Source organism: Microbacterium sp. FW305-3-2-15-F-LB2, from assembly GCF_058787255.1.
This window is the reverse complement of sequence record NZ_JBYSZO010000002.1, coordinates 1-106,085: the sequence shown is the minus strand read 5'-3', so window position 1 is coordinate 106,085 and position 106,085 is coordinate 1. Positions and strand designations below refer to the sequence as shown.

General features: G+C 67.7%; 131 protein-coding genes and 2 pseudogenes (1 of these 133 running past the window's edge). 65 read left to right on the top strand and 68 right to left on the bottom strand.

What is annotated here, in order from left to right; all coding sequences use genetic code 11:
- From AC3WLZ_RS17945 to AC3WLZ_RS17895, 11 genes are all read right to left on the bottom strand, one after another.
- On the bottom strand, positions 1 to 431 hold the 5' portion of the coding sequence (locus AC3WLZ_RS17945; RefSeq protein WP_005052692.1) for a hypothetical protein. The gene continues 19 nt to the left of window position 1, outside the view; only the first 431 of its 450 coding nucleotides appear in the window; it begins with the start codon at positions 429 to 431; its stop codon lies beyond the left edge, outside the window.
- A complete protein-coding gene (locus AC3WLZ_RS17940) occupies positions 431 to 844 on the bottom strand; it encodes a TadE/TadG family type IV pilus assembly protein (protein ID WP_005052695.1) in 414 nt (137 codons plus the stop codon). The genes AC3WLZ_RS17945 and AC3WLZ_RS17940 overlap by 1 nt, the downstream gene beginning before the upstream one ends.
- A 15-nt stretch (positions 845 to 859) precedes the next feature.
- Positions 860 to 1,054 carry a hypothetical protein gene (locus AC3WLZ_RS17935; RefSeq protein ID WP_005052697.1) on the bottom strand — a complete coding sequence of 65 codons (195 nt, stop codon included), beginning with the start codon at positions 1,052 to 1,054 and terminating at the stop codon, positions 860 to 862.
- A gap of 101 nt (positions 1,055 to 1,155) precedes the next feature.
- Positions 1,156 to 2,037 carry a type II secretion system F family protein gene (locus tag AC3WLZ_RS17930; protein WP_005052700.1) on the bottom strand — a complete coding sequence of 294 codons (882 nt, stop codon included), beginning with the start codon at positions 2,035 to 2,037 and terminating at the stop codon, positions 1,156 to 1,158.
- Positions 2,034 to 2,900 carry a type II secretion system F family protein gene (locus tag AC3WLZ_RS17925; RefSeq protein ID WP_005052702.1) on the bottom strand — a complete coding sequence of 289 codons (867 nt, stop codon included), beginning with the start codon at positions 2,898 to 2,900 and terminating at the stop codon, positions 2,034 to 2,036. Before AC3WLZ_RS17925 ends, AC3WLZ_RS17930 begins: the two co-directional genes overlap by 4 nt.
- A 1-nt stretch (position 2,901) precedes the next feature.
- A complete protein-coding gene (locus tag AC3WLZ_RS17920) occupies positions 2,902 to 4,527 on the bottom strand; it encodes a TadA family conjugal transfer-associated ATPase (protein WP_005052704.1) in 1,626 nt (541 codons plus the stop codon).
- The gene (locus AC3WLZ_RS17915) at positions 4,524 to 5,351 is read right to left on the bottom strand and encodes a CpaE/TadZ family protein (RefSeq protein WP_005052708.1); all 828 of its coding nucleotides are present in this window, start codon (positions 5,349 to 5,351) and stop codon (positions 4,524 to 4,526) included. The genes AC3WLZ_RS17920 and AC3WLZ_RS17915 overlap by 4 nt, the downstream gene beginning before the upstream one ends.
- Before the next feature lie 6 nt (positions 5,352 to 5,357).
- A complete protein-coding gene (locus AC3WLZ_RS17910; RefSeq protein WP_005052710.1) occupies positions 5,358 to 6,050 on the bottom strand; it encodes an SAF domain-containing protein in 693 nt (230 codons plus the stop codon).
- Positions 6,051 to 6,168: 118 nt separating this feature from the next.
- Positions 6,169 to 6,768, bottom strand: a complete 600-nt coding sequence (locus AC3WLZ_RS17905) for a hypothetical protein (RefSeq protein WP_005052713.1) — start codon at positions 6,766 to 6,768, stop codon at positions 6,169 to 6,171.
- A gap of 1 nt (position 6,769) precedes the next feature.
- Positions 6,770 to 7,444 carry a ParA family protein gene (locus AC3WLZ_RS17900; RefSeq protein WP_005052715.1) on the bottom strand — a complete coding sequence of 225 codons (675 nt, stop codon included), beginning with the start codon at positions 7,442 to 7,444 and terminating at the stop codon, positions 6,770 to 6,772.
- A gap of 856 nt (positions 7,445 to 8,300) precedes the next feature.
- Positions 8,301 to 9,065, bottom strand: coding sequence for a hypothetical protein (locus AC3WLZ_RS17895; protein WP_005052717.1), 765 nt, complete (start codon positions 9,063 to 9,065; stop codon positions 8,301 to 8,303).
- 312 nt (positions 9,066 to 9,377) lie between these two features.
- Between AC3WLZ_RS17895 and AC3WLZ_RS17890 the strand changes: the two genes are divergently transcribed.
- The 12 genes from AC3WLZ_RS17890 to nrdH all read left to right on the top strand — a co-directional run bounded on the left by AC3WLZ_RS17890 (position 9,378) and on the right by nrdH (position 21,710).
- Entirely contained in the window at positions 9,378 to 9,614 is a 237-nt protein-coding gene (locus AC3WLZ_RS17890) for a hypothetical protein (protein ID WP_005052720.1), read from the top strand.
- Positions 9,614 to 10,603, top strand: coding sequence for a conjugal transfer protein (locus tag AC3WLZ_RS17885; protein WP_005052723.1), 990 nt, complete (start codon positions 9,614 to 9,616; stop codon positions 10,601 to 10,603). The genes AC3WLZ_RS17890 and AC3WLZ_RS17885 overlap by 1 nt, the downstream gene beginning before the upstream one ends.
- Positions 10,604 to 10,619: 16 nt before the next feature.
- Positions 10,620 to 10,943, top strand: coding sequence for a hypothetical protein (locus AC3WLZ_RS17880; protein ID WP_005052725.1), 324 nt, complete (start codon positions 10,620 to 10,622; stop codon positions 10,941 to 10,943).
- 10 nt (positions 10,944 to 10,953) lie between these two features.
- The gene (locus AC3WLZ_RS17875) at positions 10,954 to 11,529 is read left to right on the top strand and encodes a hypothetical protein (protein ID WP_005052728.1); all 576 of its coding nucleotides are present in this window, start codon (positions 10,954 to 10,956) and stop codon (positions 11,527 to 11,529) included.
- Between the two features lie 2 nt (positions 11,530 to 11,531).
- Positions 11,532 to 11,747 carry a hypothetical protein gene (locus AC3WLZ_RS17870; protein ID WP_005052730.1) on the top strand — a complete coding sequence of 72 codons (216 nt, stop codon included), beginning with the start codon at positions 11,532 to 11,534 and terminating at the stop codon, positions 11,745 to 11,747.
- Between the two features lie 14 nt (positions 11,748 to 11,761).
- Positions 11,762 to 14,284 carry an ATP-binding protein gene (locus AC3WLZ_RS17865; RefSeq protein WP_005052733.1) on the top strand — a complete coding sequence of 841 codons (2,523 nt, stop codon included), beginning with the start codon at positions 11,762 to 11,764 and terminating at the stop codon, positions 14,282 to 14,284.
- On the top strand, positions 14,281 to 16,311 hold the full coding sequence (locus AC3WLZ_RS17860; RefSeq protein WP_005052735.1) for a hypothetical protein: 2,031 nt from the start codon (positions 14,281 to 14,283) through the stop codon (positions 16,309 to 16,311). Before AC3WLZ_RS17865 ends, AC3WLZ_RS17860 begins: the two co-directional genes overlap by 4 nt.
- Before the next feature lie 6 nt (positions 16,312 to 16,317).
- The gene (locus AC3WLZ_RS17855; RefSeq protein WP_005052737.1) at positions 16,318 to 17,565 is read left to right on the top strand and encodes a M23 family metallopeptidase; all 1,248 of its coding nucleotides are present in this window, start codon (positions 16,318 to 16,320) and stop codon (positions 17,563 to 17,565) included.
- 126 nt (positions 17,566 to 17,691) lie between these two features.
- A complete protein-coding gene (locus AC3WLZ_RS17850; protein WP_005052738.1) occupies positions 17,692 to 18,285 on the top strand; it encodes a ParB family protein in 594 nt (197 codons plus the stop codon).
- Between the two features lie 664 nt (positions 18,286 to 18,949).
- Positions 18,950 to 21,061: an FtsK/SpoIIIE domain-containing protein gene (locus tag AC3WLZ_RS17845; RefSeq protein ID WP_005052740.1), complete on the top strand. Its 2,112-nt coding sequence runs from the start codon at positions 18,950 to 18,952 to the stop codon at positions 21,059 to 21,061.
- Between the two features lie 58 nt (positions 21,062 to 21,119).
- The gene (locus AC3WLZ_RS17840; RefSeq protein WP_139833205.1) at positions 21,120 to 21,398 is read left to right on the top strand and encodes a hypothetical protein; all 279 of its coding nucleotides are present in this window, start codon (positions 21,120 to 21,122) and stop codon (positions 21,396 to 21,398) included.
- A 51-nt stretch (positions 21,399 to 21,449) separates the two neighbouring features.
- Complete coding sequence (nrdH, locus tag AC3WLZ_RS17835; RefSeq protein WP_005052743.1) at positions 21,450 to 21,710, top strand: glutaredoxin-like protein NrdH; 261 nt, start codon at positions 21,450 to 21,452, stop codon at positions 21,708 to 21,710.
- Positions 21,711 to 21,779: 69 nt separating this feature from the next.
- On the opposite strand, the gene AC3WLZ_RS17830 is transcribed toward nrdH, so the two are convergent.
- The 4 genes from AC3WLZ_RS17830 to AC3WLZ_RS17815 are packed head-to-tail and all read right to left on the bottom strand — an operon-like array spanning position 21,780 to position 23,704.
- Positions 21,780 to 22,013 carry a hypothetical protein gene (locus AC3WLZ_RS17830; protein ID WP_005052746.1) on the bottom strand — a complete coding sequence of 78 codons (234 nt, stop codon included), beginning with the start codon at positions 22,011 to 22,013 and terminating at the stop codon, positions 21,780 to 21,782.
- 7 nt (positions 22,014 to 22,020) lie between these two features.
- Positions 22,021 to 22,242, bottom strand: coding sequence for a hypothetical protein (locus AC3WLZ_RS17825; protein WP_005052747.1), 222 nt, complete (start codon positions 22,240 to 22,242; stop codon positions 22,021 to 22,023).
- Complete coding sequence (locus AC3WLZ_RS17820; protein ID WP_005052750.1) at positions 22,239 to 23,192, bottom strand: DUF3560 domain-containing protein; 954 nt, start codon at positions 23,190 to 23,192, stop codon at positions 22,239 to 22,241. Before AC3WLZ_RS17820 ends, AC3WLZ_RS17825 begins: the two co-directional genes overlap by 4 nt.
- Positions 23,189 to 23,704: a hypothetical protein gene (locus AC3WLZ_RS17815; protein WP_005052752.1), complete on the bottom strand. Its 516-nt coding sequence runs from the start codon at positions 23,702 to 23,704 to the stop codon at positions 23,189 to 23,191. The genes AC3WLZ_RS17820 and AC3WLZ_RS17815 overlap by 4 nt, the downstream gene beginning before the upstream one ends.
- A 176-nt stretch (positions 23,705 to 23,880) precedes the next feature.
- Here AC3WLZ_RS17815 and AC3WLZ_RS17810 point away from each other — a divergent pair, with 176 nt between their 5' ends.
- The gene (locus AC3WLZ_RS17810; RefSeq protein ID WP_228164380.1) at positions 23,881 to 26,685 is read left to right on the top strand and encodes a DNA methyltransferase; all 2,805 of its coding nucleotides are present in this window, start codon (positions 23,881 to 23,883) and stop codon (positions 26,683 to 26,685) included.
- Positions 26,682 to 27,017, top strand: a complete 336-nt coding sequence (locus AC3WLZ_RS17805; RefSeq protein WP_005052756.1) for a hypothetical protein — start codon at positions 26,682 to 26,684, stop codon at positions 27,015 to 27,017. The genes AC3WLZ_RS17810 and AC3WLZ_RS17805 overlap by 4 nt, the downstream gene beginning before the upstream one ends.
- A 485-nt stretch (positions 27,018 to 27,502) precedes the next feature.
- Here AC3WLZ_RS17805 and AC3WLZ_RS17800 read toward each other — a convergent pair whose 3' ends face one another.
- The 22 genes from AC3WLZ_RS17800 to AC3WLZ_RS17695 all read right to left on the bottom strand — a co-directional run bounded on the left by AC3WLZ_RS17800 (position 27,503) and on the right by AC3WLZ_RS17695 (position 40,003).
- Positions 27,503 to 27,778, bottom strand: a complete 276-nt coding sequence (locus AC3WLZ_RS17800; protein ID WP_005052758.1) for a hypothetical protein — start codon at positions 27,776 to 27,778, stop codon at positions 27,503 to 27,505.
- Complete coding sequence (locus AC3WLZ_RS17795; RefSeq protein WP_005052760.1) at positions 27,775 to 28,059, bottom strand: hypothetical protein; 285 nt, start codon at positions 28,057 to 28,059, stop codon at positions 27,775 to 27,777. Before AC3WLZ_RS17795 ends, AC3WLZ_RS17800 begins: the two co-directional genes overlap by 4 nt.
- Positions 28,056 to 28,301 carry a hypothetical protein gene (locus tag AC3WLZ_RS17790; protein ID WP_005052762.1) on the bottom strand — a complete coding sequence of 82 codons (246 nt, stop codon included), beginning with the start codon at positions 28,299 to 28,301 and terminating at the stop codon, positions 28,056 to 28,058. The genes AC3WLZ_RS17795 and AC3WLZ_RS17790 overlap by 4 nt, the downstream gene beginning before the upstream one ends.
- Positions 28,302 to 28,311: 10 nt before the next feature.
- Positions 28,312 to 28,722: a hypothetical protein gene (locus AC3WLZ_RS17785; protein WP_005052764.1), complete on the bottom strand. Its 411-nt coding sequence runs from the start codon at positions 28,720 to 28,722 to the stop codon at positions 28,312 to 28,314.
- Between the two features lie 26 nt (positions 28,723 to 28,748).
- Positions 28,749 to 29,471 carry an HNH endonuclease family protein gene (locus AC3WLZ_RS17780; RefSeq protein WP_005052767.1) on the bottom strand — a complete coding sequence of 241 codons (723 nt, stop codon included), beginning with the start codon at positions 29,469 to 29,471 and terminating at the stop codon, positions 28,749 to 28,751.
- 11 nt (positions 29,472 to 29,482) lie between these two features.
- A complete protein-coding gene (locus AC3WLZ_RS17775) occupies positions 29,483 to 29,686 on the bottom strand; it encodes a hypothetical protein (protein WP_005052768.1) in 204 nt (67 codons plus the stop codon).
- Positions 29,687 to 29,791: 105 nt separating this feature from the next.
- Positions 29,792 to 30,667 carry an ArdC-like ssDNA-binding domain-containing protein gene (locus AC3WLZ_RS17770; protein ID WP_005052771.1) on the bottom strand — a complete coding sequence of 292 codons (876 nt, stop codon included), beginning with the start codon at positions 30,665 to 30,667 and terminating at the stop codon, positions 29,792 to 29,794.
- Positions 30,668 to 30,772: 105 nt separating this feature from the next.
- Positions 30,773 to 31,726 carry a Mom family adenine methylcarbamoylation protein gene (locus AC3WLZ_RS17765; RefSeq protein WP_139833212.1) on the bottom strand — a complete coding sequence of 318 codons (954 nt, stop codon included), beginning with the start codon at positions 31,724 to 31,726 and terminating at the stop codon, positions 30,773 to 30,775.
- A 4-nt stretch (positions 31,727 to 31,730) separates the two neighbouring features.
- On the bottom strand, positions 31,731 to 32,054 hold the full coding sequence (locus tag AC3WLZ_RS17760; RefSeq protein ID WP_005052776.1) for a DUF3846 domain-containing protein: 324 nt from the start codon (positions 32,052 to 32,054) through the stop codon (positions 31,731 to 31,733).
- A gap of 84 nt (positions 32,055 to 32,138) precedes the next feature.
- Positions 32,139 to 33,542: a hypothetical protein gene (locus tag AC3WLZ_RS17755; RefSeq protein WP_005052778.1), complete on the bottom strand. Its 1,404-nt coding sequence runs from the start codon at positions 33,540 to 33,542 to the stop codon at positions 32,139 to 32,141.
- A gap of 110 nt (positions 33,543 to 33,652) precedes the next feature.
- Positions 33,653 to 33,781, bottom strand: a complete 129-nt coding sequence (locus tag AC3WLZ_RS17750) for a hypothetical protein (RefSeq protein ID WP_005052780.1) — start codon at positions 33,779 to 33,781, stop codon at positions 33,653 to 33,655.
- Entirely contained in the window at positions 33,778 to 34,059 is a 282-nt protein-coding gene (locus AC3WLZ_RS17745) for a hypothetical protein (protein ID WP_005052783.1), read from the bottom strand. Before AC3WLZ_RS17745 ends, AC3WLZ_RS17750 begins: the two co-directional genes overlap by 4 nt.
- Complete coding sequence (locus tag AC3WLZ_RS17740) at positions 34,056 to 34,337, bottom strand: hypothetical protein (RefSeq protein ID WP_043341033.1); 282 nt, start codon at positions 34,335 to 34,337, stop codon at positions 34,056 to 34,058. The genes AC3WLZ_RS17745 and AC3WLZ_RS17740 overlap by 4 nt, the downstream gene beginning before the upstream one ends.
- Positions 34,338 to 34,408: 71 nt before the next feature.
- Entirely contained in the window at positions 34,409 to 34,825 is a 417-nt protein-coding gene (locus tag AC3WLZ_RS17735; protein ID WP_043341034.1) for a hypothetical protein, read from the bottom strand.
- A 71-nt stretch (positions 34,826 to 34,896) separates the two neighbouring features.
- Positions 34,897 to 35,118 carry a hypothetical protein gene (locus tag AC3WLZ_RS17730; RefSeq protein WP_005052790.1) on the bottom strand — a complete coding sequence of 74 codons (222 nt, stop codon included), beginning with the start codon at positions 35,116 to 35,118 and terminating at the stop codon, positions 34,897 to 34,899.
- A 47-nt stretch (positions 35,119 to 35,165) separates the two neighbouring features.
- A complete protein-coding gene (locus AC3WLZ_RS17725) occupies positions 35,166 to 35,465 on the bottom strand; it encodes a hypothetical protein (RefSeq protein ID WP_062633405.1) in 300 nt (99 codons plus the stop codon).
- 164 nt (positions 35,466 to 35,629) lie between these two features.
- Positions 35,630 to 35,872 carry a hypothetical protein gene (locus AC3WLZ_RS17720; protein ID WP_005051904.1) on the bottom strand — a complete coding sequence of 81 codons (243 nt, stop codon included), beginning with the start codon at positions 35,870 to 35,872 and terminating at the stop codon, positions 35,630 to 35,632.
- A gap of 36 nt (positions 35,873 to 35,908) precedes the next feature.
- Complete coding sequence (locus AC3WLZ_RS17715; protein WP_005051902.1) at positions 35,909 to 37,186, bottom strand: hypothetical protein; 1,278 nt, start codon at positions 37,184 to 37,186, stop codon at positions 35,909 to 35,911.
- 11 nt (positions 37,187 to 37,197) lie between these two features.
- Positions 37,198 to 37,659, bottom strand: coding sequence for a hypothetical protein (locus AC3WLZ_RS17710; protein WP_005051901.1), 462 nt, complete (start codon positions 37,657 to 37,659; stop codon positions 37,198 to 37,200).
- A 281-nt stretch (positions 37,660 to 37,940) separates the two neighbouring features.
- Positions 37,941 to 38,390: a hypothetical protein gene (locus AC3WLZ_RS17705; protein WP_062633397.1), complete on the bottom strand. Its 450-nt coding sequence runs from the start codon at positions 38,388 to 38,390 to the stop codon at positions 37,941 to 37,943.
- Positions 38,391 to 38,401: 11 nt separating this feature from the next.
- Positions 38,402 to 39,172 carry a hypothetical protein gene (locus AC3WLZ_RS17700; RefSeq protein ID WP_217316627.1) on the bottom strand — a complete coding sequence of 257 codons (771 nt, stop codon included), beginning with the start codon at positions 39,170 to 39,172 and terminating at the stop codon, positions 38,402 to 38,404.
- A 480-nt stretch (positions 39,173 to 39,652) separates the two neighbouring features.
- A complete protein-coding gene (locus AC3WLZ_RS17695; RefSeq protein WP_005052795.1) occupies positions 39,653 to 40,003 on the bottom strand; it encodes a hypothetical protein in 351 nt (116 codons plus the stop codon).
- A 117-nt stretch (positions 40,004 to 40,120) separates the two neighbouring features.
- Here AC3WLZ_RS17695 and AC3WLZ_RS17690 point away from each other — a divergent pair, with 117 nt between their 5' ends.
- The 6 genes from AC3WLZ_RS17690 (at position 40,121) to AC3WLZ_RS17665 (ending at position 44,951) form a co-directional block, all read left to right on the top strand.
- Positions 40,121 to 40,537: a MurR/RpiR family transcriptional regulator gene (locus AC3WLZ_RS17690; RefSeq protein ID WP_165801295.1), complete on the top strand. Its 417-nt coding sequence runs from the start codon at positions 40,121 to 40,123 to the stop codon at positions 40,535 to 40,537.
- Complete coding sequence (locus tag AC3WLZ_RS17685; protein WP_005052796.1) at positions 40,453 to 41,043, top strand: SIS domain-containing protein; 591 nt, start codon at positions 40,453 to 40,455, stop codon at positions 41,041 to 41,043. Before AC3WLZ_RS17690 ends, AC3WLZ_RS17685 begins: the two co-directional genes overlap by 85 nt.
- A 102-nt stretch (positions 41,044 to 41,145) precedes the next feature.
- Positions 41,146 to 41,979: an extracellular solute-binding protein gene (locus AC3WLZ_RS17680; RefSeq protein ID WP_005052797.1), complete on the top strand. Its 834-nt coding sequence runs from the start codon at positions 41,146 to 41,148 to the stop codon at positions 41,977 to 41,979.
- Entirely contained in the window at positions 41,976 to 42,806 is an 831-nt protein-coding gene (locus AC3WLZ_RS17675) for a tyrosine-protein phosphatase (protein WP_005052798.1), read from the top strand. The genes AC3WLZ_RS17680 and AC3WLZ_RS17675 overlap by 4 nt, the downstream gene beginning before the upstream one ends.
- Positions 42,807 to 42,824: 18 nt before the next feature.
- On the top strand, positions 42,825 to 43,730 hold the full coding sequence (locus AC3WLZ_RS17670; RefSeq protein ID WP_005052799.1) for a phosphodiesterase: 906 nt from the start codon (positions 42,825 to 42,827) through the stop codon (positions 43,728 to 43,730).
- Positions 43,731 to 43,784: 54 nt separating this feature from the next.
- On the top strand, positions 43,785 to 44,951 hold the full coding sequence (locus AC3WLZ_RS17665) for an amidohydrolase family protein (protein WP_045245739.1): 1,167 nt from the start codon (positions 43,785 to 43,787) through the stop codon (positions 44,949 to 44,951).
- Between the two features lie 22 nt (positions 44,952 to 44,973).
- Here AC3WLZ_RS17665 and AC3WLZ_RS17660 read toward each other — a convergent pair whose 3' ends face one another.
- Positions 44,974 to 45,555, bottom strand: coding sequence for an ABC transporter permease (locus AC3WLZ_RS17660; protein ID WP_005052801.1), 582 nt, complete (start codon positions 45,553 to 45,555; stop codon positions 44,974 to 44,976).
- 169 nt (positions 45,556 to 45,724) lie between these two features.
- On the opposite strand from AC3WLZ_RS17660, the gene AC3WLZ_RS17655 reads away from it, so the two are divergent.
- The gene (locus AC3WLZ_RS17655; RefSeq protein ID WP_492469184.1) at positions 45,725 to 46,807 is read left to right on the top strand and encodes an IS110 family RNA-guided transposase; all 1,083 of its coding nucleotides are present in this window, start codon (positions 45,725 to 45,727) and stop codon (positions 46,805 to 46,807) included.
- A gap of 391 nt (positions 46,808 to 47,198) precedes the next feature.
- A protein-coding gene (locus AC3WLZ_RS17650) for an IS5 family transposase (RefSeq protein WP_241186004.1) occupies positions 47,199 to 48,042 on the top strand; the annotation gives its coding sequence in 2 pieces (ribosomal slippage) (positions 47,199 to 47,504 and positions 47,506 to 48,042; 843 coding nt in all).
- Positions 48,043 to 48,329: 287 nt separating this feature from the next.
- Here AC3WLZ_RS17650 and AC3WLZ_RS17645 read toward each other — a convergent pair.
- Complete coding sequence (locus AC3WLZ_RS17645; protein WP_492469184.1) at positions 48,330 to 49,412, bottom strand: IS110 family RNA-guided transposase; 1,083 nt, start codon at positions 49,410 to 49,412, stop codon at positions 48,330 to 48,332.
- A 162-nt stretch (positions 49,413 to 49,574) separates the two neighbouring features.
- Between AC3WLZ_RS17645 and AC3WLZ_RS17640 the strand changes: the two genes are divergently transcribed.
- Positions 49,575 to 50,228, top strand: a complete 654-nt coding sequence (locus AC3WLZ_RS17640) for a GNAT family protein (protein ID WP_005055300.1) — start codon at positions 49,575 to 49,577, stop codon at positions 50,226 to 50,228.
- A 271-nt stretch (positions 50,229 to 50,499) separates the two neighbouring features.
- Here AC3WLZ_RS17640 and AC3WLZ_RS17635 read toward each other — a convergent pair whose 3' ends face one another.
- Positions 50,500 to 50,793, bottom strand: coding sequence for a hypothetical protein (locus tag AC3WLZ_RS17635; protein ID WP_005055297.1), 294 nt, complete (start codon positions 50,791 to 50,793; stop codon positions 50,500 to 50,502).
- Positions 50,794 to 51,264: 471 nt separating this feature from the next.
- On the opposite strand from AC3WLZ_RS17635, the gene AC3WLZ_RS17630 reads away from it, so the two are divergent.
- The gene (locus tag AC3WLZ_RS17630) at positions 51,265 to 51,480 is read left to right on the top strand and encodes a helix-turn-helix domain-containing protein (RefSeq protein ID WP_005055296.1); all 216 of its coding nucleotides are present in this window, start codon (positions 51,265 to 51,267) and stop codon (positions 51,478 to 51,480) included.
- A gap of 43 nt (positions 51,481 to 51,523) precedes the next feature.
- Here the strand turns inward: AC3WLZ_RS17630 and AC3WLZ_RS17625 are convergent, their stop codons facing one another.
- The 3 genes and pseudogenes from AC3WLZ_RS17625 to AC3WLZ_RS17615 form a co-directional block, all read right to left on the bottom strand.
- Complete coding sequence (locus AC3WLZ_RS17625) at positions 51,524 to 52,030, bottom strand: transposase (protein ID WP_492471009.1); 507 nt, start codon at positions 52,028 to 52,030, stop codon at positions 51,524 to 51,526.
- Positions 52,031 to 52,106: 76 nt separating this feature from the next.
- The gene (locus tag AC3WLZ_RS17620) at positions 52,107 to 53,333 is read right to left on the bottom strand and encodes an IS110 family RNA-guided transposase (protein ID WP_005052857.1); all 1,227 of its coding nucleotides are present in this window, start codon (positions 53,331 to 53,333) and stop codon (positions 52,107 to 52,109) included.
- A gap of 219 nt (positions 53,334 to 53,552) precedes the next feature.
- Positions 53,553 to 54,317 (bottom strand): annotated as a pseudogene (locus AC3WLZ_RS17615) (IS256 family transposase); the annotation flags it as partial.
- 279 nt (positions 54,318 to 54,596) lie between these two features.
- Here AC3WLZ_RS17615 and AC3WLZ_RS17610 point away from each other — a divergent pair.
- From AC3WLZ_RS17610 to AC3WLZ_RS17585, 6 genes are all read left to right on the top strand, one after another.
- Positions 54,597 to 55,993 (top strand): IS3 family transposase gene (locus AC3WLZ_RS17610; protein WP_370428832.1). Its coding sequence is split into 2 segments (ribosomal slippage): positions 54,597 to 54,933 and positions 54,933 to 55,993, totalling 1,398 coding nucleotides; the frame shifts between segments, so codons are not numbered across the junction.
- Between the two features lie 84 nt (positions 55,994 to 56,077).
- The gene (locus tag AC3WLZ_RS17605; protein WP_370651862.1) at positions 56,078 to 56,173 is read left to right on the top strand and encodes a hypothetical protein; all 96 of its coding nucleotides are present in this window, start codon (positions 56,078 to 56,080) and stop codon (positions 56,171 to 56,173) included.
- 326 nt (positions 56,174 to 56,499) lie between these two features.
- A protein-coding gene (locus tag AC3WLZ_RS17600; RefSeq protein ID WP_370428832.1) for an IS3 family transposase occupies positions 56,500 to 57,896 on the top strand; the annotation gives its coding sequence in 2 pieces (ribosomal slippage) (positions 56,500 to 56,836 and positions 56,836 to 57,896; 1,398 coding nt in all).
- Positions 57,897 to 58,156: 260 nt separating this feature from the next.
- Positions 58,157 to 58,462, top strand: a complete 306-nt coding sequence (locus AC3WLZ_RS17595) for a polysaccharide deacetylase family protein (protein ID WP_005050797.1) — start codon at positions 58,157 to 58,159, stop codon at positions 58,460 to 58,462.
- Complete coding sequence (locus AC3WLZ_RS17590) at positions 58,459 to 59,124, top strand: N-carbamoylsarcosine amidohydrolase (RefSeq protein ID WP_005050795.1); 666 nt, start codon at positions 58,459 to 58,461, stop codon at positions 59,122 to 59,124. Before AC3WLZ_RS17595 ends, AC3WLZ_RS17590 begins: the two co-directional genes overlap by 4 nt.
- A gap of 51 nt (positions 59,125 to 59,175) precedes the next feature.
- On the top strand, positions 59,176 to 59,568 hold the full coding sequence (locus tag AC3WLZ_RS17585) for an SDR family oxidoreductase (protein WP_005050794.1): 393 nt from the start codon (positions 59,176 to 59,178) through the stop codon (positions 59,566 to 59,568).
- Positions 59,569 to 59,653: 85 nt separating this feature from the next.
- Here AC3WLZ_RS17585 and AC3WLZ_RS17580 read toward each other — a convergent pair whose 3' ends face one another.
- Positions 59,654 to 60,097, bottom strand: coding sequence for an SDR family NAD(P)-dependent oxidoreductase (locus tag AC3WLZ_RS17580; protein WP_082157159.1), 444 nt, complete (start codon positions 60,095 to 60,097; stop codon positions 59,654 to 59,656).
- On the opposite strand from AC3WLZ_RS17580, the gene AC3WLZ_RS17575 reads away from it, so the two are divergent.
- Positions 60,025 to 60,243, top strand: a complete 219-nt coding sequence (locus AC3WLZ_RS17575; RefSeq protein ID WP_082157160.1) for an Lsr2 family DNA-binding protein — start codon at positions 60,025 to 60,027, stop codon at positions 60,241 to 60,243. The genes AC3WLZ_RS17580 and AC3WLZ_RS17575 overlap by 73 nt on opposite strands.
- A 5-nt stretch (positions 60,244 to 60,248) precedes the next feature.
- Here AC3WLZ_RS17575 and AC3WLZ_RS17570 read toward each other — a convergent pair whose 3' ends face one another.
- Both AC3WLZ_RS17570 and AC3WLZ_RS17565 read right to left on the bottom strand, forming a co-directional pair.
- A complete protein-coding gene (locus AC3WLZ_RS17570; RefSeq protein WP_005050776.1) occupies positions 60,249 to 61,307 on the bottom strand; it encodes a nucleotidyl transferase AbiEii/AbiGii toxin family protein in 1,059 nt (352 codons plus the stop codon).
- Positions 61,300 to 61,959, bottom strand: coding sequence for a type IV toxin-antitoxin system AbiEi family antitoxin domain-containing protein (locus AC3WLZ_RS17565; RefSeq protein ID WP_005050774.1), 660 nt, complete (start codon positions 61,957 to 61,959; stop codon positions 61,300 to 61,302). The genes AC3WLZ_RS17570 and AC3WLZ_RS17565 overlap by 8 nt, the downstream gene beginning before the upstream one ends.
- A 152-nt stretch (positions 61,960 to 62,111) precedes the next feature.
- On the opposite strand from AC3WLZ_RS17565, the gene AC3WLZ_RS17560 reads away from it, so the two are divergent.
- The 5 genes from AC3WLZ_RS17560 to AC3WLZ_RS17540 are packed head-to-tail and all read left to right on the top strand — an operon-like array spanning position 62,112 to position 64,767.
- On the top strand, positions 62,112 to 62,996 hold the full coding sequence (locus tag AC3WLZ_RS17560) for a hypothetical protein (protein ID WP_005050771.1): 885 nt from the start codon (positions 62,112 to 62,114) through the stop codon (positions 62,994 to 62,996).
- Positions 62,996 to 63,247 (top strand): hypothetical protein, encoded by a 252-nt coding sequence (locus AC3WLZ_RS17555; protein ID WP_005050769.1) that lies wholly within the window; start codon positions 62,996 to 62,998, stop codon positions 63,245 to 63,247. Before AC3WLZ_RS17560 ends, AC3WLZ_RS17555 begins: the two co-directional genes overlap by 1 nt.
- Positions 63,240 to 63,542, top strand: coding sequence for a hypothetical protein (locus AC3WLZ_RS17550; protein ID WP_005050767.1), 303 nt, complete (start codon positions 63,240 to 63,242; stop codon positions 63,540 to 63,542). Before AC3WLZ_RS17555 ends, AC3WLZ_RS17550 begins: the two co-directional genes overlap by 8 nt.
- Entirely contained in the window at positions 63,542 to 64,018 is a 477-nt protein-coding gene (locus AC3WLZ_RS17545) for a hypothetical protein (protein ID WP_492471008.1), read from the top strand. The genes AC3WLZ_RS17550 and AC3WLZ_RS17545 overlap by 1 nt, the downstream gene beginning before the upstream one ends.
- Positions 64,015 to 64,767 carry an HNH endonuclease family protein gene (locus AC3WLZ_RS17540; protein ID WP_005050763.1) on the top strand — a complete coding sequence of 251 codons (753 nt, stop codon included), beginning with the start codon at positions 64,015 to 64,017 and terminating at the stop codon, positions 64,765 to 64,767. The genes AC3WLZ_RS17545 and AC3WLZ_RS17540 overlap by 4 nt, the downstream gene beginning before the upstream one ends.
- A gap of 5 nt (positions 64,768 to 64,772) precedes the next feature.
- Here the strand turns inward: AC3WLZ_RS17540 and AC3WLZ_RS17535 are convergent, their stop codons facing one another.
- Positions 64,773 to 65,306 carry a helix-turn-helix transcriptional regulator gene (locus tag AC3WLZ_RS17535; RefSeq protein WP_005050761.1) on the bottom strand — a complete coding sequence of 178 codons (534 nt, stop codon included), beginning with the start codon at positions 65,304 to 65,306 and terminating at the stop codon, positions 64,773 to 64,775.
- A gap of 93 nt (positions 65,307 to 65,399) precedes the next feature.
- On the opposite strand from AC3WLZ_RS17535, the gene AC3WLZ_RS17530 reads away from it, so the two are divergent.
- The 7 genes from AC3WLZ_RS17530 (at position 65,400) to istB (ending at position 71,098) form a co-directional block, all read left to right on the top strand.
- A complete protein-coding gene (locus tag AC3WLZ_RS17530; protein WP_043340519.1) occupies positions 65,400 to 65,636 on the top strand; it encodes a hypothetical protein in 237 nt (78 codons plus the stop codon).
- A 100-nt stretch (positions 65,637 to 65,736) separates the two neighbouring features.
- Entirely contained in the window at positions 65,737 to 67,365 is a 1,629-nt protein-coding gene (locus AC3WLZ_RS17525) for a hypothetical protein (RefSeq protein ID WP_005050756.1), read from the top strand.
- Complete coding sequence (locus tag AC3WLZ_RS17520; protein WP_492471007.1) at positions 67,365 to 68,189, top strand: hypothetical protein; 825 nt, start codon at positions 67,365 to 67,367, stop codon at positions 68,187 to 68,189. Before AC3WLZ_RS17525 ends, AC3WLZ_RS17520 begins: the two co-directional genes overlap by 1 nt.
- Positions 68,186 to 68,587 carry a hypothetical protein gene (locus AC3WLZ_RS17515; protein ID WP_005050751.1) on the top strand — a complete coding sequence of 134 codons (402 nt, stop codon included), beginning with the start codon at positions 68,186 to 68,188 and terminating at the stop codon, positions 68,585 to 68,587. Before AC3WLZ_RS17520 ends, AC3WLZ_RS17515 begins: the two co-directional genes overlap by 4 nt.
- Positions 68,588 to 68,622: 35 nt before the next feature.
- Positions 68,623 to 69,063, top strand: a complete 441-nt coding sequence (locus AC3WLZ_RS17510; protein WP_492471006.1) for a hypothetical protein — start codon at positions 68,623 to 68,625, stop codon at positions 69,061 to 69,063.
- Positions 69,064 to 69,098: 35 nt separating this feature from the next.
- On the top strand, positions 69,099 to 70,307 hold the full coding sequence (istA, locus tag AC3WLZ_RS17505) for an IS21 family transposase (protein ID WP_492468577.1): 1,209 nt from the start codon (positions 69,099 to 69,101) through the stop codon (positions 70,305 to 70,307).
- Complete coding sequence (gene istB, locus AC3WLZ_RS17500) at positions 70,307 to 71,098, top strand: IS21-like element helper ATPase IstB (protein WP_204946858.1); 792 nt, start codon at positions 70,307 to 70,309, stop codon at positions 71,096 to 71,098. The genes istA and istB overlap by 1 nt, the downstream gene beginning before the upstream one ends.
- 351 nt (positions 71,099 to 71,449) lie before the next feature.
- Here the strand turns inward: istB and AC3WLZ_RS17495 are convergent, their stop codons facing one another.
- Entirely contained in the window at positions 71,450 to 72,535 is a 1,086-nt protein-coding gene (locus AC3WLZ_RS17495; RefSeq protein WP_039712022.1) for an SAM-dependent methyltransferase, read from the bottom strand.
- Between AC3WLZ_RS17495 and AC3WLZ_RS17490 the strand changes: the two genes are divergently transcribed.
- Entirely contained in the window at positions 72,522 to 72,746 is a 225-nt protein-coding gene (locus AC3WLZ_RS17490; protein ID WP_039712023.1) for a hypothetical protein, read from the top strand. The genes AC3WLZ_RS17495 and AC3WLZ_RS17490 overlap by 14 nt on opposite strands.
- Before the next feature lie 159 nt (positions 72,747 to 72,905).
- A complete protein-coding gene (locus AC3WLZ_RS17485) occupies positions 72,906 to 73,313 on the top strand; it encodes an AMP-binding enzyme (RefSeq protein WP_005050745.1) in 408 nt (135 codons plus the stop codon).
- Here AC3WLZ_RS17485 and AC3WLZ_RS17480 read toward each other — a convergent pair.
- On the bottom strand, positions 73,234 to 73,788 hold the full coding sequence (locus AC3WLZ_RS17480) for a putative antibiotic biosynthesis monooxygenase (protein ID WP_005050743.1): 555 nt from the start codon (positions 73,786 to 73,788) through the stop codon (positions 73,234 to 73,236). The genes AC3WLZ_RS17485 and AC3WLZ_RS17480 overlap by 80 nt on opposite strands.
- 351 nt (positions 73,789 to 74,139) lie before the next feature.
- Here AC3WLZ_RS17480 and AC3WLZ_RS17475 point away from each other — a divergent pair, with 351 nt between their 5' ends.
- Complete coding sequence (locus AC3WLZ_RS17475) at positions 74,140 to 74,505, top strand: hypothetical protein (protein ID WP_062633834.1); 366 nt, start codon at positions 74,140 to 74,142, stop codon at positions 74,503 to 74,505.
- 138 nt (positions 74,506 to 74,643) lie between these two features.
- The gene (locus AC3WLZ_RS17470; RefSeq protein ID WP_005050741.1) at positions 74,644 to 75,468 is read left to right on the top strand and encodes an IclR family transcriptional regulator; all 825 of its coding nucleotides are present in this window, start codon (positions 74,644 to 74,646) and stop codon (positions 75,466 to 75,468) included.
- A gap of 99 nt (positions 75,469 to 75,567) precedes the next feature.
- Here the strand turns inward: AC3WLZ_RS17470 and AC3WLZ_RS17465 are convergent, their stop codons facing one another.
- From AC3WLZ_RS17465 to AC3WLZ_RS17440, 6 genes are read right to left on the bottom strand one after another with little or no spacing between them, the layout of a single operon-like run.
- Complete coding sequence (locus tag AC3WLZ_RS17465; RefSeq protein ID WP_005050739.1) at positions 75,568 to 76,407, bottom strand: aldo/keto reductase; 840 nt, start codon at positions 76,405 to 76,407, stop codon at positions 75,568 to 75,570.
- On the bottom strand, positions 76,404 to 77,642 hold the full coding sequence (locus AC3WLZ_RS17460; RefSeq protein ID WP_062633832.1) for an NAD(P)/FAD-dependent oxidoreductase: 1,239 nt from the start codon (positions 77,640 to 77,642) through the stop codon (positions 76,404 to 76,406). Before AC3WLZ_RS17460 ends, AC3WLZ_RS17465 begins: the two co-directional genes overlap by 4 nt.
- A 10-nt stretch (positions 77,643 to 77,652) precedes the next feature.
- Positions 77,653 to 77,847, bottom strand: coding sequence for a ferredoxin (locus AC3WLZ_RS17455; protein ID WP_062633830.1), 195 nt, complete (start codon positions 77,845 to 77,847; stop codon positions 77,653 to 77,655).
- Positions 77,828 to 78,172, bottom strand: coding sequence for a hypothetical protein (locus AC3WLZ_RS17450; protein ID WP_085603657.1), 345 nt, complete (start codon positions 78,170 to 78,172; stop codon positions 77,828 to 77,830). The genes AC3WLZ_RS17455 and AC3WLZ_RS17450 overlap by 20 nt, the downstream gene beginning before the upstream one ends.
- A complete protein-coding gene (locus AC3WLZ_RS17445) occupies positions 78,169 to 78,759 on the bottom strand; it encodes a 3-phenylpropionate/cinnamic acid dioxygenase subunit beta (RefSeq protein ID WP_062633826.1) in 591 nt (196 codons plus the stop codon). Before AC3WLZ_RS17445 ends, AC3WLZ_RS17450 begins: the two co-directional genes overlap by 4 nt.
- Positions 78,756 to 80,198: a Rieske 2Fe-2S domain-containing protein gene (locus AC3WLZ_RS17440; protein WP_228164524.1), complete on the bottom strand. Its 1,443-nt coding sequence runs from the start codon at positions 80,196 to 80,198 to the stop codon at positions 78,756 to 78,758. The genes AC3WLZ_RS17445 and AC3WLZ_RS17440 overlap by 4 nt, the downstream gene beginning before the upstream one ends.
- A 265-nt stretch (positions 80,199 to 80,463) precedes the next feature.
- Between AC3WLZ_RS17440 and AC3WLZ_RS17435 the strand changes: the two genes are divergently transcribed.
- The 3 genes from AC3WLZ_RS17435 (at position 80,464) to AC3WLZ_RS17425 (ending at position 84,209) form a co-directional block, all read left to right on the top strand.
- Positions 80,464 to 81,918 (top strand): aldehyde dehydrogenase family protein, encoded by a 1,455-nt coding sequence (locus AC3WLZ_RS17435; RefSeq protein ID WP_062633835.1) that lies wholly within the window; start codon positions 80,464 to 80,466, stop codon positions 81,916 to 81,918.
- 291 nt (positions 81,919 to 82,209) lie between these two features.
- A complete protein-coding gene (locus tag AC3WLZ_RS17430) occupies positions 82,210 to 83,397 on the top strand; it encodes a thiamine pyrophosphate-dependent enzyme (protein ID WP_139833214.1) in 1,188 nt (395 codons plus the stop codon).
- A 95-nt stretch (positions 83,398 to 83,492) separates the two neighbouring features.
- Entirely contained in the window at positions 83,493 to 84,209 is a 717-nt protein-coding gene (locus AC3WLZ_RS17425; RefSeq protein ID WP_062633823.1) for a class II aldolase/adducin family protein, read from the top strand.
- A gap of 554 nt (positions 84,210 to 84,763) precedes the next feature.
- Here the strand turns inward: AC3WLZ_RS17425 and AC3WLZ_RS17420 are convergent.
- The 3 genes and pseudogenes from AC3WLZ_RS17420 to AC3WLZ_RS17410 form a co-directional block, all read right to left on the bottom strand.
- On the bottom strand, positions 84,764 to 85,270 hold the full coding sequence (locus AC3WLZ_RS17420) for a transposase (protein ID WP_492471009.1): 507 nt from the start codon (positions 85,268 to 85,270) through the stop codon (positions 84,764 to 84,766).
- Positions 85,271 to 85,346: 76 nt separating this feature from the next.
- Positions 85,347 to 86,573, bottom strand: a complete 1,227-nt coding sequence (locus AC3WLZ_RS17415; RefSeq protein WP_005052857.1) for an IS110 family RNA-guided transposase — start codon at positions 86,571 to 86,573, stop codon at positions 85,347 to 85,349.
- 219 nt (positions 86,574 to 86,792) lie between these two features.
- A pseudogene (locus tag AC3WLZ_RS17410) lies at positions 86,793 to 87,557 on the bottom strand (IS256 family transposase); the annotation flags it as partial.
- A 206-nt stretch (positions 87,558 to 87,763) separates the two neighbouring features.
- Between AC3WLZ_RS17410 and AC3WLZ_RS17405 the strand changes: the two are divergent.
- Genes AC3WLZ_RS17405 through AC3WLZ_RS17390 form a run of 4 tightly spaced genes read left to right on the top strand, consistent with a single transcriptional unit; the run spans position 87,764 to position 89,620 of the window.
- Positions 87,764 to 88,381, top strand: a complete 618-nt coding sequence (locus AC3WLZ_RS17405) for an AraC family transcriptional regulator (RefSeq protein WP_228164526.1) — start codon at positions 87,764 to 87,766, stop codon at positions 88,379 to 88,381.
- Positions 88,378 to 88,833, top strand: coding sequence for an SRPBCC family protein (locus AC3WLZ_RS17400; protein WP_054687628.1), 456 nt, complete (start codon positions 88,378 to 88,380; stop codon positions 88,831 to 88,833). The genes AC3WLZ_RS17405 and AC3WLZ_RS17400 overlap by 4 nt, the downstream gene beginning before the upstream one ends.
- Entirely contained in the window at positions 88,833 to 89,237 is a 405-nt protein-coding gene (locus tag AC3WLZ_RS17395; RefSeq protein ID WP_062637438.1) for a DUF1801 domain-containing protein, read from the top strand. The genes AC3WLZ_RS17400 and AC3WLZ_RS17395 overlap by 1 nt, the downstream gene beginning before the upstream one ends.
- A 2-nt stretch (positions 89,238 to 89,239) precedes the next feature.
- Positions 89,240 to 89,620 (top strand): VOC family protein, encoded by a 381-nt coding sequence (locus AC3WLZ_RS17390; protein WP_085603663.1) that lies wholly within the window; start codon positions 89,240 to 89,242, stop codon positions 89,618 to 89,620.
- A gap of 133 nt (positions 89,621 to 89,753) precedes the next feature.
- Here the strand turns inward: AC3WLZ_RS17390 and AC3WLZ_RS17385 are convergent, their stop codons facing one another.
- The 5 genes from AC3WLZ_RS17385 to AC3WLZ_RS17365 all read right to left on the bottom strand — a co-directional run bounded on the left by AC3WLZ_RS17385 (position 89,754) and on the right by AC3WLZ_RS17365 (position 93,065).
- A complete protein-coding gene (locus AC3WLZ_RS17385) occupies positions 89,754 to 90,152 on the bottom strand; it encodes a hypothetical protein (protein WP_062637441.1) in 399 nt (132 codons plus the stop codon).
- Between the two features lie 139 nt (positions 90,153 to 90,291).
- The gene (locus AC3WLZ_RS17380) at positions 90,292 to 90,690 is read right to left on the bottom strand and encodes a hypothetical protein (RefSeq protein WP_062637442.1); all 399 of its coding nucleotides are present in this window, start codon (positions 90,688 to 90,690) and stop codon (positions 90,292 to 90,294) included.
- 158 nt (positions 90,691 to 90,848) lie between these two features.
- Positions 90,849 to 91,232: a hypothetical protein gene (locus tag AC3WLZ_RS17375; protein ID WP_005052841.1), complete on the bottom strand. Its 384-nt coding sequence runs from the start codon at positions 91,230 to 91,232 to the stop codon at positions 90,849 to 90,851.
- A gap of 109 nt (positions 91,233 to 91,341) precedes the next feature.
- Complete coding sequence (locus AC3WLZ_RS17370; protein WP_005052196.1) at positions 91,342 to 91,920, bottom strand: hypothetical protein; 579 nt, start codon at positions 91,918 to 91,920, stop codon at positions 91,342 to 91,344.
- A gap of 134 nt (positions 91,921 to 92,054) precedes the next feature.
- Positions 92,055 to 93,065 carry a DUF4192 family protein gene (locus tag AC3WLZ_RS17365; protein ID WP_062637444.1) on the bottom strand — a complete coding sequence of 337 codons (1,011 nt, stop codon included), beginning with the start codon at positions 93,063 to 93,065 and terminating at the stop codon, positions 92,055 to 92,057.
- A 63-nt stretch (positions 93,066 to 93,128) separates the two neighbouring features.
- Between AC3WLZ_RS17365 and AC3WLZ_RS17360 the strand changes: the two genes are divergently transcribed.
- From AC3WLZ_RS17360 to AC3WLZ_RS17350, 3 genes are read left to right on the top strand one after another with little or no spacing between them, the layout of a single operon-like run.
- The gene (locus AC3WLZ_RS17360) at positions 93,129 to 93,644 is read left to right on the top strand and encodes an FAD-binding protein (RefSeq protein ID WP_005052190.1); all 516 of its coding nucleotides are present in this window, start codon (positions 93,129 to 93,131) and stop codon (positions 93,642 to 93,644) included.
- The gene (locus AC3WLZ_RS17355; protein WP_005052188.1) at positions 93,641 to 93,940 is read left to right on the top strand and encodes a Dabb family protein; all 300 of its coding nucleotides are present in this window, start codon (positions 93,641 to 93,643) and stop codon (positions 93,938 to 93,940) included. The genes AC3WLZ_RS17360 and AC3WLZ_RS17355 overlap by 4 nt, the downstream gene beginning before the upstream one ends.
- Positions 93,941 to 93,958: 18 nt before the next feature.
- The gene (locus tag AC3WLZ_RS17350) at positions 93,959 to 94,495 is read left to right on the top strand and encodes a nuclear transport factor 2 family protein (protein ID WP_052323124.1); all 537 of its coding nucleotides are present in this window, start codon (positions 93,959 to 93,961) and stop codon (positions 94,493 to 94,495) included.
- Positions 94,496 to 94,544: 49 nt separating this feature from the next.
- Here the strand turns inward: AC3WLZ_RS17350 and AC3WLZ_RS17345 are convergent, their stop codons facing one another.
- Entirely contained in the window at positions 94,545 to 95,729 is a 1,185-nt protein-coding gene (locus AC3WLZ_RS17345; protein WP_005052183.1) for a 4-hydroxybenzoate 3-monooxygenase, read from the bottom strand.
- A 97-nt stretch (positions 95,730 to 95,826) separates the two neighbouring features.
- The gene (locus AC3WLZ_RS17340) at positions 95,827 to 96,576 is read right to left on the bottom strand and encodes an IclR family transcriptional regulator (protein WP_005052180.1); all 750 of its coding nucleotides are present in this window, start codon (positions 96,574 to 96,576) and stop codon (positions 95,827 to 95,829) included.
- A gap of 84 nt (positions 96,577 to 96,660) precedes the next feature.
- On the opposite strand from AC3WLZ_RS17340, the gene AC3WLZ_RS17335 reads away from it, so the two are divergent.
- Positions 96,661 to 97,311, top strand: a complete 651-nt coding sequence (locus AC3WLZ_RS17335) for a hypothetical protein (protein ID WP_005052177.1) — start codon at positions 96,661 to 96,663, stop codon at positions 97,309 to 97,311.
- Here the strand turns inward: AC3WLZ_RS17335 and AC3WLZ_RS17330 are convergent.
- Complete coding sequence (locus AC3WLZ_RS17330) at positions 97,308 to 98,216, bottom strand: LysR family transcriptional regulator (protein WP_005052175.1); 909 nt, start codon at positions 98,214 to 98,216, stop codon at positions 97,308 to 97,310. The two genes, AC3WLZ_RS17335 and AC3WLZ_RS17330, sit on opposite strands and share 4 nt — an antisense overlap.
- A gap of 149 nt (positions 98,217 to 98,365) precedes the next feature.
- On the opposite strand from AC3WLZ_RS17330, the gene AC3WLZ_RS17325 reads away from it, so the two are divergent.
- From AC3WLZ_RS17325 to AC3WLZ_RS17295, 7 genes are read left to right on the top strand one after another with little or no spacing between them, the layout of a single operon-like run.
- Positions 98,366 to 99,394 (top strand): amidohydrolase family protein, encoded by a 1,029-nt coding sequence (locus tag AC3WLZ_RS17325; RefSeq protein ID WP_005052173.1) that lies wholly within the window; start codon positions 98,366 to 98,368, stop codon positions 99,392 to 99,394.
- A 19-nt stretch (positions 99,395 to 99,413) separates the two neighbouring features.
- Positions 99,414 to 100,112: a 4-carboxy-4-hydroxy-2-oxoadipate aldolase/oxaloacetate decarboxylase gene (gene ligK / locus AC3WLZ_RS17320; RefSeq protein ID WP_005052171.1), complete on the top strand. Its 699-nt coding sequence runs from the start codon at positions 99,414 to 99,416 to the stop codon at positions 100,110 to 100,112.
- Positions 100,113 to 100,114: 2 nt separating this feature from the next.
- Positions 100,115 to 101,068, top strand: coding sequence for an amidohydrolase family protein (locus AC3WLZ_RS17315; protein ID WP_005052167.1), 954 nt, complete (start codon positions 100,115 to 100,117; stop codon positions 101,066 to 101,068).
- Positions 101,069 to 101,070: 2 nt separating this feature from the next.
- Positions 101,071 to 102,423 (top strand): protocatechuate 4,5-dioxygenase subunit alpha/beta, encoded by a 1,353-nt coding sequence (locus tag AC3WLZ_RS17310; RefSeq protein ID WP_005052165.1) that lies wholly within the window; start codon positions 101,071 to 101,073, stop codon positions 102,421 to 102,423.
- Positions 102,420 to 103,373, top strand: coding sequence for a Gfo/Idh/MocA family oxidoreductase (locus tag AC3WLZ_RS17305; RefSeq protein ID WP_005052163.1), 954 nt, complete (start codon positions 102,420 to 102,422; stop codon positions 103,371 to 103,373). Before AC3WLZ_RS17310 ends, AC3WLZ_RS17305 begins: the two co-directional genes overlap by 4 nt.
- The gene (locus tag AC3WLZ_RS17300; RefSeq protein WP_005052159.1) at positions 103,370 to 104,344 is read left to right on the top strand and encodes an aldo/keto reductase; all 975 of its coding nucleotides are present in this window, start codon (positions 103,370 to 103,372) and stop codon (positions 104,342 to 104,344) included. Before AC3WLZ_RS17305 ends, AC3WLZ_RS17300 begins: the two co-directional genes overlap by 4 nt.
- Entirely contained in the window at positions 104,341 to 105,051 is a 711-nt protein-coding gene (locus AC3WLZ_RS17295) for a substrate-binding domain-containing protein (protein WP_005052156.1), read from the top strand. Before AC3WLZ_RS17300 ends, AC3WLZ_RS17295 begins: the two co-directional genes overlap by 4 nt.
- 50 nt (positions 105,052 to 105,101) lie before the next feature.
- Here the strand turns inward: AC3WLZ_RS17295 and AC3WLZ_RS17290 are convergent, their stop codons facing one another.
- Together AC3WLZ_RS17290 and AC3WLZ_RS17285 are read right to left on the bottom strand one after the other, a co-directional pair.
- On the bottom strand, positions 105,102 to 105,809 hold the full coding sequence (locus tag AC3WLZ_RS17290; protein WP_005052154.1) for an NADPH-dependent F420 reductase: 708 nt from the start codon (positions 105,807 to 105,809) through the stop codon (positions 105,102 to 105,104).
- A 4-nt stretch (positions 105,810 to 105,813) separates the two neighbouring features.
- A partial coding sequence (locus AC3WLZ_RS17285; protein WP_284528302.1) for a hypothetical protein occupies positions 105,814 to 106,085 on the bottom strand: 272 nt, incomplete at its 5' end.

The following is a 106,085-nucleotide window of genomic DNA, read 5'->3' as shown; positions in this document are numbered from 1 at the left end:
GCGTCGACCGGAGAAGCAGCGGTGCCTGTGAGGTCGCGGGTGCCGGGGAGGCCGATCATGGCGGCGTCGCTGAGTGCGACGGTGCAGGAGACGGTCGCACTGACTCGGCCGGTGGTCCCGATCGGGGCGCTCAGGCCAGAGGCGTCGATGTTGACGGAGAGGGTGGTGCAGTTGACGCCGGACTGTTCCATCGAGATCCGCGCCATGTCTTCGGCGGCTTCCTGCGCCTCGGCTGTGGTGCGCGCGAGCGAGGCTTCGCGAGCTGCGGCTGACGCTGCGGACTCGACGGCATTGCCGGCCAGAGCGAGACGTCCGGAAGCTGCGAGCAGCACGAGCACGGCGGCGAGGGCCGGGGCGAGGATGGCGATCTCGAGGCCGGCGGAGCCGCGGTCGTCGCGGAGCTTGGCAATGAGGGTGCGGATGGTGCGCATCAGTTGACCCACCTTTCAGTGGGGCCGGTCACGGTGACGTCGATGTTGGTGGTCAGTCCGGGGACGAAGGAGGGGGCGTTGCCGGTGACGGTCACTGTCACGGTGTTGGCGCCGCGGTCGACCGCGACGGACGCGCCGCTGATCGGTGAGCCGGACTGGTTCAGGACAGCGAGGCCGGCGGTGGAGCCGTCTGTTCCGCTGGCGTTGTAGGCGCGGGCGGCGTTGTAGGCGCTGGTGGCGGCGGCGTGGGCGAGGTTGTTGGCGTGAAGGATGATGCCCAGGTGCAGGAAGACCGCGAGGACGAGCAGCAGTACCGGGGCGATGATCGTGTTCTGCAGCGTGGCCGCACCCCGATCACCGGCGAGCGCTTCTCTGAGGCGCTGCCGGTGACCGGGGTTGGTGGTGCGGACCATCTGCGGGTGGCTCTTTCAGCCGGTGGGGATCTGACCGGCGTAGGCGTTGATCGCGGTGACGATGATCGCCACGACGGCCACCGCGGCGAGCGCGATCCCGGCGGTCCAGATGACCTGCTCGAGGGTGATGGAGCCACGTTCGGGCTCTTCGGTGAAGCGAGCTGCCCGCCCGCGCATGCGGGACAGGAACTCTCGGCTCAGGGTCGACATAGGATCCTGGTTCCTTTCTCTCTCTGGGTGGGTGGTGCTTGGTCTACTAGGTATAGGCCCCGGTTTGGAGCCTTCGCGGACATCGGTGGATAAACAACCTTTCAGAAGAAAGCGTTGAGAACGAACGGTGTGCCGAGGAGGAGCATGAAGAGGACGCCGGTGAGGGTCATCGGGATGGTCATCTTGTTGGTTGCTTTGTTCGCCTCCGTCACTTCGTCATTCAGAAGTCGGTCCCGGAGGTTCTGCCCCCGTGCCCTGAGTGTCTCATATACCGATGCTCCTTGCTCCCCTGAGAGCCTGATCACCTTGGCGATTTCACCCAGGTCGGGGACGTTGATCTCGACGGAGAGCTGCTCGAGCGCGTCCCAGGGGGCGGTACCGGCGTAGCGGGCTTCGGTGAGGGTTTGGCGGATACGGACGAAGGCCCAGTTGCGTCCGACTTGGGCTGCGGACTCGAGGGCTTTGCCGGGAGGGGCGCCGCTGATGCGTTCGGATCCGACGAGCTCCATGTAGACGGCGACCGAGCGGGAGAACTCCTTGCGGGCGGCTTCGGCTTGGTCGCGGACGAGCAGGTTGGGCAGGTACCAGCCGCCGATGGCGAGGGGGATGCCGAACAGTGCGGGGATGTAGAACGCGGTCAGGCCGAGGACTTGGAAGATCAGTCCGATCGCGATGGGGGCGATGAGGCCGAGGCCGGCGGAGAGCACCTTCTGGTACAGGAACCGGTTGACGCTCATGCCGATCAGGCGCAGATCGCGGGTGGGGATCTTGAGCGAGGGGCTGTCGCCGACGCGACGGAGGACGGCTGAGCCTACCCGGTTCTCAAGGGTGGCGGCGTAGGCGGGGTCGGCGGCGACGGTGGTGGTGCCGATCCGATCGAGCGCTGCGGAGAGGCTGGGCTGGGTGGGCACCAGTGCGGCGATGACCAGCGCGAAGCCGAGCCCCAGGACGAGGCCAGGGAGGACGATTAGTGCGAGGTTCACTTCTCACCAGCTTTCTCGGAGGCAACGAGCAGACGGGGTGCCGGCACGCCGCGGCTGATGCGTCGCATCCACAGCAGTACGAGGGCGTAGCTGACGAGGTACGCGGCGAACAGGAGTTGACCGATCGGGGTGCCGTAGGGGGCGGAGTACTGCTGGGCGAGGACCAGAAGTACGAGCAGCGCGACGGTGAAGTAGACGACGAACCTGGCCTCGTTGCGCGGGGTGGCGCGGTCGGCTTCGATCTGTCGGCGCATCTTGACCCGCTCGAAGATGCTCTTGGCGAGATCCTCGAGCGAGGCGGCGAGACCGGAGCCGCGGAGCTCGGCCTTGCGGAGAAGATGCATCACGAGCACGTCCGCGGTCTCGTCGTTGAGATCGTCGGCAAACGCCTGCAGCGCCGCGGTGGTGGTCCACCGGGCGTTGATGCGCGCGACGAGCTGCGTGACCTGTGGGCGGATCGCTTCGGGGCAGCTGCTCAGCGATGCGGCGATGGTGCGTTCGAGGCCGGCACCGGAGACGGTGAGGCCGGCGAGGCTGCGGGTCCAGGACTCGAGGGCGTCGAGCTTGGCGATCGTGTTCTCCTCGGGGCCCTTCTGCAGCAGCCATGGCAGGCCGACAGCGGCGACGGGCACCGCGATCACGAGCAGCCACCATCCGGTGATCAGCGCGAACACCAGACCGACCGCGGCGCCGCCGACGAGCTGGATCTGCTGCGTGCGGGTGAAGTCGCGTGTCGCCTTCCCGCGAAGTGCGCTGCGCGTGGGCAGCCCACTGGTGCTGGGCTTATGGGCGGCGCCGAGGATGACCAGGATCGCGCCGGCCACCGCGACGATGATGCACAGAGCGAGGGTTGCGGTAGTCATCTCACACTCCCAGGTTCGCGGGATCGAAGCCGTAGAACTTGAGCTCCTCGAGGAGCCGCGGCGATGGCATGTCAGCGGTGATGAGGCTGCCGGTGGATCGGTCGAAGCGGAACACCTGAGAAGCCACAGGGCGGGAGTTGTTCTGCTCCTCGCCGGGCAGGATCTCGGCGATCTCGGTGACGACGCGGCGGGGCTTGCCGGTAGCGGGGTCGATGATCTTCGAGATCTGCACCACGATCTTGATGTTCTGCTCGATCATCCGGTAGGCGTACACGGGGGTCGTGTTGTTGCCGCGCGACAGCATCAGCGCCGACATGCGGTCGATCGAGTCGTCTGCGCTGGCGGCGTGCAGAGTGGACAGCGACCCGACACCGGACTGCATGGCCTGCATCATGGCGTAGATCTCAGGCCCGCGGACCTCACCAACGATGAAGCGCTGCGTGTCCAGTCGGAGGGTGTCGTAGACCAGGTCTTCGGGGGTGATCTCACCAGGCAGCCGCCCATCGGCGCCACGCTCCCCCTCCCCCGGCTTCGCCTCGAGCGAGACCACTCGAGGGTGGCGGTCGTTGATCTTGTGAAGGTAGAGCTCACGCTCCATCTCGATTGTGACGATCTTCTCCTCGGCCGGGATGCAGTCGGCGAGCGCGCGCAGCAGTGTGGTCTTGCCTGCGCCGGGGAAGCCGCTGGTGACGACGGAGACCCCGGCGATGACGGCCGCGCGGAGGAAGGCTGCCGCCTGGCGGGTGATGGTGCCGCGCTCCACGAGCTGGTCGAGGGTGACGTCGACGAGGCGGTGGATACGGATGACGATCGTGGGGCGGGTGGCGACGGGTTCGGCGATCGCTGCCAGGCGCGCTCCGCCGGGCAGGTCCATGTGCAGTCGCGGCCGGGCGCTCGTGAACGATCGTCCGCCCTCACCCGAGCGGGCGGCGAGCAGGTTGATCTCTCGCTCGAGCTCACGGTCATTCTCGGCGATCGGGTACTGGTACTTGACCACGCGGCCGTCCGCGTAGGAGATCCAGACGTCGTCGAACCCGTTGATGTGGATGTTCTCAACGTCGGGCTCGTCGACGAGCGGCTGCAGCCGACCCAGGCGGAACAGCTGGTCGAAGACGGCCTGCCGGATCGCGGTCTGCATCGGCGCCGGCCAGCGGCCCTCGCCGGGGCGTCGGGTCTGGTCGTCGACGCGAGCTCGGACCCGGTCAACGATGTGGTCCTGCGCTGTCTGCTCGCGCTGCTCGGCAGTGATGTCCATGGACTCGCTGAATACCGCGGCGAGCTCACGGGAGACCTCGTCGCGAATGGCGGCGATGTCGGCCCAGGGCAGATCGCTGCGCGCGTCGAGGGTGGTTTGCGGAGTGACCTCGGGTGCAGGCCGTTCGGGGGTGGAGGGCGGTGTCGGCACGATCGGAGCAGCAGGTGTCGTGGGGGCGGCTTCGGCCGGAGCGTTCCGCTGCGCCGCACGGGTCAGGTGCGCGGCGGCGTGTCCCAGGTTGCGCAGGCCCGTGTCGGCCGGTGCGGTCGTTGGTGCCTGCGGTGTTGCCGGTGCCGGCGCGGTGGCCGGTGCTGGCGCGGTGAAGAACGGGATGTTGCCCAGGTCTGCAGGGTCGGGCGTGGAGTCGCTCACTGCTGTCCCTCCCAGTCGGTGGTTGTGTATGTGCGGGTGTTGAGGACATCGCTGTAGCTGTGCAGCAGTGCGCCGATGGCCCGCGAGTAGGGGGTGCGCTGGGCACCGAGGGTGGGTGCGCCGACCGAGTAGATAGCGGCGCCCTTCGGATCCCAGGGGATGGTGCCCAGCAGGTTCATGCCGATCTGCTTGGTGACGGTCTTGAGAGGCCAGGTCTCCTGCGTGGTGGAGCGTTCGGTAACGAGGAGATCCACGTAGCTGGCGTGCCCGATCTCGTTGAGCGTGTTCAGCAGCCACTCGGGGACGGTGTTGCGGTTCTCGTCGAGGGATCGCCAGTGTGCGAGCACGGCTGCCACGGAGGGCAACGTGCGATCGGTGAACAGGGTGATGCTGTCCGCCTCGCGCAGTAGCGGGAGACGAGGGTCGTTGACGTGGAGGCGCCCGCCGTCGACGAGGATGTCGTAACCGGCGGACTCGTAGGGTCGCAGCGCGTCGAGCAGTGCCCGCCAGAAGTGGGGGCCCGCGCCGGCGGCGCCCTGCAGGCTCTTGAAGCCGGGGATGAGCACTGAGCGGGGGCTGAGCTCGACGGTCTGCTCCCAGAGCTTGTCAGGGGTCAGAGCGCCGTACTGGTCTGCGACGGCCGCTTCGGTCAGTCCGGTGCTGTGGTAGACCTGCCCGCGGATGAGTCCGGGGATGATGCTGCTGGTCTTGGTGGTGTCAGCCTCGACGAGGATCACGGGCTTGGACCAGTTGAGGGCCAGGGCGCCGGCGGCGGTGGTCACGCCGGGGGCGCCGGACGCGCTGGCAAGGAAGATGATCGCCATGCGGGGTCACTCCCCCGTCGAGTCGATGACCAGCGCGACACGGCCGGTGGCGGCACGAGCGGCGATGTCGGGTGCTTCACGGTTCGGCACGACCAGGTCGACAACCCACACCTGGGTCTCAGTGTCGTAGGTGGCGGTGAACACCGTGGCGTCGAAGCTCTTGGGGGTTTCGACGGGCGGGTCGCCCTGAGTGACGGGGGTCTCGACGACACGGACGTTGTCGCCTGCTGCGAGCTGGTAGCCGGGCATCTGCGCCTGGGTGAGCGTGACGCCCACGATCGAGGAGCCGGACGGCACCGCGAGGGTGTCGCCGGTGTTGGCCGACGTGATGAGGGTGCCAGCGGGCAGGTCGACCAGCGCGGTGGTTCCGACGAGGTCGGCGGCATCCGCGGCGGAGACGGCGTCGACCTGCTGCCCGCCGGCGAGCTGGATGGTCGTGAGGTCGTCTGTGGTGATCGTCTCCCCGCGTGAGACATCGACGCTGGTCGCCATGACGCTGACGGTGCGGGTGAGGTTCGTGGTGACCCACCACACGCCGATTCCGCCGAGGAGGACAAGCGCGATGCCGAGGGCGATGATCGCGGGGCGCCGGCGAGACTTCGTCGGCTGCAGGACTGCAGGAGTGAGTCCTTGCTTCTGCTCGCCCTGCTCGGTGGTGTCTTTCGTGCGCTTGCTCTTGCGGTCAGTGGTGGTGGTCATTGGAAGTCAGTCCTTCAACGTGGGCGGATGTGGCGTAGGTGTCTAAGCAGTTCGGTGAGTGTCTCATATACCGCTGTCGCGACAGCTGGTCTTCTGCTGTAGCTGGACACCGCACCGTCTATTCGAGAGGCGGAAGGAATGCCTCGTAGGCGGTGATGATGACGAAGTTCCGGGAGGGAGCATCGAGTTCAGCGGTGACGCGATCGAGGATCGCGCGGTACGACGGGGCAACGCGCACGGTGTGCTTGACGCGAGGCCCCGCATCAGTGACGGGGGCGGGACGCTTCTGCCGGTTGAACAGATCCGTCCAGTCCTCGTCAGTCTCTTCTCCGCCGGCGGTGGCCTGGCGGATCAGTTCAGGAAGACGCTTATAGGTGGCCGAGACGGCGTCCAGGAGGACCGTCTGGTGGCTCTTGCGCGTCTTGGCCATGTACGCCTGCAGTCGGTCGTTCAGCGGGACCGGAAGGTGGACAGGGACGCCCTTGGTCGCGGTCTCCCGCTCCTCCCCCTCTCCCCCGTCTTCGTCCTCCGCGCGGGTCGTGCGAGTCGGCTGCTTGCGCGGCGCCTGCTTCTTCGCAGGAGCGGCCGCAGGTTCGACCGCCGCTGCAGGGACGGGCTCGGTGGGCGGAGCCTGGTCGACGGTGGGCTCCACGGGTTCTGCGGGAGCCGGCGTCGGCACGGCGCGGCGGGTGAGTTTTCCGAGATCCTGGCGTGCCACGTCAGGCCTCCTTCATCTGGTTGGCCCACAGCGATGTGAGCTCCAACGCGACACTGGTGTAGTCGGAGATCGCTGCTTGGTTCTTGCGGGAATCGGTGTACTGCGTGACGACCTTGCCGTCGTAGGGAGCGTCCTCGATGCTCGCGGACAGGCGGATGTGACGCTGGAACCGCGGGAGTCCGATCTGTCCTTCGATGAACTCGACGGTGTCGAGCTGCTCTTCCCAGTCCTCGAGTCGCCGCCCGCCTCGGCGGGTGTCGATCTTGTTCAGCAGGAGTCGGTAGGGCACCCCAGTCGGGATGATGTGCTCGGCGAGCGTGTCCGCGACGGACTCGATGGCCATGGTGGCCGCTTCGAGCGGCAGGACGATGAAGTCGGCGACCTGCAGGACTGCGGTGAGAACGCCGGTGTTCTCATGGCTGCCAGGTGTGTCGACGAGGACGATGTCGTATCCGTCGAGGTCACGCAATCCCATGATGTTGTTGGGGTCGACGTCGGCGGCGAAGTCGAACGGAAGGTCATCCCCCGCGCGCTCGGCCCAGCGTGCTGCGGACTGCTGCGGGTCGACGTCGACCACGAGCACATTGTTAGCGCGGGACAGCGCGGCCGCGAGGTTCATGACGGTGGTGGTCTTGCCCACCCCGCCCTTCTGGTTGCAGACGCCGATGATTCTCACGATCGGCCTCCACGGCTGAGGGCGTTGGCAGCGGTCGCGCCAGTCGAGCGCGCGGTGTGCGGATGTGTGGCGCGGGTATGGGGCAACTGTGGCGGGTTCATGGGCGCCAGTATAGCGTCACATTCACGCCTATATGCAACAACAATCGCGCGTGTCTGGCGCGACACATGCGCTAGAGCATGTGGAGCTACGGCGCTAGAACTGTGCGATGAACGCGCTCTGTCGGTGCAAGAACAACGCAAGCAGAGCGCTTGACAGTGCGCATCATCTAAAACAAGACCCGCGCCATAGTGGCTACATACGGGCACAAGCAATGCGCAAGTAAGGGGCCGTACAGGCGACAGCCGGGCGCTCGTAATGCGCACGTTAGAGCGCAACAGCATGCGCGGGTAGGGCGATGTAATAGCGCGAATATTGCAGTTGATATTGCGGATGGCTGGCGCGGGTATGGCGCGGGGGTTGCTCAGCGTATCGCGCAAGTGATGCGGTGATCTGGCGGGGGAGTGGCGGAGGCTATCGCGGTGTTGCTGCGAGGGTACAGCGCAGAGCATGGCGGCGGGGTGGCGCGTGTGTAGCGCGGCGCTGGCGATGGTGGGGTGCGCGGTGTCGCGAGGGCTGGTCATGGAGTCGTGGTGGGGCATCCAAACGATGGATGCGGGCGTAGACGGGCCTGTGCGGCCTGCTGAGGCGATTTCGGCCATGAGGAGGGCTCCGAGTGAGGCGGAGGGGAAGACAGGGCCCCTGGGGGCCATCCAGAGGCCCTGTCTGTCTGGGGGGGCGGAGCGGGAGTGTTGCTCCGGCCTGTGGGGAGCGCTCGACTCGTCGACTGCGCTTGCCCCCTGGATGGCGGGTTGGCTCAGCTGCGGCGCGGGGCGTAGGAGACCTTGGCCTCCATGTCGCCGCTGACGGCCTGCATGAGCTTGGTGCGGATTCGGCACACTCGGCGGTTGAGCGTCTCCCGGCTGACGCCGAGCTCGACAGCTGCTTCCTCACGCGCCACACCGGGATCACCCTCCGCGAGCTCGATGCGAGCAAGCAGCTGGACCTCGTCGCGGCGGAGGGTGCCGGAGTCGATCGCCCAGGTGAGGATCGTCACCAGATCCCGGAAGACGTCATCGCTCTCGTCGGGGCCTGCGATCTTCTCGAGCAGCTCGTCTTCGACCGGCATTGCGTCGACGCTGTGCTCGCTGCCGAACCAGACTCCGAGGTTCTTGATCGTCTCGAGGCGGATGTTTCCGGAGACGGAGTGGACCCGCTCGAGCGGGTAGGTGTGAATGACCTCCCAGAGCACGCCGATCGTCGCGGTACGGGCGTCGGCGGGGGAGTGCTGCCACAGGCTGCGCATGCTGCTGCAGCTGCTCGGCAGCCGCAGCGCGAGCGGCATGAACGACTTGAGCAGGACGCGGCCGGCGATGGTATCGCCGGCGTGCTCGAGGGTGAGCAGCTCGAGCAGGAGCGCGTCGCGCTGTTCGGGAGCTTGCGGCTGCCGGATGAGGTTCACGGCCTCATCGCCAGTCAGCTCGCCGAGCGTTCCGAAGTGGTGAGTGGTGTGGGAGTGGAAGCTGTTCCACTCATCGAACAGCTGGTCGGCAAGAGGTGATGTCTTCGCCCAAGCAGTCATGAGAAATGGCCCTTCGTCGTGACGTCGGTTGACGAAGGGCCACGTTCCTCAGCACCCCTGGTTCAGATCCTGGAAAGTTCCGGCCGGGCAGGAGAGCGCCCGATCGGCGGATGCTGGCTTCGGTGGATCTGAGTTGCGATCCGATGCTGTAAATACCTGTTCAGGGGCGGTTTCCATGCCTCGCTGCATGGGCGCAATATCCACGCAAGATTTCTTCGATCCGCGATGTCCGCGAAGGGCCGAAAACCCGGCCTATACAGATATGCCCCCGTTGGTCGGGAGGCATCAGGACTCCGCGGAAGGGACAGAAACGTGAGCGAGAGCAGCACCGCAGACAGCGCCGACGACGCCATGTGGGAAGGATTCAAGCCCGACGCTGCACGCGCGATCCGTGCGCGCCAGGGGTTCGAGGAAGCAGTGGCGAGCACTCTCGACGCACCCTTCGACCCCTCCACGCATGGTCGCGTGGTGAAGGCGGTTGAGGAGCTTTCGGCAGCGGTGCCGGCAGCTCTGCGGGTGGCGCAGCTGCGAGTGGGAGGAGCTGCATAATGGCGCGTCGTGAGAAGACGTCGAAGCCGGCCAAGGAGACGAAGACCGTCCCGGCACAGGGGAGCAGCTGGACCCATGGTCGGCAGCTGGGCGGCAAGCTGCTGTCCGCGCTTCTGTTCGCCGCGATCGCGTGTGGGCCTATCGCGCTCTTCGCCGCGGCCGCACGTCCGGCGCCCGTCGTCGCCGCAGCGCCCGAGGCGCAGGCAGCGGGACTGAGCACGCAGCAGCAGGCTGCCGGCGGTTACGCGGAGGGCTTCGTCTCCTCGTGGCTGAGCGCGACGAAGGACGCACCGGGCGACCTGGCTACCTACGTCGACCTGGCGGCGCTGCGGCAGCTGTCGGTCACGGCCTGGGAGTACCGCGACCTGTCCGTGGTCTCCATCACGCCCGTCGACGGCTCGGACTTCGTCAACGTCGTCGTCGCGGCGAACATCAAGGAGCTGTCGGTGACGGACTCCGACGACACCAGCACGACGAGCTGGCCGCGCCGCTACTTCCAGGTGGCGATCGCGGTCAACGGGGACACGGTGAGGGCAGTCGGTCTCCCGGCCCAGATCTCCGCTCCCGTCCAGGGCGAGACAACGTCGCTGGTCTACAAGCAGACCATCGGATCCTCTGACCCGTCCGCGGAGACAGTGTCGGCGTTCCTCGGCGCGTACCTTGCCGGCTCGGGTGACCTGTCCCGATACAGCGCCCCGGACACATCTTTCGTGGCGATCTCGCCCGCCCCCTACGTGATGGTCAACGTCGAGGAGATGCGGTCAGACCTGACGCCTACGGAGTCCCCGAGCGATGGCGACACCCTCAAGGTGCTCGCGACCGTCTCACTGCTGAGCCCGCTGGACCAGCAAGTGACCTCGACGTACACGCTCACCCTCACCGCGCGTGCCTCCCGCTGGGAGGTCAGCGCCATTGATCTTGCACCGCAAGCGGTCTCCGACAAGGGATCGACAACCCCCACGCCGACACCGTCCGGTAACGGCAACTAAGGAAGGAACACCAACCATGTTCGATTGGATCAACGGGATCACCGCTGATGCGACGACTGCTTTCCGGGCGGTCGTGTTTCTCGCAGCAGCAGTGATCTTCTTCGTCGTCGCCGCCAAGGTGCGGTTCGCCATGGCGACGACCATCATCACCGGCATCGCGTGCGGCCTGGCCATGTTCCTCGCCGCCGGCGGTGGCGAGTGGGTCATGGGCCTCATCCAGACCGAGACCGTCGACGCCATCGGAGTCACGATCCATCAGATCGCAGCTCCGGCGGACGCCCTGGTGCTCAACGAGACCACCACCGCGGCCGGCGACACGGTCTACCGGCTGGTCGCGTAAAGGGGCGAACGTGGCCGATCGCGACGAAGAGAGAGAGGTTGCGCGCTTCTACACGCGCAGCCGCCGGTTCCCAAAGTTCATCGGCCGTCTCCACGACGGCACGAAGATCCCCGGGGGCCCCTACACGCTGACGCAGGGCGTCGTCCTGGCGATCGTCCTGGTCGTCGCCCTGCTGACGCAGAGCGTGTGGGGGACTGGCTCTCCGATCGTCGATATCCCCGTCGCTGCCTTCGTGTCCTGGGGAGCAGCGTGGGGAGCCGGAAGGATCCCGGCCACACGCCGGAACCTGCTGAGCATCATCACCAGCGGCCTGTCCGCGATGACCCGCCCCGCAGCCGGCCGCTACCGCGGAGTGACCATGCGGGTTCGCCCGCCCCACTTCGCAGGCGGCGGAACAACGATCGCCGAGCCGGTCGGAGCCACGCTCACCACCCCGGATAGCGAGACCACCGCACCCGCACCGGAAGCGCCCGTCGTGGCGCAGCCGGTCCTGCAGCCGCGCTCGACGCCGCTGCCGGCGCACGCACCCGCACACGCGGTCAGCGGCGTCGAGCGCCTGCTGCAGCAAGCCCGAGGAGGCAACTGACCATGAACAACACCGACATCCCGCTCGGCATCATCGGCCGAGGCCGCGGCTACGTCATCAAGACCCTCGTGGTCAAGGCGGAGACCGCGCGTGGGCCGATCTGTGCGGACCCCGCTACCACGAGCTACGCAGCCCTCCTCCCCATCCTCGGCGGCACGCCGATCACGGCACCCCTCAGCGGCGGTCGCGATCTGCTGCTGGCCACGCCGACCGACTGAGAAACGAGACGACGATGCAGATTCCGGCAACAGCGATGACGAGCAACCTGATGTGGACCCGCTCGGGCGTGGTCTGGGCTACGTGGCGGCTGCAGCCGCTCCCGTATGCCTACGCCACCACGGCGGCAAAGCAGCTCGTCAAGGCGCACCACCAGGCGCTCTTCCAGGCGCACCGGGGCGAGGGACTGCTGCTGGGGCTGTGCGCTGACCTGGATCCGGTGTCTGTCGTGGAGCGGATGCTGGACGGTGTTCGCATCGACGAGTGTCCGGACTGGGCGCGCGAGGTCGAGCTGACCCTGGACGCGCTCGAGCAGATCCCGCTTGGAACGCGCGCGTTCTGGTTCTCGGTCCCGCTCGCGGCCGGTTCGATGAAGGCTCGCGCGAGGTCGGCAGTGCGCGCCGCCGACACCAAGCTGCGCGACACGTTGGCTCTTCCCCGTCAGCTGCCTACCGACTCCGAGATCGCTGCGGCCGCGCGGATGGCCAAGGAGATCGAGGTTCGCATCCCGGCCGCGTTCCAGCCGACCCGTGCAACGCCGGCCGAGCAGATCTGGATCGCCCTTCACTCGCAGCAGCGCGGCCTCTCCGCAGATCTCGCCGCCCCTGTCCCGCCCGCCGAGGGTACCGAGGACGGATTCGGCGTCGACGAGCTCGCGCACTTCCAGATGCCCTCCGCGATGCCGAACCCATGGCTCGACGAAGGCGGACAGAGCGACCTTCCCAAGGGGCAGCAGTTCCTCCCGTTCAAGCGCCGCTACCTCAAGGTGCACAGCCCCTACGCGGACGAGACGTCGTCCTACCAGGTGGTGCAGGCCATGGTCGCCGCACCCAAGGCCGGCTGGGTTTCGCCCGGCGTCGAGTGGATCTCACACGTCGACCAGTTCCCCCTTGACGTCGACTGGGGGATCCGTTTCACCGTCACCGGCGCCGACGAGGTCAAGCGTCGCAACAAGAAGGCCGAAACCGCCCTCGAGGAGCAGTACAAGCACCAGGAGGGCACCGCGACGATCACCGGCGGCGGATCCGACCTCGGAGAGATCGCGGAGACGCTGGCCGCCTACCACGCCTCCCTCAACCGCTCCGATAAGGAGGTCGAGGTTCAGGCGACGGTGCTGTTCGCTGTGGGGGCAGATACCGCCGATCTCGCGAAGGCTAAGGGCCGGTTCGTGGCAGACGAGTACAAGCGCGCTGACTTCCTCCTCGAGGCTCCCCTGGGAGGTCAGGAGGAGCTTTGGTGGGCGATGATCCCCGGCACGCCCACCGGGCGCATCGTCCGTGAGCTCACCCAGATCACGACGGGCCGGGAGTTCGCGACCGGCGTTCCGCTTTCCAGCAACGAGCTCGGAGACGAGAAGGGCGCCCGCTTCGGCGAGAACATCAGCACCGCCCGGCACACCCCGATCCTCCGCGACGCGGACGGCAGTATCCAGGCCGACACCAGCGCCAGCTTCGGCGTGGTCGCCGAGCTCGGCGCCGGCAAGAGCGTGCTGCTCAAGGGAGACATGGGCGACACGGTCGACCGCAACGGCCGCGTCGTCGCGATCGACCGCACAGAGGCCAAGGAGTACGCGGTTTTCGCGCAGAGCCTCCGGCCGGACACCACGACGATCGTTGACCTGATGACCCCGGAGTACTCGCTGGACCCGCTGCGGGTGTTCGGCCCTCTCGTCGGCGCACGCATGGTGCAGTCGCTCTTCGCGGTGATGCTCGGCATCCGGGCCCGCGACTCCCGAGGCGTCGCCCTGTCCCGCCTCCTCGAGCCGGAGTACGTCGCCGCGCACGACATCACCAGCCTCGGTCGCCTGCGGGCGCACCTCAAGACGATCTCCTCGGCGGAGAGCGATGAGCTGTCGGGCCTGATCAACCTGGTCGCGTCGAAGGACATCGGCGAGGTTCTCTTCAATGACGGGCTGACCGCTGTCGACCTGAAATCGCGTGCCCTGGTCTTCCTCACCCATGGGCTGTCGCTGCCAGACAAGACCGAGCTCGAGCACGCGCACCTGTTCGAGGAGATGCCCCTGGAAAAGATCTACGGCCGCGCCATGTACGCGATGCTCATGGGGATCTCCCGCGAGGTCTGCTTCATGAACCCCGGCGAGCTCGCCGGCGCCTACTTCGACGAGTGCCACCACATCACCCAGTCACCGGAGGGAGAGCGCGACCTGCGCATCGGCATCCGCGACGGTCGCAAGCACCGCGCGTTCTTCGCCCTCGGCTCGCACGACCCCGCCGACTTCGGAGAAACCCAGACCCGAGGCCTGCTCAAGACCCGCTACGTGATGCGCCAGACCGACAAGGAGCTCGCTCGCCGCGCGATCGAGTGGCTGACCGGCGAGCCCGCGGACCCGGCGATGGTCCAGGTGGTCACCGAAGACCTGTCCCCGCTCGGGGCGGACGGAAAGGTCGCCCCGGAGCGGCGCGGCGAGGGACTGATCCGTGACCAGCGCGGTCGAATCGGGAAGTTCCGCAAGACGCTGCCCGAGCGCCCCGACCGCCGCGAAGCCGTGCTGTCGACCCCGTCTCTGGTGACACCATGATCACCTTCTACCGGCACACCTTCGAGACTCTGGGCGGCGCGTTCTGGCGGGTCCGTTTCTGGGCGCACGATCACCCGCGGTGGAGCAAGGTCATCGCCGTCGTCCTGATCGACCTGTTCCTGGTCCTGTTCGGCAACACGTACTGGGCCTTCGCCGCTGACGGCGGCGGCTCGTCCCCGTTCATGCTCGGCGGCGACATCACTGACAGCGACGGCGTCCCGCTGACCAACTACACGGTGCTTCCACTGGACCGCGGCGATGTGTTCACGATGGGGAAGTTCTTCATCTCCATGTGGATCGACCCGATCTGGACCGGGCATCTGGGTCTGGTGTCGTGGATGATCTGGTTCTGCAACTGGCTGCTCTCCTTCGAGTGGGTCGACATCGTCGCGGCACCGTTCGGCGCGCTGGCCGACCTCTTGCAGGACTTCCTCGGCGAGATCGCATGGATCCCGTTCGCGCTGACGATCGCCGGCGGTGTCGCGGGCCTGGCGATCATGCTCGGCCGGCACTCCACCGGGTGGGCGGAGTTGTTCATCTCTGCGTGCTGTGCGGTGCTGGCGACCGGTCTGCTCGCTAACCCGATCGCCTCGCTCACCGCCGCAGGCGGAGCATTCGACACCGCCCAGGAGTACGGCGGTCAGATCGCTGCCGTCGTCGTCACCGACGACATCAACAGCACGGAGCTCGACTCCGAGAACCTGCTGTCAGCTGCGGTCACGTCGCAGCTGGTCGACATCTTCGTGAAGATCCCTGCGCAGACGATCGCGTTCGGCCACGCCCTCGAGGGGCAGTGCGCCGCGACGTTCACCGACACGATGACCAACTCGGCGCCCATCCAGACCGGCGGCAACGAGGTCCGTGACGCGGTCGGCGGGTGCGACGAGGCGGCGAAGACGTTCAACCAGAATCCGAACTTCGGCCAGGTGCTCACGGCCGTCACGATGACCCCCGGAGCGCTCACCCTGTTCATCCTGCCGATGGCCTTCGGGGTGCTGTTCCTAGTCACGGTTCTCGGCTTCCTGATCTCCGCACTCAAGACCATGTGGAACGTCTACATCGGGATCCTCCCGGTCAACCGATACCCGCTGTGGAAGTCCCTCGCCGACACCTTCATGGGCCTGGTCGCCATCGTCTTCATGGCAGTCGTCATGGCGGCCGTCCTCAAGCTCACCGTCGCAGCGATCACCGGGCTCAGCAGCCTGGGAATCCCGCTCGTCGCGCAGATGACCTTTGCGACGCTGGTGATGATCGTGCTGCTGTTCCTCATCATCCGAGCGCGTCGCATTGCCAAGAAGACCGGCCGGTCGATCGCCGAGCAGCTCTCCAAGTACGGCATCGGCAAGGGCGCGCCGGCGCAGCGCGACGGGGTCAAGACCGTCGCGGCGATGAGCGCCGTATCCACCGTCGCGGCCGCGGCGCTGCGTCGCCCTGACAACAAGGTCGACGCGCGCTCCATCAACTTCGGCGCGGGGGCTGCGCAGGACATCGGCACAATGACCGCTACACGCCCGCCCGCGGCTCCCAAGCCGCCCTCGACGCCCTCTGGCGGCTCACCGAGCCGTCCCGCCCTCCCGTCGCCTCAGATGGGCTCTGGGGGCGGCGCTGGCGCGGGTGCTGCCGCCAAGGCCTCGAAGACCGCGGACCTGGTCTTCACGGCCGCGCGGATCGGCAAGGGTGCCGCAGCGGGCGGTGTGGCCGGCGCCGCCGGCGCCGCGGCGCTCGAGGTCGGTGGCCGAGTCGCGAGCAAGGGAGCGTCGAAGGCTGTCTCCGCGGCCGCGGCAGGCGCGAGCAAGCCGCGAGCTGCGGGCGACCCGAAGGTGGTCTCGATGGTCGTCGACCAGGGCCCGGCGCCCACGCGCACCCCGGACGGTCCTCGACGGATCGTCGTCGACTCCTCGGGCATGGGACACATCGAACGGCGCCCCTCGTCAGGTGTCGTCGACATCTCGTCCCTGCCGGCGCGCGCGCCTCGCTCTCCGCGCAGCGGTGAGATGCGCGCCCGGCTCGCGATCGCACAGAAGTAACCCCGCATGTCCGCATCGGGAGTACTCGAGCGCTCTGCCGACGTCGCCGGCGCCGTCAATGGGGGAGACGACGGGGACGGTGGTGGTTCGCGCAAGGTCGTCCTCTGGGTGATCGCGCTCGTGCTGGTGCCGGTGGTGCTCTTCGCCGGCTACACGATGTTCCTGATGATGGCGATCGCCGGCGCCTCCGGCGGTGGGTCGTCGCAGTGCACCGCGGGGTCGCTGACCACCGACAAGCTCGAGGTCCAGACCACAGGAGGATCGACCCGCACCCTCGGTGCGACGGAGCTCGGCCACGCGGCCACCATCCTCTCGGTCGCCCGCTCACTGGGCGTGTCCGCGCGGGGCCAGCAGATCGCGATCATGACCGCGCTGCAGGAGTCCGGCTTGAAGATGTACGCCAACTCCTCCGTGCCTGAGTCCCTCGATTACCCGCACGACGCGGTCGGCAGCGACCACGACTCCGTCAACTACTTCCAGCAGCGTGTGTCGGGCTGGGGCACCGTCGAGGAGCTCATGGACCCCCTCTACGCAGCCAAGGCGTTCTTCGGCGGCGAGGAGGGCCCCAACGGCGGATCGCCGCGTGGGCTGCTCGACATCCCCGGCTGGGAGGACATGGGGCTGGGGGAGGCCGCGCAGACCGTGCAGGTCTCCGCATACCCGACCGCTTACGACAAGTGGGAGCCCGCAGCACAGCAGATCATCACCGCGGTCGGCGGGTCGATCAGCTGCGACAGCAGCACTGTCGTCGGGCAGGCCGCTTTCCCCCTTGCGGCCGGCTACCAGATGACCTCCGGCTACGGGCCGCGCGACATCACCGTTCCGGGTGCGTCGAGTTGGCATGTCGGAATCGACCTGCAGCGCTGGCCAAACCCGTGCGGCGACCCTGTCTACGCGGTCCTGCCGGGCACGGTGACTCTCAGCAGCTCACTGTGGTTGTCGATCAAGCACCCCGATGGGTTCGTGGTGTCCTACCTGCATATGTACAAGAGCGAGCGGCTCGTCGACGTCGGAGACACCGTCACCGCCGGCCAGCAGATCGGTGTCGTCGGGAACGTGCCGCCCAGTGGGGGATGCCACCTGCACCTGGCCGTCAACAAGAACGGGACGACGAATCAGGCCGTCGCCGGGCTGCAGGAGGCGACTGCACTCGGTGCCCCCTCGCAGTACGCCGGCTACGTGAACCCCGAAGAGTTCCTCCGCCTGTATGGCATCGAGATCTGTCCCACAGACGGCACTTGCCGACGCCTCTGACCCCCCTGGAAAACCGAGTCAACTCGCGGCATGTAACCCTCCTGACGGCCTGGAAACCGGCCTGTAGGCTGGGGGCAGCCCCGGCCCGAAACGGGGCCGAAGCCTCTCCCACCCAGACGGTGACTCGTGCCCTCAACAGATGTCAACGCCGCTGGTGACACCGACCGACCCGCCGGGTCAGTGTCGGCCACCGGCTACCGCTCGATCGCATACTTCCTGCCGGTCGCGCTGCATGCACGGCTCAAGGCTGCGTGGTGGTCGACGAGGGATGAGCCGGAGGGTGCGCCCGCGCTGGCCGGTCTCGTCGAGGTCGCCATCGGCCGCGAGACCAACCGCCTCGAGCAGCTCTACAACGCCGGCTCCCCTTTCCCTCCTGCCCCCGACCGTGCCCAGGGTGTGAACCCAAGAGGAGCCGCGGGATACCGCCATCAGACCTACTACCTGCCGGTCGCGCTGCACGCGCGCCTCAAGGCTGCGTGGTGGTCGACGAGGGATGAGCCGGAGGGTGCGCCCGCGCTGGCCGGTCTCGTCGAGGTCGCCTTCATGCGGGAAGCCGACCGCCTTGAGCAGCTCTACAACGAGGGTGCCCCGTTCCCGCCGGCGCCGGCCAAGGCGCGAGGGATCAGCCGCGCTGCAGCACAACGACAGGGCGAATGGCTGCGAGGCGAGTGGGAGCGCCGGCGACAGGCGCAGACCCCGCCGACCGACTCCAACGACTGACCCGACTCCGCGCCACGGCGACGTGTTGCACCGGGTGTGCGGTGCAGTATGCCGCCGATGTGCGGCGCAGTATTGCGCCATAATGTCGGATCTCGCTTGACTTGTCGGATCTCGGATGGGCTGACCGGGACTTCTCTCATTCGCGGTGCAGTCCCGGCAGAGCGGTCTGTCTCACACGAGTTGTCACGAATCCGACCCTGCTGCTCCCGCCTCGAAGCAGCACTACGCGGCGCGCCGAGCATCGGACAACTGGAGTGAGAATCCGACAAGTGGAGTGAGACGACTCGACAGGTCCGTGAGAATCGGACAACTGGAGTGAGACACGACACATAACTGCGCGGGTGTGCCTGCTGGAAATATTTCCCAGGGGGAGGGGTTCAAGCTCGATTCGACAACCGTGCCTGCGGCAGAACGCCGATCGGGCTTGATCCTATCACCCGTGTCAAGCGCGGGTGTGGCGGAGGTATTGCGCTGGTCTGCGCCGCGATGTGGCGCAATAACCCTTTCCAGCCGCCGTGGCGATCTCCTCGAGCACACTCTTGCACAGGGGACATCACGAGTGCGTCAGACGCGGGGAGAATCCGCGATGTCCGCGAAGGAGCAGATCTCCGGCCTATACCTCGCAAGAGGGTCGTGAAGTACTCGGCCCACTCAGGAGGCTCGAATGGCAACGACAACTCGTGTGGCATCTCGTCCGCCGGCGCGCCCACCTGCACCGGCGACGGTGGCTCTGGGTGTTCTTCCTCGGCGTCAGCTGACCGGGATCATCCCGGCGCTGCTGTGCATCGCACTGGCGACCGCCGCCACCGGGTTGAACGCGGTGCGCCCGTTCACCGATCTGATCCCGCTGGTGTGGGTCGTGGCCGTGTTGCTCGCCGCCGGCGCGGTCGCATCCGGCGTGCGGACCTTCCAACGGGAAGGGCGGATGGACCCGGCGATCGAGGCGGTCCTTCCGATGCTCGGTGCGGCACAGCCAACCCGTGCTCTCGTCGTGCCGGTGAAGTGGACTCGTGGATGGGTGGGCCTCCCGGAGCGCATCAAGATCCGGTACGCCTCGCACGTCGATGACACCGACCCCCGCTTCGTCGACCAGATCCTCGCAGGCCTTGCACGCAGGCTTGGTGCCGAGTACCGGGTACGCAAGCACAACTCGAGGCGGTGCGTGCTCGTCGTCGAGCTCGCACCCGTGAGTGATCCGGTCTCCCGTGAGCAGCAGCGCGCGATCGAGGTCGTCAAGCTGGTCATCGACCCGACCGCGAGCGTCTCGGTGAAGAGTGCCGATGACGGCTCGGTCTCGAAGATCGACGTCAAGCACAACGTGGGACCGAAGATGGCGATCGCGGCGCGGCGCTCCCAGGTCGAGAAGGTGGTCTCCTCGATGCTCCCTGGCCGGTGGCGTGCGCACTGGGATCTCGAGGGCGACAAGATCACGTTCGAGGTCCGACCGACGATGCCCGACATGGTCCTGCACGAAGTGGAGCCCGCGGCCGCACTCACCCACGCCGCCTACAAGGCGTTCAAGATCCCGATCGGTCCTGACGAAGACGGTCAGATCCAGTCGTGGCATCCGGCGGTCTCCCCGCATTGCCTCGTCATCGGTGGAACCGGATCGGGAAAGACCAGCTTCCAGCACACGGTGCTCACCCATCTCGCGCACGCTCACTGGCGGGTGTGGGTACTCGATGGGAAGCGGATCGAGTTCGCCGGATTCCGGGACTGGCCCAACGTCGAGCTCGTCGGCGCGCGGGTGGAGCACCAGGTGCGGATGCTGCACGCTGCGCACGAGCTCATGGAGGAGCGGTACTCGCAGCTCGAGAACGGCACGGCCCGGCTCGAGGACTTCGACCCCCTCGCGTTGATCATCGACGAGTACGCGACGTTCAAGGCGCGCGTGCAGCGCTGGTACAAGACGGTGAAGCCGAAGGGTGCGCCGGCGCAGGCCCCCGTTCTCGATCTGCTCTCCGATCTCGCGCGACTGGCACGGTCGGCGAAGATCCACATCCTGCTCGGTCTGCAGCGCCCCGACGTCGAGTTCCTCGGCGGTGAGATGCGAGACAACTTCGGCGCCCGCGTCAGCTTCGGTCGTCTCTCCCCGCAGGGCGCCAACATGATGTGGGACAGCTTCGCGGTCGGTGTCGCGATCCCTCGCAACAAGCGTGGCCGCGGTGTCACTCTGAACGCCGAATCTCAGCCCGTCGAGATTCAGGCGTTCTACACCCCCGACCCCGCCAAGCTCGACTCCACCGACAAGGCGGACTGGGATCACCTGGCGGCGCTGCGTCCCGACGCTGCCGACTACGAGCGGATGATGGTGCGCGACCCGGAAGCGGAGCTCACCGACGACGGCGAGGGGGAGGAGCTCGAGCCCGACTACTTCCAGTGGTCCTCGGCCGAGATTGTCGCTTGGGATGCATCGGTACCGTCGACGACCAAGCACGACGCGCTTCGACCCTCCAATGTCACCCCACTGGACTCTCGTGAACGGGTCCGGTTCGTGCCCGAAGTCGACGACGATGCACCGGACGTCGACGCGGCCGCTGACGGCGACGGATACGGCGAATCCCTCGAGGGCCCCGCGGTGGAGCTCGAGGTCGGAGATCTCCTGCTCGTCGACGCGACTCTGGGGCTGTGGGGAGTGGTCGAAGGAGTGGAGCCCGACGTCGTCGACGACGAGTACCTCGCGATCGAATACCGCGACCTCGACAGCGGTGAGGACGGGCTGCTGACGCTCTTCGACAACTCGGTGATCAGCTACCGCCGACCCGAAGCAGCCTGATCGTCGTGGCCGTCATGATGCTGCGGGCCTACCGGCCCCGAGAGAAGGGATGAATCGCGTGTCGAACCAGAGCGTGTCGGAAGACGACTGGATCTCGCTGCTGCTGATCGCCGTGCTCGTCCTGGCCAGTGGCGCAGTGTCGCTGGGGATGTTCCTCGATCCGCTGCGCGCGTGGATGTTGAAGTACCACTTGCTCGAGCAGGGTGAAACCGTGGCGATCCCCGTCGTCGACGGCGTCGGCCTCGGCTGGGGACAGATCCTCGTCATCCTCGCGATCCTGATCGGTGCGATCGCGCTCATCGTGTGGCTCAAGCGCCGCGCGGCTGCCCGTGTCTGAGCTGCCCGCCATGCTCAGCAAACGAGACCCAGGAAGGAGGAGAGATCACCCATGACAACCACACTGACGAACGGCGACAAGACGATCACGCTGTTCACCAAGAAATCATGCGTACAGTGCGTCGCGACACACCGCGCGCTCGATGCTAAGGGAATCGAGTACGACGTCGTCGACCTCAGCGAAGACGCCGCAGCGCTCGAACAGGTCAAGTCGCTCGGCTACCTGCAGGCACCGGTCGTCATCACGGATGAGGATCACTGGTCGGGCTTCCGTCCCGACAAGATCGACGAGCTCGCGCAACGGCTCGCGTGATTGACGACAGAGGCCCCACCGGCAGCTCTTCGCCGGTGGGGCCTCTGCTCTGCTCATCGGAGCGGGACATCATCTGTGCGGCATGTGCGCCGCTGCCCACCGCTGCAGCAGCTGCTCCCGCAGAGGCCCGTTCCGCTCGAGCATCATCCGAACCCCTGCCGGCGCCGCGCCTGCCGGCGCACCGGCCTCGAGGGTGCGCAGCCCGAGATGCTCGCATGCCCAGTCGGCGAGCTCGTCGAGCTCCACAGTGACGGTGGCGGTGACGTCGACGCGCTGCTGCCATTGGACCTTGTAGGCGGGCATCGGACGCTCAATCTGGGTTGCTGAAGAAGTCGATCACGAGCGCGATGGTGATGGGGACGAGGATCACCGCCGCGGCGGTGACGATGATGCGATCGAGGATCGGCGCGGCGAGGATCCCGAGCCACCCAGAGAGGACCGCGGCTGCGATGTACAGCAGCGCGATTACGAGACGGCGGAGCCAACGAGTCGTGGGCTCCGGGATCGTGCGGGGGCGGGCGGCGATGGTCATGAGATCGCTCCGCTCTGGCCGGCACGGTGCTCGCGGATGTGCGTGTAAGGGACTGTGCCGCGGTGGCCGTAGGCGTCGACGATGGTGGCGCTCTTCGGGTTGGTGCGGGTTACGGTGCACCAGGCGCCGAAGTACTTGATCTGGTCGCCGACGCTGATGGTGTCCTTGCTGTGGTCGGTGGCCGCGCCGGTCGCGACCTGCTCGGCGCGGACCTCCTGCCAGTAGGTGAGCTGATCGTCGGTCGCGGCCAGCTCCCTCTCGAGCCGTTCGGCGTAGGCGCCGGTGGCTGCAGCCGTGACCTCGACATACCCGCCAGGAAGGGTGCGGCTTGACCCGTCGAGACGTCGACGGATGCCGGCGCGATCTGCGCGGAGCTTCTCGATCCGGTTCGCCACGGTGATCGGCGCATACCGTGCATCGGTCGCCGCGGCCGCGACGTCGGCACGCACCTGGGCGCGCCGTGCCGCCGCGTCGGCGTCGATGGAGCGGCGGATCGCCGCGTCCGCCTTGCCGATCGCTCGGCGGTGGCCGGCCTCCGAGTGGTGTCCGACCTTGATGGGCTCGCCACCTTCGGGGAGGCGTCGCAGCGCGCGGGCCGCGCGCTCTGCCTCTTCGGTGGCGTCCTGGTGTCGTCGATCTGCGCGCACCGCCAGGGCGGCAGCGCGATCGTTCCTGCGGTCGACCAGGTCAGCCTCGACGACGGCCGCGGCCCGGCGTTCATAGTCGATCGAGATCTCGACGACGAACCCGGCAGCGGTGAGCTGCTCGGCGGTGCGGTTGATGATCGCGATCTTCGGTTCGCGGTCGCGGGAGTGGGGGATGTACCAAGATCCGAGCGCCCGGCTCCACCGCCAGCCGTTGGCCTTGAGAGTATCGGCCGTGCCGTCGCCCCGGCTGGTCCCTTCGATGAGGGTGCCTTCCGCGGCCGCGTGGATGATCGTGAGCATCATGGCCGGCTCCCTTCCCGCGCGGCCGCGTCGTGCGTGAGAGGGTGGCGGAATCCGATCTCCCGTTCCCAGACCTCGGCGGCGCGATGCAGGCCCTCATACTCCTTCACGCCCAGGTGGTCCGGGGAGTCGACGAGCGGGCGGTGAGCGAACCGTCGCGCGATCGCGTCGCCGAGGCGTTCGACGAGGTCACGCGCAGGGGACTGATCCCATCCGGGGTGATGGCAGGAGACTTCGGCGAGCAGTAGACGGCTGCGCTCGATCTGCAACGCCTGCTCGTCATCGGCATGGGGGACGATCTCGGCGACCGGCTGCCATTCGTAGCGCGGTGCGGCGATGTGCTGCTTGATCGCGTAGCTGACGCTCGCGTAGTTCTCATCCCAGAGGCTCTGACCCATCCGGTCGGCGTTCTCGGCGAGCTCGCGCGGAGTGCTGCTGCGGTAGGCGGGTGTGGAAATGTAGGCGGCGGTGACCAACAGGTCGATGGTGTCGCGGTTCACGGGAAACGCGCGCATGATGACCCCCTCAGGTGGTGAATGTGACATTCACTACCCTAGAATCAGTCGGCGCTCATGTCAAGACGTCGTCGTCGTCGTCGTCGCTGTGGTGGTGGCGCCAAGCAGCCGCCACGCTGCGGACGGAGGTCGGGTAGTACCGGGTGCGAGTGGTCTGGCCGGATAGCGTTGGGATCGTGCCGAAGTCGTTGTCGATGAATGAGATCCGAGCCCGCGCTGCGCAGTTCACCCGTGACTGGCAGGACGAGCCCGGCGACGAGCGACAGCAAGCGCAGTCCTTCGTCCGGGATCTGCTCGGCGTGTACGGGATAACCCAGACCCGCGCGGCGTTCTACGAGAAGCGTGTCAAGCGCTCGTCGACCGGCTCGCGCGGATACATCGACGCGCTGATCCCTGGTCTCGCGCTGATCGAAATGAAGTCCGCCGGCAAGGATCTCGTCGCGGCTGAGCAGCAGGCGCTCGACTACATTGACGACCTTCCTGACCCGGAGGTTCCTCGGTGGGTAATCACGAGCGACTTCCGCCGGTTCCGTCTGCTCGATCTCCACGCTGAGAGCGAGGGTGTGCAGGAGTTCGCCCTGACCCAGATGCGGGATCGCGCTGACGTGCTCGCCTTCCTCGCCGGGTACGGTGAGCGCACCTTCGGATCGAAGGCGCAGGAGTCTGCGTCGATCAAAGCGGCAAAGCTGATGGCGTCCCTCTACGAGGCCCTCGAGGGGTCTGGGTACGACGATCACGAGGCGTCGGTGTTCCTGGTGCGCACCTTGTTCGCCCTCTACGCCGATGACGCCGGAGTGTGGGATCGCGATCTGTTCCTCGAGTTCCTCGAGACCCGCACCGCGACGGATGGTTCCGACCTCGGGCCTCAGCTGTCGTTGCTGTACCAGGTCATGGGACGTGAGCCGTCTCGTCGGCAGTCAAACCTCGACGAGCTAATCTCGCGATTCCCCTACGTCAACGGTGGAGTCTTCGAGGAATCGGTGTCGATCCCGTCGTTCGACGCAGGCATGCGTGACCGGCTGATCGCGGCTGCAATGTTCAACTGGTCGGCGATCTCGCCGGCCATCTTCGGCAGCCTCTTCCAGGCCGTCAAAGACAAGACCGCTCGGCGTGAGCTCGGCGAGCACTACACCACCGAGACCAACATCATGAAGGTCATCGGCCCGATGTTCCTCGATGAGCTGCGGCAGCGGTTCACGGACGGGTACCACGACACCGCCAAGCTCAAGAAGCTGCGTGCGGACATGGGGCTGATGCGATTCCTTGATCCGGCGTGCGGCTGTGGCAACTTCCTGGTGGTCGGCTACCGACAGATGCGAGCCCTCGATCTTGAGGTTCTGCTGCGGATCCAAGAGCTGTCCGGTGAGACGGCCCGCACAATGTTCTTCACCGAGGAGCACCTCGCCGTGCGGCTGTCGAGCTTCCACGGGATCGAGCTCGAGGAATGGCCCGCGCAGATCGCAGCGACGGCGCTGCACCTGGTGGAACACCAGGCAAACCAGGCGATGGAGCTGGCGCTTGGATCTGCACCAGATCCGCTGCCGCTGGACAAGATCAAGAGCATCGTCGTCGGCAACGCGCTGCGTGTCGACTGGGCAGCTGTCCTACAACCGACTGAGCACCTGTACATCATGGGCAATCCGCCCTTCCTCGGCCACGCCACCCGCTCGACCGAGCAAGCGCAGGAACTTCGCGACGTGTGGCGGAGGGACGACATCGGTCGGCTGGACTATGTCACCGGCTGGTACGCGAAGGCTCTCGAGCTGCTCGGCCGTCCCGGCTACCGAGGCGAGTTCGCGTTCGTCTCGACAAACTCGATCGCACAGGGAGAGCCGGTGCCAGCGCTCTTCGGCCCTGTGTTTGCCGCAGGGTGGCGCGTCAAGTTCGCGCACCGGACGTTCGCGTGGACCAGTGAAGCGCCCGGCGCTGCGGCAGTGCATTGCTCGGTGATCGGTTTTGACCGGCCGTCGAGGAAGAGAGCGCGGCTGTTCGACTACTCAGGAAACCTCAAGGGCGAGCCCGTCGAGATCCCCGTCGTGGATCAGCTCAACGGATACCTGGTCGACGGTCCCATTGTGCTAATCGATCAGCGGCGAAGCCCGCTGGCGTCGGCTCTCCCTCCGATGGTGTTCGGGAACATGGCTCGCGACGACGGCAATCTCCTGATCGAGCCGGCCGACTATGCGGAAGTGATGGCAGATCCGATCGCCGCGAAGTACGTCCGGCCGTTTGTCGGCGCCCGACAGCTCATCCACAACGAACCCCGGTGGTGCCTGTGGCTCGTGGATCTTGACCCCAGCGACATCGCCCGATCCCCGATACTCCGCGGGCGGCTGGATGCCGTGCGTCAGTTCCGCGCAGCGTCGAAGGCCGAGTCCACGCGACAGATGGCGGACACGCCGCACCTGTTCGGTCAAAGGTCGCAACCCGACACGCCCTATGTCTGTGTGCCGCGGCATGTGAGCGAGACACGCAAGTTCTTCCCGACCGCCCTGTTCACCCCTGATGTGATCTGCGGTGACGCGAACTTCAAGGCAGACGACCCAGACGGCCTCGCCTTCGCAGTGATCTCGTCGTCGGCATTCATCACCTGGCAGCGCACTATCGGCGGTCGCCTTGAGTCTCGTCTGCGCTTCTCGAGCACCCTGACGTGGAACACTTTCCCCTTGCCCGCCCTCACCGACACGCAGCGTGCCGCCATCATCGCCGGGGGGCAAGCCGTTCTGGATGCGAGAGCGCTACGCCCAGAACGCTCGCTCGCAGACCACTACAACCCCCTCGCGATGTCGCCCGAACTGCTCCGGGCGCATCGTGAGCTCGACACTGCTGTCGACAAGGCCCTGGGCCTGCGGGGGATAGCGACGGAGGCTGACCGACTGCGAGCGCTGTTCGCCAGCTATGCGAAGCTCACCACGGTCGACGAGCTCGCGATGCCGAAGAAACGTCCCCGCAAGGCGACAGCAGCGAGTGCGGCATCGTGAGCTGGCCGTACCCGACCGTCCGCGTCGATGGGACCGCGACGGTCGATGAGGAAGGGGAGAATCAGGTCTGCGCCTGTGGCAATGATTCGTGGACTCAGGACTGGCGGAGCGCCGATCGTCTTGGGCGTCTTGCCTTCGATGCTGCTGGTTCGGCCGACCCCGACGAGTTCGCGGTCTGCCCAGTGTGCGGCCGTGTGTATCCCAACGCTGCTCTGTTCCACGGCGCCGCGGCCGCGGTGGCTCGCTATGAGATCACTAGTGCCGAGTTCATTGCTGCGCTACAGCGGTATGACCACGACGCCTACGGATCCGGCGGGTCGCTGACGAGCTGAGTCACGCGGTCGTCGTCGGCACGGGGCTGTCGGTGCGCCGGCATAGTGTTCGCTGTTGTGGTGCAGCACTGGTCTCCGATGTCTCAGCTGCAGGCGTCGCCGGAGCCGGGGATCTGGTACGTGTTCGACCACAGCAAGAGGATCGCGATCATCCGCCATGTCGAGATCCGCGGCCGTAGGCTGCTGCGTTCCGTGACGTTCGATCGCGATCCCGAGCGGCGAGTGTTGATCGGCTACTTCCCCGACGATGCAATGAGGCTCGCTGTCGAGTGCACCTGGTCGGAGTATGTGAGGGCGACTGGTCCACCGGTGAGCAATCGTCGATGATCGCGTGCCACCGGGGCAAGAGAAAACGGCACCCGGCCGGAGCGTGGAAATTGTCACATTCACCAACGATCCAACTGAGGAGGAGCCATCGCCCCGAGGGGCGGAAGGGAACCTGCTCAACAGCCGGGTGCCGCGCCTTAGTGTACCGCGCGGGGCGGTCAGAGCGGGGTGGATTGGAGGAGCTCGTCAGCGACTCGGTCGAGCAGCTGAGGGGTGAGCTGCTCGTGGCGTCCTGCGCGCTTTATGGCGTCGATCGTCGCGAGGATCGTGGTGTGCGCGTCCGGTGCAGAGGGGATGGTCTTCTGTGCCTGTCGGATGCGTGCGCTGAGCTCAAGGATCGCGGTCTCGTCGCGTTCATTGTTCGCGTAGCCGGCGGCGAGCTCGAGCGACTTGTGTAGCAGGCGGGTCTCGGTGGTGGTGAGCGGTGCGGTCATCGTGTCCTCGTGTTCAGGAGATCTGCGGTCAGTCGGGCGAAGCGTGTGTCGACGTCGCGCTGGTCGGGGAGATCGACGTCGGCCGCGATGGGTCGGGCGTCGTAGAAGTGGTGCCGGATGACGCGGCCCCGGTGGTCGACCAGGCCCTCACCCTCGCCCTCGATCGGCTCGAGCAGAGCGACGATGGTGACGGCGAGCTCGCGTGCTGTCGCGCGCTCCCGGATGAGGGCATGATCTCCGAGGCGCAGTGCCGGCCACGCAGTGAGCTCGGGGTCGGTCATGAGGGTGTTCCTTCCTTGCTTCTGGGGGAGGAGCGGCGTAGCCGCCGAGCGGATTTGGGGAGGGGTTCGTTGCGAGGCAGCTTCGCGAGGCGCCAGTCATCGCGGACGGCGATCGCGGCGGCGAAACAGGTCATGAGCGTGGGGTGGTGGTGGTTGGCGCATCCGGCGCGGGTCTGACATCCGAGGTCGTAGCCCTCGGGGCTGCCGTGGATGATCTGTCGAGCGACCTCGTCGGAAAGCATGGCCTGGTCCTCAGTCGAAGCTGGCGTCGATCAGGAGGTCGAGCGCGTCGGCGAGCTCACGGAGCCTGTAGCTGCGTCGACCGGCGATGACGTGGCCGAACAGGTTGACGAAGTGCAGCTCGCGAGTGGTGGTGTCGGCGACGGCGACGGTATGGACGTCGTGAGCGTCGATGTACTGCCAGCTGATGATGTAGTTGCGGCCGGCGACGTGCGCTTGAGCCCAGCGGAAAAGCAGTGCACCGAGCGGACCATCTTCGGATGCGCGGGTCGAGTAGGGGTCGGCTGGCACGATCGCGTCGACGGAATGGAAGCCGACAGAGGAGCGGGAGATCTCGTAGCTGTCCAGCGGGATGTCGAGGAAGAGATCGTTGTAACGGGTGCCGGTGTCATCGGTGATGACGATGTTGTTCAGAGTGCTCATCGTTGTCAGTCCTCTCGGGTGGGGGGTCATGCGGCGCAGCTGGCGAGCTGCGCGCGGAGCGTGGAGTAGTCGGCCGGGTTGACCGTCAGCTGGTAGGCGGTGAGGACGTCGACGAAGCGCGCAGCGTAGGCGCATCCGTAGTCCGCGTTCGGGGGCATCCATTCGGAGGGGCCGCGATCGCTCTTCGACTGGTTGGTGCTGCCGTCCGTGGCCTGCAGATTGAGAGGATCGTTGGCGAAGCGCTCACGCTGGGCCTCGTCCCATTCGTCGGCGCCCTGACGCCACCCCCACGCGAGCGGCACGACATGGTCGATCTGCACGAGCTCACTCGTGCCCTGGCCGCGCTCGAAGGCGATCGTGAGCCCGGTGTAAGGGTCGTGAAGCGTTCCGGTGAGGACGACGCAGTCGTGTGTGCCGGGCTTGGTGGTGATGTTCTCGAGCGCGGCCGCGAGTGCGTCGTTGCGCTGGTCACAGCCGTTGCGGTCGATGTCGGCCCAGCGTTGCCCGAACGCGTCACGGTCGTAGCTGTCCTGGTCGGCTGCATCGGCCACGACGAGCTGCTCGAGCTCATCGAGGGCTGCGGCGGCGTCCGCGGAGATCTCTGCGGTAGGCACAGGCACAGGCGCGGGCGCGGTGTCGGTGAGGTCGCTGACGCCGGAGGGCTGGCTGGTGATCGCGATCGCGCCAGCGAGCAGGGCGACGACAACAGCGCCGGCGGCGGAGGCGAGGCGTGTGGTTCGGCGGTTCATGAGTGGTCCGTTCAGAGGAAGAGGGCGGCGCCGAGTACGACGGCCGCGGCGACCGCGGCGACGCTGAGGAGAAGGGTGACGAGGAACTTGAGGCTGCGCCGTACCGTGCGCTCTGCGCGGCGTGCAGTGTCGACGGTGACGAGGATGCCGACGAGGCCGCCGCTGCCCAGCAGAAGGGGAGCGAAGTCGCGGGCGGTAGACAGGGCGAGATCCATGGGTTCCTCCGGGGTATTCGTCTAGGGGTATAGGTCGCAGTTCGGGGTGTTCGCGGACAGAGATTCTCGGGGGCGGGCATAGGCGAGCCCGCCCCCCGAGGGCTGTTACGCGGCCGCGGCCTGGTCGTCGGCGCCGAGCATGGCGTCGGCGATCGCGTTGACGGCACGGAGGACGTTGCCGGCGACGCTGCGGATGAGGTCGACGTCACCGCCGGCCCATCCTGCGACGTACCCGATCGACCACGCGGACGTGTCGAGTCCGAGGAGGCCACCGGCGCAGTACGCGACCGACTCGGCTTCGGTCTCGATCACTCCGCGGTGCTCGCGGGTGCTGCCCTCGTCGAAGTGCAGAAGTGCGTGACTGATCTCGTGCAGGAGGGTCTTGACGCGCATGGCCGGTGCCATCTTGCTGTCGACCCGGATCTGTCGGGCCTGGCCATCGGTGTACCCGTTGAGCCCGTCCTGTGCGATGTCCTCGAGCGCGACATCCCAGCCCTGCGCGGTGATGAAGTCGGCGAGCTGGTCGAAGAGGCCTGCGACGTCGTCGCCCTCGAGGTAGATGGCCGGCTGCTCGGGGAGCGGCTCGCCATCGGTGTCGCGGACGTCGAACACGGAGAGCACCGGGTAGATCACTCGACTGCTGGTGGACTCTTCTCCGGTGGCCTCGTCGACCTCGACGATCCGCTTGGTGGAGTAGCCGAAGATCTTGATCGACTTCGCGCCCTTGACGACGTGACGGCCGAGGGTCTCCCACTGGCGGTAGCCGAGGCAGTGGGTGCCGCCCTGCGCGAGGATGAGCATCTGGTTGGAGAACGAGCGCCGGCGGACGATGCGCGCGAAGCGCAGCCAGGCCTTCCAGTTCTCGCTCTCGGCCAGCGTGGCGACCTGTGCGGTGAGCTGCTCGTGGAGCGCCTCGGCCTGTGCGCGGCGCTCTTCCGGGGTGCGGCGGGTGGTGCCGCTGCGGCGGGTCTTGGTGGTCATGGTGTCCTCCCTCAGAGTGGACGAGTAGTGAATGTGACATTCACTAGTATGAGGCATTCGATATGCCCCGTCAACTCCGATTTGCACCCGCCTGCAGCGGGGGTCTCAGCCCGGAAGGATGTCGGTGGCGGCTTTGGGGTACGCGGTGCGCGGCAGCCCGATCGGCAGCCGGCGACGCTGGGAGCTGCTGCCAAGAGGGAAGGCGTATCGGAAGTTCCCCGGATGCCTGATCTTCGTGACATCGAGCGCGGCGAGCGCCTCGCGCAGCCAGGCTCGCGGGTCTTGCCCTGCGCGGCGGATGGGGGCGCCGAGCGAGACCAGGTGTCGCTCGGCGGCGTCGGCGCCTCGCTCCTGTCCTCTTACCTTGGACAGAGATCTCTCGGAGAGCACGAGGCCGCGGCGGGGGAGGTAGTTCAGGGTGCGTGCGGTGCTGCGGCCGAGGGCGATCGCGTTGACGCTTTGGTATATCCCGCCGATGTGGCCGGGCGAGGTCTGTTCGATGCGCTCGATTGTGGTGCCGTTGTCGAGGGTCTCGGTGATCTGTCGGCGCCGTGGCAAGGGGTCGGCGAAAGAGACGACGCCGCGGATGCCCCGGTCGTAGGCGTGGCGGAAAGCGCGTGCGAGGAACCAGGATTCGGCGTTCGCGGGTGTGTCGGTGAGTACGAATCGGCCGAGCTCGATGCTCTGTTCGTAGGGCTCGAGCGTGCCGAAGACGGAGCTGAGGACTCCTCTGCTCATCGGGGTGGAGAAGGTGGCGACGCCGACCAGTGCCATCTCGTCGACCATGGCGCCGTTGATGGGGAAGCGGTCGTCGCGGGTGAGCAGCCCGATCGAGAAGCGTGCTGCGGGGAAGGATGCTGCGTAGTGCTCGTCGATGACGAATGCTCGCGCGGCGGCTTCCGTGATCGGGGCCACCTGGTATAGACGGGGGTCGAACCCGCCTTCGGAGATGTGGCGCCACGAATGGGCGCCGCGAGACCAACGCTGGCAGTAGTCGCTCGCGGGGGAGGAGGGCGGCTCGGCCGGCATGAGTACCGGCCGAGCGTTCAGGGTGGGCATGAGGTCAGATCTGCGCAGCGATCGCGCGGAGCTGCTCGTCGACGTCGGGGGCGACGTCGATCCACTCACCGGTCCTGGGGTGCAGCCCGACGATGAGCGCGGTGCTGAACAGCAGTGCGCTGCGGCCGTGCTCGGTCAGGTAGAGCGAGGCGAGCAGGTTCGGCTCTGTGACCTTGAGACCGGCTTCCTCGTCGACGAGCAGTGCGTGGCCGTTGGTCAGGCGGAGCTCTGCGACCCAGCCGCCGATCTCGCGCTGGTAGTCGGGCAGCTCGTCGATGCGGATGGTGTCGATCTCGCCAGCGGGGGTGATCTTGATGGCCGTTGTCATGGAGTCCTCCTCAGATCAGAACGGTAGTGAATGTGACATTCACTGATGGTACGCGGGCGACGTACCCTCGTCAACCGCCGTGGACTAGAGGAGTGCTGAGTCGACGCGGCAGCACTTCTGCTGCGCATAGGGGCGTTCACTCAGCGGCATCCAACCCGGTTCCCTTCGCCGAATGAGCCGGGGATGCCCGGCTTCCCCCTCCGTGGTCATGTGGGGGCCGGCGTTGGTCCAGCAGTTCTGCGCGCGCGTCTCGCACCACAGCGCGAGCCGCGCTTCGCGGGGGAGGCAGGCACGATGTGTCCACCAGGCGCGCTTCTCGCCGTAGGGTCCGAACTGGTGGCCCTCGCTGTGCGCGATCGCGTCGTGGACGGCGCGGAAGACGTCGTTGGCGAGCATCGGCGCCCGCTCGCCCGTGGGCAGGGTGACCGTAACGCTGCGAGCCATCGGATGATCCGGCGGAAGGGCCCCCTCGCTGTGCTGCGAGACCTCGGTGCGGAAGTAGAACAGGTGCTTGTTCTCGCGGAGATCGGCCAGCATCGCGGCAGAGTCGGCGTAGGGTTGCTCGGTCTCGCCGTGCCAGGGCTCGAAGGTGTAGCCGGCTTCTGTGAGCATGTCCCACTGAGCGCCGATGTGCTGCCGCAGTGATCGGTAGGAGCGGGCGACCTGCGGGTGCGCGGGCTCGTGCGGTGCGGCCGCGTATGCCCTCGCTGCAGCGATGTCGTCGAGCTCGGTCAGTCGGGGGATCGGCGTGCGCTGTGGGAAACCGTGCGCATCGGCGTACCGCTCTCTGAGCGACTGGATCTCCTTGATCGGCTGGTGGTGACGGTAGCTGTCGTTGCCGGGCACGAAGGCAACGTGCGCTCGAGCGAAGGTGGGTTCTGTTCCGAGACGGGCGGCGATCGCGTTCACGGCGGATGCCGGCAGCGGATACTCGGCGGGTTCCGCGATCTCGAGCTTGCCGTCATAGAGCCTGCCTCCCGGTGCGCCGGCGGCGCGGAGAATGTCGAGGGTCTCCTGGACCTGCTGCTGCGAGCCGGTGCCGGCGGCGAAGCTGTAGACCCGGTCGGGGCCGTCAGCGTCGAAGTACCCGGCCATGATGCTGTCCTGCTCATACCGCCCCGCCAGCTCGCCGGCCCAGTCGGTGACCTGCTCGAAGCTGTCCGCGTGGACGATGTAGGCGCCTGCAGGCTCCGACGTGCCCTCCCAGAGCCCGTCCGCGTGCTGCAGCTCGGAGATCTCGATCCCGTGACGTTCCGCGGCCGCGCGCAGGGTGTCTTCGTACTCGATCCACTCGTCGGTGTCCCAATAGCTGGGGCGCGAGCTCATCCGCATCAGCTCGCCCGAGACCGGCCGGAACGGGGTCGCGCCGATGAAGGCCTCAAGCTGCTTCTCGGCGTTCCGCTCGCGCTTCTCGGCGCGGCGACGCCGCTGCCCTTCGGCCGTCGACGACGGGCACCGCCGCCCTCCGTGGTCGATGTCGTCGCACATGGCCTCTCCCGTTCGTCTGCTGGGTATAGGCCGGGGTTGGGGGTGTTCGCGGACAGAAATCGGGGCCCCGCCGGTCGGCAGGGCCCCGATGAGGGCGGCATGGTCAAACGTCAGCCGTTGAGCTCCTCCCACACCTGGTAGGCGCGGTGAAACTCCGGGCTGTCATCGTCGCCGTCACGCACGAGCTGGTCGAGGTACTCGTCGAGCTCAGCCTGGGAGAGCTGGCGGGGATCCTTCATCCTTCGGCTCCCGCCTCGGCAGGCGGGCAACTGCACCGTGCACGCGGCCGCGAACCGTTCCAGTTCCCGACGTAGAACAGCGCGCACGGCCATTCGTGCTCGCCGCGGCGCCGCAGCCTGGGGACGGTCACCGTGAGCTCGCTGCCCAGGCTCAGCGCGTCCATGATGTCGTCCGCGATGTAGCCGGCCTCCTCGTCCGCCTCGTCCGTGTGCTGCTGGATCGTGCGCACGATCGTTGCGCGCACGTCCAGCGTGACGGTCGGCGATGCCTCGTTCATCGGGTGTCCTCGTCGGGGTCCACACGCTGGATCGCCTCGTGCAGGCGGGCCAGTCGGTCCTCTCGCACGATGATGACGAAGACCACCGCAATGCCGGCAAGAGGCAGGAGCACGATCGGGGCGGGGACCACGATCACCACGCCGACAGCGAGCAGCACGATCGGCAGGATCACCCTCAGCGTTGCGCGGCGGTGCTGACCGAGCTCGTTCCTGATGCGATCCTTGATGACCCCGTCCTGCTGTGCGAAGGCGGTGGCCGGGTCCGAGGAACGCAACATGCTCCGGATTGCGCGAGTTGTCCACTCGCTCAGCGTGCGCTGATGCCGATCCCTACTACTCTCACGCCCGGTCATCGCGTGTACTCGCTCGGGGACGGGATCGGCAGGTCAGGATCGCGGATCTCGTACTGCCGGTCCTCCACGTAGGCCGCGTACTCGTCTGCGAAGTCGTATGCCTCGGCCTCGCTGTGCCCTTCCTGGCGCGCATGATCGAACGCGCTCCGCCACGGCTGACCGGTCGAATCGAGCGGCGGGTACAGGCGGTCGATCAGCACCTGATTCGCAGCGTCGTCGATCCTTCCGCGAGCCTCGGCGTCGGCGATCGCTCTCGCAGTCGCATGTGTGCCGTCTCGCAGCCGCGACAGATCACTCGAAGAGGGCACCACCCGCGCATAGGTGCAGTCGTCCCACCGGCAGTAGGTGGTCGTCTCCTCTGGCGTGAGCGGGCGGGGAGTGACGCTCACCAGCGCGGCGCCGCGTCCGCACACGGGGCATCGTCGAGCCTCCGCGCTGCGGACACCAACGCCGCGGCGATGGGCTGTGTTGTTCCGGCGCTCGGTCATCGCTCGCTCCCGCTCTCGTTGGGCGGGTTGGTGATGATGAACCCTGTGCCGGCGTCGGGCTGGTCCTGGCGCAGTCCGACGATCTCGGTGTCGGTCGCGTCGGTGTCGTTGAGGGTCTGAGCGAGCAGGTCGGCGTACTCGTCCGCGGTGAGTGCCTGGACCGCGGCGGCGTCGGTGACGTCGACGGGCTTGCCGTTGACGTGGAAGATGCGGGTCATGGGGTTCTCTCCTGCTGATGCGTCGTGGTGTCCATCCTCGTCGTGGGTCAGCGGAGGTCGAGCTCGACGCTGTCGGCCTCGAGGTCGGGGATGGTCTGGGCAGGGTGGCTGAACGTGACAGCCGGGCCGTGGACGATTACACGGTCGCCGCGGTGGGTCGTCAGCCGGAGCATCTCGGCGAGGATCCCGTTGGCGTGGACGTTGTATGAGCCGGCGTCGGTCTCGACGCGGAACCCTACGCGCGCCTGACGGTCGGTGAGTCGGCGGACGAGGGTGAGCGGTGTGCGGACGGTTCCTGCGATGGTGACCGCGGTGCCCGTGGGGGCTGCGGCCTGGGTGATGGTCATGGCCTGTCTCCTCAATCAAATAGTGAATGTGACATTCACTGACTATACGCCTGCGAGTCTGGTAGGGGAACCCCCGTGCCTGACTGTGCCGCAGGCCCTTCTTGCTGGGTATAGGCCGGTCTTGGCGCTGTTCGCGGACACCCGAGTTGCGAAGATCGGTGAGGTTAGTCGTCGATGCTGCTGTCGGGTTCGTCACACGCGCCACTGTTGATGGCATCGACGCCGGCTTTCGTGAGCACCCAGCCGGGTTCGACCCATGAGTAGCGCTCGATCAGACCGCGCCTGCGGAGAGACTGGATGGTGCCACCGGGAATCCCCAGGCCTGTCGTATCGAGGTAGCTGGCGCCACCGGAGGGGGACCGGCCATCGGCGATCATCCGCATGGTGACCCGCTGCGACCAGTTCAACGGCGGGGCCTTCTTGCGGCGGTTGAGCTGTCGATGTCAGGCGGAACGTGCGAGCTGCGCAGCGGAGGCGGTCGGCTGCAGCGCGAGGAGCCGCTGCGCCTTCGCTGCTTCGATCTCGCCCGGCAGCTCTCCCTTACGAGCGCCGGAGCGGCCGTAGAGAAGGACTTTCACGCCGGTCTTGGAGGCCTGCGCTCGGTCGGCGATCTCGAGGATGGTCATGCCGGAGGCCATCAGTTGTCGGACGTGCCGGCGAACGGGGTCAGCGGGCACGCGCGGGGCCTGCGGGGCGATGCCGGCTTCCCGCCGCCGGCGTCGCTCTTCGGTCAGCGATGCGTCGGCGCAGGAGATCTCGGCAGGGCATTGATCTCGGTCCTTGCAGCCGAGCTGGTAGCCGTAGGCGGTCCCGTGGTGTTCGGCCGGGATGCTCTGTTCCTTCCGGTTTGCCATCCACTGCCGGTGATACTCGCGGCCCGCCTCGATGCACTCCGGTCGATCGCAGCCACGCGCCCGGCAGGCGTTGGTGCCGTGCGGCTGCAGCTGCCGCGGTCGGGAGACGCGAGGGGCCCGCGGGGTCTGCGGCCGCGGCATCCGCGGCCTGGCCGGCGGTGCCGGGCGATCATGCTTCGCGAGCTCGTCGACTGCTGCCTGATGCCTGGCGGTGGCGTCCTGCAGAGCACGCTCGATCACGCCGCCGACCGATAGGCCGCTTCCGGCGGCGATGGTGGCCGTCTTGAGCGTCTCGACCGCGGAACGCAGCTGGACGCGCAGATCCCGGTGGTCGCTGCGCCACTGTGCGAGCTCGTCGACGTGACGATCCAGCGCTGCTTCGTAGCCGTCGACCGTCTCCGCGAACGTGCTGGCACGCTCGACGGGGAGCGTCTCGGCCGCGAGGCGGGCCTTGTCGATCCACTGATAGCCAGGATGCGTGCGCGTCCTCAGCAACGTCGGTCGCGGGGTCGCGATCCTCAGCGGCGCCGTCTTCGGCGGGCGGGCGGGCCGTGCTGTCGGTGTGCGCTTCGAGGCCTGCTTGGGTCGGCGGGGCTGCGTGGCTTCGGCCGCGGCCCGGCGCTCTTCTCGAGCGGCGATCTTGTCACGCTGCCGGGACTGGTCGCGTGCGGCTGCGTCGCGCTCGAGGATCTCCGCAAGGGGCGTGCCGGCGTCGATGAGCTTCGCGAAGGAGAAGTCGCCGGCATAGCGGGTGTGGATGGTGCGGCAGGGGATGAGCGCGGGGCACGCTGCAGTGCGGCATCCGCGGCGGTACCCGTCCGGGGTGCCGTGCGGGAAGCTGTCGTCGAGCAGGTCGAGGGTGGACATCACGTTCGGCCTCAGTAGCGCAGGAGCTTCGCGGTGACGAGCGACAACAGCGCCGCCCGTTGCGGAGAGTTGAGGCGGGAGAAGTGCGCGCCCAGGGTGTCCAGTGCTGCGGTGAACTCGGCAGGCAGCCCGTCGAGATCCCGCTTGACGCGCCGCTCGTTCGCGTCGCGCTGCGCCTCGGCCTGATCGGTCACACGCCACTCGTCGGTGGCCGCGCGGTCGGCATAGGCGCCCGTGATCCGTGGCGCATGCAGCCCGCGGGTGTAGAGCGAGTTCGGCTCGTCGATCGGGCGAGTGATCGTGATGATCGCGCCGACCGGCGCCGACGTGTACGGCTTGTACGAGCCGAGCTCCTTGTCGGAGATCTCGCCGTCGACGAGCGTGCGGTACCAGTGCGCGAGCTTGCCATTGCCCGCCTGCCTGCGCCCGACGTAGACGACATCCTCAGTGACGGTCTCTGCCGATTCGCTCATGGGCGATCTCCTCAATCAATCAGAAAGTAGTGAATGTGACATTCACTGATACTAGAGAGGTTGCAGCGTTCTCGCAACCGTCGTCGTCGTCGTCGCCGAAAGTCGAGAGCGCTGCCTGTCGGCGGGCACGGTGCGCATGGGCTCATCACGAGGCGCTTCGATCTCGAAGCCGCACGCGCCGCAGCTGTGCAGTCCGACGCCATCGACGTCGTCGGATGGGATGTACATGGTGGTGGGCTCTTCGCACATCAGGCAGCGCATGGTGATCTCCGATCGTGTGGTCAGGCGGTAGCCGCCGGGGTGATCTGCTCGACGGTGGCTGAGTAGCCGCGGTGGGAACCCCAGGCGGCGGCGATGCGGTCGGCGACGTCGCGGTCTTCGCCGAGGTAGGGGCGGTATCGCTTGCCTCGCGGGTCGGTGATGACGACCTGGACGACGCCGGAGGGCTCGCGCACGGTGACTCGGGCAGCAGGGATTGGGTGGGCGTGGACGCGGCCGGCGATGATGAAGGTCGGGTACAGATCGCGTGCGAGCTCGGGGGAGCGGAACACGTCGTGGACCCATGCCGTGATGGCGATCGCGCCGGCAGGACTGAACCCGATGAGGCGGGCGGGGAGCTGCTCGAGCCCGGAGCGGACGAAGTAGTGCTCGTCGACGAGTATCGGCGCCGGCGGATGCAGAGACCGCTCGTCGTGGGCGGGGTAGATCGTCAGGCTGGTGCGGCTGTTCATGAGGCGCTCGTTCATGCGGTGCGGCGGATGCCTACGGCGATGATGTGCGCCTTGGTGGGACGGGAGTAGAAGCCGAAGCTGTCGTCGTCGTCCGAGGCGGAGACGGTTGCGGTGAATGCGACGACGTCGCCGCGCGTCGCGGAGGAGATCTCGGAGGGCTTGGTGCCCCACACGCGCCAGCCTTCGCCCTGGACGAGGATCTTGACGGTGATGCCCCACTGGGTGTCGGTGGTCTTGGTTGCGAGGATCTCACCCTGGATGAGGGTGCGTCCCGTGGGGACGGGGCGGCGCGCTGCCAGCTCGCGCTCGAGCTGCTCGAGCAGCTCGTGGGCAGTGCGGACCTCATCGGCGTCGAGGGTGCCGGTGGAGTCCTCGAGCGAGTCGAGGAGGTAGCCGATCTTCTCGCGCAGCGGGTTGCCCTCCCGGATGCTCAGATGAGCTTCGGTGAGCTGGTCGCGCAGGCCGGGGTGCTCGGCCTCGAAGGCAGCGCGACGGGCGGTGATCGCGCGCGTCGTGTCGATGTGCTCGGCGTGCGCCTTCGCGTGGGCGCGGGCGGTGGCGCGAGCGCTGCTGACGAGCCGGCTGCGAGTGCCGGTGCCGTGGCAGTCGAAGCAGATCGGGCGACCGTGGCCATCGGTGAAGTGGGTGGGCCCGGTGTACAGGCCGGTGCCGATGCACTTGCCGCAGGTGTCGGTGATCCGCTCGGAGCCCTTGCGGCCGGGGAAGGGGTCGACGTAGAAGTCGTGCCAGTCTGCCGGTGCGGTGGTGTCGATGCTGTCCATGGGATCCTCCGATGCGTCTGTGGGTATAGGCCGCGGATCGTTCTCTTCGCGGACATGAAGGGGAAGGTGCGGGGGCGGCTATGTCACGGAGCCGCCCCCGCGGCGGCGACCTGGTTGGGAGGACGGCGGTCGCCGTGAGGGACGGAGCGAAGAGCGCGGCGAGCGCTCGTCAGGCTGCGGTGTGGCGCCTGTCCCTGGGAGGGGAACGGCGTTGCGCGGTTCCCCTGGCTGTGGGTCTGTGGGGTCTCCCTCTACTCAGTTAGTAGTGAATGTGACATTCACAGAGTAGGGGGTTTCTGCGTGCGGGTCAAGCGTCGATCTTGTAGGGATCTTTCTGAAATGTCCATTTCGCAGTTGAAATGTCCACGCGATGTCCATATGGACATTTCGGACGCCGGCCGACCGTCGCGATCATGTGGGCGGCGGTTTCACAGCGCCTCAGCTTCTCTGCTGGATCGCGGCTACGCGATGTCTCCCCTTTCACGTCTGAGTGGCCATCGGTCTGATCGGGCCATGAGCAGGATCAGTTTCGCGCGTCGCCCCCGCCCTCTGGTTCCGCGCTGCGGGCGTCATCGTCGTGGCAGGCTTCTTCGCGTCGTTGGTTACCGGTGTCTGCTGCCCCGGCGCCCCCGCCAGCGGAACATCGACGTGCGGAACGTTCGAGCGCTTGACCGCCGGGATCGACAGATCACGTGGCTCTGGCTCGCACGGACGGTCATCGTAGGCGCCATCGCGGCGCTCGAGGTGGGCGTCTTCGGTCGAGTCACCCTTGGCCGACTTCCTTGCGGGCATGGCACTGTTCGGGAGCTCGAGCGGACGCAGGGAGGTCATGAAATTGCCTTTCGCGGATAGCGGAGGCGATGAACGCTGCGTTCACCTATGGTTGGGGTCGTGGTCGCATTGCGCCCATACGATGTGCGGCGAACCCGAAAGGTGATCACCGGCTACATGAACTCGCCCCTCAACGAGCCGCCGCTCGGCGGAACCATCGACCACATCCTCTCGATCCTGCCGTCGCTCGTACCGAGCGCGCAGCGCGTCGCCCGCATCTGCGCCGAGCGACCCCACGACGTGGTCGACATGTCGGGCGCCGACCTCGCCGAAGCCGCCAACACGTCGCCGGCCACCGTCAGCCGCACCGCCCAGGCGCTGGGGCTGCGCAGCTTTCAGCACCTGCGCATGCTGCTCGTGCGTGACCTCGCCGCCGACGCCACCGCCGCGCCCGACGCACCCGCCGGCACCGAGGGCTTTCTGCGGTGGCTGGCCGAGGGGCGGGTGGGATGCTGCAGACCGCGCTCGCCTCGATCGACCCGGTCGCGTTCGACGCCGCTGCCGACGCCATCGCCCGCGCGCCGCGCCTGCTGATCTCGGGCACCGGCGCCTCGCACGCCGCCGCCCAGGCGTCGGCCGTCGCGTTCGCCGTCAACGGCCGGCCCTGCGAAGCGCCCGCTGACGGCGTGGTCGCCCACCTCACCGCCCGCGTGCTCGCCCCCGGTGATGTGTGCCTCATCGTCAGCTCGAGTGGCGCCAACTCGGTGACCCTCGCGGTTGCGGACGCCGCCGTCGACGCCGGCGCCACCGTGATCGGGGTCACGAGCTTCGCCCGTACCCCGCTCACCACCCGCGCCGACCACCTGCTCGTCGCCGGTGCGCGCTTCCAGGCGTGGGATCAAGGCATTCTCGGCAGCGGGCTCGTACAGCTGCTCGTGCTCAACGCCCTGCAGATCGCCGTCGCCGACCGCATGAGCGACGCCGCCGACCGCGCGCGCCTCGCGGTGCGCGAAGAGGTGCTCGACATCGTCGCCGACGACGGCTCCGACGCCGAGGCATCCGACGTGCCAGACGTTATCGACCACGGCGATGGGCGTTGACACTCCGTTTGCAGGAAATTCACTTTCCTCGATTGCAATAGCTCTGCAAGCGGATTTCGCGGGAAGGCCCCGGTTCGTCAGGTCGCTTGCAGAAGGCGACTCATGGGAACGATCCAGCTCTCTGGTGTCGGTCGCTCCTTCAAGAGCACCGCCGCCGTCAGTGATATCGACCTGATCATCGAAGACGCCGCCGCGCAGATCACCGAGTCCACCGGTGCCCCCTCGATGAGCGCGTCGTGCGTGATCACCGGCGGCAGCTGGTGCATGCAGGGCCTCTTCCTCTCGAACGGCGCCCAGGTGCTGAGCGATGACCGCACGACGATCGAGTTCGGCTCGGACGCCGCGATCGATACGGTCGCGACCTTCACCGAGATGTACGAGGACGGCGTGCTCACCAACGAGGACTTCACCAGCCAGTACGAGGCGTTCGCGCAGGGGAAGACCGCGATCCACGTCAACAGCTCGGCCCTGCAGGGCGCGTTCATGATGGGCGCCGAGGCCGGTGGCTGGACCCTCGACGCTCACACCCTGCCCGCGTTCGGAGACCAGGCGGTCGTGCCCACCAACTCGGGCTCGTTCCTCGCGATGTTCGCCACCGACCCCGCCAAGCAGGCCGCCGCGTGGGAGCTCATGCAGTTCATGACCAGCCCCCGCGCCTACGAGATCATCTCGACCCAGATCGGGTACCTACCGCTGCGCAGCAGCATGGCCGACGAGGGCGGACCGCTCTATGACTGGGTCGAAGCCAACCCGCTCGTGAAGCCCAACCTCGAGCAGCTCGACGCGCTCGAGCCGTGGGTGTCGTACCCCGGCGACAGCTACGCCCAGGTCGACCAGGTGCTCGCCACCGCCATCGAAGACGCGGTCTTCTACGGCGCCGACCCGGCCGCCACTATGACCGAGGCCGCCGAGCGCGCGCAGGGGCTGATCGAATGACCATCGACCTCGACCTGACGCCTTCGGCGACGGATGCCGCGGCCGCTTCGTCGCCGGATGCCGCGACCGCGGCGCCTCGTGAGCGTCGCCACGCCGTGGCCGGCCTCTACAACCTGCGCGACACCGGCGGCTACCGTGCAGCCGGCGGCACCAGCCGGTGGGGCAAGCTGCTGCGGTCAGATGCTCTGCACCGCATCGACGCGACCGGTCGCGACCGGCTGGCCGAGATCGGCGTCGCCCACATCATCGACCTGCGCGGCGGCGACGAGCGCGCCACAGCGCCGAGCGCGGTCGACGGGCTCGAGGTCACCGTGCACCACCTGCCCGTGTTCGACGACGCCGACCCGGCCGCGCAGGCCACCACGCACGTCGGACTCGTGCCCGTCTACGACCACATCGTCGACGAGCGCGGGGCGCAGCTGGTCGACGCGATCCGGGTGATCATCGCGGCTGACGACGACGACGCGGTGCTCGTGCACTGCACCGCCGGCAAAGACCGCACCGGTCTCGTCGTGGCCTTCGCGCTCGCCGCCGCCGGGGTCGACCGCGACGACGTCGTGGCCGACTACGCCGCCACCGCCGAGAACCTGCGCGGCGAGTGGTCAGACGCGATGACCGCCGTCTTCGAACAGCGCGGCATCGAACTGACCGCGGGAATGGTCGAACTCATCACCGAGAGCCCCGCCGAGGTGCTCGAGGCGCTGCTCGAGCGCATCGACCGCGAGCACGGGTCGATCAGCGCCTACCTCCTCGCCCACGGACTCACCCCCACCGAGCTCGAGCGTCTCACCGCCGTGATCATCGACCCCGCCGCCACCGCGGTCTGATCGGAAGGAACACACACCATGTCGCACATCGCGAGCCAGCATCCCGCTCCCGAGCACTTCATCCTGCATGTCTCTGACACCCACTTCGTGGGCGACGGCGACCTGCTGCACGAGCGCATCGACAGTGACAAGAACCTCGCAGAGCTGTTCGACGGCTTCACCAAGGCCAACGCCCGCCCCGAAGCGATCGTGTTCACCGGCGACCTCGCCGACACCGGCCGCCCCGACGCCTACGAGCGCCTGCGGGCCATCGTCGAGCCCGCCGCCGAGAAGCTCGGTGCCCAGGTGATCTGGGTGATGGGCAATCACGACGAGCGCGTCGCGTTCCGCCGCGGCCTGCTCGACGAGGAGGCCGACCAGTCCGAGCCCGTCGACCGCGTCTACGACGTCAACGGTCTGCGCATCATCGCGCTCGACTCGACGGTGCCCGGGCAGCACCACGGCGAGATCAGCGACGAGCAGTTGGCGTGGCTGCGCCGCGAGCTCGAAGTCCCCGCGCCCGACGGCACCCTCATCGCGCTGCACCACCCGCCCGTGCCGAGCCCGATCGGGCTCATCGCCCTGGTCGAGCTGCGCGACCAGGAGCGCCTCGCCGAGGTCATCCGGGGCACCGACGTGCGCGGCATCCTGGGCGGTCACCTGCACTACTCGACCACCAGCACGTTCGCGGGCGTGCCCGTGTCGGTCGCGTCGGCGACCTGCTACACGCAGGACCTCGCCGTCGCCTACCCCGGTGCCCGCGGCCAGGACGGCGGCCAGTCCTACAACCTCGTGCACGTCTACGGCGACCGGGTGCTGCACTCCGTCGTGCCGATCGGGCAGTTCCCGACCGTCTACGAGATGACTCCCGAGATGCTCGAGGCGTTCATGAACATGACCCCCGACGAGCAGCTCGCCGCCGTCAACGCGTCGGCGGGAGAGTAGTCAGCCCGTGAACAATAATGTCTCGTATCTACATCTCCTCGAACGGAGCAGTTCATGACGGATTCCACGCTCGGCGCAGTCTCTGCGACCGCGATCACGAACACCAGGGTCTTCGACGGACACAGTCTGAGCGCCCCCACGACGGTCGTCGTCCAGCCCGACGGGCGCATCGGTGACGTATCAGCGGATGCGGTCGTCGTCGGTGCCGCTGTCGTCAACGCGGAAGGTACGGTGCTCCTTCCTGGCCTGATCGACTGTCACATGCACCTGAAGGGGCGCGAGTCCCTCGAGACGCTCGCCACGTACGGTGTCACCACCGGCCTGGACATGGCGACATGGCCCGCATCACAGTTCCAGTCGTTGCGGGGACTGAGGGGAGTCGCTGACTTCCGCACCGCCGGCATGGCGGCGACATCTCAGGGCAGCACGCACAGCCGCATTCCGACCTATCCGGACGTCGCGCTGGTCGATTCCCCCGACAAGGCGGAGCGGTTCGTCGAGGTGCAGGTGGCAGACGGGGTGGATTACATCAAGATCATCGCCGATCTGCCCGGTCCCACCCAGGACGTGCTCGATGCACTCGTGGCTGCTGCGCACGCGCGGGGGCTCAAGGTCATCGCGCACGCAGCCCTGTACGAAGCTGTGCGTATGAGCCTCGCTGCGGGGGCCGACATGATCACCCATGCTCCACTCGACCGCGCGCTCGACGATGCGACGGCTGAGACGATGCTCGCCCAGGGCACGGTGTTCATCCCGACCTTGACGATGATGAAAGGCGTCGCCGCGAATCTCACCGCAGCGGGCGTTCCCGGTGTGAGCTATGCACACGCCCACGAGAGCACGCGCGCGATGCATGCCGCGGGCGTTCCGGTCCTGGCCGGCACCGACGCCTACATCGGGTCCTTCACACGGGCATCGCCGCCATACGGCGAGAGCATGCACGACGAAGACGCCTACATCGGGCTCCTCGAACGGGCAATGCCGCCATACGGCGAGAGCATGCACGACGAACTCGCTCTGCTCGTGGACGCCGGCCTGTCAACAGCCGAAGCGCTGCGCGCTGCCACCTCGACGGCCGCGCACGCGTTCTCACTCGACGATCGGGGGGCGATCACCCCCGGATTGCGAGCCGACCTCGTGCTGGTGGACGGCGATCCGCTCACCGACATCGCTGCCGCGCGTCGCGTTCTGCGTGTGTGGTGCGGCGGCATCGAGGTGTGAGGGCGTCCTCTCGACCGCGGTGTCACTCCACGGCGGTGTTCGCGCCGTGGTGCCACGCGAGCACCCGGTTCTCGACGACGATGAGCAGCAGGTTGAACACGTACCCGAAGATCCCGATGAGCACGATGCCCGACCACATGTCCGTGATCGCGAACGACCTCTGCGACTGAAGAACGAAGACGCCGATCCCGTTGCCTCCCGCCATCATCTCGCTCACGACGACCATGATGAGCGCGAGCGAAAGACTCGTGCGCATTCCGGCAAAGATCTGCGGAGCTGCCGCGGGAAGTGCGACCTGCAACTCGTAGCGGAACCAGTGGATGCCGTACACCCGGGCGGTCTCGCGCAGTCCGGGGTCCATTCCTCTGATTGCAGCTTCGGTATTGAGGAGCACGGGCCAGAGGCAGATGAAGGTGATCAGAATCACCTTCGCGGTGTCGTCGAGGCCCAGCACGATGATGACGAGGGGAATCAACGCGACCGCAGGGATCGCGCGCAGGAACTCGAGCACGGGTGCGAACATCGCCTGGAGGCGGTGCGCCTGACCGAGAACGAACCCCACGACCACGCCGATGACCACAGCGCCGATGAACCCGATCATCATCCTGGAAAGACTCGGCAAGACGTCGCTCGCCATCCGCGCGAAGAGCCAGTTCTCCTGGAAAGCGACTAGACGCTATGAGTGGTTGAGCCTGGGGCCTCCACTCGCGTAGACCGTGGGTTGCGGGCCGGTGTTCCGGCTTGCCGAGCCACATACGTGAGGGAGGCCCCAGTTGATATCTGAGCGTACGAGTGTCGGGCTGGATGTGCACGCGCGAAGCGTGGTCGCAGCCGCGATCGATGAGCGAACCGGGGAGCTCGTGCAGCGACGCATGGGTTCCGACATCGAGGAGATCGTCGCCTGGGTGACGGGTCTTCCGGGGCCGGTCGCTGCGACCTACGAGGCGGGGCCGACCGGATTCGGGTTGGCGCGCGCTCTCACGGCTGCCGGAGCGCGGTGCGTGGTCGCGGCTCCGTCGAAGCTGCAGCGCCCGGTGGGCGACCGGGTGAAGACCGACGCGCGGGATGCGGTGCATCTGGCTCGGCTGCTGCGGTTGGGCGAGGTCGTCGAGGTGGTGGTCCCGAGCATCGAGGCGGAGTCGGCCCGGGATCTGGTGCGGGCTCGGGAGGATGCCCGCGGGGATCTGATGTCCGCCCGTCACCGGGTCAGCAAGCTGCTGCTGCGGCAGGGAATCCAGTACTCGGGCGGGAAGGCATGGACCGTCGCGCACGACGGGTGGCTGCGATCCCAGCGGTTTGAGCTGGTCGGGTTGCAGGCCGCGTTCGACGCTGCCTACGAGGCGATGATCCAGGCCGTCGACCGCCGTGACCGACTCGACGCGGCGATCGCACGCATGGCCGCGGACAGCGAGTTCACCGACGTCGTGAACAGGCTCTGCTGCCTGCGCGGAGTGTCCACGCTGACCGGCTTCGCTCTCGCGGTCGAGATCGGCGACTGGACCCGGCTGGACGGGCACCGCATCGGCGCCTATGTCGGGCTGACCCCGTCAGAGTCCTCCTCCGGCGCGTCTCGCGCACTGGGCGGGATCACCAAGACCGGCAACAGCCACGCCCGTCGCCTGCTGATCGAAGCGGCCTGGCATCACCGCCCCGTCTACCGTCCCACCTCACCGGTCATGCGCGCCCGCTGGGACCGGGCCAGCGCCCAGGCGAGAGCCCGCGGGCATGCCGGCAACCAGCGTCTGCACGACCGGTGGGTCAGGTTCCAGGCGCGCAGGAAGCGCAGCGTCGTCGCCAACGCCGCGATCGCCCGCGAGCTGGCCGGCTGGTGCTGGTCCCTGGCCGTCATGACCTGACCCCGGCCCTGAGCTTCCGGCCGCCGACGGTGGTGACGGCAGCGTCCGGGCGACTCGCGACACGCCCTATGAGCAACCCGCCCAGCAGGCCACGCTCGATCTCTAGACTCGCGTGAACGCCCCGCCGAACAAGCCGTCATGCGGTAACCAACCCGCGCATATCAGAGTGACAACGCGTCGAACACGACACGCGCGTCACCACCCGACACGACCGGAACGAGCGGACGCCGCAGCCGACGGGCACGGCGTCCGCTCACCCCTGCCCCTTGACAAACCCCACTCCCATATCAGGGCGTGTCTCCCAAAGGTTTGGGCTGGTCGCTGGAACGCTCGGTGTGTGTCTCGAACGGAGTTGCTGACTGATGCGCAGTGGGAGCTGATTGCTCCGTTGATGCCGTCCTCGCAGGGGCGTCGTGGTCGGCCGTTCGCCGATCATCGCACCGTGGTGGAGGGCATCATCTATCGCTACCGGACCGGGATCGCGTGGCGGGACTTACCCGGGTGCTTCGGGCCGTGGCAGACGGTGTGGAAGCGGCACCGCCGCTTCAGCGGTGATGGGACGTGGGACAAGATCCACAGCGTCCTGCTGGCCCATGCCGACGCCGCCGGGCTGATCGACTGGGAAGTCTCGGTGGACTCCACGATCAACCGCGCCCATCAGCACGCCACCAACCTGCCCCGGGACACAGGGGGACCTGACGAATTACACGAATCTGCGCATCGAGCCGCCTGATCACGCCATCGGCCGCTCCCGCGGCGGCCTGTCGACGAAGATCCACCACCTGTGCGACGGGAACATGCGGCCGCTGGTGATGCTGCTCGGGCCCGGGCAGGGCGGGGACTCCCCGATGTTCGAGCACGTGATGAACGCCCTGCGGGTACCGCGCCTGGGTGGGGGCCGGCCACGCACCAGGCCCGACCGGGCGCTGGGTGACAAGGCTTACTCTTCCCGGGCCAACCGCAAGCTGTTGCGCCGGCGCGGCATCCAGGCCGTCATCCCCGAACGCGATGATCAGATCGCCAACCGCAAGCGCCGCGGCGCCAAGGGTGGTCGCCCGGTCACCTACGACACCGAGGCCTACAAGCGCCGCAACGTCGTCGAGCGCGGATTCAACATCTTCAAGCAATGGCGCGCCTTGGCCACCCGCTACGACAAACTCGCCCTGACCTATCGCGGCGGCGTCGTCCTACGCGCCATCACCATCTGGCTCAAGGCTTTAAGAGACACGCCCTGATATGGGAGTGGGGTTTGTCAAGGGGCAGGGGTGAGCGGACGCCGTGCCCGTCGGCTGCGGCGTCCGCTCGTTCCGGTCGTGTCGGGTGGTGACGCGCGTGTCGTGTTCGACGCGTTGTCACTCTGATATGCGCGGGTTGGTTACCGCATGACGGCTTGTTCGGCGGGGCGTTCACGCGAGTCTAGAGATCGAGCGTGGCCTGCTGGGCGGGTTGCTCATAGGGCGTGTCGCGAGTCGCCCGGACGCTGCCGTCACCACCGTCGGCGGCCGGAAGCTCAGGGCCGGGGTCAGGTCATGACGGCCAGGGACCAGCACCAGCCGGCCAGCTCGCGGGCGATCGCGGCGTTGGCGACGACGCTGCGCTTCCTGCGCGCCTGGAACCTGACCCACCGGTCGTGCAGACGCTGGTTGCCGGCATGCCCGCGGGCTCTCGCCTGGGCGCTGGCCCGGTCCCAGCGGGCGCGCATGACCGGTGAGGTGGGACGGTAGACGGGGCGGTGATGCCAGGCCGCTTCGATCAGCAGGCGACGGGCGTGGCTGTTGCCGGTCTTGGTGATCCCGCCCAGTGCGCGAGACGCGCCGGAGGAGGACTCTGACGGGGTCAGCCCGACATAGGCGCCGATGCGGTGCCCGTCCAGCCGGGTCCAGTCGCCGATCTCGACCGCGAGAGCGAAGCCGGTCAGCGTGGACACTCCGCGCAGGCAGCAGAGCCTGTTCACGACGTCGGTGAACTCGCTGTCCGCGGCCATGCGTGCGATCGCCGCGTCGAGTCGGTCACGGCGGTCGACGGCCTGGATCATCGCCTCGTAGGCAGCGTCGAACGCGGCCTGCAACCCGACCAGCTCAAACCGCTGGGATCGCAGCCACCCGTCGTGCGCGACGGTCCATGCCTTCCCGCCCGAGTACTGGATTCCCTGCCGCAGCAGCAGCTTGCTGACCCGGTGACGGGCGGACATCAGATCCCCGCGGGCATCCTCCCGAGCCCGCACCAGATCCCGGGCCGACTCCGCCTCGATGCTCGGGACCACCACCTCGACGACCTCGCCCAACCGCAGCAGCCGAGCCAGATGCACCGCATCCCGCGCGTCGGTCTTCACCCGGTCGCCCACCGGGCGCTGCAGCTTCGACGGAGCCGCGACCACGCACCGCGCTCCGGCAGCCGTGAGAGCGCGCGCCAACCCGAATCCGGTCGGCCCCGCCTCGTAGGTCGCAGCGACCGGCCCCGGAAGACCCGTCACCCAGGCGACGATCTCCTCGATGTCGGAACCCATGCGTCGCTGCACGAGCTCCCCGGTTCGCTCATCGATCGCGGCTGCGACCACGCTTCGCGCGTGCACATCCAGCCCGACACTCGTACGCTCAGATATCAACTGGGGCCTCCCTCACGTATGTGGCTCGGCAAGCCGGAACACCGGCCCGCAACCCACGGTCTACGCGAGTGGAGGCCCCAGGCTCAACCACTCATAGCGTCTAGCGCCCGGGTATTGTCGGCACGATGCCGTTGCCGCGTATCCGTTGTTGAAGGGGTGAGTATGTCTGCTGTTGTTGCGCGACTTGACGTGGACCTCACGGATATTGAGTGCATTGTGAAGGTCACGCGGCCACTGGTCGGAGTACCGGACTCCGTGAACTGGACGGAGTTGCCGTCGGGCGTCGCGAAGATCTCCGCTGACGCGACGTTGTACATCTTCGATGACGACGACGAGGGGGAGCCGGAGCGTCGTGTCATCGCGCGCGCTACTGCGTACACCGTCGACCTCGACCGGGTGGGTGACGTCGTTGACGTGTTCGATCAAGTAGGCGGCGAAGCATTCGAGATCACCGAGTCGATTCTCGGTGATGAGAACGTCTTCGAGTGGCTCGACTCCCGCGATCCGCTGGTTGGCGAGCAGGTGTCGCAGCTCGTGATCGTCGAGGGCGTCTTTGTGGAGCCACCGTACCGGGGTCAGCGCCTTGGTCCACGTCTGCTCACGACGCTGGTGGAGACGGTGACCGGCACGGGGAGGGAGACTCTCATCGTTCTCCGCGCGCAACCGGTGCCGTGGGAGCACCTGTCCGAGATCGAGTTTCGGCGCTCCCGAAAGAAGGTCGCTGCGTCGTACGAAAGCGTCGGGTTTGCGCACTTCCGGGACAACATCTATTGGCGTCACAACGCGTTCGTCGGGACCGAGAACCTCGAGGCGTGAGTCACGCCCCCGGGTATTTGGGAACCTTCAGGTCGACCTCCCCGGCCAGGTGGCGAGCGTCGTCGGGCGGGTCCAGTTGCGGCGGGCGGTGCGCTCCGTGGTGAGATCGTGCGGAGCGGCAACGATCCACACGGTCGCTTCCCGCGTCGATCAGATCCGACGAGCCCTCACTGACTATCACCACGATGGCTCACCAACGTCTACGACGAAGACAACCCGGCCGGATCCTCCACCACACCAGGGGACAGGACCATCAATCAAGAAGGGTTTCTCATGCAGTCAGCGCCTCGAGGATGAGACCGCGCACGTGATCAAAGTCGAGGTCGGCCGGAAGCTGGAGCCACGCGTTCTTCTGACCCTTGTAGTGTGTCCCGACGCCGGCGTCAACGAGAGCCGCCGTGCGCATTGGGTCAAGCTTCACCACCACCTGCCCGCCGCTGGTCATGGCGCGCACGGCGCCACTGCTGCTTCCCGAGACGATGAGACTGCCGCGGTGGTTCCGTGACACACCGTCAAGCGCAGTCATCTCGTGAGCGATCGTGTCGAACACTTCATCCCCAGTCATCACGGTTCTCCCTTCATGCGCGGTCGACGACCCCAAAGCGATCCCTACAGGTGGCCCTCAGAAGAAGTGTCCCACTCAGGCTCCTTCACGCGGAAGACCACGGCGCGCAACGCTTCGGGCGCAGAGCTGCGGATCAAGGCCGCCGGGTTACCGGCTCGCAAAACGTTGGAGGACTTCGATTGGGATGCGCAGCGGAGGGCGCTCGCAGACCAGTTCTGACGACCGACAGCAGTTCATCGTCAGCCGGTTCCTACAGATGTCACGCTCCGAGTTGTCCATTTCGCAGGGGAGATGTCTACGCGATGTCCATATGGACCTTTCGGGGCATTGGGGCGAGTCGCTTCGGTGGGATTCGCAAAAAACGTCGAGACGCCGACTGACCGGCGCTCGTAGATTCGAAGCGTGTCCTCAGTCGTCCTTCCACTCACCGCTCAGCGGCATGCGGAACGTGTGAGCCGGGCACTTCACTGGATGGAGGAGCGTCTCGAGGAGCCGGTGACCCTCGCCGAGATCGCGGCGGTCGCTGGTCTTTCGCCGCATCACTTTCACCGCGTCTTCCGTGCGGTCGTGGGTGAGAACCCGAAAGCGCACCTGCGCCGGTTGCGGCTTGAGCGAGCGGTCTACCGACTCAAAGTCAGTACGGACACGGTGCTGCACATCGCGTTGGAATCGGCCGCGTCCGTTTGAGTGGTGGTCTTTCGCTTCGTTGCGATGATCAGCTGTCGTTAGTTTAGGCGGCGGTGATCTCGGGGAGTATCACCGCCTCGTCGATGGTGGGGGTGGTCGCGGTGAGCTCGGTCATGGAGGCTTCGGAGAAGTAGCGGCGGTCGGCGGCTTCCCATTCGTCGTGTTGCTCGACGAGGACGGAGCCGGCCAGGCGGAGCAGGGCGGCGTTGTTCGGGAACACGCCAACGACGTCGGTGCGGCGCTTGATCTCCCGATTGAGGCGTTCCAGCGGGTTCGTGGACCAGATCTGTCGCCAATGCCGGGCGGGGAACGCTTTGAACGCGAGGATGTCGTCACGGGCGTCGGTGAGCATCACGGCGGTCTTGGGGTGGACGCGCTCGATCATGCGCACGACTTCGTCGAACTGGGCATCGATGTGCTCGGCGTCGGGTTGGGCGAAGATCGTGCGGATCACGCTGGCGACCATCTCCTGCCGGCCCTTCGGGAGGGCGGTCAGGACGTTGCGCATGAAGTGGACGCGGCAGACTCCCACTGTCAACTGGGTGCAGATCTTGGTGTGTTTGCGTGGGCGCGCTGAAGGCGCCGCTCGGCCCCGAGTGTCGGGCGGGGGTGTCGAAAGCGCGCGGTCAGGCGGCGGTGATCAGTGCGGCTGAGCCGTGGCGGGCGGGGTCGTAGGTTTCGTGGTTGGTCCAACAGCGCCAGAGGATGCGGGTCCAGCGTGCGGCGAGTCCGCGGAGGGCGCGGTGGTAGCGCTGGCCTTTCTGGTCCCGGGCGTCGCGGAACGCGGCGGCCGCCCAGGGTGACATCTTGATGGAGTTGAACGCCCACCACATGGTGGCTTCTCGGAGGCGGCTGTTCGCGGCGTAGCGGAACCTGACCGACCGGGACCTGCCCGACGAGCGGGTGACCGGGGCGAGGCCGGCTTCGGCGAGGAGCACTTCAGGTTGCGGGAACCTTGCGCGGTCTTCACCGATCTCGGCGAGCAGTACCGCAGTGAGCACGGGGCCGATGCCGGGAAAGCTGGCGAAGATCAGGGCGTCCGGGTGCTCCGCGGTGGCTGCGGCGATTGCGTCGTCGTACTCGGCGAGCTGCGTGTTCAGAAGCTGCAGCACCTGGGTGAATGCGAGAGCGGAGAAGCTCTTGCCCGCGACCGTTCCTGGCGAGCCGGAGAGCAGGTTCTGTCTCATCCGGTCCGCGAGGGTCTGCGCGGGGACTCTGCCGGTGTAGTGGTGTCGGGAAAGGAACCCTGCCATCCTGGTGGTCTTCACCCGGGACGCGTTCGCCGGTGTCGGATAGTCCGTTACGAACGACAGCGTGATCTGCCGGTCGACGGACGAGAACAACCGAACGGGTGCGGGGTGGTAGGCCTCGAGGATCATCCGCAACTGACTCTCCGTCGCCTGCTGCGTCTCGAGGAGCCGGTCCCGGTCCCGTGTGAGTGCCTTGATCTCGGCGAGCAGCGGTGACGGGACCGACAGCGGGCGCCAGTGCGCATGGTCGAAGCGGAGCGTGTCGGCGAGTACGAACGCGTCGAACCGGTCGTCCTTGACCGCAGCGACCTTGTAACGCTCCCGCGCCCTCGCGGAGATCCGCGGAGACACGGGGAACACCGCATGCCCGGTCGCTTGAAGGTGCTCGACGAGGAGACCTTCGGAGCGTTCGATCGCGATCGGGACCTGCCGCCCGAAGCCGTTCAGATGCAGGTCGAGTTGGTGGAGCCCGGCGACGTCGTGACTGACACGTGTCTCAAGTAGCCGCTTCCCGTCGGGCGCGACAACGCAGAGCTGGTGGTTCTCACCGCCCCAGTCGATGCCGGCGAATACCGGCCACGCTGGCAAGTTGAGGTCTGGCATGAGCGCTTCTCCTTCGAAGACGAGGCCCGCCTCGTGACGGACCCCTCTGGACGCTCACTCAGGTGCTCCCGCTGTCGGGGCACGACTCCCACTAGCCAGTCGGAATCCGCCACCGCCGGGAGGGACAGGTCTGCCGCTGGACCTCGAAGGTCACGCTGCCAAGGTCCTCTCCCGACGGTGAGGATGAACCAGCGGGACGATCCCGCCACTAACCATCTTGACGAGTGAGCGCTGCCAGGCGGCGCCCTGCAACACGGTCGCTGCGGCCTTCTTCAGTCCGGCGTGGGCGTCGGAGATCACCAGCTTCACCCCGCCCAGACCTCGTGTCTTCAACGAGCGCAGGAACTGCTTCCAGAACTCCTCGGTCTCGCTGTCTCCGACATCGAAGCCCAGCACGACCCGCCGCCCGTCAGCGGCGACGCCGATCGCGACGACGACCGCCTGGGACACGACACGGTGGTCGATGCGGACCTTGCAGTAGGTCGCGTCGAGGAACACGTAGGGGTAGGCGATGTCAGACAGCGAGCGGTCGCGGAACGATGCGACCTCGGCGTCGAGCCCTTGGCAGATGCGGGACACCTCGGACTTCGAGATGCCAGTGTCAGCGCCGAGCGCTTTGACGAGGTCATCGACCTTCCGGGTTGAGACGCCGTGGAGGTAGGCCTCCATCACGACCGCGAACAAGGCTTGGTCGACCCGGCGGCGCCGCTCCAGCAGCGACGGGAAGAACGACCCCTGCCGCAACTTCGGGATCCGCAACTCCAGATCCCCAGCCGTGGTCGACAGCACCCGCGGCCGGGAACCGTTGCGGGTAGTCGTGCGCTCGCTCGTGCGCTCGTAGGGGGCGGCGCCGATGAATGCGGCTGTCTCCGCGTCGATCAGCTCCTGGTAGAGCCGCTCGGTCGCGGCTCGGATGCGGTCGGTGGTGCCGGTGAGCTTCAGTTCCCCGAGCAGCTCGAGGAGGGCAGACTGGTCAAGAGCCATCGTGCGGTGTCGTCTTTCTGTGTGAGTTCTTGGTCGTTCTCACTGACCATCGCACGATGGCTCACCCCGTCGCGGTCACGACGCCGCGGGCCCGAAAGACCACCACCCCGCGGGACTCCAGGCCCGGTAGCCGGGGAACGACTGGGCCCGGCCGGTGAAACCATGCGCCCACTCGGTGAGATCGTCCAGCCGCCCCCTGTGCGTCAGGATGGGGTGAGACACCAGCACTGCTGACCTTCGCACTGCACGGGGCGAGAACGGACCAATACTGAGATGACGATGACGGTTGCTGACGTCGGCACCGATGATGGGGCTATGGCTCCTCGTGCTGACCGGCCCAAGAGGCGGACGTTCACCGCCGAGTTCAAAGCGGCGATCCTGGCCGAGTACGACGCCGCGGACCGCTCTGGGCGTGGGGAGATCCTGCGCCGGGAGGGCCTGTACACCTCCCACATCATCGAGTGGCGCAAGGCCGCGGCCGCCGGCTCGCTGTCCGGGCTGGGCAGCAAGCCGCGGGACCGGCGCGAGCGGGAGCTGCAGGCGCTACGGGCCCGGGCGGAGAAGGCCGAGGCCGAGCTGGCCAAGACCAGGGCGGCGCTGGACCTGATGGGAAAAGCACACGCGCTCTTGGAGACGCTCTCCGAGAGCGCGGACAAGCCGCCGCGGTCGCCGCGGTGATCAACCCGGCCGTCGACGGGCTGGCCGAGCACGTCGGCACCGCGGCTGCGTGCGCGCTGCTGGGTCGCTCCCGCGCCAGTCACTACCGGGCCAAGAACCCGCCACCGCCACGTCCACGGACACCGCGGCCGGCACCGGCGAACAAGCTGTCCGCCGCCGAGCGGGCCCACGTGCTGGCCGTGTTGACCAGCCAGCGGTTCGCGGACAAGTCGGTCGCCCAGGTCTGGGCCACGCTGCTGGACGAGGGCACCTACCTGTGCTCGATGTCCACGATGCACCGGATCCTGCGCGAGCACGACATGGCCGGGGAACGGCGCCGGCAGGCGAGCCACCCGCCCCGGACCCGGCCCGAGCTCGTCGCGACGGCGCCGGGGCAGGTGTGGAGTTGGGACATCACAAAGCTCAAGGGGCCGGAGCGGGGCGTGTACTACGACCTGTACGTCGTGCTCGACATCTTCTCCAGGTTCGTCGTGGGCTGGACCATCGCGGCCCGCGAGGACGCCGAGATCGCCAAGAACCTGCTCGAGCACGCCATGGGCATCCATGGCGTGCCGGAGGCGATCCACGCCGACCGCGGGACCTCGATGACCTCCAAACCGGTCGCTCAGCTGCTCGTCGACCTCGGGGTGGCCAGGTCGCACTCCCGCCCGCACGTGTCGAACGACAACCCTTACAGCGAGGCGGCGTTCAAGACGCTGAAGTACGCCCCGGTCTTCCCCGAGCGCTTCGGGTCCCTGGCCGACGCCGGCGCGTTCGCCGAGCAGTTCTTCGCCTACTACAACCACGAGCACCGCCACTGCGGGATCGGGCTGCACACCCCCGCCAGCGTCCACTTCGGCACCGCCGGGCAGGTCCGCGCCCAGCGCCAGGCCACCCTGGACGCGGCCTACGCCGCCCGTCCCGAGCGCTTCGGCCACCGCCGACCCCAGGCGCCCAAGCTGCCCGAGGCCGCCTGGATCAACCAGCCCTCACAGGAGGCCCTCATACAGACCGCCTGACGGAATCTGTCTCACCCGCCTTGACACTTTCCGGAAGACCACGGCCTGCTCACTCGCACCGTCTACCCCGAGGTTCCCGCTCGCGTGGAGTACGAACTTACTGACCTCGGACACAGCGCAGCCGCCCCGTTGAAGCATCTGCGCGACTGGGTTGAACACAACGTCGGAACCGACCAGTAGCGACCCCCTCGGCGCTACATCGAGCCAGGAGTCCCGGCCTCCGCGTAATACCGCGTCAACACAGACGAGGCGTCGCGGTCGCCGTCACCGGACACGACAGAGTTCAGCAGGTACCGGTACCCGTCACCGGTCGTCATCACCCTAATTGATAACGTCACACCTAGAAGGTGCGAAGTAACCGACGCGCGAGCACAGGAGCGCTTCTGTCATTTCGAAGGCGAGACTTCGCGCGATTGGGATTCCCTGTGCGTCAGGATGGGGTGAGACACCAGCACTGCTGACCTTCGCACTGCACGGGGCGAGAACGGACCAATACTGAGATGACGATGACGGTTGCTGACGTCGGCACCGATGATGGGGCTATGGCTCCTCGTGCTGACCGGCCCAAGAGGCGGACGTTCACCGCCGAGTTCAAAGCGGCGATCCTGGCCGAGTACGACGCCGCGGACCGCTCTGGGCGTGGGGAGATCCTGCGCCGGGAGGGCCTGTACACCTCCCACATCATCGAGTGGCGCAAGGCCGCGGCCGCCGGCTCGCTGTCCGGGCTGGGCAGCAAGCCGCGGGACCGGCGCGAGCGGGAGCTGCAGGCGCTACGGGCCCGGGCGGAGAAGGCCGAGGCCGAGCTGGCCAAGACCAGGGCGGCGCTGGACCTGATGGGAAAAGCACACGCGCTCTTGGAGACGCTCTCCGAGAGCGCGGACAAGCCGCCGCGGTCGCCGCGGTGATCAACCCGGCCGTCGACGGGCTGGCCGAGCACGTCGGCACCGCGGCTGCGTGCGCGCTGCTGGGTCGCTCCCGCGCCAGTCACTACCGGGCCAAGAACCCGCCACCGCCACGTCCACGGACACCGCGGCCGGCACCGGCGAACAAGCTGTCCGCCGCCGAGCGGGCCCACGTGCTGGCCGTGTTGACCAGCCAGCGGTTCGCGGACAAGTCGGTCGCCCAGGTCTGGGCCACGCTGCTGGACGAGGGCACCTACCTGTGCTCGATGTCCACGATGCACCGGATCCTGCGCGAGCACGACATGGCCGGGGAACGGCGCCGGCAGGCGAGCCACCCGCCCCGGACCCGGCCCGAGCTCGTCGCGACGGCGCCGGGGCAGGTGTGGAGTTGGGACATCACAAAGCTCAAGGGGCCGGAGCGGGGCGTGTACTACGACCTGTACGTCGTGCTCGACATCTTCTCCAGGTTCGTCGTGGGCTGGACCATCGCGGCCCGCGAGGACGCCGAGATCGCCAAGAACCTGCTCGAGCACGCCATGGGCATCCATGGCGTGCCGGAGGCGATCCACGCCGACCGCGGGACCTCGATGACCTCCAAACCGGTCGCTCAGCTGCTCGTCGACCTCGGGGTGGCCAGGTCGCACTCCCGCCCGCACGTGTCGAACGACAACCCTTACAGCGAGGCGGCGTTCAAGACGCTGAAGTACGCCCCGGTCTTCCCCGAGCGCTTCGGGTCCCTGGCCGACGCCGGCGCGTTCGCCGAGCAGTTCTTCGCCTACTACAACCACGAGCACCGCCACTGCGGGATCGGGCTGCACACCCCCGCCAGCGTCCACTTCGGCACCGCCGGGCAGGTCCGCGCCCAGCGCCAGGCCACCCTGGACGCGGCCTACGCCGCCCGTCCCGAGCGCTTCGGCCACCGCCGACCCCAGGCGCCCAAGCTGCCCGAGGCCGCCTGGATCAACCAGCCCTCACAGGAGGCCCTCATACAGACCGCCTGACGGAATCTGTCTCACCCGCCTTGACACTTTCCGCTTCGATTACAGCCCGATCACGGAGCGACCGACGATTTCGTGGCCGAATGGGGCCCGAGTGGCGTTCTATGTCGGGCTGAACATCGAGCACTATCAGATCGACAAGCCCTCCACGAGCATCTTCGGCGGTACCGCGATGCTGCAGCCGGATCCTTCGGGAGCTGGGGTATGACTACGTCCTGGACTGGACGAACGACGATCAGCCGTATCCGCTGAACGTCGACGGGATGTTCAGCGTTCCCTACACGATAGAACTCAACGATGTGACGATGTTCGTGAGTAAGAGCTATACCGGCCCGCAGTTCCTGGAAGCGGTGATCGACCAGTTCGATCAGCTCTATTCAGACTCCGAGCACTCGGGTCGCGTCATGTCGCTGCCGTTGCACCCGTTCATCGTCGGCCAGCCGTTCCGCCACCGCTACCTTGATCGGGCCCTCGAGCACATCACGTCTCACGATGGTGTCTGGGTGACGACGAGCGATGCCATCGCGGCGCACTATCAGTCGACGGGGAACAGGAGAGCCGATTCGTGACGAATACGGAGCTGATCGATGAGTACGCACGGCTGCGCGACGAGTTCAAGGCCAAGGGATTGGGCGGCCGGATCGGCTACGGCGAGAAGCCGGCGCTGCTGATCGTCGACTTGATCACCGGATTCACGGACAGCCGTTCGCCCCTGTCAGGCGAACTGGAGTCACAGCTGGCCGCCACCAATGCCTTACTCGTCCCCGCCCGTGAACTCGAGATCCCCATCTTCTTCTCGACGGTCGCGTACGACACCGAATTGCAGGAGGCGGGGCTCTGGATCAAGAAGATCCCGTCCAACCACCTGTTGGTGGAGGGCAGCGAATGGGTGGAGGTCGACAGCAGGCTGGGCCAGCTGCCCCACGAGATGACCCTGGTGAAGAAGTACGCATCCTGCTTCTTCGGAACTGATCTCGCCGCACGCTTGATCTCACGGGGTGTCGACACCATCATCATCGTCGGCTGCACCACCAGTGGGTGCGTGCGCGCCTCGGCGGTTGACGCCTGCTCCTACGGCTTCCACACCATCGTCGTCGAAGAGGCAGTCGGCGACCGGGCAGCCCTTCCGCACCTGGCCAGCCTCTTTGACATCGACGCGAAGTACGGCGATGTCGTCAGCCTCGACGACGCACGTGCTTACCTGCGGGGGCTTGCGCAACAGAACGATTGACTGCAGTAACGCCGTGGGGCCAACTTCCTCTGTGCGGAATATTGAACCGGCGTGCAGGCCGAGATCCCGCAGATGCTGGCGCAGGGCGGCGGATCCATCATCAACACCGCCTCGTCCCTCGGGCAGGTCGCCATCGCCCACCAGTCCGCCTACGTCACGTCGAAGCACGGCGTCATCGGCCTCACCCGAGCCGCCGCGGTGGAGTACTCCGACAAAGGCATCCGCGTGAACGCAGTGCTGCCCGGGGTGATCCAGACGCCAATGATAGACGCGCTGGAGGAGACCTACCCCGGCTTCAAGGACGCGCTGCTGACGAAGCACCCGATCGGCCGACTCGGCACGCCGCACGACATCGCCGAGATGGTCGCGTGGCTCGGTTCCGACGCGGCCGCCTTCGCGACCGGCGCGCAGTTCGCCGTCGACGGCGGGTACCTCGCGATTTAGACGAGGTGGCCACGACGGACGGGAGGCACGGTGTCAGCTGACACCGTGCCTCACGTCCGTCACCGGTCGCGCCGCGACCCGCGTGTCAGCCGTTCTTCGCGGCCAGTCGGTCCGTCTCGCTGTCGTTCCGCCACCCGGCGGTCGCGCCGCCGTCGACGCTGTAGTTCTGTCCGGTCACCCAAGAGGACTCGTCGGAGGCCAGGTAGAGCGGCATGTACGCGATGTCCTCGCCCGTGCCGGGGCGTTGAATGAGCGCGTTGCCGACCTGCCAGGCCTTGCCCTCCGCATCCACCGCCTTGTCCGTCGCCGGGGTGCTGACGAAGCCAGGCGAGATCGAGTTCGCGCGGACGCCGTAGCGGGCGCCCTCCGCAGCGAGCGACTTCGTCATCGCGATGACGCCGCCCTTCGCGGTGGTGTGCGCGACCTGGCGAGCGGCTCGATCCCGCGACCTTCGCGATCGACGGAAAGCAACTCGAGATCGATCTCGAGTTCGAGGCCTGGGCCAAGAGCGCGCGCCGCATCGGCGCAGCCACCCGGCGTCCGGCGAGGACGTCGCGGGGCGGACGGGCCGATCTCAACACGGTGCGTGAATGGGCCAGTCAGAACGGACACCAGGTCAGCGATCGCGGCAGGGTTCCCGCGTCCATCCTCGAGGCGTACGACGCGGCGCACTGACGCGGTCACTCCTGGGCTGAGCCGCGCGCTGCGCGCCAGTGCTCCGTGACGGGATAACCGGAGCGCACGTGCGCGCGCACGTGGACCTCCCCCGAAGGGGATCCGCTGCCGCCCGGCTCCGGCGGCGGAGGGTTCTGTGTCCAGCCTGAGCCAGGGACCCAGACCGTCCCCGGTTGCACGGGCGCGTCGGCGAGCGCGGGATCGATCAGCTGACGCGCGAGAGCCACGGCCTCACCCAGATCGGTGATCCCGCCGGCTGAGGGCGTGCCGGCCGCGAGCACCCGGTAGGGACCGTCCCAACCGTCCGGGACCGTGAACGTAGTGAACGAGTCGAGCTTTGACAGTGCACGCTTCGCGTCGATGGCCATCTGCAGCTCGCGCAGGTCGACGCGCTGCGTGCGTGCAATGGTGACGATGTCCACCAGGTCTTTCGCGCGGCTGCTGGGGCGGCCGTTGTAGGTGCTCATCGTCGCAGTGACCTTCTCCGCGACCTGATCGGAGATCGGGAACAGCCGGTAGGGGTGCGACGGGACCGGCCGCCCCAGCTGCAGCCGCGTCGACGGCTCGATCGTCTCGACGCGGCCGACCGGGGGAGGGCCGACGACCACGTCGATGGGGATGTCGGAGATCCTCCGGCCGGTGTTCGCGTCCAGACATGTGAACACCAGGCGCCGGGTCGCGACACCCGGCTGGTTCTCTCCTCGCCCGGTCGCACGGGCACGGGTGAGCTGGAACCGCACATGGTCGCCGAGATCACGCGCGGCTGCCTGCTCGAGCGCCTGCTGCGCGGCATCCAGATCGGCGGCGCCGGTCGAGGCCAGATCCAGGTCTTTCGTCGACCGTGACTTCGGCACCCGGGCGAGCATCGCCGTGCCGCCCTTGAGCAGCCACTCGGACTCTTCCCCCTCCGCAAAGACCCGGCTGAGGAAACGATCGTGCTGTGCCTGCACGATCTGCGCATTCACATCCAGCGCGCTCGCGCCGTCACCGGCTGCCTTCGTCGCGGCCGCCTTGATCGCCTGCGCAAGCCCCGTCCAGTCTTTGTAGCCGTCGGGCTCAGGCATCGGCCGGCACCACCGCGTCGACGCCCGCAAGAGCGAGCAGATCAGCCGCGAGCGCGGCACCCGAGGGGTACTTGTTGGGCTTGGCCAGCGGCTCCAGATACTCGGTCAGGCGGGCGGGGGAGAGCAGCTTTCCCGCGTCCGCGGCGTCGGCGAGCGCATCGGCGACGAGGGAGCGGTCGACCCACTGCTCGATCAGGTCGGCGATCGTGCGCTCGACGCTCATGGTCGGCATCCCGTCGACGGAGACCACCTCGGTGGGCGCGAGCTCGCGGGTGCGGAGCCGCACCCCGTCCAGGCGGGTACCGCGGCGGGTGGGAACGACGAACTCGAGTGGCCCGGGGAACCAGTCGCCGATGCCATGCAGCTGCGCGGCCGTCTGGCCTGCGGCGACGACGGGCGGGACGCCGGTGTCTGTGCGGGGACGGTCGGCGCCGCCGAGGGCGAGCCAGGTCGCGAGGATCGCCTCCTGCTCGTGCTCTGGCGCGCCGGCGAGGCGGTAGACGCCGCGCGCGACGCGGATGAGCGCGCCGCTGTTGGCGAGGCGCGTCAGGGTCGGGCGCGCCACGCCAGCCTCGAGCGCCTGGGCGGTGGTCACCAGGCCCCAACGCTGTGACGCGAGCTCGCCCAGACGAGCGAAAGTTGATCCTGCCATGCGCACAGTGTAGCGAGAAACCGCAACAAACGTTGTAGCTCGTTCAGATTGTCGACTTCGAGCCTCTGGGGCCACCCCTTAGCAGTGAGGGGGTTCCAAACCCTCGGGAACGGGTTATATTCGGGAATATAACCATCTGTGAGGAGGAGAAGATGCGGACCCACACCTGCCCGCCGGACCACAAGCACGGGCTGACCTCCACCTGCTACGTCGTCCACCTCTGCGGGTGCCGCGCCTGCATGGACGGCAACGCGCGCCGCCGCCGCGACCGCTACCGTCTCCTGGCCTACGGGCGATACCAGGACGCGCACCAACCCATCGAGCCGATCCGGCAGCACCTGCAGGCACTGGTCGACACCGGGATGATCCCCGAACGGATCGCCATCAGCGCCGGCGTCGGCGGCGCCACGGTCCGTCGCCTGCTCAACAGCGAGACGGCACGGTTCGTCACCGGCGCCACCGCCCGCAAACTCCTCGCAGTCACCCCCGACAGCAGCACTCTCGCCGCGCAGGGCCGAGTCAACGGCCGCGGCACCCGCCGGCGCCTCCAGGCTCTGGCCGCGATCGGATGGAACCACCACGAGATCGCACGCCGACTCGGCTACCCGCGCTGGAAGGTCAACAAGGCACTCGAAGGCGCCTACGTGGACATCCGTGTCCACGACGACATCGCCGCGCTCTACGACGAGCTCTGGGACCAGCAGCCCCCCACCCACACCCGAGCGCAGCGGGTCGGCCGCTCCTACGCACTCACGGTCGCACGCCGGCACGGCTGGCTGCCGCCGCTGGCCTGGGACGACATCGACACCGACCCGGCACCGCCCACAGCCGGGCAGGAACCCCTGCTCGACGAGATCGCGATCGAGCTCGCTCTCGCCGGCCAGAACGTCCGCCTCACCCGAGACGAGCGCCTCGAAGCCACCCGACGCGGGACCGAACGCGGACTCAGCCTCACCCAGCTCAGCGACCTGCTCGGCGTCGACGTCCGCACCATCGACCGCGACCGTGACGACCTCGGACTCCGGCAGGCCGCCTGATGAGCAAGACGCTCGACATCCTCGAAGCCGCCCTGCACGGCACCACCGCCGGCTACCTGGCCGGATGCCGCAGCAAGGGAGGATGCCCGAACCACGGCAACCGCCAGCTGCTCACCTGCACCGAAGCGGCCCGCGCCCGCCGCCACTACTTCTCGCTCGCCTCGCTCGAGGAGACCGAGCCGATCACCCGGCAGATGCTCCGCGACGCCAAGAACAGCCCCTTCGCACCGAAAGAAGCCGCAGATGTCTGACCAGCCGAACACCTTCACCATCGACTCCACCAAAGAGGGAGAGTGGCTGCGGGTCGTCCGCGCGCTCGGCGGCCATCGCTGGGCCCTGTCGCTGCGCTTCAACCCCCTCCCGCTGACTCAGCGAGGCGCCCGGCACACCCGGCCAACGCGGCAGCCCACACCCCACGCGGCAGCAGGCCACGGGCCGAACGCGAGACTGCACCTGCCCAGCTGCGCGATCTCCCCCCAGCTCGGCAACGGCCGCGGCGCCCACCTCAAGCAGATCCCCCACCTGGGCCGAACCGAGGAGCACTGATGACCGACATCGCCGTGCGCCTCCAGGAAGCCATGACCATCCAGACCGGCACACCCGTCACCGTCCGATGGAGCTTCCGCGAGTTCGCGCTCAACTGCACCCGCCGCGACGGCCGCCCCCTCACCCAACGGAGGCACAGGCTCTTCCAGACGCTGCTCAACCGTGAAGCGCTCCGCGAGCTCACTCCAGGAGAAGACCCAACGATGGGATCCCGCGCAACCCTCATCGAGATCATCGACGACCTCGCCGTCAGCGCCGACCACCAAGGCGCCCGCGCGGCCGCGCTCGCCGAGGTCCTCCTCAGTGCCGGCATGTTCCACCTCGGCGACCAGCTCCGCCGCCAGAGCCACGCACTCTCAGAGCTCGACGCCGACGACGAAACCCTCGAGGTCATCGACGAGGCACGCACCCAGATCGCCCGAACCATACTGCTGCTCGACCAAGCCGACACCGCACAGGCAAAGGAGCGCAGATGAACCGACGCACCCGCCGCGCCAGCACAGCCCTCGCCGCGGTCGCAGCTCTCGCGCTCGGCTTCGGCGCCCACCAGCTGGGCATCACCTCCTGGATCGACACATGGACGCGCCCGCAGGCACCCGCCCCGGACCCGACCTACGACTACACCGCGCTCGCCGCAGTCGCGCAGGAGCTGCCGCTGATCGATCCCACCGAGGAGATTCCCGAGTATCGCCGCGCCACGTTCGGCGAGCGCTGGATCGACATCGAGGGAAACGGCTGCGATCAGCGAGACGATCTCCTCGCCGTCCAGCTGCAGGACGTCGTCCGTGACGGTTGCACGGTGCTCTCCGGCGTGCTCGACCCCGATCCGTACACGGGCACACGCATTGAGTTCGAGCACGACCGGATCGCCGCCCCTGGAGCCCCGGGAAGCTCCGGCGTCCAGATCGACCACATCGTCAGCCTTTCGGCGGCGCACGCCGGGGGCGCGTGGGCGTGGACCGAGCAGCAGCGCATTCAGTTCGCCAACTCGTTCGACAACATCGTCGCCGTCGATGGCAACACGAATGCGGCCAAGAACGACCACGGGCCAGCCCTGTGGCTGCCATCGAACGCCGACTACGTGTGCACCTACGTCGCCCGCTACACGGAGATCGTCGACACCTGGCACCTCGCGGTCGACGAAGCCGACCGCGGTGCGCTCGTGGACACGCTCTCAACCTGCGCTGCCCAGCAAGCCAGCGACGAGAGCGGGAGCATGTCGTGAAGCCGCTACGAACCCGCGTGGGATCTCGCCGCGCGCGCCTGACGCTTGGCCGCGCGAGCGCGGTCTACGACCTCGTTCGCATCCGTCGTGTCGACACCGAGGGTGCGCCTGATCACCTCGAGCTCGGCGTCGGTCCAGCGGGTGCGCCCTCGCATCCGCTCACCGAACGTGACGACGTTCAAGCCGAGCAGGTCGATCAGAGCCGCCTGCGTGGGAACCTCGGGCGCCCCCGCCCCGTCCGCGATCGCCGCCCGCAACCGCTCCGCGAAAGCCGCATCGCGCGCCAGTCCCGGCATCAGTCGCGGCCGGCGGCCGCGCTGCGAGGGCGCCCTGCGCGCGCGCTCCTGCGCGAATGCGTCGATCGCGGCCTCGTCGTAGAGCGGGGAGTTGCCTTCTATGGCAACCGGCTCGGGGAGCAGAGGACCCTCCTGGCCGGCTCTGCGCAGCTTGTTGCTGATGGAGCGCATCTTGTAGACCGCGACGACGGACACGCCGAGCTTCTCGGCGACGTCCGCCGTGGTGAGGTGCCGTCCGGTCATCAGCGCTCCTCTCAGCTGGATGAATATAACCACTTTCGCGGTTACGGCGCGCCGCGGCAACCAGACCCAACTTGGTTGGGGATGCTGGGGCGCATGGCTAACAAGGACGCGGACGCCATCCGTGAGGAGCTCCGTCGCATCGGCCAGCAGCTCGCGCAAGCGGACGAGCTGCGCGAACGCCGCGGCAAAGTCGTCGACGAGGCGCGCGCGGCCGAGCTGACCCAGCGAGAGATCGCCCTCCTGCTGGGGATGACCGAGGAAGGGCTGCGGAAGGCGCAGAAGTCCTACCACGGACGCGGGCGCTCTTACGGCGGCCGCCTCGCGTCCTAGCGACCCCGCCAGACCTTCATGGAGCGCCCGTCGACTGCGAAATCTGATTGCAATTTTCAAGCACTCTTGACTAATATAACCTGACGAATGAGGGGGTGAGATGGACGAGCTGAACTACCGACCCAAGCCGTGGACGCCGAAGGACGTGCCCACGATCTGGGTCGACCAGACCACCGGGCAAGGCGTCACCGACGCCGGCACGCCCGTTCGCCCCGTCATCGGCGAGCGCCGCAAGAACCCCAACCTGACGGACCTGCTCGACACGGCTGCCTCGTACGGCGCTAACCGCATCATGCTGACCGGGAAGCGCCCCGAGCCTGCGCCTGGCGTGCGGCACTGGCTGTACGTCCAGACCCCGAACTGGAAGCCCGGAGCCCACTGGGTCAACAACGGCCCGCCCACCGGTCGGTTCGAGCACGCGGTCACCGGCTTCAAGATCGAAGTCCGCACCGCGGAGGAGTGGTTCGGCGACGGGCCGCTGACCCCTGCCCAGGCTCGTCTGGCCTGGAACGTCACCGCGTCGATCATTCGCCACGCCGACGAGAACGCGCGCCTGTTCAACAGCCCTGCCGCCACCGGAACGAACCTGTGGGCGCTGTCGCTGCCGAAGAACATCAACCCCGTGCCGGTCGAAGACGACATCGCCCAGGAGATCCACTTCACCTCGGGCCTGCACCACTACGACCACCTGGTCGCGGGGGAGTCGTTCGCCAAGCACGAGGACTGCGTCCCGCTGATCGACCCGGCCAAGACGAAGAAGATCAGCGAGTTCGCCTACGTCGACGGCCGGTTCATGTTCGCCGGCGTCGGGCGCGAGCTCGGTATCGGCCCCGCGATCCGGCTGAACCAGGCCGCCGCGTACGAGCTGCTCGAGCAAGACCCCTACGCGCGCGCCCGCTTCCACGTGCGGTTCCGCGTCCCTCAGGGCTGGAACCACGTTGGCCTGCTCGGTGTGAAGCACCTGGACGTTCGCGAAGGCTGGTTCTATCCGAACCGGCCCGGAGCGGTGCACGACACCTGGGCCGACGGCAGCGAGATCCACGTCGCCCTCAAGCACGGGTGGGAGATCCGCCCTCACGAGGCCGTGGTGTTCCGCAAGGCCAAGCCTCTAGACACCTTCACCGAGCGCATGACGCGCGCCCGCGAGCGAGTCCAGCTGCAGGACGAGATGCACCCGGACCTGCGCCGCGCTGTGCTCGCCGCGCTGCGGAACATCATGCTGCACTCGATCGGTGCATTCGCCGCCGCGGGCCGCGACGAGACCCGCGTCGCCGCGTCGCCCGATGACGTCCCGCCCGAGTACAGGGCCAAGATGCTGCGACAGGGCAACCTCTGGATCTATCGCATCCCGTCGCGCCCGAACGACCGCACCCGAAGCTTCTACCACCCGGAGCTCGCCGCCCAGGTCTGGGGTCGCGCACGCGCTCGCGTCCTCCACGGCCCCAGCTCCCTCGGCGGCTACACCTCCGGTGCTCTCACGGTCGACCCCTCGACGCTCATCGGCATCCAGGGTGATGCGATCTACACGACCAAGCTGCCGGCGTGGTCCCTGCCGGACCGGTTCATCGGCGGCGGCGACGACGGCAAGACCGGGCGCCTGCGCCTGCAGGGCTACCTCAACGGATCCTTCATCACGCCGGAGACGCTGCGGCAGCGTGACGCGCTGAAAGCACGTGCCGAGCGGGCCGGCATCGCCAAGGCGCTCGAGCAGGCAGAGGAGAAGGGCTGATGGCTGACCAGCAGCGCACCGCCCAAGACCTCATCCGCGATCTGCGGCGCAAGGGCATCAGCACGGCCGAGATCGCCGAGGAGCTGCACCGCTCGCCTCGAATGGTCCGCAAGATCCTCAACGGCGAAACCAGCGGCGCCCTCTACCGCCAGGCGCTCCAGGAGCTCGCTGACACCGGACGCCTCACCCACGTCCCGCCGCGGCGCCGGCGCAAGGACGGCTCGATCGCCCCCGTGCGAGGCAAGGCCGGCGCCAAGCCCGTCATCCCCGAAGACCTCAGCGGCACCTACGTTGAGGGTCGCCAGGGTGGTCGGCTGCGCGTCGACGTGGCATACGCCACCGGGGGCGACCGGCACATCGAGATGCGCATCCCCAAGGGCCGCACCGCGAAGGGCCGCGAGCAGGCGAACGCCGAACTGATCAAGCAGGTCCGCAACGCCGCCAAGGGCCAGTCCCACGACAAGCAGAAGCAGATCACCGCCCACCTGACCTTCTCCAACGGCCGCGTGATGGAGGTCAACTCGTACAACGCCTCGACGATGCTCAAGCGCATCCACGAGAACGGCGGCGACGCCCTCGGCTGGTTCCGCGAAGAGTCGAAGAACCGATACGTGAACCTCGACACCAGCCGCGACACCATCACCGGCGTCACCCTCAACGTCGTCAGCACGGCCAAGACGACCGAGTACCAGAGGCAGGCCGAGCGCGGCCGCACTCGCCGCCCCCGCTCGCTGTCGCCGGCGGAGCTCATCAGCATGGAAGAGAAGCGGCGCATCGAGGAGCGCCGCGCTCGCCGCCGTGGAAACCGAGGAGGTGGTCAGTGACCATGGCCGCCCCGAAGAAGCCCACAGCTGCAGCGAAGCCCCGCGCACGCAAGGCCGCGCCCCCCGCTGAGGAAGTCACCAGCGACGTCGACCAGGCAGCGACGTCCGAAGCACCCGCACGCGCACCTCGCGCAAGCCAGAAGCCGGCAGCGGCGAGCGCGACGCCTCCTGAGTCGGCCGAGGCGGAGACGCCACCGCCGGCGAAGAAGAAGCGGGGGCCCTACAACGTCGTCTACGTCCAGAAGAAGCCCGTCTCGATCCGTCTCCCCGACGACGCGCTTGAACTGATGGACTGGGCCAAGCAGGATGCAGCCAGCCGCGGCGACCGCCTCACCAAGGACGAGATCGTCACCGTTGCGCTTCGCGCCTACTGGGGCCGCAAACGGCGCCGCGGGTAATGACCGTCTCCTGAGCTGCTGGCAGGGAAGTCGAGATGAGTGAAACTAACGGGCCGGCCGAGTTGCCGGTCTACTCGATCGCCGAGGCATTCGTGAAGCGATCCGGAATGTATATCGGGCAGCCCGTCACGTTCGAGCGAGTGCACACGTTCCTGCTCGGTTTCGAAACGGCGATGTTGTACGTTCGCGACGAGCTCGCGCGCGATCGCAATGCGTTTCAGCCCGTGGGCGTGCTCGGTCAGTTCCGGGAGCAGCTGCGATCCGAGGGGCGGCTCAGGTGGGACTCCTGGTCCCTGACGATCGTGGCGGAAGCGATCGGCTGGACTGGCGACGAGCCTCCGGCGATCGACGATCTGACCGAAGAGCAGCACCTCGAGGCAGTCCGGGACCTTCTCCCGTTGCTCGAGAAGGTCTTTGCCCTCCCCGCGGAGCTTGTCACCTCGCTCTGTCGACGGCGCTCGAAAACTGGACAGTAGCGGCGCTTGAAAAGTGAACACTCAACGATTGGAGAGTGATCACTTTGGAGGACTGGGCGTTGATCCGGAGGCTGGCCGGCGAGGGCGTGCCGAAGGCGCATATTGCCGAGCGGTTGGGGATCTCGAGGACCACGGTCATCAAGGCGGTGAACTCGGAATCGCCGCCTCACTATGAGCGGACAGCGGCGCCGACGTCGTTCACACCGTTCGAGTCGCGGGTGCGTGCGTTGCTGCTGGAGACGCCGACGATGCCGGCGACGGTGCTCGCGGAGCGGGTCGGGTGGACGGGCTCGATCCGGTGGTTCCGTGACAACGTGAAGCGGTTGCGGCCCGAGCAGCAGCGTCTCGATCCCGCGGATCGGATCACGTGGGCGGCGGGGGACGCGGCGCAGTGCGATTTGTGGTTCCCGCCGAAGAAGATCCCGCTCGAGGACGGGACAGCGAAGCTTTTGCCGGTGCTGGTGATCACCCCGGCGCATTGCCGGTTCACGACGGCAGTGATGATCCCGACTCGGAAGACCGAGGATCTGCTGCTCGGGACCTGGCAGCTGATCGAGCAGCTCGGCCGGGTTCCGCGTCGGCTGATCTGGGACAACGAGCCCGGCATCGGGCGAGGACGCCGTCACGCGGACGGAGTCGACGCGTTCATGGGAACCCTCGCGGCCAAGCTCGTGCTGCTGCCGCCGCGGGATCCGGAATCGAAAGGGATCGTGGAACGCCGCAACGGTTGGTTCGAGACATCGTTCATGCCGGGCCGGTCATTCGCCTCGCCCGCGGACTTCAACGAGCAGTTCACCGACTGGCTCGGAGTCGCCAACCAGCGGAGGGTGCGCACCCTGGCCGCCTCTCCGATCTCGCTGCTGCCTGCGGATCTGGCGGCGATGTTGCCGTTGCCGCCGATCCCATTGCATCTGGGCTGGCGGAACCGGATCCGGCTCGGCCGCGACTACTACGTCCGCATCGACACGAACGACTACTCCGTCGACCCGCGCGCGATCGGCAGGATCGTCGACGTCACCGCGGACCTGGACCGGGTCCGCGTCCGCCTCGATGGACGGATCATCGCCGACCACACCCGTGTCTGGGCGCGAGGAATGGTGATCACCGACCCCGCGCATCGAGAAGCTGCGGCCGTCCTACGACGCGAGTTCCAGCAGCCGCGACTTGTTCCAGTCGGCGACGATCTGACTCGGGATCTCGCGGACTACGACCGCGCGTTCGGGCTCGTCGAGGGGAGCAACTGATGGCCGGCAAGACCGACGTCGCAAAGCAGATCACCTATCTCGCCGGCGCACTCAAGGCACCCCGGATCACGGAGGCCGCAGCCCGGATGGCGGACCAAGCACGCGACGCCGGTTGGTCGTTCGAGGACTACCTCGCCGCCGTCCTCGAACGCGAAGTGAGCGCTCGCAACGCCTCCGGCGCGGAGCTGCGGATCAAAGCCGCTGGCTTGCCGAGCCGGAAGACGCTCGAGGACTTCGACTGGGACGCGCAACCGGCCACTCGGCAGCAGATCGCCGCGCTCGCTTCAGGAGGGTTCCTCCTCGAAGCGCAGAACGTGGTCCTGCTCGGCCCTCCCGGGACGGGGAAGACGCACCTCGCGACCGCGCTCGGGATCGTCGCTGCCCGCCACGGGCACCGGGTGCTGTTCGCGACTGCGACGGACTGGGTCACCCGCCTCACCGACGCCCACCGGCAAGGCAACCTGCCACGAGAGCTCACCCGGCTTCGCCGTTACGGACTGATCATCGTCGACGAAGTCGGCTACCTCCCGTTCGAACAAGACGCCGCCAACCTCTTCTTCCAGCTGGTCTCGTCACGCTACGAACACGCGTCGCTGATCCTGACCTCGAACCTGCCGTTCTCCAGCTGGGGTGGCGTCTTCGGCGACCAGGCCGTCGCCGCCGCGATGATCGACCGCATCGTTCACCACGCCGACGTCCTCACCCTCAAAGGCGCCAGCTACCGACTCCGCGGCAGAGGCATCGACAGCCTCCCCAGCATCCGCACCACCACCGACGAAACACCTAGCTAGACTGCCCGCAACCGTTCACTTTTCGAGCGCCGAAAGTGACCAGGATTCACGCGCCGCCGACATCGCTCCGTGACTCCGCCTGAGAAGGGTAGGCACCCCACCGCTGTCGGTGTGTCGTCCCGCCCATCGAGTTCGAGAACGCGTTCTATGCTGTGCGGCGATGATCAACCTGACCGCCACCGTCCCGCTTGGACCGCTGACAGAACTTGTCGGACGATCCCTCTCGGCGACTGGGAGATGGGTCAACTCATCCGGTAGCGCCTACCTGTCATATCCATCACTCAGAGGATCCTGACCCGGACGAACGATCGCAGTCGCTCGAGGGCAAAGGACCCGTGCGGATGTCGCGCGTCACACCTCGACCTCGAACGGCAACTTTCGCAGTGTCGTCGCGGAAATCCCGGTGCTCTTGTACATCCGGGCGTGGGCGTACTGGATCTCCGGCAGCAGATCGATGCGGCCGATCGCCTCCAGCATGATCTCGTCGGCCTGACCGGTGAGATGACGCAGTTCGGGGATCGCGTACCCGCCCACGTACTTCCCGGAGTTGAGATCCCAGGAGCGCACGGCCGGCAGCGCCTCCTCGATCCTCTCGCCGAGCTCCACCAGAGCATCGAACGTGTCCTGCCCGTAAGCGTGCGGGGAGAATGGGATCTGCGACATCGTGCCCTTGGTGACGTTGAAGCAGTCGCCCGTGAACGTCCACCACAGGAACGCCAGCCGCGACGCCGCGATCGCGCTGGCCGCGAGCTGGTCCTTCCGGTTCTGAACGAACAGCTTCCCCTCGTTGAGGGGCACCGTGGCGTGCGTGGTCTTGTCGTAGGTGACCGGCGGCACCGTGTACGTGCTCAGGAAGTACGTGGCGGTCTTCTTGAAACCGACGGAGTAGTCGCTCACACGGACAAGCGGCGTCGAGGAGATCGTGCCCTTCGCAAGCAGCGTGTCGATCAGCTCGAACATCGCGTCGCTGCTGGCGCGCATCCAGTTCGGGGTCCGCGAGCCGGCGGGCCGAAGCGAATACCGCAGTGTCGCCATCAGATGCGGACGGAACGCCTCGATCCAGCTGTGGGTGAGCGTCGTGTGCAGCTCGGAGACGCTGCCATACCCGGCGGCGGTGATGATCGTGCTGCGCACCTTCACCTGGAACAGGGCAGCCGGGCGTTCCTGGAAGGTGCTCACCCAGATCGCATCGAACCGCCGCTCGTAGAACTTCCGCAGTGACTCGTCGCGATCGGCGAACTGGCTGCGGATGGGAACGATCAGGCTGAGCCGGCCATCCGGGCGCGTGATCTGCGCCGAGCGCTCGCAGCAGGAGGCGTAGATGTCGTCGACGTTGTCTGTCTCGAAGCCGGTGATGCGGTAGCTGAGCTCGCGCCGGTTGACGTAGGGTGGGTTGCCGATGACGACGTCGAAGCCGCCCTGATTGGGGTGTGACACGTCGCCCCGCACCGGCAAGAAGCGCGGCCCGTACAATGTCCAGCGCATCGAAAAACACCCCGCGACCTTCCGACTACCTCCGGACGTCTTCGAGTACATCAACCAGGCACGCGACGAAGCCGCGGCCCGTGGTGATCGCCTCACCAAAGACGAAGCGATCACCATGGCAGTCCGCGCGTTCTGGGGCGGCAAGCGCCAGCGCCGCCGCTGATCACCACACCGACATAACCGACGAAAAGAACTCTGGAGGCATCTGATGAGCCGTCGATCTATGCTCGAGCAGGAAACCGATCCGCTACACCCCGCGCGGATGCTACCGCGCACCTGAGACGAACGCGCGGTCCTTCACCGAGGATGGCTACATCTCGACATGATCAACCGAGGCAGCGAGAAGATTTCGTGCGAAGAGGTGGAGGACCTCGTCTACCGCTATGACAGCTTCGATCTAGCGGCCGCCGTCGCGATGCTCGACCCCGTGTTCAGCGAGCGGGTATGCGTCTACGTGAGTCTCAAGGAGGGCGGCCCGCTCGGGCTCGAACGGATCCGCGCCGCCATGGAGTCCGCCGGGGTGGCTAAGCATAAGCACCCCGAGCGGCTGATCGCCGTCGACGACATGCCCCTCACCAAGGTAGGCAAGATTGACAAGAGGGAGCGGAGAGGGCTTTGCCCGCCGCGACAGCGCCTAATGGGGCAGACGCTCAGCGCCCGCGCCGCCACGCGAGCCAGTGGCGGATGCTCTCCTCGAGCGCGTGCAATAGAGGCAACATCACCCAGATGACGCACGCGACGGTCAGTGGCGTCGTACATAGGATCTGGAGGTACGGCGGCAGGCCGGTCAGGAGCGGAGCGATGAAGTAGGCGTTGAACATGGCAGGCGGTACCAGCGCGATCCACACTAAAATCGCCGTCCACCACCGCGGGCGCGCGGGACCGGCCGTCGGGATTGCACCGGTGAGGGCGTCCGGAGTCAGTGGACGGGCCTGCCCGATCGTGAGCGGCACGGCCTGTTGCAGGTGCGCCTGCCGCTCCTTACTGTCCTCCCACCGGATGAGGTCATGGGGGGAAGCGAACGTGATCTCGACGACAACCTGGCGCCGGTGCCGTTCCGAGACTCGGACCTTCGACTCCCGGTAGCCGGGGAACGACTGGGCCCGGCCGGTGAAACCATGCGCCCACTCGGTGAGATCGTCCAGCCGCCCGGGGACGGCTGTGCGCGCCACCCGAGCCGTGACCGTGAGGTTATCTGGTTGCATGGTGTCCTCCCGGGGCAGAGGAAGCCCCGTCTCCCAGCGTATTGCGCCGATGACGCGGCACTGAACAGCTTCCGACCATCGGGGTCCGGATCAATAGCGCGAAATAGTGCTCTTCCGAGCAGTGGAGTGTCACCGCCACTGCCGCCTCACGCAGGATGGAAAGTTGAAAGACCTGGATCGACGGGGAGGTCATTTGCACGAGGCGTTTCGCTTGCTGCGGGAAGAAAGGCTCAAACGAGGCCGATACCATCGCCGAGCGACGGTGTATCACCCGGACGTAGAAGAGGTCGACCAGCTCTACGGTGTCCGGCTTCAGCTGGAGTCCTTAGGCGCGCGCCGGACGGTGGACGGATGCTGCGCTCCGAGATCGGCGCTTCGCGCGAGTACGGGACGCTAATGGATGCGGCGCTGGCAGTCGGTGACATGGGCGCCTGGCTGGTGGCGCACCACGCGTTCCTCCGCTGCTGCGTCGCGCGTGCAGACATCCCGTTGGGGCGGGTAGTGGACTCCTACCCGGAACGCTGCTTACACATCTATCAGTTGTGGCACCCGCAGTCGTTCGCCATCGCTCATCGCGAGTACGAGGCCGTCCTCGAGTCGATCGTCAGGCGTCCGACGCCCAGGGGATCGATCTGTCGCCGCTGGCGACCCACGAGTTCGCCTTCGACGATGCCGCCGCCGCCTTCGAGCAGTCCCGCGACGCGTCCAGCAGCCTGAAGGTCCTGCTCCGACCGTAGAGCGCCTGGGCCGTCGGGGCCGTCACAGGGAGCCACGCGGGCGGCGTGGGGTGGCACGGGCTGCAGTGGCACCGCGGAGACGATCCTCCCGCCTGTCGGGTCGGCATCGGAGCGCGCGGTGCAGGAGGAGCGCGCCCACGTTGCAAGTAAGCTTTCTGCCGTGCAGAATCGACAGCTCGGGTCGCCGGGCGATCCACCCCAGTATCCGATCGAGTCGGTCGACAACGCGCTGAAGCTGATCCTGCTGCTGGGTGAGGAGCACGAGCTGCGGCTCACGGACGCCGGTGCCCTCCTCGGGGTGGCGACCTCGACCGCGCACCGACTTCTCGCGATGCTGGCATGGCGCGGCTTCGTGCGGCAGAACCCGGTGACCAAGGCTTACGGCCCTGGCCCGGCGCTGACGACGGTGGCCTTCTCGGTGCTGCGCAGGATGGATGTCCCGAGACTGGCGCAGCCGATCCTCGAGGACCTCAGCGCCGCCCTCGGTGAGACCTGCCACCTGGGCACGCTCGAGGGCAACCATGTCCGATTCCTCGCCGTTGCCGAGCCCGATGTGGCCGTGCGCGTGGTTTCGAGACTGGGCAAGACCCTGCCGGCGCATTGCACCTCGACCGGCAAGGCGCTGCTTGCCGAGCTGAGCGACGAGCAGCTCTTCCGGCTGTACCCGGACGAGCAGCTCGAGATCGTCACACCGAACTCCATACGTTCCCGAGACGAACTCGTCGCCGAACTGGTTCGGACACGACTGGACGGTTATGCCGTGAATCGGCAGGAAAGCGAGGACGGCGTGGCGAGCGTCGCGGTCCCGGTCCACGTCTCGTCGGGACTGCGACTGGCGATCAACGCCTCCGCGCCCGTGCAGCGGTTACCGCCGGGCAAGGTCAAGTCCCTAGCGCGGTCACTGCAGGACGCCGCGATCCGCCTCGCCGAACTGTTGGGGTGAACCGGCCCGGGTCGTCGTAGCGCCCATGGATGCGCTGCGCACGCGAACACGCCGCTGATGAGCGTGGCTGCGGGAGCGACCGACCCGCCGCCGTGGGCCTCAGTGCCCGTTGGCCGGATCGTCCGGGTCGCGGGCGGCTTCTTCGCCTTGATCCAGCCCACTCAGCGTCGCCATATCCTCCGAGCTGAGCGTGAAATCGAAGACGTCGATGTTCTGCGCGAGATGCTTCTCATCGCCGGCGCGCGGGACGGGAACGATCCCTTCCTCGATGTGCCAGCGCAGTAGGACCTGTGCGGGCGACTTGTCATACTTCGACGCGATCGCGGTCACCGCGGGATCGGACAGCAGGGCTCCTCCGCGTCCGAGCGGGCTCCACGCCTCGGTCAGGATGCCGTGAGCGCGCTGGAAGCTGCGCTGTTCGACACGGGCGATGTCGACGCTGAGCTGGATCTGATCGACGTCGGGGACGACACCGGTCGCGTCGACGACGCGCTGAAGGTGGTGAGACTTGAAGTTGGAGACGCCGATCGCCTTCACTCGTCCCTCTTCGAGCAGTCTCACCAGACCCTTCCACGCTTCGACGTATCGGTCGAGGGCCGGAACCGGCCAATGGATCAGGAACAGATCGAGGTAGTCGACGCGAAGGGTCTTCAGCGATCGGTCGTACGCGCGCTGCACTCCCTCGACGCTGTGGTCCTCCTTGTTGAACTTGCTCGTGATGAAGACCTCGTCACGAGGGATGCCCGATGCACGCAGACCGGCACCGACGGCCTCCTCATTCGCGTACTTGTACGCCGTATCGAACAGGCGGTAACCGTAGCCGACCGCCTTCTCGACCATCGTTGCGCACTCGTCTCCCGTGAGTGGCCACGTGCCCACCCCGATTCGCGGGATGCGGTGACCGTGCAGGAGGGGGAGGGTGGTGTCGTCAGCTCTCATCGGGCGGCCGCCTTCGCCGGAGCCGTGCTCGAGGGCTCGAGGAGGGCGCGCAGCCGATGTATCAGCTCGTCCGCCTTCGCTCGCGAGGCGACCGAGCGGCGGGCGTCGACGAGGGCACGCGGCCAGTTCACGATGACGGCACCTTCGGCCTGCCCTTGGCTCTCGCCGTACACGACGGCGAAGCGGTCCTGCGCAGGGTCGCCCACCATCGTCCAGTGATCAGATCCGGTATGCCCGACGATCTGGATCTTCCAGTCGTACTGGTCGCTCCACACATACTCCGTCGGGTCGTAGCTGCGCAGGTCATCCGGGTGAGCGATGTTATGCGCGACAATCAGCGCCTGATCCGTCGCGCTCGTCCAGTGCTCCAACCGGATCGGGTCGGGATGCCGTCGGTTCATGAATCGTGCCACGTCGCCGATCGCATACACGTGGGAGACGCCGACGGCGGCAAGCGTGCCTTCGCAGACGACACCGTTATCCAGCGCGAGGCCCGACGACTCGAGCCACTCCGTGTTGACGACCGCTCCGATACCGAGCAGGACAGCGTCGACATCCAGCGTCGCGCCATCGGTGAGCGTGACCTGGACGCGGTCACCCGTGCGCTCGACGTTCTCGACGGAGACGCCGAAGCGTAGCTCAGCACCCTCCCTGCGGTACTTCTCCGCGAAGATACCGCCCACTTCCATATTCATCGCCCGGCCCATCGGAGCACCGATCGGTTCGATGATGGTGACCTTGACACCGGCCGCAAGCGCTGTGGCGGCCGCCTCGGCGCCGATGAATCCGGCGCCGACCACCGCGAGGTGGCGGCCCGGAACGAGCTCCTTGCGCAGCTCGTCGGCATCGGCGCGGGTACGCAGCACGTGGACGCCGGGAGTGGAAGCCCACGGGGTTCGGCGAGCTCGGGCACCCGTCGCGATGACGAGGATGTCGTAGGTCAGCTCGCTGCCGTCGGCGAGCGTCAGCGTCTTGCCGGCAGGATCCAGCTCGGTCGCGGCGACGCCGAAACGGGTCTCGACCCGCAGGCCTTCGAGCGCTTCCGCCGTCGTCAGCGCGATCTCCGGGTCGGATGCGGCGCCGCTGAGGTACTTCTTCGACAGCGGGGGACGGTCGTAGAGGGGATGGCTCTCCTGGTCCACCAGCGTGATCGCGCCGGTGAACCCCTCCGAACGAAGATTCTGTACGAGCTTGACTCCGGCGACGGAAGCACCGACGACGACGACGTGAGACATGCGAATCGGCTCAACCCTCGACAGACAGCGCCGAGACCGGGCAGCTTCGGGCGGCTTCCTCGACGCGAGTGCGCTCCGCGTCCGGCACCTCGAGCTGCAAGAGCACGACCTTGCCGTCGTCGTCGATGTCGAAGTAGTCTCCCGCGGCCACGACGCAGTTCGCGTAGCCCTGGCAGAGGGAGAGGTCAGCCTTCACCGTGGCCATGGTCATTCCTCGTTGATGATGGGTCGGGGTCGGGGAACACGGGCGCGTACGGCGACCCGATCATCGCTGAGAACGTCTGGACGGTCTGCCAGGTGAGCGCCTCCAGCTCGAGCGGGTCGAGTGCGATCCATTGTCCGGATTTCGGAGAGTCGATGAGCAGACGCGTCCCGTTGCGGGTCTCGACCCGGCTCACCGTGATCTCAGAGAACTCGTTGGCGATCGTGAGCGGCTCGCCGACGGTGCGCGCGACCAAACGTGCGCGCTCCTCGGCGGCGGCGATCGCGGCGGCCCGATCGACGTCGGCGCCTTCCCACTCCAGGGTCACAGGAAGATCGCCAGGTTCTGGGTGCGCAGCACCGACTCGTCGACGAGGATGACGCGGCGCGCGAGCTTGTACTCGCCTCCGACGTCACGGAACACATCCTCCCGGTGGGCGGAGATGATCGACGGCTCGTTCACGTCTCCTCGGCTGCGGAACAGCAGCATCGCGGAGTCGGCGAGCACCTCGCCGGGCACGTCGGTCTCGAACACCCGCACGTTGGTCACGAAGTGACGCAGCCGGGACGGAGGGTCCTCGGTCCAGGCATGCTCGGTAAGGAACCGTGCGACGCGCCGGCTGAGCGAGTACTTGTTCTCGTCCCAGTGCGCCATCCCGGGGGACGTGCTGAAGGGCGTGCCGAGTGCGGTGGTCACGCGGACGGGCATGACGTAGTGGATGTCTTCCGTCAGCATGTCCAGCCAGCTCTCATACCGCTGCTGGTCGAGAGTGTAGGCCTCTTCGACGAGCCAGCGATGGATCGTGGCGTGCAGCTCGCTCGTGAAGGGCAGGGACGAGCCCACCCGGTCGGCGAGGGTTGACGACTTGCGAAGCCGGGAGACTTCGGAAACTGCCTTGCCGGTCTCCTCGATCATCGGACCACCTTCTGACCATTGTTCGTGATGCCCGCAGGTCGGGGCTCGACATCCAGTGGCGGCTCGCCGCCGATCGACAGGGCACGGAAGTCGACGCCCTCGTACTCCGACTCCAGGTAGTCCGCCCAGCGGTGGAGCAGATGGCGCTGGTTGTACTCGCCGTAGCCCACGTGCGCGACGCCGGGGCCGGCGAACTGGTCGGGGCCGAGCGGCTCGACGACCGGCGATCCATCCTTGAGGATGCCCATGCGGCTGTTCAGGAGCAGGCGCCGCGCCATTGATCCCTTCGCCGTGTTCGTGAGCGAGACCCAGTTCTCCACGTCGTCCTGCTCGAACATGCCCGTCGACCCGAAGCACATCAGGTAGGCCTTGTACGACAGTGCCTTGAACTCCTCCGGAGCCTCAGCGTCGACCGCGAACCAGGAGTACACCTCGGTCTCGTCCTCGCTGATCGGAAGCCACGTCCGGATGGAGATGAACGGGAGCACGTCCTCGTCCGAACCCTCCTCGACCTTGGGCCAGTTGTGGACGAAGGACATGTTCGGGAAGAGCGAGGCCGCGGAGATCATGAACCCGTCGCGGCCGATGACATCGAGCTGCTCCTGAGACCAGGTCGCCTTCATCCGCTCGACCATCTCGTCCGGGTAGCCGACGTACCGCAGCCGCTCCTCGAGCGTGCCCGGCGGGAGCTTGTAGGTCGTGCCGCCTCCGTTGCCGGCCCAGTATGTGTTGCCGTCCTTGCGCTTCTCGGCCTTCGGCTCGCGGAACAGCCCGATCTCGACGACCGAGGTGTGCGTCTGGGGCGTGTGGTACATGTCGCCGGCGAAGTTCTCGGCGCCGATCTTCCAGTTCGCCTTGACGCGCCACCGCTGCGGGCCCCGGAGCTCGATGCCGCTGGGGCTCTGCCGGGTGTAGTAGTCGAGATAGAACTTGAAGTCGCCGATGTAGTCCTCGAGGCTCGGCGCATCCGGGTCCATGCTGATGAAGATCAGGCCGTTGTACATACCGAGGTTCGGCGCCGGCAGGAGCCGTGCGCCCTTTCGGCTGAACCCGGCCTCGCCGCCGTAGGCCTCCTCGTGGAAGGGGAGTCCGACGATGCGTCCGTCGTTGCGGTAGGACCACCCGTGGTACGGGCAGCGGAAGTGCGAGGCGTTCCCCATCTCGGCCCGGCAGACCTGCATGCCGCGATGCAGGCACATGTTGAAGTGGGCGCGGATCTCACCCTTCTCGTCGCGGACGATGATGAACGAGTCGTCGAGTATTCGCCGGACGACGTAGTCGCCGGCCTGAGGAATCTCGGACTCGTGGCCCACGAACAGCCAGGCGCGGCTGAAAAGGTTCTTTCGTTCGCGCGCGAAGATCTCCGCGTCGTTGTAGATGTACGCCGGTATCATTCCGCGACGGATCTCGTCGTAGATCGTCATGCTGGAAGTGCTCATCGTCGCGCCTATCCGTAGTGTAATGCTTCGACACCGCTCCGACGTCGCACGTCGAAGCGGGCCGAGGCATAGTTTCTGATGTGCAGAAATTGATTCTGCCACACACGCGCGCCTTACGTCAAGTGGGCCCGAGGAAGGCCTTCGCGGCCGCGCTCGGAGGAGGAGGCGATGCGTCGCGGCTGCGAGGACCATCCTCCCGTCCCAGAGGGTGGGCATGCTCCTCTGGAACACAGAAACCGCTTCTGCTGGAAACGAGGAGTCAATGATGAGCCCGTCGACCGATGTCGCAGACCGGGAATGGACCGTCACTCTCGATGGCAAGCCGTGGGCCAGTGCCGCGCGCTACGAGGTCGAGAACCCCACGACCGGGCGTCCCCTGACCTCCGCCCCCGACCTCTCCGAGGAGGAGGTCGGGCGCGCGGTGGCGGCGGCGCAGGCTGCGCAGCCGGCCTGGGGCGCGATGCCGCCCCGAGCCCGGGCCGCCGTGATCCGGCAACTCGCTGCGACGATCCGAGAGCACCGTGAGGAGCTCGCCACTCTCGACGCACTGGACGGCGGGTTCACCCTCTCGATGATGAGGGGCGATGTGGACGCGGCGGCGGAACTCATGGAGATCTTCGCCGACATGGCGCTCGACCTCGGTGGCCGGACGATTCCGGTGAGCACGAACCTCCACTACACCATGCAGGTGCCCTACGGAGTGGTCGCGCGTATCGGTGCGTTCAACCATCCCTTCTTCTTCGCGGCGGCGAAGGTCGCCGCGCCCCTCGTCGCCGGCAACGCCGTGGTCCTCAAGGCCCCGGACCAGACGCCGCTGTCTTCGTTGCGCCTGGCCGAGCTCGCGGTCGGGATCCTCCCGGACAATCTGTTGATCACCGTCAGCGGTCGCGGCGCGGTGACCGGACGCGCGCTGGTGCGTCATCCCGAGGTCCGCCGGATCGGTTTCATCGGGTCCACCGCGACGGGGCAATCGATCCAGCGGGATGCAGCCGAGACCGGAGTCAAGCACGTGTCGCTCGAACTGGGCGGAAAGAACGCTCAGATCGTCTTCGCCGACGCCGATTTGGAGGCGGCTGCGGCCGGTGCCGTCGCGGGTATGAACTTCACGTGGGTCGCCGGACAGAGCTGCGGCTCGACGAGCCGCCTGCTCGTGCACTCCTCGGTGGCCGACGAAGTGATCGGCCGGGTCGCCGAGCGCATGGCCGCGATCCGGGTGGGAGACCCGCTGGACCCGTCCGTGGACATGGGCCCGCTCGTGTCGGAGGCACAGTTCCAGAAGTCCATCAGCGCCATCGCCGAAGGCAGGAAGGCGGGTGCCACCGTGGCGACGGGCGGCGGCCGTCCCGCCGGCCTCGATGAGGGGTGGTTCGTCGAGCCGACGCTGCTCACCGGTGTCAGCCCCGGGTCGTTCGTCGAGCAGAACGAGATCTTCGGCCCCGTCCTCTCCGTCACCACCTTCGACGCCGACGAGGAGGCCGTACGGATCGCCAACGGCGTCCAGTACGGGCTCACCTCGAGCATCTGGACGCGCGACGTCACGCGCGCCCACGTCGTCGCCCGGCAGATCGAGGCCGGCTACATCCTCGTCAACAGTGGCAGCCGGCACTTCTGGGGACTGCCGTTCGGAGGGGTGAAGGCTTCGGGGATCGGCCGCGAGGAGTCCCTCGACGAACTGATCTCGTACACCGAGACGAAGACCGTGACCGTTCTGCTCTCGTAGGGGGGCAGCGCTGCGCGCTGTACGTCGTCGCAGCAAGCGCGGCGCGATCCATGCCGGCGGTGCTGGGAGGCGCTGTTCCCGTCAGCCTCGGGCAAACCCCGTCGAGGCGAAGGCCGCCTGCAGGGATGCCTGGGCGCCGAAAACGTTCCCCGGGCCATCACAGAGGCGACACAGCAGTACACGAAGTGGTCGGCTGAGATCCCCCGGGCGGAGCGGCTTCCGGAGTTCCTCGAGCGAGCGTTCCAGATCGCTTCCACCCCTCCCTACGGTCCGGTGCACCTCGGCATTCCGATGGACTTTCTGGAAGAGGAGATCGAGTTCACCCCGGGACCGGTGACCGAGTATCTGCATGAGGCGCTCGATCCGGATGCGGTAGAGCGTCTCGCCCAGATTCTCAGGACGGCGGCCAGTCCGGTCATCGTGGTGGGGACAGAGGTCGCGCGGTACGGTGCGATTGCCGCGCTGGAAAGGCTCTCCGACCTGGTGGACGCGTCCGTGCTCGGGGAGATCAAGGGCGCCGACCTCGCCTTCCCGAACACCAATCCGAGGTACGTCGGCAAGCTGACCGCATCGAGCCCTGCACTGGAGGGCGCAGACGTCGTCGTCCTCCTCGGCGCCGAGCTCACCGAGGGGCTGGCGATGCCCCTGCCGGATTTCGGTGACAGCCTCGTGGTGCAGGTCACCGTGGACCCGCTCGCTCTGCGCCGGCAGTACGCAGGTCAGGTCGGCATCCTCAGCCACCCCGGGCGCCTGCTCGATGCGGTCGCCGATCGCCTCGCTGAAGGCGGAGCGGTACCCGTGAGCTCGGGCGGGCGGGTGCGAGGGCTCAGAGAGCGCTGGGAAGCGGGCCGCGAAGCCTTGCGGTCGCGCCTGCTCGGCGAGGCTGATGGCGCGGTATCGGCGGCCCACATCGCGGACCTCATCCATCGCCTCGGCGGCTCCGAGACGATCGTCGTCAACCAGTGCGGATCCGCGGAGGGCTTCATCGACACACTCGTCGACTATGGCGCACCGTGGACGTATTTCGGCCTCTCGGGGAAGGCGAGTGCTCAGGGTTGGGGCGCGCCGGCGGCGGTCGGCATCCAGATGGCTCGTCCCGATCGTCGAGTGATCGCCGTCCTCGGCGATGGCGGGTTCATGTTCAACTCCACAGCGATCCACACCGCTGCCGCGTACGACGTTCCGGTCGTCTACCTCGTCCTCGACAACGGGGGCTGGCGGGACGTCGCGACCGTGACGGGAGCGATGGGCAGCTCGCTCGGAGAGCCCGGCGCAGAGGATGCGATGCGCTGGACCTTCCGGCCCCCGATCGACCACGCATCGTACGCCCGAAGCCTGGGACTGAAGTCTTGGCGGGCGTCCAACCCGGAGGAGCTCGAGAGCGCGTTCGCCGCCGCGTTCGCCGAGGATGGGCCGACGCTGATCCAGGTCGCGTCTGCGATGGGCGATGTCCGGGTCTTCGGGCAGGCGTTCGCGTGAGATGTCGAGCAGGAGTGACAGCGCCGTATACGGTGAGTGAGCCGCGTGTTCGGGCTGACAGCGACACGTACGTCTGCAGTAGGGAGCGATGAAGGATGTCAACTGGTGATCGACTAGGGGTTCGAGAGGATCTCGTCGATGCGAATCGCATTCTCGTCCGCCACGGCATCCTCGATGCTTTCGGCCACGTGAGCGTCCGTGACCCCGACGACCCGAGCAGGTTCCTCATCTCCAGAAACCTGGCCCCCGGCCTCGTCACGCCCGACGACATTCAGGTGATCGGATTGGACGGGACGACCGCGGACGACAGACCGAGCTATCTCGAACGATTCATCCACGGCGAGATCTACCGGGCACGCGCCGATGTCCAGGCCGTTGTCCACAGCCACTCCGCGTCGATGGTGCCCTTCAGCATCTCCAGGACGCCTCTGCAGGCGGTGTGGCACATGGCGGGCTTCCTCGGCGAAGCGGTCCCGGTCTTCGAGATCCGTGACAGCGTCGGGTCCTCCAGCGACCTGCTGATCCGCAGCGGTTCGCTCGGCGCGGACCTTGCTGCGACCCTCGGGGGCGCGGCGGTCGCACTCATGCGAGGACACGGATTCGTCGCCGTGGGCGACTCGATCCCGCAGGCGGTCGCCCGCGCGGTCTACGCGGACCTCAACGCCCGAGCACAGGTGACGGCCGGTCAGCTCGGCGGCTACACCGCCCTCACCGCAGAAGAGGGCGCCGCGGCCGCGGAATCCAACAACGGGCAGCTCACGAGGGCCTGGGAGATCTGGAGAGCCAACGCCAGGCGCGGGGAGAGCGTCTGAAAGCGCGCCTCCTCCAGGCGCGCTGAGCAAATCCGCCCGCTCGCGGCCGGCGCGTCATCGCGTCGGCGAAGCCGGCCGTTCGCCCCTGGTGGGGCGGTCCGGCATGCCGGCACACGCCGCCCGCGCCTAACGGCTCGCGCCATGTTGTGTATCTGACACACACAACAGTAGTAGGGGGGGTCGGACATTTGACGGGCCGGGGGGTGGACACGGGAGCGCCCCGCCGGATCGTCTCGGCGGGGCGCTCGGGTGCAGCGTTATCGCGCCGTCCACCACCGCGGGCGCGCGGGACCGGCCGTCGGGATTGCACCGGTGAGGGCGTCCGGAGTCAGTGGACGGGCCTGCCCGATCGTGAGCGGCACGGCCTGTTGCAGGTGCGCCTGCCGCTCCTTACTGTCCTCCCACCGGATGAGGTCATGGGGGGAAGCGAACGTGATCTCGACGACAACCTGGCGCCGGTGCCGTTCCGAGACTCGGACCTTCGACTCCCGGTAGGGCCGCGTCCGTTTGAGTGGTGGTCTTTCGCTTCGTTGCGATGATCAGCTGTCGTTAGTTTAGGCGGCGGTGATCTCGGGGAGTATCACCGCCTCGTCGATGGTGGGGGTGGTCGCGGTGAGCTCGGTCATGGAGGCTTCGGAGAAGTAGCGGCGGTCGGCGGCTTCCCATTCGTCGTGTTGCTCGACGAGGACGGAGCCGGCCAGGCGGAGCAGGGCGGCGTTGTTCGGGAACACGCCAACGACGTCGGTGCGGCGCTTGATCTCCCGATTGAGGCGTTCCAGCGGGTTCGTGGACCAGATCTGTCGCCAATGCCGGGCGGGGAACGCTTTGAACGCGAGGATGTCGTCACGGGCGTCGGTGAGCATCACGGCGGTCTTGGGGTGGACGCGCTCGATCATGCGCACGACTTCGTCGAACTGGGCATCGATGTGCTCGGCGTCGGGTTGGGCGAAGATCGTGCGGATCACGCTGGCGACCATCTCCTGCCGGCCCTTCGGGAGGGCGGTCAGGACGTTGCGCATGAAGTGGACGCGGCAGACTCCCACTGTCAACTGGGTGCAGATCTTGGTGTGTTTGCGTGGGCGCGCTGAAGGCGCCGCTCGGCCCCGAGTGTCGGGCGGGGGTGTCGAAAGCGCGCGGTCAGGCGGCGGTGATCAGTGCGGCTGAGCCGTGGCGGGCGGGGTCGTAGGTTTCGTGGTTGGTCCAACAGCGCCAGAGGATGCGGGTCCAGCGTGCGGCGAGTCCGCGGAGGGCGCGGTGGTAGCGCTGGCCTTTCTGGTCCCGGGCGTCGCGGAACGCGGCGGCCGCCCAGGGTGACATCTTGATGGAGTTGAACGCCCACCACATGGTGGCTTCTCGGAGGCGGCTGTTCGCGGCGTAGCGGAACCTGACCGACCGGGACCTGCCCGACGAGCGGGTGACCGGGGCGAGGCCGGCTTCGGCGAGGAGCACTTCAGGTTGCGGGAACCTTGCGCGGTCTTCACCGATCTCGGCGAGCAGTACCGCAGTGAGCACGGGGCCGATGCCGGGAAAGCTGGCGAAGATCAGGGCGTCCGGGTGCTCCGCGGTGGCTGCGGCGATTGCGTCGTCGTACTCGGCGAGCTGCGTGTTCAGAAGCTGCAGCACCTGGGTGAATGCGAGAGCGGAGAAGCTCTTGCCCGCGACCGTTCCTGGCGAGCCGGAGAGCAGGTTCTGTCTCATCCGGTCCGCGAGGGTCTGCGCGGGGACTCTGCCGGTGTAGTGGTGTCGGGAAAGGAACCCTGCCATCCTGGTGGTCTTCACCCGGGACGCGTTCGCCGGTGTCGGATAGTCCGTTACGAACGACAGCGTGATCTGCCGGTCGACGGACGAGAACAACCGAACGGGTGCGGGGTGGTAGGCCTCGAGGATCATCCGCAACTGACTCTCCGTCGCCTGCTGCGTCTCGAGGAGCCGGTCCCGGTCCCGTGTGAGTGCCTTGATCTCGGCGAGCAGCGGTGACGGGACCGACAGCGGGCGCCAGTGCGCATGGTCGAAGCGGAGCGTGTCGGCGAGTACGAACGCGTCGAACCGGTCGTCCTTGACCGCAGCGACCTTGTAACGCTCCCGCGCCCTCGCGGAGATCCGCGGAGACACGGGGAACACCGCATGCCCGGTCGCTTGAAGGTGCTCGACGAGGAGACCTTCGGAGCGTTCGATCGCGATCGGGACCTGCCGCCCGAAGCCGTTCAGATGCAGGTCGAGTTGGTGGAGCCCGGCGACGTCGTGACTGACACGTGTCTCAAGTAGCCGCTTCCCGTCGGGCGCGACAACGCAGAGCTGGTGGTTCTCACCGCCCCAGTCGATGCCGGCGAATACCGGCCACGCTGGCAAGTTGAGGTCTGGCATGAGCGCTTCTCCTTCGAAGACGAGGCCCGCCTCGTGACGGACCCCTCTGGACGCTCACTCAGGTGCTCCCGCTGTCGGGGCACGACTCCCACTAGCCAGTCGGAATCCGCCACCGCCGGGAGGGACAGGTCTGCCGCTGGACCTCGAAGGTCACGCTGCCAAGGTCCTCTCCCGACGGTGAGGATGAACCAGCGGGACGATCCCGCCACTAACCATCTTGACGAGTGAGCGCTGCCAGGCGGCGCCCTGCAACACGGTCGCTGCGGCCTTCTTCAGTCCGGCGTGGGCGTCGGAGATCACCAGCTTCACCCCGCCCAGACCTCGTGTCTTCAACGAGCGCAGGAACTGCTTCCAGAACTCCTCGGTCTCGCTGTCTCCGACATCGAAGCCCAGCACGACCCGCCGCCCGTCAGCGGCGACGCCGATCGCGACGACGACCGCCTGGGACACGACACGGTGGTCGATGCGGACCTTGCAGTAGGTCGCGTCGAGGAACACGTAGGGGTAGGCGATGTCAGACAGCGAGCGGTCGCGGAACGATGCGACCTCGGCGTCGAGCCCTTGGCAGATGCGGGACACCTCGGACTTCGAGATGCCAGTGTCAGCGCCGAGCGCTTTGACGAGGTCATCGACCTTCCGGGTTGAGACGCCGTGGAGGTAGGCCTCCATCACGACCGCGAACAAGGCTTGGTCGACCCGGCGGCGCCGCTCCAGCAGCGACGGGAAGAACGACCCCTGCCGCAACTTCGGGATCCGCAACTCCAGATCCCCAGCCGTGGTCGACAGCACCCGCGGCCGGGAACCGTTGCGGGTAGTCGTGCGCTCGCTCGTGCGCTCGTAGGGGGCGGCGCCGATGAATGCGGCTGTCTCCGCGTCGATCAGCTCCTGGTAGAGCCGCTCGGTCGCGGCTCGGATGCGGTCGGTGGTGCCGGTGAGCTTCAGTTCCCCGAGCAGCTCGAGGAGGGCAGACTGGTCAAGAGCCATCGTGCGGTGTCGTCTTTCTGTGTGAGTTCTTGGTCGTTCTCACTGACCATCGCACGATGGCTCACCCCGTCGCGGTCACGACGCCGCGGGCCCGAAAGACCACCACCCCGCGGGACTCCAGGTTGGAATCCGGGTTCGCAACGCCCGAGACCTTCACACGCGCGTTCGTGCAGCGGTTCGAGATCAGTCCATCGGAGTATCGGAGGATGCTGCGCGCGTACCGCGAGCACGCGGACCTGGCGCAGCAGAGCACGACGTTTGCGGGCTTCGCAGAAGAGACGCCGCTGACACTCCGTTATGACCTCGATGCCGTCCCGGTACGGGTTGAGAGCACCCCCGAGCGGCACCTGCTCGTCCTCCGTCATCGCGGGTACAACGGCCTCGGCATCGGGCACCCATCGGTCGAGCCGTGGCAGCAGCTGAGGGCCTTCGCGATAGAGCACGGCATCGCCCACTCCTCCGACCTCCTCGTGGGCATCACCCCAGATGACCCTTACGTGGTGGACAACGAGCAGATCCGCTTCGACGCTGGCATCCCCATTGCCGCACCGATAGATCCACCCCACCCCTTCACCTACCGCCAGATGCCGGCGCAGGTGTGCGTCGCGCATCGGCACACCGGCGGTGCAGAGCAGATCGCGAAGACCTTCGCGGCTATCGGGGTGCAATGGATGCCCTCAGAAGGGTGGCGGTTGCGCTGCGCACCGCCCTTCGAGATCCATCACGTCGACCAGCGCGCGAACGACGCCGTTCGCGTCAGCTGGACAGACGCCTATGTGCCTCTTGATCACCACCCCGACCATCACCCAGGAGAAGGCCCATGATCGCTTTCGAGTTCACCGAGCACATCGACAGATCGCAACAGGAAGTGTTCGCAGTGCTGGCAGATCCCACAAGGGCGGTCGACTACGTCGACGGTGTCGTGAAGAGCGTGAAGGTGACGGATGGCCCGCTCGCTGTGGGGTCCGTCATCGAGGAGACGCGCCGAGTGAAGAGCAAGGAGGCGACGGGGCAGCTGCAGATCGTGGCTCTCGAGCCGCCCACCGCTTTTGCGGTCGCCAGCGAGGCGGAGGGCATCACCGCGACCTACGTCTACCGGCTGCACCCGGCCGGCACCGGCACGCGGATCGAGTGGACGTGCGAGCTCGCCGCCGGCGGACTGCGGCGGATGATGCTGCCCCTGGTGGCCGCGATCACAAAGAAGGAGGACGGCGACCATCTGGCCCGACTCAAGGCATACATCGAATCGCAGCGAGCAACGGAGACCGCCTCGTGATGCCTTCCGACACCAGCGTCGACGAGGCGCTGGACCGGGCAACCGGGCCACGACGCGGCGAGGTAACCGAACTCCTCGAGCTCTTCGAGCACGTTGCACAGCGCCCGCCGGTGGTGTGGGCGGAACGGATTGTCGGGTTCGGCCAATACGGCTACGCGTACGACAGCGGGCGAGAGGGTATCGCGCCTGAGATCGCCTTCGCTTCCGGGTCCAAGCACACGCTTTACCTGGTCGAGGGGTTTGCCGAGCGGTGGCCCGACCTGCTCGAGCGGCTCGGTCCACACCGCACCAGTAGCGCGTGCCTCTACCTCCCCCGATTGTCGGGGGTGGACCAAGATGCGCTGCGGGAACTACTCGATCGCTCCCTCGCCGTCATTCGAGACGTGCACGGCGACGGCAAATGAGCATGGCGTCTCTCGTCCAAGTAGCCCAGCGCGTGGTCGATCTGGAACGCGCCACAGCCTTCTATTCCGCACTGCTCGGCTCCGCCCCTGTGGCCCGATTCGATCCGCCCGGTTTGGTGTTCTTCGATCTCGACGGCGTCCGTTTGCTACTCGAGAGCGCGGCACCGTCAGCGCTGCTCTACCTCCGCGTCGATGATCTGGAGTTAGCCGTCGACCGAGCCGGCGAGGTCGAAATCGTATCCCCGGGGCGGCCGATCTTCACTCACACCAGAGATGCGCTCGGACCAGCAGGGCGAGAAGAATGGCAAGCATTCATTCGCGACCCCGAAGGAAATCTCGTAGGTCTAGTGGCGTTCAGAGATCCAGCGGAAATCAAGTACTGACGGCTTCGACGAAGCTGGCCGCAGCCGTCGTGGACAACTCAGCACAGAATCTGGCCGCACTCCGGTGGACATCTTCGGTGGGAGATCCCGGCTCTGTGGCTGGCACCGCGGACAACTCTGAGCGGTTCCTACATCAGGCCGCGTCGAGCGGCGTCCAGTCCCGCTCGTGGGCGGGGGTGTAGTCGATCAGCGCGGCCAGGCGGTCGCGTGCGGCCTGTAGCGCCTCGATCTCGGCGTCGTTGCTGTCGCCCTCGGCCGCGGCGAAAGTGTCCTCGATCAGACCGGCGATCTCCTTCTGCGCCGCCTCGTCGATGAGGGTGATGCGGGCGATCTCGCCGTCCGGGTAGCGGGCATCCAGCGCGGCTGCGTCCTGGTAGTCGAAGGCCCACTGCTCGCCGAGGATCGCGAACGCCGCGGCGATGTCGCGGCCGCGGTCGCCGGTGCTGATCGCGACGTAGCCGCGGTTCAGTCCCGTACCGACGTGCGGGTGCAGGTCGGCGTGGTCGGGGCCGAAGGTGATGTAGGTGGTCATGGCGTCCTCCCGGATCGCTTGCTAGTGAATGTGACGTTCACAGCCTACGGGTGGGGTCGGACATCGCAGCAGAGGGTCGGTCGTGGCGTGCGTGAGCGCCCCGGCAGAGGCGCGGGGCGCTCATGTCGCAGGGGTGCGGCTACGCCTTCCAGACGCCTTCCCAGCCCTCGGGGAGACGCACGCCGTGCTCGCCGTGCGCGTCGGTCTGGTGCAGGTACACGAGCACGTCGCCGGGGTCGGGGTCTGCCTCGTACTGCGGCACGGTGCGCTCGATGGTGTTGATCTGGCCGACGCTGTTGTAGCGCACGTCCATGTCGATCGCGCGCAGGTAGCCGTCCTCGACGTTGACGTGCTGATCGCAGCGCGGGCACCACAGCACGGTGCGCTCGCCGTAGTCGGTCGGCTCGTCGAGCTCGACGATGCGCAGCGCGGGGAAATCGGCTGCCTCGATGTCGTGCATGAGACTCCACAGCCGGTCGATCAGGTCGTCGGCAGGGATGCGGGGTGCGGCTGAGGCCGCGGGTTCGGTGGTGGTCATTGTGTCCTCCTGGGGACGGTGAAGGCCTGCGGCGAGCGCGGGCGGGGGATGGAACTCGAGGTGCTCCCGCCGAGGGGAGGGGCGTGTAGCCGGCTCCCCTCGGGTGGGTGGTGCTCGCCGCCGCCGGGGTAGGTGTGCACCCGGCGGCGGCGAGGGGGTCAGACGGCTTCGACCAGCCCAGGGCTGACGCGCCAGCCGTTGGCGAGCGTGTATGACTTGGGGTTGGTGCGGACGATGAGTGTCTCGACTCCGGCCAGCCCGTCACGGGTGGTGCGCGGGTTGGCGACGATGCGCACGCGGGTTCCGGGGATCAGGCTCGGCAGCGCGGCCGCGGTGGCTTGCAGGGCAGCGGCGAGTGCGTCGTCGCTGTGCCCGGTCGGCTCGACGGTGGCGGTGCGGGCGAGGGTGTACACCTTGCCGGGTTCGGTGAGGGCTGCGATCTTCGCCTTGGTGCGGGCGAAGTCGATCAGCACGTACTCGGTGCCGCGGAAGCGGAACGTGTCGCCGGGGGTGCGGGTGATGAGGGTGGTGGTGTCGGTCATGGCGTCCTCCTTGGACTCTCGACGGTGAATGTGACATTCACAGGCTACGGGTGGCCTCCGACATTGGGCGGGGCGGGCGGCGCGGTCTGCGCGCCCGCCCCGGCGTGGGTCACTGGGCGGCGATCGCCGCGGTGATCTCGGCGGTGACCCGCTCGCGCTTGGCGTCGGCATCGCGCCCCGGCTCGAAGTGACCGAACGCGGTCAGGTACGCCTCGATCTGCCCGCGCAGGTACTCGGTGTTGCTGGCGTCGGCGTTGAGGCCGATGATCGCGTAGCGCGCTGCGCTCGCCGCGGCCCGCCAGCCGCTCTGCGTGAGGCCGTGGGGGTCGCCCTCGGGGAGCGAGTAGGGCTGCTCGATCTGGCCGTCGCGCGCGGTGTACTTGGTGACGGTGCGCTCGGTGACCACGACGGCATCCAGATAGTCGGGGTCGCCCTGCCCGCCGAGGGGCACCCACACCTGGGGGTCGTCGTCCGGGTGGTCGGCGTCGATGCGAGCGAGCAGGGCGGGCATTGCGGGGTCGAGGGTGAACGGGTCGCTGAGGCTGTAGTCGTCCCAGGCCTGGCGCAGCTCGTCCGGCTCGATGGTCGTCCATCCCTCGTCGAACTCGGCGCGCAGCGGAGCGTGGAAGCGGATCGCGCGCTCGACGGCTGCGCGGATGTCGTGGACGTTGTTGATGGTCTCGGTCATGGAGTCCTCCCGGAACGATTGCTAGTGAATGTGACATTCATAGGCTACGGGTGGCCTCCGACATCGCGCGGGGACATCGCGAGTGCGTCACGGGCGAGTGCCCGCCGGGGTGACCGGCGGGCACTCGGTGACGCTCAGCGGGCGAACGCCCAATCCGGGAGCACGGCTGCCGAGCAGAGGGTCGCGACGATCTGGCTCATGCCGTGGTCGGGGTCGATCGCGAGGGCGCGGTCGGTGTAGACGGTGGCGTGAGTGGATCGGCCCAGCGCCCAGGACAGCCAGGCGGCGGCGGCGAGCAGGTTGGGGCGCTCCTGGTCGTCGGCGTAGGCGGCAAGGTGGCGCACGAGCGCGAGTCCCGCCGTCAGCCGGTCGGCGTCGGGGCGGTCGCCCTGTCCGTAGAGGGTGCGGGCGATGCTCTCGGGGACGGGTGCGCCCATGATCGAGTGGCCGATCTGCGCGGCCAGGGCACGGGTGCCGTTGCCGCGGTCGGTGGCCCACTGGATGAGGGCCACGTCACGCCACAGCGGGATGCCGATGCCGGTGAGCAGGATCGCAGCCTGGCGGGTGTCGAGGTCGGCGGGGTCACCGGTCAGGGCGTCCTCCGCGACGGCGACGAAGTCCGCGAGGGCATCGTCGTCCATCCGCGCGGCCGCGAACGCGATCCGGGCGGCACGCGCCGGGTCGGCGTCGGGGATGCTCGCCCCGGCGGTCTGGGATGCTGCGACCTTCTCGCGCAGCGCGTCCGGGGTCGCGATCTCGGCGACGGGGCGCGGTGCCTCGCCGGTCAGGTGGCTGCCGTAGCCGTCGCTGGCGACGTAGAGCACGTCCACCAGGTGCAGTCCCTGCCGGTCGGCGACATCGGCGATCTGCTGGCCGAGATCGCGGGTGCTGTCGGCGTCCTCGGCGGCGTAGATCACGGCGGCTACCCCGGTCACGCGCGGCACTCGGCAGACCAGCCCGAGGCCGGTGTGCGCGAGCGTCGCGGCATCCGCGTCGAGGTCGAGTCGCATCGCCCCGATCGTGCGCGACGCCTCGAAGGGCACGAGCACGAGCGAGTCCTGCGGGGTGAAGCCGAGCAGCGCGGGCACGAGGCCGAGGAAGTCGCGCGGGGTGCCCGCCTTGATGGTGGTCGGTGTGGTGGCCATGGTGTCCTCCCGGAACGTTGGCTAGTGAATGTGACATTTACAGGCTACGGGAGGCCTCCGACATTGGTCGATGCACGCCAGGAGCCGACTCCCGACTGGCTCGTCGAAGGAGCAACCCTCGGAGAGCTCGCCGGGAAGATCGACGTTCCCGCCCAGGCGCTGGCCGAGACGGTCGCGCGATTCAACGAGCACGCCGCCCGTGGGGAGGATCCGGACTTCCACCGCGGTGCGAGCGCGTACGACCGCTACTGGGGAGACGAACAGAACCCGTATCCCAATCCCAGCCTCGCACCGCTCGAGCAAGGCCCCTACTACGCTCTCGCCGTGGTGAACGGCTGCTTCGGCACCAGCGGAGGGATCGCCACCGACGGCCTCGGAAGGGTCCTCGACGCAGACGGCGATGCCATACGCGGCCTGTTTGCGGTCGGCAACGCCTCCGAGAACGCCTTCGCCGCCGGCTACCCCGGCGCCGGCGCCACGCTCGGTCCGATCATGACCATGGCCTACCTTCTCGGGCGTACCGCCAGCGGCGCGTCGATCGGCGACCTGAGCCTTGCCGACGGAGCCGGGGCACGATGATCCGTCACGTCGTGTTCTTCTCGTTCGCAGCGAACCATGATCCTGCCGTGCTCGAGGAGTGGCGCGACCTGCTCGATGGTCTGCTCGGAAAGATTCCCGGCCTGGTCCGACTGTCACACGGCCCCGACGTGATGCGCAGCGAACGCGCATGGGACTATGCACTCGTCGCCGACTTCCGCACCCTCGACGATGTCCGTGCCTACGCGACGCACCCCGCGCATCTGCCGCTCTTCCCTCTCTCCGGAGCGATCTCGGAGCAGATCGCCTCGGTCGACTTCGAGATCGACGAGCAGTAGAGGAAGTACCCAGGCGCCGTGAAGAGCGAGGATGGTTTCTCGATGCCCCGAGTACGTGCGGTCACCCCCACCGTGGCAGAGGAGCTCCGCGACCTGAAGGCACGCTATTTTCACTACGTCGACCTGAAGCAGTGGGACGAACTGCGCGGACTCTTCGTGGACGACTGCGTCTTCGAAGGACTGTGGGCCGCCGCGCCCGACCCCGACACGTTCGTGGAGAACCTGATGCGCAACATGACCGAAGAGGTCGTCAGCGTCCATCACGGGTTCATGCCGCAGTTTCGGCGGATCGATGACTTCTCGGCTCGCGGGCGCTGGGCCATGACCGACTATCTGACGTGGCCACGCGGGTCACGAGGGTATATGGGGATCACCGTGCCGGAACAGAGGGGGATGCGGGGATATGGCTACTACGAGGAGCTCTACCGACTCACCGAGTCCGGCTGGCGCATCGCCTTCATGCGACTGAGCCGGATCCGCATGGATCCCATCGTTGGCGACGCGCCTGCGATCGACTACCCGGTGGTTCCCGCGGTCCCCGGCTGGCTGGACTGACGCCGACCCGCGGGTGCCGCACCCTCTGGTCCGAACCGTGAGCGCCGGCTCAGGTGAGGGTGTGGAGGGGCCAGCCGGTGTATGCCTCGGCGAGGAAGCGGCGGCCGGCTTCGGACTCGACGACGGATTGGAGCTCTCCGAGCTGGCGGAGGCGGTCGAAGTCCCTTGCATCGGGGGCGACGTGAAGCATGCTGGTCATCCACCAGGAGAAGTGCTGGGCCTTCCAGATGCGGTGCAGCGCCGTCTCGGGGAAGGCCTCGACGAGGCGGCTGTCCCTCTCGAGCAGAAGCGCGCGCAGCGCGCGCTCGAGAACGAGGACGTCGGCTACGGCAAGGTTCATGCCTTTCGCGCCGGTGGGCGGCACGGTATGGGCGGCGTCGCCGATGAGTGCGAGGCGGCCGCGAAGCAGTTCGAGGGCGACGAAGCTCCGGAATCGCAGCACGTCGCGTTGGAAGACGGGGCCTTCCTTGAGCGTCGTCCCCGGCACCCGCTTCTGCAGTTCTTCCCACAGTTGCTCCTCGGTGAGGGTGCTGGGGTCGGTGCGGGGATCGCATTGGAAGTACATGCGCTGCACGGTGGTGCTTCGCTGGCTGATGAGCGCGAAGCCATCGGGGGAGTTGCTGTAGATGAGCTCGTCGGCGCTGGGCGGCGCCTCGCAGAGGATGCCGAACCAGGCGAACGGGTACTCGCGGAAGTGCCCGCCTGTGTGGGAACCGGTTACGGCCTCCCGCACGACACTGCGTGACCCGTCGGCGCCGACGACGAACTCGGCCTCGATCTCGAGAGGCGATCCGTCTGCGCCGGTGGCGATGACGCGTGGGCGGTCGGACGCGGGGTCCTCGATACGATGCGCCGTCACGCCGAAGCGCAGGTCTTGGCCACTGGAGAGCCGCGCGGCGATGAGATCCTTCAGGACTTCGTGCTGCGGGTACAGCCACACACCGCGGCCGACGAGGTCGGCGAAGTCGATGCGGTGTCCGCTGCCGGCGAAGCGGAGCTCGATGCCGTCGTGGCGGTCTCCCAGGGTGCGGGCGCGGCTGAACGCGCCGAGCGTGTCGAGCACCTCGACGGTGCCCTGTTCGAGGATGCCTGCCCGGATCGTGGTCTCGATCTCTTCACGGGAACGCTGATCGATGACGACTGACTCGAGGCCGGACGCCGCGAGCAGATGCGACAGCAGCAGTCCGGCGGGTCCAGCGCCGACGATGGCGACGCGGGTGCGGATGGTGGACATTGGGGCGTCTCCTTCGACGTGACAACGGATGCCTCGCTCAGTGTGAACCCGGTTCAGACGGTCGAACGCCGCATTCCCGTTGAACGGGAGACGCCGACTATCGGGGGGACCGCAGCGTGGCCTCGATGCCGGTCACGGCTTCTCGCAGAGCGATGATCGCCGCCGTGTGCGGCGCTTGTCGTGGTAGCACCACGGAAAGCGCGGCGACGACTTCACCTGCGTCGCGGATCGGCACGGCCACGCCGGTCGAGACGGATTCGATCGAACCTTGCGCGATCGCCACGCCATCGCGACGCACGCCAGCGAGGAGACGGCGTAGACGTCCGGGATCGGTCACCGTCTCGGGTGCGAGAGCGCGCAACGGCTGGGCGAGCACGCGTTCGCGGAGATCGGCGGGAGCGTGCGCGAGCAGGACGAGGCCCGACGAGGAGGCGTGCAGCGGTAGCCGCCCAGCGATCCGTGTGATGTTCGCACCGGCGTCGGGGTGCGAAAGGCGTTCGAGGAACAGTGCTTCGTCCTGTTCGAGAACGGCGAGTTGGGTGTGCTGGCGGATGTGCGTCTGCACGCGCTCCATATAGGGGAGCGCCGCCTGGCGCAGACGTAGCGCGGTCGACCCGCGGAGGGCCAGTTCCCACAAGCGCATTCCCAGGTGGACGCGGCGGTCCTCGTCGCGTCCGAGCAGTCCGGCGTCGACCAGCTCGTCCACGATCCGGTGCGCGGTGGACGACGGCAGCGCCGCTCGGCGCCCGATCTGACTGGCCGACTGCACCGAACGATCAGCTGTGAACGTCTCGAGGACGCGCACGATGCGGTCGATCATCGAGTCGCTGGAGGGCGAGTTCGCCATGCGCTCAGGATGACACGGCTCGCGTCGACGGTGTTGCGGCGATGGTTGGTCCCCTGCCTGACGCGACGGCGGTAGCCTCGGCTCATGGTTTCTGTTCCGGATGCTGCAACGGCTTGGGAGCCCCTCACGCCTCATGCTGTCGCTGAGCTCCTTCGGGTCGGTAGCGCCCGCTGGTGGCTGTCGGGCGGGGTGGCCCTGGAGCACTGGCTGGGCCGGACGATCCGCGAACGGCCGAACACGGACGTGAGCACCACCCAAGGCGGGCTGCCGCAGCTGGTCCGGGCGTTGCCTGCCGGTTTCACCGCCTGGGCGCCTGCGGGGGAGGACGCCGTCATCCCCTGGGCCGACGCGCCCGACGATGCCGATGTGCAGCCGGTGCGGATTCAGGACGAGCGCTCCGGCGCCTGGGTGCTTCAGGTGAACGTCGAGGATGGGACGGAACATGCCTGGCTGTACCGGCGAGACCCGCGGCTGCAGTTGCCGTGGGATCGCGCCGTGCTCGAGGTCGACGGCATTCCGACCGGTGCGCCCGAGGTGCAGCTGGTCTGGAAGGCGTTGCGGCCGCGGCCGGAGGATGACCTCGACAAGGACGTGGTGCTGCCGCAGCTCTCGGACGAGGCCCGGTCGTGGTTCGAACGGGCGATCCTCTCCGTCCACCCGCACTCGAACTGGTCGATCCACGTGCGCAGCCCTTTCGCGCCCGCGAAGGCAAGCTGGAACCGCAAGAACGGCTAGGTCGGCCGGTGGTCGTCGGCGGCCACCGCATCCAGCACCACCGATCGGAACCACGTCTGCGCGGGAGACATGCTCAGTTCGCGTCGCGTGTAGAGCGCGACCGGGGTGCTCTGGCCCGGCCACGGCAGCTCGGCGATGCGCAGACCGGGGAACCATCCGCAGAACACCTCGGCCACGTGTCGCGGCAGCAGCACGACGAGATCGGTCGCCTCGAGCACCGCGGGCACGGTGGCGTACTCCTCGACCGTCAGCGTCACCTGCGGCATGAGTCCCTGTTCGATCATCGCCTGGAGCGGGTACACGTGGCCGCCGCGGGAGGACACCCGCACGAAGCGGCGCCCGACGAACATGTCCGCGGCGGTCGGAGGCAGCGGATGGGCACGCGAGGACAGCGCCACGTACTCCACGTCGCGCACCGGTGTGCGCCACAGCCGCGGCGAGTCCAGCAACGACACCGTGATCGCCAGGTCGATGGTGCCCCGGACGAGCCCGTCTTCCACCTGATCCGCGTCCAGCCGCCGCACCTGCAGGTGAAGGTCCGGCGCCTCCTTCGCGAGCACCGGCATGATCGGCGGCAGGAAGGTCTGCTCGCCGATCGAGGTCAGCGCGAGCGAGAGCTCCCCGCCGAAGCTCGCGGGATCGAAGGCGTCGGGCGCGCTCACCACGGCATCGATGCGCGACAGTGCCTCGTGCAGCGGTCCGAACAGCTGCCGGGCACGCGGGGTCGGCACCATCTCGTTCCCCTGGCGGCGGAACAGGTCGTCGCCGAACCGCTGCCGCAACCTCCTCAGCGTGTAGCTGACCGTCGGCTGCGTGACGTGCAATCGCTCGGCGGCGGCGGTCAGACTGCGCAGCTCGTACAGCACGACGAAAGTGCGCAACTGGTTGAGATCGGTGAGCGACATCGCATTGATCCCATCTATACGGTTCGGCTCCTACATCTATTGGACCATACCCATAGAGCGAACTAGAGTCAGGGTGACAGCACCGGCACCGCTGCCGACGTGGCACGCACCACCCGGCACCGACCCGATCACAGTGACGAGGACGCACGTTGATCATCGACATCCATGGCCACTACACCACGGCCCCCGCGCAGCTGGGAGCGTGGCGCGATCTGCAGATCGCGTATGCGGAAGGCGCGGGCGAGGCGCCCGACCCGGCCGCGCTGCGGATCAGCGATGACGACATCCGCGAGACCATCGAGGCGAACCAGTTGCGGCTGATGGACGACCGCGGCAGCGATGTCACGGTGTTCAGTCCCCGTGCATCGTTCATGGCCCACCACCTCGGCGACCTCGCCGTCAGCGAGACCTGGGCGCGCATCTGCAACGACCTCGTCGCGCGGGTGTCGCAGCTGTTCCCCGACCGTTTCCTCCCGGGCGCGATGCTCCCGCAGTCGCCGGGCGTCGACCCGAAGACGACCCTCGCCGAACTCGACCGGGCGGTGAACGATCTGGGCGTCGTGACCGTCAACATCAACCCCGACCCGTCCGGCGGACTGTGGACCGCCCCGCTGCTGACGGACAAGAGCTGGTATCCGCTCTACGAGAAGCTCGTCGAGTACGAGCTGCCCGCGATGATCCACGTGAGCACCTCGTGCAAGCCGCAGTTCCACACCACCGGCGACCACTACCTGGGTGCCGACACGACGGCATTCATGCAGCTGCTCAAGGGCGACCTGTTCCGCGACTTCCCCGACCTGAAGCTCGTCATCCCGCACGGCGGCGGCGCGGTGCCCTATCACTGGGGACGCTTCCGCGGCCTGGCGATGGCGCTCGGCAAGCCCGAGCTGGAGGAGCACCTCCTGGGCAACGTGTACTTCGACACGTGCGTGTACCACCAGCCGGGCATCGACCTGCTCACCGGGGTCATCCCGACCGAGAACATCCTCTTCGCGAGCGAGATGATCGGCGCCGTCCGCGACGTCGACCCGCGCACGGGCCACTACTTCGACGACACGAAGCGATACGTGGATGCGACCGGGAACCTCACCGACGAACGACGCGGACAGGTCTTCGAAGGCAACGCCCGCCGCGTGTACCCGCGCCTGGACCGCGCCCTGCGAGCCCGCGGCCTGTGACCTCACCCTGGAGAACCCGATGACTCAGCGACTGAACGACCTCGGCATCGTCCGCACGCGCATCGAGCGGCCCGACTCCGCCGACGTCGCGCGGCTCTCGCGGTTCGGGGTCGCCACGATCCACGAGGCGATGGGCCGGGTCGGCCTGCTGCGGCCGTACATCCGCCCGGCGTACAGCGGGGCGACGCTGTGCGGCCCGGCCGTCACGGTGCTCCTGCAGCCCGGCGACAACTGGATGTTCCACGTCGCCGCCGAGCAGGTGCAGGAGGGCGACGTCATCGTCGCCGGCTGCACCACGGAGAGCGAGGACGGCTTCTTCGGCGAGCTGCTCGCCACCTCCCTCACCGCCCGGGGCTGCAAGGGCCTGGTCATCGACGGGGGCGTCCGCGACGTCGCCGACCTCGAGAAGATGGGCTTCCCGGTCTTCTCCCGCGCCATCAGCGCGAAGGGCACCGTCAAGGCGACGCTGGGCTCGGTCAACATCCCCGTGGTCGTGGCGAACGCCGTGGTGAACCCCGGCGACGTGGTGGTCGCGGATGTCGACGGCGTCGTGGTCGTCCCCCGCGAGCTCGTCGGCGCCGTCGCCGACGCCTCGCAGAAGCGCGAGGACAACGAGGAGGCCAAGCGCCAGAAGTTCCGCGAGGGCGTGCTCGGTCTCGACATCTACGGCATGCGGGAGCCGCTGGCGGCCGCGGGCCTCGAGTACGTGGAGGATTGACGATGGCTCACGCACAGGCGATCGCGCACGGCGACACCAGCGGCGGCTTCGAGAAGACGCCCGGTTGGCTGGACTGGTACGACGGCCCGACGACCCCGACGTTCCGGCTCCCCGCCGGCGCTGTCGACGCGCACTGCCACGTGTTCGGCCCCGGCGCGGAGTTCCCCTACGCCCCCGAGCGCAAGTACACGCCGTGCGACGCGTCGGCCGCGCAGCTGTTCGCGCTGCGCGACCAGCTCGGCTTCGACCGGAACGTCATCGTGCAGGCGACCTGCCACGGCGCCGACAACCGGGCGCTCGTCGACGCGCTGCGCCGCAGCAAGGGGCGTGCCCGCGGGGTCGCGACGGTTCGTCGCGACGTGACCGACGAGGAGCTCGCCGAGCTGCACGAGGCCGGTGTGCGCGGCGTGCGGTTCAACTTCGTCAAACGCCTCGTCGACCGGGTGCCGACCGACTCGCTCGACGCGATCGTGGAGAAGATCGCCCCCCTCGGGTGGCATGTCGTCATCTACTTCGAGGCCGAGGACCTTCCCGACCTCTACGACTTCTTCTCGGCGATCCCGACGGACGTCGTGGTCGACCACATGGGGCGTCCGGATGTGACGAAGGACCCGGAGGGTCCGGAGTTCGAGCTGTTCCTGCGCTTCATGCGCGAGAACCCCAACGTGTGGACGAAGGTGTCGTGCCCCGAGCGGCTCAGCGCCACCGGTCCGCGCGCGCTGAATGGCGAGCAGCACGCCTATACGGATGTCGTGCCGTTCGCCCGTCGCGTGGTCGAGGAGTTCCCCGATCGCGTGCTGTGGGGCACCGACTGGCCCCACCCCAACCTCAAGGACCACATGCCTGACGACGGGCTGCTGGTCGACTACATCCCACAGATCGCGACGACCCCCGAACTGCAGCAGAGGCTGCTCGTCGACAACCCGTCGCGGCTGTACTGGCCCGAAGGAGAATGACCATGGCACTCGACAAGCCGTACAAGGACATCCCCGGCACGACCATCTTCGATGCCGAGCAGGCCCGCAAGGGCTACCACCTCAACCAGTTCTCGATGTCTCTCATGAAGCCCGAGAACCGCGAGCGCTACCTCGCCGACCGCGAGGCGTACCTCGACGAATGGCCCCTCACCCCGGTGCAGCGTCAGGCGGTGCTCGATCTCGACCTGAACACCTGCATCGCCGAGGGCGGCAACATCTACTTCCTGAGCAAGATCGGCGCCACGCACGGTCTGAGCTTCCAGCAGATGGCCGGCTCGATGACCGGGATGTCGGAGGCGGCGTACCGCGACATGATGGTCGGAGGTGGCCGACGTCCCGAGGGCGTGCGCCTGAAGGATCTCGACGGGTGGACCCCGCCCTCGAACGAGAAGTCCGAGGTGATGCGCCCGGACGCCCCCGCGAAGTTCACGTCGGCGCTGTTCACGTCGCACGTGCCGGCGATCGGCGCCGCGATGGACCTGGGCAAGACCGAGGAGCCGTACTGGAAGAAGGTCTTCGACGGGTACCAGTGGACCCGGAAGTGGGCCAAGGAGAACACGCCCGACGTCATCATCCTGGTGTACAACGACCACGCCACGGCGTTCGACTCGAACATCATCCCGACCTTCGTCCTGGGCACGGGCGCGCACTATCCCGTCGCCGACGAGGGTTACGGCCCGCGCCCGGTGCCCGACGTGAAGGGGTATCCCGAGCTCGCCGCGCACATCGCCCAGTCGGTCATCCAGGACGATTTCGACCTCACCCTCGTCAACGAGATGGTCGTCGACCACGGCCTGACCGTGCCGCTGTCGCTGGTGTTCGGCGACGTCGAGGAGTGGCCGTGCCGGGTCATCCCGCTTCCGGTGAACGTCGTGCAGTACCCGGTTCCGTCCGGGCGTCGGTGCTACGAGTTGGGCAAGGCGATCCGTCGCGCGCTGGACAAGTGGGACGGTCCCGAGCTCAACGTGCAGATCTGGGGCACCGGGGGGATGAGCCACCAGCTGCAGGGCCCGCGCGCGGGACTGATCAACGAGGAGTGGGACAACGCGTTCCTCGACCACCTGATCGCCGACCCGCTGGGCCTCACCGAATGGTCGCACATGGAGTACGTCGACGAGGCCGGATCCGAGGGCATCGAGCTGGTGGACTGGCTCATCGCCCGTGGGGCGATGGACGACCAGTTCGGCGGCGGGGCGCCCGAGGTGAACCACCGGTTCTACCACGTCCCGGCGTCCAACACCGCCGTCGGCCACCTGGTCGTCACCAACCCCGTCGCGCCGCGGCCCGTCGAGTCCGAGAGTGTGAGCCTCCCCCTGGAGGAAGTCCACGCATGAGTGACAAGGTTCGCGTCGCCGTCGTCGGCGCCGCCGGCGCCTTCGGCATGAAGCACCTCGACGGCCTCGCGAACATCCCCGACGCCGAGGTGACCGTCGTCAGCGGCACCAGGCCCGAGCCCACGGAGTCGGTGGCCGAGAAGTACGGCGTGCCGAATGCCGTGCTCGGTCTCGACGCCGTGCTCGAGCGAGACGACGTCGACGCGGTGATCCTCGCGACGCCGACGCAGCAGCACGCGGATCAGACGCAGGCGGTGCTCGCCGCGGGCAAGCACGTGCAGGTCGAGATCCCGCTCGCCGATTCGCTGGCGGATGCCGAGGCCACCCTGGCCGCGGCATCCGCCTCCGACCGGGTCGCCATGGTCGGGCACACGCGGCGGTTCAACCCGTCGCATCAGCTGGTGCACAACCGGATCGCGGCCGGCGAGTTCGCGGTGCAGCAGATGGACGTGCAGACGTACTTCTTCCGCCGCACGAACACGAACGCGAAAGGCGAGGCGCGGTCGTGGACCGACCATCTGCTGTGGCACCATGCGGCACACACGGTCGACCTGTTCGCCTACCAGGCGGGTCGGATCGTGCAGGCCAACGCCATCCAGGGCCCGATCCACCCCGACCTCGGCATCGCGATGGACATGTCGATCCAGCTCAAGAGCGAGACCGGCGCGATCTGCACGCTGTCGCTGTCGTTCAACAACAACGGACCGTTCGGCACGTTCTTCCGCTACATCGGCGACACCGAGACCTACATCGCGCGCTACGACGACCTCTACAACGGTCGTGACGAGCAGATCGACGTCTCGCAGGTCGCCGTCAGCCTCAACGGCATCGAGCTGCAGGACCGGGAGTTCGTCGGCGCGATCCGCGAGGGCCGCGAGCCGAACTCGTCGATCCGCCAGGTCATCGACTGCTACCGCGTGCTCGGCGCGCTCGAGGAGCAGCTCGCGTGAGGCTTCCCCGCATGGGGCTCGGGTGCATGTCCCTCAGCCATGCCTACGGCACCCCTCCGTCTCTCGAGGACGGAGTGGCGCTCGTGCGTTCCGCGCTCGACGACGGCGTCCAGCTGCTCGACACCGCCACGCTGTACGGCGGCGGCCGCAACGAGGAGCTCGTCGGGCGCGCGATCGCGGGGCGTCGGGACGAGGTCGTGCTGGCCAGCAAGGGCGGCATGGCGCTCGTCGACGGCGTGAAGGTCATCGACGGGCGCCCCGAGACGCTGCGCGCACAGGTCGACGCCTCGCTGCGGCGGCTCGGCGTCGAACACATCGATCTCTACTACCTGCACCGGTGGGACAAGAAGGTGCCGATCGCCGAGAGCGTCGGGGCGCTGGCCGAGATGGTGGCGGCGGGAAAGATCGGCGCCATCGGGCTGTCGGAGGTGTCGGTGGACCGTCTCCGGGAGGCGCTCGCGGCGGCGCCCATCGCCGCGGTGCAGAACGAGTACTCGCTCTGGAGTCGCAATCCCGAGCTCGGCATCCTCGACGCCACCCGTGACGCCGGGGTGGCGCTGGTCGCGTTCTCACCGGTCGGACGCGGGTACCTCGCCGACTCCATCACCGACCCGGAGCAGTTGCCGCCGAAGGACATCCGCCGCGCGATGCCGCGCTTCCAGCCGGAGCACTGGGCCGCCAACGCCGCGTTGCTGCCCGCGTGGCGAGCCCTCGCCGCCGAGGCCGGCCGCACGCCGGCACAGCTGGCCTTGGCGTGGCTGCTCTCCCGCGGCGATCACGTCGTGCCGATCCCCGGGAGCACGGATGCGCACCACGTGCGCGAGAACCAGCGCTCTCTCGGCACGGTCGTCGATCCCGCGGTGCTCGTGCGCGCGGGCGAGCTGATCGACACCGCCACGGTGTCGGGGCCGCGCTACAACGCCACCGGGACGAGCGAGGTCGACGCCGAGTCGTTCGAGGCGGCCGTGTGAGAGCCATCTCCTCCATGGCGACGCGTCAGGTCCTCGCCGACCTGGCCACGGCGGCAGCGGACAGGGGGTTGCCCCTCGTCGAGATCGAGTCCGTCGGCGGAGTGGACGCCGCCCAGCGCGTGGCCGGGGGTGAGCAGCTCGATCTGGTGTTCCTCGCCGCCGACGCTCTGGACCGGCTCTCCGGAGACGGCCACGTGGACGCGGCGACGGTCACACCGCTCATGCTCTCGCGCGTCGCGGTCGCGGTTCCCTCGGGCACGCCCTCGCCCGCCGCCCGCCCCGACACGGCGGCGTTCGCGGACGCCCGCGGGGTCCGCGAGGCCCTGCGCGCCGCCGCTCGCATCGGCTACTCCACCGGCCCGAGCGGCACGGCGCTCGTCCGCACGATCGACGACTGGGGCCTCACCGGCCAGGTGGGCGATCGTCTCGTGCAGGCGCGACCCGGCATCCCGGTCGCCCGGCTGCTCGCCGACGGCCAGGTCGACCTCGGCTTCCAGCAGCTCAGCGAGCTCGTCGGTCAACCCGGGGTGCGCATCCTCGGTGTCCTGCCTTCGGACTGCGCCATCGAGACCGTGTTCTCGGGCGCCGTCGCGACCACCTCATCCGACCCGCGACGAGCCCGCGACGTCCTGGCGTTCTTCGCGTCCGATTCGACGGCATCCATCAAGACAGAGCACGCCTTCAGCCCGCCTGCACGACGGGACTGACCGGGATTCGGCGCCGCTTCGCCCGGTGTGCCGGATGGCTCACGCGGCCGTCAGGCGTCCGGCGTCTGCTCGGGGCCGAACCGGGCGGTGAACTCGTCGACGTCGAGAACGTTGCGTCCGAGCCGGCCGGACACCTGGTTGTAGGTGCCGGTGATCTCGAGGTCGCGGGCGCTGCGGAGCGTGCCGACGTAGCGGGGCTGCCAGCCGGTCTGCGCCAGCAGCGGGCGGACCTGCGCGGATGTCTCCGCCGAGTCGGCCAGGTACGGCAGGACCGCCTTCGGGCTCGCCTCGGCGATCGCGGAGCTCGCGACCGCGGCGGTGGCGAGGTTCGAGAACGCCTTCACGTGTCCCACGTTCGCCGGAAGGAGCGACGCCAGGTACTGCCCCGCAGACCCTTCCACGGGTCGCCGCAGCTGCACGCCCGTGGGCGTGACGTCCAGCGGGTTGGCGACGTCGATCAGGATCTTGCCGTCCAGGAGGTCCCCGAGTGCAGAGACCACCGCCTGCTGCGGGGCGCCCCAGAGGGTGGTGAGGGCAAGGAACGGGGATGCCTGGGCGGCTTCCTCCAGGGATGTCGCTATGTCGATGCGGGCATTCCGCGCGATCGGTCGGAGTCGCCGGGCGGCGGCCTCAGCCTTCGCCGGCTTGTAGTGGAACAGGCTGATGTTCACGCCGTGGGAGGCGAACAGGCCTGCGATCGCTGTGCCGTGCCGACCGGGGCCGATCAGCGTCAGCGTCGGCGTCTGCGTCGTGGACATCTGGTCACGCCTCCTGGGGCAGGTGCGGGTTGTCGGAGAGGTCCACGACGGTCTTGCCGACGGCGTGGTGCGTGTCGAGGATCCGATGGATCTCGACGATCTCGCTGAGCGGGAGACTCGTGACCGGCATACGTACCGACACCAGCCACCCCGAGACCGCCAGCCAGAGGCACGCACACCGCACCCAACCGGAGGGCCGCGCAGCGGCCCGACCCCGCGCGCAGCGCCCGGCCTGCCGGGCGCCCGTCCCTGCGAGCGCAGCGAGCGGGGCACTCG

Excerpts from the sequence above, each read along its gene's own strand:
- AC3WLZ_RS17940 (WP_005052695.1), bottom strand. The coding sequence starts at position 844 with ATGGTCCGCACCACCAACCCCGGTCACCGGCAGCGCCTCAGAGAAGCG.
- AC3WLZ_RS17935 (WP_005052697.1), bottom strand. The coding sequence starts at position 1,054 with ATGTCGACCCTGAGCCGAGAGTTCCTGTCCCGCATGCGCGGGCGGGCA.
- AC3WLZ_RS17925 (WP_005052702.1), bottom strand. The coding sequence starts at position 2,900 with ATGACTACCGCAACCCTCGCTCTGTGCATCATCGTCGCGGTGGCCGGC.
- AC3WLZ_RS17915 (WP_005052708.1), bottom strand. The coding sequence starts at position 5,351 with ATGGCGATCATCTTCCTTGCCAGCGCGTCCGGCGCCCCCGGCGTGACC.
- AC3WLZ_RS17910 (WP_005052710.1), bottom strand. The coding sequence starts at position 6,050 with ATGACCACCACCACTGACCGCAAGAGCAAGCGCACGAAAGACACCACC.
- AC3WLZ_RS17895 (WP_005052717.1), bottom strand. The coding sequence starts at position 9,065 with ATGACTGCTTGGGCGAAGACATCACCTCTTGCCGACCAGCTGTTCGAT.
- AC3WLZ_RS17885 (WP_005052723.1), top strand. The coding sequence starts at position 9,614 with ATGGCGCGTCGTGAGAAGACGTCGAAGCCGGCCAAGGAGACGAAGACC.
- AC3WLZ_RS17880 (WP_005052725.1), top strand. The coding sequence starts at position 10,620 with ATGTTCGATTGGATCAACGGGATCACCGCTGATGCGACGACTGCTTTC.
- AC3WLZ_RS17870 (WP_005052730.1), top strand. The coding sequence starts at position 11,532 with ATGAACAACACCGACATCCCGCTCGGCATCATCGGCCGAGGCCGCGGC.
- AC3WLZ_RS17865 (WP_005052733.1), top strand. The coding sequence starts at position 11,762 with ATGCAGATTCCGGCAACAGCGATGACGAGCAACCTGATGTGGACCCGC.
- AC3WLZ_RS17860 (WP_005052735.1), top strand. The coding sequence starts at position 14,281 with ATGATCACCTTCTACCGGCACACCTTCGAGACTCTGGGCGGCGCGTTC.
- AC3WLZ_RS17855 (WP_005052737.1), top strand. The coding sequence starts at position 16,318 with ATGTCCGCATCGGGAGTACTCGAGCGCTCTGCCGACGTCGCCGGCGCC.
- AC3WLZ_RS17845 (WP_005052740.1), top strand. The coding sequence starts at position 18,950 with ATGGCAACGACAACTCGTGTGGCATCTCGTCCGCCGGCGCGCCCACCT.
- nrdH (WP_005052743.1), top strand. The coding sequence starts at position 21,450 with ATGACAACCACACTGACGAACGGCGACAAGACGATCACGCTGTTCACC.
- AC3WLZ_RS17830 (WP_005052746.1), bottom strand. The coding sequence starts at position 22,013 with ATGCCCGCCTACAAGGTCCAATGGCAGCAGCGCGTCGACGTCACCGCC.
- AC3WLZ_RS17825 (WP_005052747.1), bottom strand. The coding sequence starts at position 22,242 with ATGACCATCGCCGCCCGCCCCCGCACGATCCCGGAGCCCACGACTCGT.
- AC3WLZ_RS17820 (WP_005052750.1), bottom strand. The coding sequence starts at position 23,192 with ATGATGCTCACGATCATCCACGCGGCCGCGGAAGGCACCCTCATCGAA.
- AC3WLZ_RS17815 (WP_005052752.1), bottom strand. The coding sequence starts at position 23,704 with ATGCGCGCGTTTCCCGTGAACCGCGACACCATCGACCTGTTGGTCACC.
- AC3WLZ_RS17800 (WP_005052758.1), bottom strand. The coding sequence starts at position 27,778 with ATGACCGCACCGCTCACCACCACCGAGACCCGCCTGCTACACAAGTCG.
- AC3WLZ_RS17795 (WP_005052760.1), bottom strand. The coding sequence starts at position 28,059 with ATGACCGACCCCGAGCTCACTGCGTGGCCGGCACTGCGCCTCGGAGAT.
- AC3WLZ_RS17790 (WP_005052762.1), bottom strand. The coding sequence starts at position 28,301 with ATGCTTTCCGACGAGGTCGCTCGACAGATCATCCACGGCAGCCCCGAG.
- AC3WLZ_RS17785 (WP_005052764.1), bottom strand. The coding sequence starts at position 28,722 with ATGAGCACTCTGAACAACATCGTCATCACCGATGACACCGGCACCCGT.
- AC3WLZ_RS17780 (WP_005052767.1), bottom strand. The coding sequence starts at position 29,471 with ATGAACCGCCGAACCACACGCCTCGCCTCCGCCGCCGGCGCTGTTGTC.
- AC3WLZ_RS17775 (WP_005052768.1), bottom strand. The coding sequence starts at position 29,686 with ATGGATCTCGCCCTGTCTACCGCCCGCGACTTCGCTCCCCTTCTGCTG.
- AC3WLZ_RS17770 (WP_005052771.1), bottom strand. The coding sequence starts at position 30,667 with ATGACCACCAAGACCCGCCGCAGCGGCACCACCCGCCGCACCCCGGAA.
- AC3WLZ_RS17765 (WP_139833212.1), bottom strand. The coding sequence starts at position 31,726 with ATGCCCACCCTGAACGCTCGGCCGGTACTCATGCCGGCCGAGCCGCCC.
- AC3WLZ_RS17760 (WP_005052776.1), bottom strand. The coding sequence starts at position 32,054 with ATGACAACGGCCATCAAGATCACCCCCGCTGGCGAGATCGACACCATC.
- AC3WLZ_RS17755 (WP_005052778.1), bottom strand. The coding sequence starts at position 33,542 with ATGTGCGACGACATCGACCACGGAGGGCGGCGGTGCCCGTCGTCGACG.
- AC3WLZ_RS17750 (WP_005052780.1), bottom strand. The coding sequence starts at position 33,781 with ATGAAGGATCCCCGCCAGCTCTCCCAGGCTGAGCTCGACGAGTACCTC.
- AC3WLZ_RS17745 (WP_005052783.1), bottom strand. The coding sequence starts at position 34,059 with ATGAACGAGGCATCGCCGACCGTCACGCTGGACGTGCGCGCAACGATC.
- AC3WLZ_RS17740 (WP_043341033.1), bottom strand. The coding sequence starts at position 34,337 with ATGTTGCGTTCCTCGGACCCGGCCACCGCCTTCGCACAGCAGGACGGG.
- AC3WLZ_RS17730 (WP_005052790.1), bottom strand. The coding sequence starts at position 35,118 with ATGACCCGCATCTTCCACGTCAACGGCAAGCCCGTCGACGTCACCGAC.
- AC3WLZ_RS17725 (WP_062633405.1), bottom strand. The coding sequence starts at position 35,465 with ATGACCATCACCCAGGCCGCAGCCCCCACGGGCACCGCGGTCACCATC.
- AC3WLZ_RS17715 (WP_005051902.1), bottom strand. The coding sequence starts at position 37,186 with ATGTCCACCCTCGACCTGCTCGACGACAGCTTCCCGCACGGCACCCCG.
- AC3WLZ_RS17710 (WP_005051901.1), bottom strand. The coding sequence starts at position 37,659 with ATGAGCGAATCGGCAGAGACCGTCACTGAGGATGTCGTCTACGTCGGG.
- AC3WLZ_RS17705 (WP_062633397.1), bottom strand. The coding sequence starts at position 38,390 with ATGAACAGCCGCACCAGCCTGACGATCTACCCCGCCCACGACGAGCGG.
- AC3WLZ_RS17700 (WP_217316627.1), bottom strand. The coding sequence starts at position 39,172 with ATGGACAGCATCGACACCACCGCACCGGCAGACTGGCACGACTTCTAC.
- AC3WLZ_RS17695 (WP_005052795.1), bottom strand. The coding sequence starts at position 40,003 with ATGACCTCCCTGCGTCCGCTCGAGCTCCCGAACAGTGCCATGCCCGCA.
- AC3WLZ_RS17690 (WP_165801295.1), top strand. The coding sequence starts at position 40,121 with ATGAACTCGCCCCTCAACGAGCCGCCGCTCGGCGGAACCATCGACCAC.
- AC3WLZ_RS17685 (WP_005052796.1), top strand. The coding sequence starts at position 40,453 with ATGCTGCAGACCGCGCTCGCCTCGATCGACCCGGTCGCGTTCGACGCC.
- AC3WLZ_RS17680 (WP_005052797.1), top strand. The coding sequence starts at position 41,146 with ATGGGAACGATCCAGCTCTCTGGTGTCGGTCGCTCCTTCAAGAGCACC.
- AC3WLZ_RS17675 (WP_005052798.1), top strand. The coding sequence starts at position 41,976 with ATGACCATCGACCTCGACCTGACGCCTTCGGCGACGGATGCCGCGGCC.
- AC3WLZ_RS17670 (WP_005052799.1), top strand. The coding sequence starts at position 42,825 with ATGTCGCACATCGCGAGCCAGCATCCCGCTCCCGAGCACTTCATCCTG.
- AC3WLZ_RS17665 (WP_045245739.1), top strand. The coding sequence starts at position 43,785 with ATGACGGATTCCACGCTCGGCGCAGTCTCTGCGACCGCGATCACGAAC.
- AC3WLZ_RS17660 (WP_005052801.1), bottom strand. The coding sequence starts at position 45,555 with ATGATGATCGGGTTCATCGGCGCTGTGGTCATCGGCGTGGTCGTGGGG.
- AC3WLZ_RS17640 (WP_005055300.1), top strand. The coding sequence starts at position 49,575 with ATGTCTGCTGTTGTTGCGCGACTTGACGTGGACCTCACGGATATTGAG.
- AC3WLZ_RS17635 (WP_005055297.1), bottom strand. The coding sequence starts at position 50,793 with ATGACTGGGGATGAAGTGTTCGACACGATCGCTCACGAGATGACTGCG.
- AC3WLZ_RS17630 (WP_005055296.1), top strand. The coding sequence starts at position 51,265 with ATGGAGGAGCGTCTCGAGGAGCCGGTGACCCTCGCCGAGATCGCGGCG.
- AC3WLZ_RS17620 (WP_005052857.1), bottom strand. The coding sequence starts at position 53,333 with ATGCCAGACCTCAACTTGCCAGCGTGGCCGGTATTCGCCGGCATCGAC.
- AC3WLZ_RS17595 (WP_005050797.1), top strand. The coding sequence starts at position 58,157 with ATGTTCAGCGTTCCCTACACGATAGAACTCAACGATGTGACGATGTTC.
- AC3WLZ_RS17570 (WP_005050776.1), bottom strand. The coding sequence starts at position 61,307 with ATGCCTGAGCCCGACGGCTACAAAGACTGGACGGGGCTTGCGCAGGCG.
- AC3WLZ_RS17565 (WP_005050774.1), bottom strand. The coding sequence starts at position 61,959 with ATGGCAGGATCAACTTTCGCTCGTCTGGGCGAGCTCGCGTCACAGCGT.
- AC3WLZ_RS17560 (WP_005050771.1), top strand. The coding sequence starts at position 62,112 with ATGCGGACCCACACCTGCCCGCCGGACCACAAGCACGGGCTGACCTCC.
- AC3WLZ_RS17555 (WP_005050769.1), top strand. The coding sequence starts at position 62,996 with ATGAGCAAGACGCTCGACATCCTCGAAGCCGCCCTGCACGGCACCACC.
- AC3WLZ_RS17550 (WP_005050767.1), top strand. The coding sequence starts at position 63,240 with ATGTCTGACCAGCCGAACACCTTCACCATCGACTCCACCAAAGAGGGA.
- AC3WLZ_RS17545 (WP_492471008.1), top strand. The coding sequence starts at position 63,542 with ATGACCGACATCGCCGTGCGCCTCCAGGAAGCCATGACCATCCAGACC.
- AC3WLZ_RS17540 (WP_005050763.1), top strand. The coding sequence starts at position 64,015 with ATGAACCGACGCACCCGCCGCGCCAGCACAGCCCTCGCCGCGGTCGCA.
- AC3WLZ_RS17535 (WP_005050761.1), bottom strand. The coding sequence starts at position 65,306 with ATGACCGGACGGCACCTCACCACGGCGGACGTCGCCGAGAAGCTCGGC.
- AC3WLZ_RS17530 (WP_043340519.1), top strand. The coding sequence starts at position 65,400 with ATGGCTAACAAGGACGCGGACGCCATCCGTGAGGAGCTCCGTCGCATC.
- AC3WLZ_RS17525 (WP_005050756.1), top strand. The coding sequence starts at position 65,737 with ATGGACGAGCTGAACTACCGACCCAAGCCGTGGACGCCGAAGGACGTG.
- AC3WLZ_RS17520 (WP_492471007.1), top strand. The coding sequence starts at position 67,365 with ATGGCTGACCAGCAGCGCACCGCCCAAGACCTCATCCGCGATCTGCGG.
- AC3WLZ_RS17510 (WP_492471006.1), top strand. The coding sequence starts at position 68,623 with ATGAGTGAAACTAACGGGCCGGCCGAGTTGCCGGTCTACTCGATCGCC.
- istB (WP_204946858.1), top strand. The coding sequence starts at position 70,307 with ATGGCCGGCAAGACCGACGTCGCAAAGCAGATCACCTATCTCGCCGGC.
- AC3WLZ_RS17485 (WP_005050745.1), top strand. The coding sequence starts at position 72,906 with ATGATCAACCGAGGCAGCGAGAAGATTTCGTGCGAAGAGGTGGAGGAC.
- AC3WLZ_RS17480 (WP_005050743.1), bottom strand. The coding sequence starts at position 73,788 with ATGCAACCAGATAACCTCACGGTCACGGCTCGGGTGGCGCGCACAGCC.
- AC3WLZ_RS17475 (WP_062633834.1), top strand. The coding sequence starts at position 74,140 with ATGCTGCGCTCCGAGATCGGCGCTTCGCGCGAGTACGGGACGCTAATG.
- AC3WLZ_RS17465 (WP_005050739.1), bottom strand. The coding sequence starts at position 76,407 with ATGAGAGCTGACGACACCACCCTCCCCCTCCTGCACGGTCACCGCATC.
- AC3WLZ_RS17460 (WP_062633832.1), bottom strand. The coding sequence starts at position 77,642 with ATGTCTCACGTCGTCGTCGTCGGTGCTTCCGTCGCCGGAGTCAAGCTC.
- AC3WLZ_RS17455 (WP_062633830.1), bottom strand. The coding sequence starts at position 77,847 with ATGGCCACGGTGAAGGCTGACCTCTCCCTCTGCCAGGGCTACGCGAAC.
- AC3WLZ_RS17445 (WP_062633826.1), bottom strand. The coding sequence starts at position 78,759 with ATGATCGAGGAGACCGGCAAGGCAGTTTCCGAAGTCTCCCGGCTTCGC.
- AC3WLZ_RS17440 (WP_228164524.1), bottom strand. The coding sequence starts at position 80,198 with ATGAGCACTTCCAGCATGACGATCTACGACGAGATCCGTCGCGGAATG.
- AC3WLZ_RS17435 (WP_062633835.1), top strand. The coding sequence starts at position 80,464 with ATGAGCCCGTCGACCGATGTCGCAGACCGGGAATGGACCGTCACTCTC.
- AC3WLZ_RS17430 (WP_139833214.1), top strand. The coding sequence starts at position 82,210 with ATGGACTTTCTGGAAGAGGAGATCGAGTTCACCCCGGGACCGGTGACC.
- AC3WLZ_RS17425 (WP_062633823.1), top strand. The coding sequence starts at position 83,493 with ATGTCAACTGGTGATCGACTAGGGGTTCGAGAGGATCTCGTCGATGCG.
- AC3WLZ_RS17415 (WP_005052857.1), bottom strand. The coding sequence starts at position 86,573 with ATGCCAGACCTCAACTTGCCAGCGTGGCCGGTATTCGCCGGCATCGAC.
- AC3WLZ_RS17405 (WP_228164526.1), top strand. The coding sequence starts at position 87,764 with ATGCTGCGCGCGTACCGCGAGCACGCGGACCTGGCGCAGCAGAGCACG.
- AC3WLZ_RS17400 (WP_054687628.1), top strand. The coding sequence starts at position 88,378 with ATGATCGCTTTCGAGTTCACCGAGCACATCGACAGATCGCAACAGGAA.
- AC3WLZ_RS17395 (WP_062637438.1), top strand. The coding sequence starts at position 88,833 with ATGCCTTCCGACACCAGCGTCGACGAGGCGCTGGACCGGGCAACCGGG.
- AC3WLZ_RS17390 (WP_085603663.1), top strand. The coding sequence starts at position 89,240 with ATGGCGTCTCTCGTCCAAGTAGCCCAGCGCGTGGTCGATCTGGAACGC.
- AC3WLZ_RS17385 (WP_062637441.1), bottom strand. The coding sequence starts at position 90,152 with ATGACCACCTACATCACCTTCGGCCCCGACCACGCCGACCTGCACCCG.
- AC3WLZ_RS17380 (WP_062637442.1), bottom strand. The coding sequence starts at position 90,690 with ATGACCACCACCGAACCCGCGGCCTCAGCCGCACCCCGCATCCCTGCC.
- AC3WLZ_RS17375 (WP_005052841.1), bottom strand. The coding sequence starts at position 91,232 with ATGACCGACACCACCACCCTCATCACCCGCACCCCCGGCGACACGTTC.
- AC3WLZ_RS17370 (WP_005052196.1), bottom strand. The coding sequence starts at position 91,920 with ATGACCGAGACCATCAACAACGTCCACGACATCCGCGCAGCCGTCGAG.
- AC3WLZ_RS17365 (WP_062637444.1), bottom strand. The coding sequence starts at position 93,065 with ATGGCCACCACACCGACCACCATCAAGGCGGGCACCCCGCGCGACTTC.
- AC3WLZ_RS17355 (WP_005052188.1), top strand. The coding sequence starts at position 93,641 with ATGATCCGTCACGTCGTGTTCTTCTCGTTCGCAGCGAACCATGATCCT.
- AC3WLZ_RS17345 (WP_005052183.1), bottom strand. The coding sequence starts at position 95,729 with ATGTCCACCATCCGCACCCGCGTCGCCATCGTCGGCGCTGGACCCGCC.
- AC3WLZ_RS17340 (WP_005052180.1), bottom strand. The coding sequence starts at position 96,576 with ATGGCGAACTCGCCCTCCAGCGACTCGATGATCGACCGCATCGTGCGC.
- AC3WLZ_RS17335 (WP_005052177.1), top strand. The coding sequence starts at position 96,661 with ATGGTTTCTGTTCCGGATGCTGCAACGGCTTGGGAGCCCCTCACGCCT.
- AC3WLZ_RS17330 (WP_005052175.1), bottom strand. The coding sequence starts at position 98,216 with ATGTCGCTCACCGATCTCAACCAGTTGCGCACTTTCGTCGTGCTGTAC.
- ligK (WP_005052171.1), top strand. The coding sequence starts at position 99,414 with ATGACTCAGCGACTGAACGACCTCGGCATCGTCCGCACGCGCATCGAG.
- AC3WLZ_RS17315 (WP_005052167.1), top strand. The coding sequence starts at position 100,115 with ATGGCTCACGCACAGGCGATCGCGCACGGCGACACCAGCGGCGGCTTC.
- AC3WLZ_RS17310 (WP_005052165.1), top strand. The coding sequence starts at position 101,071 with ATGGCACTCGACAAGCCGTACAAGGACATCCCCGGCACGACCATCTTC.
- AC3WLZ_RS17305 (WP_005052163.1), top strand. The coding sequence starts at position 102,420 with ATGAGTGACAAGGTTCGCGTCGCCGTCGTCGGCGCCGCCGGCGCCTTC.
- AC3WLZ_RS17290 (WP_005052154.1), bottom strand. The coding sequence starts at position 105,809 with ATGTCCACGACGCAGACGCCGACGCTGACGCTGATCGGCCCCGGTCGG.